Raw genomic sequence first — 109,410 nt, forward strand, 5'->3', positions numbered from 1 at the left:
GGCCAGGGCAGCTGCAGGCGTCCTTCGTAGTGGCTGGAGTAGGCCACCAGGTAGGTGGCCATCGGCCTGCGGCTCAACCAGGCCGCCACCACTGGGATGACATCGCCCACCACGAGGATCAGGTCGTAGCGATGGCCGATTCGCAGCAAGAGCAGCAGCCGGCTGAGCAGGTAGAGCACCTGGCCCTGCACGACCTCGGTGATCCGTCCGATCAGGCTGGTGTAGCCCAGGCCGCCGGTGCTGTACTCGCGGGTCTTGCCCCGTGTGGTGATTCCGGCCTGCTCATAGGCCTGGCCGTGCCCCACCAAGGGCAGAGCCTCAACGCTGCAGCCCTGCTGCTGGAGCGCCGTTCCGATCAGGGAGCCGCTGAGGTCTTCGCCGTGGCCGTTGCTCAGCAGCAGGATGCGCCGCTGGCCGTGCTGCGCCATCAACCGTGCAGCCAAGCTTTGACCTTTTGCAGGGCCTGCCAGTCGGGGCGTCGTGCGAGCCCGTCAGCGATGGAGGAGTCCAGTTCTTCGCCGATCTCAGGCGCCATCACGCGCACGCGCTGCACCAGCTCGATGTGCTCCCGCACGCCTTTGACGTTGTTCTCGAGCATCGCCAGGCTCAGGTTGATCCGGGCCTGGGGGTCCTGGGGGTTGAGCTTGACGGCCATCCGCGCTGAGCGCAGGGCCGTCTGTGCCTGGTTGTCCAGCAGTTGTAGCCAGGCCAGACAGGTCCAGCCGGCTGAAAGCCGGGGATCCTGTTGGGTGATCTGCAGGAAGCTGGCAATCACCTCAGACAGCGGAGCACCCTCGTTGTAGCTCTTCAGGGCCTGCTCAAATTGTGAGGGCGCGTCAGTGGCGGTCATGGCGGAGGGCGTGCCGTTTCGTCAGCTCAGATTCGCACCCGAGGGGGATCAGACGGCGAAGGAGCTGCCGCAGCCGCAGGTTTGGGTGGCGTTGGGGTTCGTGAAGTTGAAACCGCCGCCGATCAGGGCCGAAGAGAAGTCCAGCTGCATCCCGTAGATGTAGAGCAGGCTCTTGGGGTCGCTCACCACGGTGAAGCTGGGGGCGCCGCTGGGCTCGTAGATGTAGCGCTCATCGTCCTCGCGGATCTCGCTGCCATCGATGAAGTCCATCGTGTAGCTCATGCCGCTGCAGCCGCCGGAGCGCACACCCACCCGCAGGACCTTTCCCTCCCCTTGGGCCGGCAGCAGGGTGGCCAGCTGCTTCATGGCCGGCTCGGTGATCTGGATCCCCTTGCCGTCCCTGCCGGTGTGGGTCGCGACTGGAGTGACGGTCTCGCTGGTCATCGGGGCCATGGCCTGTATCCCCACTGTATGGAGACCCTTCGCCCCCTGCCGTGTCGCCCTTCTCCATAGAGTCACCCCATTCGCGGGAGAACAAGGGTGCGGGTCGCCATCGTGGGTGCGGGTCTGGCCGGATTGGCGGCGGCTGTGGATCTGGTGGATGCCGGCCACCAAGTCGACCTCTATGAAGCGCGCCCTTTTATGGGCGGCAAGGTCGGTAGCTGGGTGGATGACAGCGGGAACCACATCGAGATGGGCCTGCACGTCTTTTTCTTCAACTACGCCAATCTCTTCGCCCTGCTTCGCAAGGTCGGAGCGATCGACAACCTTCTCCCTAAAGATCACACCCACTTGTTTGTGAATGCGGGTGGGGATCTGCGGGAGCTGGATTTCCGCTTTGCCCTGGGCGCTCCCTTCAATGGCCTGAAGGCCTTTTTCACCACGCCGCAGCTCGATTGGCTCGACAAGCTGCGCAATGCCCTGGCCCTGGGCACCAGTCCGATCGTGCGTGGCTTGGTGGATTACGAGGGGGCGATGAAGGTGATCCGCGATCTCGATCGCATCAGCTTCCAAGAGTGGTTCCTGGGCCACGGCGGCAGCGAGCAGAGCATCCGCCGCATGTGGAACCCGATTGCCTATGCCCTCGGTTTCATTGATTGCGAGGCGATCTCAGCCCGCTGCATGCTGACCATCTTCATGATGTTCGCGTCGAAAACTGAGGCCTCCAAGCTCAACCTGCTGAAGGGCTCACCTCACCGCTGGCTCACAGGACCGATCCTGGAGTACATCCAAGAGCGCGGGGCAAAGCTCCATCTGCGTCATCGGGTGACTGAGGTCCAGTTCGACGAGGTGGCTGATGAAACCCGCGTGACGGGGCTGACCCTCGGGACCCCCGATGGGGATCTGAACGTGGAGGCTGATGTCTATCTGGCGGCCTGTGATGTTCCAGGGATCCAGCGGATGGTGCCTGAGGCCTGGCGCCGCTGGCCCCTGTTCGACAACCTCTACAAGCTGGAGGCGGTGCCCGTGGCCACGGTTCAACTCCGCTACGACGGTTGGGTGACGGAGCTGAGCGACTCCCCCATGGCTGAGGCTGCCCGCCGCGATGTGACCCGCCCCACCGGTCTTGACAACCTGCTCTACACCGCTGATGCGGACTTCAGCTGTTTCGCCGACCTAGCCCTGGCCAGTCCGGTGGATTACCGCAAAGAGGGTGTGGGCTCGCTGCTGCAGTGCGTTCTCACCCCTGGCGATCCCTGGATCCCCAAAAAAACCGAGGAGATCGTCGCTGCCACCGATGCCCAGGTGCGTCGTCTGTTTCCCTCGGCCAAGAACCTGAATTTGGTCTGGAGCAACGTCGTCAAGTTGGCCCAGTCCCTTTACCGCGAGGCCCCTGGGATGGAGCCCTATCGCCCCGATCAGGCAACGCCGGTCACCAACTTCTTCATGGCCGGTAGCTACACCAAGCAGGACTACATCGATTCGATGGAAGGCGCCACCATGAGTGGGCGTCTAGCTGCTGCCGCGATCCTGGGTCGTAAGGCTGAGCTGGCTACCAATGCATCCGTTGCCTAGAGACCATGGGCCGTTGGCTTGAACACAGCGTCACCACTGAGGTGAAGGCCCCTGCTGATCGGGTCTGGGCCGTCTGGAGTGATCTCGAGGCGATGCCCCGCTGGATGAACTGGATTGAGTCCGTCACCACAGAAGCCGGTGATCCCGATCTGACGGACTGGACCCTGGCGGCCCAGGGTTTCCGCTTCCACTGGAAGGCGCGTATCACCGAGCGCGTGGAGGCCCAGCAGCTCCATTGGGAATCGGTGGGGGGACTGCCGACCAAAGGGGCCGTCCGCTTCTATCCCCAGGGCGCCGGGAACACGGCGGTGAAGCTGAGCGTGAGCTACGAGCTGCCGGGGGTGTTGGCGCCGCTGATGGATGCCTCCATCCTGGGGGGGATCGTGACCAAGGAGCTCCAGGCCAACCTGGATCGCTTCCGCGATCTCGTCCAGAGCGGTTATGGCCAAGAGGCGAGCTGACAATCCGATTTGGGCTCTGCCTGTTCTGCTGGTCTTGGCGGCTTGCGGGACAGACCAGACGAGTAGCACCACTCCCTTGGCGGCTGCAGCCCTACCGCCATCTGGGGCCCGGGAACCCGCCCCGCTCAGCCCATCACCGGGCTTCATTGCCATGCCGAGCCCGCAGCAGGTGGTTCAGGCCCAACCCCATGGCCGGGTCGATCCCTTTGCACCGGTGGCGACGGCAGTAGCGGACGCCAAAGACGACAGCAATGCCTCCGAGCTGCAGCTCACCGGTTTGATCGGTAGTGGCCGCAGTGCCCAGGCCTTGATCTCCCTGGGCGGTCAGAGCGGAGCGGTGTGCATCGGCCCTCAGGGCCTCTGCCCGGGGTCCGGCCTCCCGGCTCTTCTGCCCCCGGGCTGGACCGTGACCGGCATTGATCTGGGGCGGGGCGAGCTGCGCTTGAACCAGGGTGGTCAGCAGCGCGTGCTCAGTCTTTAAGGCTCAGCGCACAGGCGGCCACAAGCCCGTCGAGGTCATGGGGGTCGGCCTCACCATCCACCCGGCCCAGCACAGCCCGAAGGGTTTTTGAGGTTTGCGGTCCGATGGAGATCAGGCGCACCCGCTCCAGTAACTCTCGCCAGCTGGCGCCGAACTGCTGCTCCAGCAGTTGGGCCGTGTGTTGCACGGTCTTGCCGCTGCTGAAGGTGATCGCATCCACCTGCCCAGCGGCCAGGGCTGAGGCGGTGGCCTCTGGCAGGGTTTCGGGGCAGCGGGATTCGTAGGCCGCCACTTCCACTACCCGGGCTCCGGCCTCGCCAAAGGCTTCAGCCAGCAGGGTGCGTCCACCGCTTTGTACCCGCGGCAGCAGCAGCCGCAGGCCCCAGCCCGAAACGGGGAAATGCTCAATCAGGCTGTCGGCCACGAAGGCCGGGGGCACGAAATCGGCGGCGGCGCCGAGTTCCTCGAGGCGGGCTGCTGTTTTGCGGCCCACCGCCGCGATCTTCAGGCTGCTGGGCCGCTGGGCCAGGTTGCTGCCCTGGCGCCTGAGCCGCTGCTCCACTGCATCGACCCCGTTGCTGCTGGAGACGATCAACCAGTGAAACTCCTCGAGCTCTGCCAGGGCGTCATCCAGCGGCCCCCATTCATCGGGAGGACCAATCACCAGGGCAGGCAGATCGAGGACATGGGCGCCGGCTTGCTCAAACAGTTGGCGTGAGGCCCCGAGTTGCTGTTCCGCCCGGGTCACCGCGATGGTGCGCCCTTGCAGTTCCATCCCTCAGCCCTCGAGCTTGACCAGTTCTCCGGCCTGCTTGTGCAGGCGTTGGGCCTCCTGGGTGCGGCCTTGGTCGATGAGCAGCTGGATCGCCTCCCGGAAGCTGCCGCGCGATCCATCGATGTCGCCGCCCAACAGCAGCGCGACGGCGAGGTTTTGGTGGGTTTCGGCGTGGCCGGGGTTGACGCGTTTGGCTTCGCGGTAGGCCTCCAGGGCTCCGGCGAGATTGCCCTGCTTGCGGCGGATCAGACCGAGGTTGTACCAGCCCAGACCGATCTCAGGGGCGACGCGGGTGGCCCGGGCGCTCAAGCTTTCTGCTTCCTCCAGTTGGCCCAGCTGCAGCAGCAGCGCCGCCAGGTTGAGTTGGGCCGCCAGGTTCAGTCGCGGGGCCAGTGGAATCGCCAGGGCTTGGCGGTAGTACTGCTCGGCTTGCTGGGGGTCCCGGCCGGCCTCCGCCAGGGCCAGGTGCAGGAGCAGCTCGTAGCGCTCGGGGTGAGCCCCGCCGGGGCAGTTCTTCAGCCCCTGTTGCAGCAGCTCCAGCCCCCGCTCCAGGTTCCCTTCGGCCACCTCCAGGCTTCCCAGCTTCGCGCAGGCATAGGGGTCGCCTGGGCGGGCTTGCAGCTCCTCCTCCATCGCTTGACGAAGCCGCTCGGGCTTATTGCCTTGGGCCAAGAGCTCGGGCCGGTAGCCGTCGTGATCGATGGCGGGTTCGGAACAGTCAGCGACGCGCCACTTCGGCTCGTCCTTCAGCAACGCTGCGACGCTGTCGTCAATCATCGAGTGGTAGGTGCGGCTCCACTGGATGCGCGGATGGCGCCTGAACAGGCGACTGACGTTGGAGTAGGGCGATTGGATCGCGCCGCGCTCATGGCGCAGCAGGTTGATGACCAGGACGTCCGGTTGGGCCATCAGCGCCCGCAGCGGTTTCCAGGCCTCCGGCTTGAGACGTTCATCGGCATCGAGCACCAGCACCCAGTCCCCTTGCACGCTCTCGAGGGCCTGGTTGCGGGCGGGAGCGAAGTCCCCCGGCCATTCGATCTGCTCGACCCGGGCGCCGGCGGCCTGGGCTAGGGCGACGGTGTTGTCCTTGGAGCCGGTGTCGACGACCACCATCTCGTCGACAAAGCCTTGAACGGACTGCAGGCAGTCCTCGATCTGCCCGGCTTCATCCCGAACGATCATCGAGAGGCTGAGCATGGTGGGTGCCGGCGGCCGCAGAAGACGGCCCGAGGCTAGTGGCAGCAGCCCGCTTAGTCGGTAAAGCCGCCCTCCAGCGCAGCCTCTGGCAACCCCAGCGCCTGCAGCACCAGCGCTTGTGCCTGGGGCATCTGGGCTGGGCTGTAGGCCGCTGGCAGCTCCGGCGGGAGCAGGGGTTGCAGGGCTTGCCAGAGGTAGGGGCTTCCGTAGACCGCGAGGCCAGCCAGGCGCTGCGAAGCCAGCAGTTGCCGCACCACCTGGGGCCAGGGTTCATCGCCCCCAGCGCTGCCCCGGAAGGGATTGCCCCGAACCAACAGCTGTAGCAGGACCGGACCATCCGGGAGGCGATCCAAGGCGAGGGGCGCTTTCGGGTCCTGGCCCCAGGGGCTGGGGCTGCGGGCATCGATGAGCCGCGCCTCGTAGCCCAGGGCGGAGGGCCGCAGTAGGGCTGGGGCCACCAGCGGCAGCTGCGGCGCATTGAGTTGGTTGTCGAGCCTGATCAGGTTCAACCCCGGTCCGGGGGGCAGACCTTGGCCGCCGTGCAGCACCAGGCTGAGCGTGAGCAGTTCGCCGCTGAGTTGCCGCTCGCTTGGGGTCACCAGTTCATCGAGAGCCGTTTCTCGCGATTCAGCGCATTGGGCTAGGGCGCTCCGTCGTCTCTCCAGGCTGGCGTCCAGCCGCTGCTCGCTGATGCGACCGCTCTGAACAGCCTCCACCAGGCCATCAAGTGCTTCACGGGCATCGGCTGGCATCAGGATCAAATCAGCCCCGGCTTCAAAGGCCAGTACGGCGGCCTCAGCGCTGCCGTGGTGCTGGCTGATGGCCTCCATCACGAGGGCGTCGGTCACGACCAGGCCGCAGAACTGCAGTTCCTGGCGCAGTAGTTGGGTCAAGACCGCCCCAGACAGGGTGGCGGGCTGCTTGGGGTCCAGGGCCGGAAGACGGAGGTGGGCGGTCATCACCGAGGTCACACCGGCAGCAATCGCCTGCTGAAACGGCGGCAGCTCGATTGCTCCCAGACGCCCCAGGTCGTGGGGCAGCTCTGGCAATTCCAGATGCGAATCGCAGCTGGTGTCGCCATGGCCCGGGAAGTGCTTGGCGCAGGCCAGCACCCCTTCGCCCTGGCAGCCCCGCACAAAAGCTGCCGCCAGGGCTCCGGCTGTGGCTGGCGTCTCCCCCCAGGCCCGCACGTTGATGACTGGATTGGCCGGGTTGTTATTGACGTCGCAGACCGGCCCGAGAACCCAGTTCAGCCCCAGCAGTCGCGCCTGGCGGCCGGTGCAGCGCCCGTAGCGCTCGGCCAGGGCCTCGGCCTGCTCGGGATCGCTCTGATGGAGGGCGCCCAATGCGAGCGGAGGCGCTAGCCAGCTGGCCCCTTCAAAGCGTTGCCCGACCCCCTCTTCCACATCGGCGCAGAGCAGCAGGGGCTGGCCAGCCCAGCGTTGGAGTTGGTCGCAGCGCAGGCGGAGTTCTTCGGCACTTCCCCCCAGCAGGATCACCCCGCCAACGCCCTCATCGAGGAGCTCGCGCAAGTCCGCGTTGCTCAGCTCCCAGCGGGGGTAGCGGCGCTGATGGTCCCGGGCATGGCCGCTGCCACGCACCACCAGCAGGCTGGCGAGCTTCCGCCGGAGCTCAGAAGCCTCCATCCTCCTGTTCGCCGGTGCCTTCAGGAACCTCACCACGCTCTTGCCGCTGCTCTTCGAGCTGGTTGAGCAGGCCCAAAACAGAGGTCCCCTTCTCGATGCCGCGATCCAGTTGGAAGATCACCTCCGGGGTTCGGCGCATGTTCAGGCGGCGACTGAGCTCACCTTTGACGTAGTTGGACGCCGAGCGCAGGCCCTCGAGGGCTTGCTGTTGCACCTCGGGGCTTCCGTACACGCTGACGAAGATCTTGCAGTGCTGGAGATCGCCGGCCACATCGACATTGGTAACGCTCACCATCCCCAAGCTGACCCGCTCGTCCTTGATCCCAGTGACCAGCAGTTCGCTGACCTCTCGCCGGATCAGAGCGGCCACGCGCTCAACGCGACGACCTTGCGCCATGGCTATGCGATGACCTCTGGGGTCACCATGGCACGCAGGATCAGGGCCAGGCTCAACAGGCCGCTCACCAGGGCTCCGATCAGGGCCACGGCAGTGACAGGGTTGCTGCGGCGCTGGGCCAGGGGTTCAAGGACGGAGTTGGCGACGCCAAGCCCGAACGCGATCAGATAGCGCGGATAGCGCGTGACGTTCAGAAAAAAGTCCCGCATGGGGGCTGGAGCGCTGATCAAACAGTGCTGGCTACTCTGCCGCCAAAGGGCACCCGGTGCCGCGCGATCCGATTCGTTGATGCTGGAGCTCCATCAGTTCCGCCATTCGGCCTTCTGCGAGAAGGTCCGCTTGGTGTTGGCCTTGAAACAACTCAGCTTCACTCCAGTTGAGGTCACCCCTGGCGTGGGTCAGGTGGAGCTCTACCGCCTCTCAGGCCAGCGGCAGGTGCCGGTCCTGGTGGATGGCAGCGAGGTCATCGCCGACTCCACGGCGATCGCCTTGCACTTGGAGCAGAAGCATCCCGATCCCGCGCTCCTGCCCAGTGATCCTGCCCTGCGGGCCCAGGTGTTGCTGCTGGAGGACTGGGCTGATACCGCGTTAGCGGCCGGTGCCCGGATGGCTTTGGTGCAGGCAGCCGTCAGCGATCCAGTACTGCGTGATGGGTTGCTGCCGGAGGCGACTCCCTCTCCGCTGCGCTCCCTGGTGGGCGCCTTGCCCGGCGGGGTGCTGAGCGGAGTCGGTCAAGTTCTGGATCAACAGGTGCTGCAGCAACTGCGCAGCAGCCTTGAGCAGCTGACCGCCTTGGTGCAGGCCCAGCCCTACCTGGTGGGTGATCAACTCACCTTGGCCGACTTGGCCGTGATGGCCCAGCTGTCCTTGATCAAATTCCCGAGCTCTGCGGGCAGTCCCCTGGCGGGGCGTGGGGTGGCCGGCTTGGCCGATGATCCGCGTTTGGAATCCCTCTGGCTCTGGCGGGATCGTCTCGGTCTACAGCTGGGGCGTCCTTAGGACTGCCGCTCGAGCACCAAGATTCCACTCCAGCTCCGCTGGGCGTCAGCCATTAGGCCGTCTGCGGGAGAGCCGTAACTCACCTGCCATTGACGGGCTTCGATGCGATCGGCATCGATGCGGGCATAACGGCTAAGGGTTTCCACTTGGCTGACGCGGGGATCCCCGGGACCATGCAGCACCTGCAGGCTGAGTTCGTCCGCCAGAAATTGATCCTGCGGCCGCTGTTCGCTGCGGCGTCCAACGACGGTGGATTCCAAGTAGCGATCCCCGTTCAGATCAGCCAATTGACGGTTGGGGTTCTGCGGGTCATTGCGGACCCTCTGCAGCTGATCCCCCAGCAGGGCCCGTCCAACCGATTGCGCGTTGAAGGCTCGATCGCCCACGATCCGCCCTGAGCGGTCTTCGACAAAGCGCACCGCGTACTGGATTTCTGGTTCCACGCCACTGAGGTCCTGACTGGTGGCTCTCCATTCCCCCTCAAACCAGCTGGGGTAAATCAGATCCCGCTGTCCCGGCCGCGGCAGCGGCGCCGGCAGGTGCCACTGCGGCCAGCTTCCCAGGCGTTGTTCCAAGGTTGAAGCCGCCACCGCAGGCAGGCTGCCGCTCAGCAGAACCACCAGGGCGAGAAGCAGTGCCAGCAACGGTCGACGGGCAGGCGGCATGGCAATGCGCGTGGCAGGCTGCCTGTGATCCTGCCGCCTGGACGGCCCCATGTCCGATCCCCTGATTCGTGAGCTGGATCACTACGTGGTGTTGGAGCCCGGTGCCCCCCAGCAACTGCTCTCGGCGGCGGACACCCTGGGTTGGTTAGAGCGCCAACTGAGGTCTTTGGATGCCGTTCCCGAGGACCTTTCGACGTTGGCCTCGACGGCGGATCAGGCTCAACGGCTCCTGGAGACGGCCTGTGAGTTGGAGGTGCAGTCCGGGGTGACGGTGCAGTGGTTTGCGATTCGCCTGGAGCCGCCCGGCGCTGCTAGTTGATCGAGGTCCCCACCTCACCGGCGTCGCTGGTGACTTGCAGTTGCCCCAGGGGCGGAGCGGTGCGCTCTTTGATGATCGATGGCAGCGCCTCGAGGATTTGCTGGGCGACCTGCTCGGGTGCGCGGCCGTCCTGAATGATCTGTAGGTCCGCTTGGGCATAGAGCGGCCGGCGTTCGGCCATCAAGGTCGCCAGACGTTCGGCGCGGTCCTCCGCTTCCATCAGCGGCCTGGGGGTGGGATCGGCTTCCAGGCGCTGCAGCAGGAGTTCGTCGGGGGCATCGAGCCAGATCACGACCCCTTGATGCAGCTCTCCCCAGTTGGCCGGTTGGGTGACGACGCCGCCCCCGGTGGCCACCACCAGAGAGTGCCACGAGGCAATTTGGTTGAGCACCGCCGATTCCAGCTCGCGAAAGCCGCTCTCCCCTTCGCTGGCAAAAATCTCGGGAATGGAACGACCGGCCACCTGCTCGAGGCTGGTGTCGGCATCAAGAAAGCGGTAGTTGAGAGCCGCGGCGAGATGCCGGCCAACGCTGCTTTTGCCGCTGCCCATCATTCCCACCAAATAGAGGTTCAATCCCTCCAGTCGCTGCCGCAGCTGGACTCGGGTGTCCTCCATCGGTTCGTCATCGCAAGCACCAACATTCTTAAGATGCGACCAACCGTTACTCGCTGTCATGACTCCGCCAGTGATGGCGGCGCCTCCGGTGAGTCCGGTGTCCGTCGCCTCCCAAGCCCCCCATGGCCAGGGTCGCCCCTGCGTGATCACGCGCCGGGCCACCTTCAGCTCCAGTCATCGTTACTGGCTGCCTGAGCTGAGCCCTGAGCAGAACGCAGCTCAGTTCGGGGCCTGCAGCGTGTCCCCGGGGCACGGGCATAACTACGAGTTGATCGTCGCCATGGGCGGCGGGCTCGATGCCAATGGCATGGTGCTCAACCTCTCGGATGTGAAGCACGCCATCCGCGAGCAGGTCACGGCCCAGCTCGATTTCCGCAGCCTGAACGAGGCCTGGCCGGAATTCGATCTGAGCCGCCCAGAGGGGGTTTTGCCCACCACCGAGGCCTTGGTTCAGGCCATCTGGAGGCGTCTGACTCCTCACCTGCCCCTGATGGGGCTGCGTCTTTACGAAACCGACAAGCTCTGGGCCGATGTGCTCGGCGATTCCATGGAAGCCTTCTTAACGATCCGCACCCACTTCGCGGCGGCCCATCGCTTGGCCCGTCCTGAGCTGAGCTTTGAGGAGAACACCGCCATCTATGGCAAGTGCGCCCGGCCCCATGGCCATGGCCACAACTACCTGCTGGACATCACCGTCCGCGGCGGGATCGATCCTCGCACCGGGATGGTCTGTGATTTGTCTGCTCTCCAATCAGCGGTGGATGAGCTGGTGGTGGAACCGTTCGATCACACCTTCTTGAACAAGGATGTCGAGCACTTCTCCAGCACCGTGCCCACGGCGGAGAACATCGCTCTGCACATCGCTGATCTGCTGCAAGCCCCCGTCGCGGCATTGGGGGCTTCGCTCCACAAGGTCCGGCTGCAGGAGAGTCCAAACAACGCCGCTGAGGTGTTCGCTGAAGTGCCTCAACTGGGCATGAACCCCCAGGCCCTCGAAGCCCTTGCCGGCGCCTGAGGTTCGGCTGGTCCTGGCCGTCAGCCTGGACGGCCGCCTCGCCCCCGCCACAGGGGGTGCCGCCCAACTCGGAGGGACCGGTGATCGCCGCGTTCTTGAGGAGGCTCTGGCTTGGGCCGATGGAGCCCTGGTTGGTGGCAACACCATCCGTCAGCACGGCTGCACCTGCTTGATCCGCGATGCCGACTTGTCGGCGCAGCGTCAGCAGCAGGGGCGTCCGCCTCAACCGGCAGCCCTGGTCGTGAGTCGCCAGGCCCATTGGGATCAGCGCCTTCGTCTGTTTCAGCAGCCTCTGCAGCGTTGGCTTCTAGGACCTCTGGAAGCTGTTCCGGCTGGTTTTGATCGGGTCTTAGGCCTCCAGGATTGGCGGCATACGTTGGCGGACTTGGCGGCCTTGGGTTTCGAGCACGTGCTCTTACTTGGTGGTGCTCAGCTGGCGTCGCAACTGCTGGCACTGGGGCTCGTGGATGAGCTGCAACTCACCTTGGTGCCTCAACTGCTGGGTGGTCCCCATAGCTGGCTGCGGTCCGATCTGGCCCTGGAGTCCAGTGTCTGGGAGCTCAAGGAGCATCGACCCTTGGGCGCCGATGAGTTGCTCGTGCGCTACCGCCGCATCTGAGACTTCAGGCTGCTGAACCGTTCGGCCAGGTCCCGCAGCGGCAGCCGGCCAAAGGTCTCCGGTGGCAGCCCCAGCATCCGTCCGGCGCAGCGCTTGACCACCACCTCCAGATCATCGCCAAAGCGTCCGGCCAGTAACTCGGTGATGACCCCGAGGCTGCGGCCGCTGGTTTGGGTCTCGGCCACGAGGCAGCGGCTGGTGGGGGCAGCCAGGGCTTGGCAGGCGGGCGTGAGCCGCTGGATCAGGCTGCTGTTGCCCATGGCGCTCCAACGCAGACAGGCCTCGCTGACCTTGGCTTCGACCTGCGGCCGCATCAGTTTGAGCACTGGGCTGAGTAAACCGGCTTGGCTTGGCGCCGTCAGCGCTCCGATGACGAGGGCTGTAGCCGTTAGCGTTCTGCCCGCTGCCTGCCTCCTGGTTTTGAGCTGATGGCCGAGCTCACTGTTCGCTGGCACCGTTCGATTGAAGAGATCCCCGAGGCGCATTGGCAGGCCCTGACGGAGGCGGCTGGGCTCCCCTTCTACTCCTGGCGTTGGCTGGCTGGCCTGGAGCGATCCGGAAGTGTTGCCCCTCGGCAGGGTTGGCAGCCCTGTCACCTGAGTCTCTGGCGTGATGATCGCCTGATAGCTGTCGCTCCGCTCTACCTGAAAGGGCACAGCTACGGCGAGTTCGTCTTCGACCAGTCCTTTGCGGAGCTGGCCGCCCAGCTTGGGCAGCGCTACTACCCCAAGCTGCTGGGCATGAGCCCCTTGAGTCCAGTCGTGGGCTACCGCTTCTTCACTGCAGGTGGCGAGGACGCCCAGCAGATCACCGCAGTGCTGATGCAGTGCATTGACCGCTTCTGCGCCGAACATCAGATCTTTAGCTGCAACTTCCTCTACGCCGATCCCCAGTGGCAGGCCCTTGCTGAGGCGTCGGGATGCGCCACCTGGCTGAACCAGCAGAGCCTCTGGAGCAACCAGAGCTATGGCTGCTTCGATGACTACCTCGCGAGCTTCAACGCCAACCAGAGGCGCAACATCAAGCGCGAGCGCAAGGCGGTGGAGCGCGCGGGGATCACGGTGACGCCCCTGGCGGGAGCTGACCTTCCCGGCGAGATGCTGGAGCGGATGCACCACTTCTATGCCCAGCATTGCGCCCGTTGGGGGCCCTGGGGGAGCAAGTACCTCACGGAAGCCTTCTTTGATGAGGCGGCGGCGGAGTTGCGGGAACACCTGGTGCTCTTCAGTGCCCATCGCGGCGATCCCCTCGATCCGGTGGCGATGTCGCTGTGCGTGCACGCAGGGGATCAACTCTGGGGCCGTTACTGGGGCAGCGACGAGGAGATCGACAACCTCCACTTCGAGGTCTGCTACTACGCCCCGATCGAGTGGGCCATTGACCGTGGCATCCAGCGTTTTGACCCCGGTGCGGGGGGAAGCCACAAGCGCCGCCGCGGTTTTGTCGCCCGCTCCCATGCCTCCTTGCACCGGTGGTACTACGAGCCCTTTGATGCCATCGCTCGGCGCTGGTTGCCGGAGGCCAATCGCGAGCAGCTCAGTCAGATTGAGGCGGTCAATGCAGAGCTTCCCTTCACGGGCACGACGCGATCTCTGAGCGATTCGGCTGCGTAGCATCCGCCCATGAGCCCGTTTTCTCTAGAGCAGCGCCGCAGCCTTGATGAGGGGCTCTCGCAGCGCTTCATCGCCTTGGATCCCGCTGGCTATTTCCTGATCAAGTTGGATCCCGAGGCTGGGGAGCTGATCGCGGAGCACTACAGCAATGCGATTGATGACCGTGGTCTGGCCACGGATCCGGAGACCGGTGAAGTGATCAGCTGCAAGGGGGCGGGGCCCCGTGCTCCGGTGGCGATCTACCGCGGACGCAGTGCCAAGGAGTTGGGCATGGCCCTGACTGAGGGGGACGGACCCCATCCCCTGAGTTGCCTTGATCACGCCCTCTATCTGGGCCGTGAACTGCAGAAAGCGGAGCTAGCCCTGGAGACCGGGGTTACCTACATCCAGGACTAAGCCGGCTGCAGTTCGCGGGTTGGCGTCGGGGGCTCGGGGGGGAGTGCTGCGAGCTGATCTTGGATTTCTTCGGTCACCACGGAGCGGTATTCCATGAAGTGTTCGTTGTGGGCGAGCACCACAAGGAACTGCTCCAGAACAGCGGGGTTCTTCCGTGCGACTTCCAGCAGGGAGAGCCAGAAGCGAACACGGGTGTTGCGCTTGAAGCCCTGACGCCAGAGCACGATCAGCAAGGCCCGCACATCAGTCCAGGCGGGTAGGGAGGCCTTGCCGAAGGTTGCCGGCACGAATTCCTGCCAGCGCGGCTTGCCCATCTTCAGGTAGTAGTGCTTGACCCGATCGATGTAGGCGTTGGGTTCGTAAAGCCGGCAGAAGGCGTCGACGTATTCGTTGGCGATGTCGCGAATCGGCCGGGTGGGCACGAAGTTGAGCAGGTTGGTCTGGTTGACCCCCTTGGCGTCGGCCTTCTCTTGAATCAGCCGGCCTTCCTTCTCAAGCCGGTGCCAGAGGCCGGTGTTGGGTAGGGCCTGAAGCATCCCCATCATTGCGGCGGGGATCCCGGTGCGAGTGACGAACTCGACGATCCGATCGCCGGCTCCGGCTTTCTCACCATCGAAACCGATGATGAATCCGGCCATGACCCGCAGGCCATAGGAGTTGATTCGGTCCACAGCTTCTTCCAGGGAGCTGCGGGTGTTCTGGTGTTTTCCTGCCACCGAGAGGCTCGCCTCATCGGGGGTCTCAATGCCGAGGAAGACCGAGTCGAAGCGGGCTTCGGCCATCATCAGCATCAGCTCCTCATCGGCAGCCAGATCGACCGAGGCCTCAGTCGCGAAGCTGAAGGGATAGCCCCGTTCGATTTGCCACTGCTTCAAGGCCGGCAGCAGCAGCTTGGCGTTGCGCTTGTTGCCGATGAAGTTGTCATCGACCAGGAAGATCGAGCGCCGCCAGCCCAAGTCGTAGAGGTATTGGAGTTCGGCGATCAGCTGCTCAGGCGTCTTGGTCCTGGGTTTGCGGCCGTAGAGAACGATGATGTCGCAGAACTCGCACTGGAACGGGCAGCCCCTGGAGAACTGCACGCTCATGGAGTCGTAGGCATCGAGTTTCAGCAGGTCAAAGCGCGGCACCGGCGTGTTGGTCACGTCCGGTTTTTCGCCGTTTGCGCTGAAACGGCCGCCGGCTTCACCCTTTTCAATGGCCTCGATGAACATCGGCAGGGTGATTTCACCCTCATCGAGCACTTTGAAGTCCGCCAAGCCCAATTCAGGGGCATCGGGTGTGGAGCTGGCGAAGGGGCCTCCAACGGCAACGGGCAGACCCCGTTCCTTGGCCTTGGCAATTTGCGCGGCCATGTCGGCCTTCTGCACGATCATCCCGGAGATGACCACCAGCTCAGCCCAATCCCAGTCGGCTTCGCTGACCTCTTCAACATTGCGGTCCACCAGCTTCATCGGCCAGTGCTGCGGCAGCAGTGCGGCCACCGTCACCATCCCCAAGGGAGGGAGGAGAACCTTGCGGTTCACGAGCTCGAGAATTTTCTCGTAGCTCCAGAAGGTCTTTGGAAACTCGGGGTAGATGAACAGGGTGTTCATGCCGTTCGGTGGTCTCCAGTGAGATGCGTGGAACGGCTGTCCCCAACAGGGACATCCGAGTTAATGGCGTCCAGCCTAGGCCGAGTGGCCGGGGGGCGGGCTGGTTTCTGCTGTAATAGCGCTCAGTTGCAACCTCAGGTCCATGGGCCCCGTGATCTATCTGGCAATGGTCGGTGGCGGTTTGGTGGCCGCTGCAGCCATCTCGTTCGTGCTGCGCGGAATCAAGCTCATCTGAGCCGTTAGTTGAGCCGCAGTTTGCGGTTGTTCAACAGCTCCCAGACACCGAGGACTGCTCCGAGGCTGCCAAGCACGGCTAGGCAGCCCCAGAGGCCACCAGGCAGCGTTTCAGTCAGAAAGGCTGCCGCAAGGCCGCTTAGTCCACCCCCTCCCAAGAAGGCGATCTGACCAAGGCCTGCCATCCGTCCCCGGAGAACCTGGGGTGCATGCACTTGGATGATCAGATTGGTGCCCGCCAACAGGCTTGCGGTGCCGGCGCCGATCAGGAAAGCCATCGCCAATCCCCAGGCGAGGCCGGCTTGGTTCGATAAACCCAGTTGGGCCAGGGCTGTCAGGAGCGTCGTGCTGCCGAGCAGCCAGCCGGGACGGCGGCTGATGGCCGCGGCATGACGCTGCAGAAGGACTCCGCCGCAGATGCTGCCGCAGGCCAGAACACTGGTGAAGAGCCCCAGGGCCATGGGGCTTGGGCCTAGGAGTTCCAGGGCCATGAGCGGGGCTAGCCCTGGGTGGAAGAAGCCCACCAGGCAGGCCGCGGCGGTGAAACTCAGGACGTGCCGCAGGCGCGCGCCGCAATCCCGCCAGGCGGTCAAGAGGTTGGCGGCCTGGCCTTTCTGGCTTCTGCGTTCGCGCTCGCGATGGGGAGCCATCAGCCAGAGCAGGGTGAGGATCGGGAAGAGATAGGTGGCGGCATCCAAGCTGAGGGCCAGGGTGGGCCCGGTGGTCGCCAGCAGGAGTCCCCCCAGGGGAGGGCCCACCAATTTGCCGACGTTGAAGATCACCGAGAAGCTGGCCAGGTAAGGGCCGAGCTGCTCGGGCTCATCCACCAGCAAGGCGACGTATTTGTTGCGTGCCGTCAGTTCGTAGGTGCTGGCGATCCCAATGCCCAAGGTGCTGAGCAGCAGCAGGACGTCCTGCTCTGGCCCGACTGTCAAGGGAATGGCGATGGCCCCGAGAACAGCGGCGATCAGGAGCCCCCATTGGGCGCGAATGAGGACCCTCTCACTACCCAGCCGGTCGGTCATTACCCCGGCCGGCCCGCTGATGACCAGCGTCGGCAGGGTCAGCATGGCGAAGTTGAGCGCCAGCAAAAAGGGGTTTTCGGCCCCCTCCATCAGCAGCCAGCCCTTGGCGGTCAGTCCGGCAAAGGATCCAGCGGTGCTAATGCCAGAGGCCAGCAGAAAGGTGGTGCGTTGATGACGCGTGAGGCGCCCTTGTAGGCGCTTCAGTCCCCGCTGGATCAAGACTGGGCCCGTTTCACAGAGAGGGCGTCTTTGACCATGGCCTTGGCTCCCACCACCTCGCCAATCAGGTCGTAGGTGTCAGCGGCCGTGATGCGAACCGGAACCATCGTTCCTGGCGCAGCGCAGAGCCCGCCTTCTCCAGGCATCACCCGCACTTCGCCATCCACTTCGGGGGCAAAGCGAGCGCAGCGACCAATCATTTCCCCACTGCTGGGGTTCTCCTGTTCGATCAGGACATCGACGATTCGTCCCACCCAAGCGCCATTGCGCTCGGCGGCAATTGGCTGTTGCAGGGCCATCAGGCGGTCCTTGCGCTCCGCAGCGATCTCCGCTGGAACTTGGTTGGGTAACTCAGCGGCCGGGGTCCCCTCCTCGGGCGAGAAGGTGAAGACCCCCACGTGGTCGAAGCGCTGCTCGGAGACGAAGTCCAGCAGGTGTTGGAACTGTTCTTCTGTTTCGCCGGGGTAGCCGACGATGAACGTCGTTCGCAGCACGGCGTCGGGGAGTTGTTCGCGAATCCGCGCCAGGACGCCGTTGGTGACATCGGCCTGCCAGGGGCGATTCATCGCGCGAAGGACATCCGGATGGCTGTGCTGCAGCGGCAGATCCAGGTAGGGCAGCACGTTGGCCACGTCCCGATAGGCCGCCAGCACCTCAGGCGTCAATCCTGTTGGGTAGGCGTAGTGGACGCGAATCCAGGGGATCTCCACCTCTCCAAGGGCCCGCAGCAGCTCGGCTAACTGCGGCTTGCCGGCCAGATCGAGACCGTAGTTGGTGGTGATCTGGCTGATTAGCACCAGCTCCTGCACGCCCTGGGCGGCCAGCTGCCGCGCCTCGGCCACGATGCTCTCGATCGTGCGGGAGCGTTGGTCGCCGCGCAGGTGGGGAATGATGCAGAACGCGCAGCGGTAGTCGCAGCCCTCCGCCACCTTGAGGTAGGCCACCGCTTCGCTGGTGGTGCGGTAGCGGGGCAGGTTCTCGTCGCCCACGAAGGTGGGGTTCTCGCTGACCTGGTTCACCCTCTCGCCCGCTTCCACCCGCTCGAGGACGCTGACGATGTGTTGGTAATCACCCGTCCCGACGATGGCCTTGGCCTCCGGCAGGCTTTCGAGCAGTTCCTCCTGGAAGTGCTGGGCCAAGCAGCCCGCAATGATCAGCTCCTTTCCCTGCTCGGCGAGCTCCACCAGGGTGCGAACCGACTCCTCCCGGGCGTCCTGGATAAAGCTGCAGGTATTGACCACGACGACGTTGGCGTCGGCTTCATCGGCGCTGACCCCGTAGCCCGCCTCCGCTAGCAGCCCGAGCATGTGCTCGGTATCGACGCGGTTTTTCTCGCAGCCCAGATGTGCGAACGCAACGGTTTTGCCAGTGCTCTTGCGGGCGCTATCGGTCATGGATGAACTCAAGTGGTAGGGCCGCGCGCTGGCCAATCCCTAACCCTACTGATCAGGATCCCTGCCACAATTCCCACAGCCTTAAGGGACCTACGCCGTGAGCTCATCACGCCTGAGTGAGCGTCTTGGAAGCCAGCGCCGACGCGGCGATGGCGGCCGGCGGTGGGTTCGGGTGGTGATGGCCGTTTTGGCCACCATCGGCGTGATTGACACCGGCTCGATCACCCTGAGCAAGTGGGGCTGGATCGAGGTTCTGAGCTGCAGTTCGACGGGGCTGTTTGGCTGCAATGGCTGCGAGAAAGTGCTCTCCAGTGCTTGGGGGTCTCTCTTTGGCCAGCCCCTGGCTCTGTTCGGCCTGTTGGGCTACGGCGCGGTCCTGTTCATGGCCGTCGTCCCGCTCGTGCTGCAGGGCGATCTGAGGGTCAGCTTCGGTCAGAAGAGCTGGTGGGGGCTGTTCCTCTTGAGCACGGCGATGGCCGTGTTTAGCGGTGTTCTGCTGGGGGTGATGGCCTTTGGCATCCGCGATTGCTGCCCTTTCTGCATCCTCTCGGCGGGTCTGAGCACAGCGTTATTTGTCCTCAGCCTGATTGGCGGTGATTGGGAGGATCGGGGTCAGCTGATCTTCAGCGGTGTGATTACGGCACTGTTGGTTGGGGTCATTGGCTTGGGCTGGGCCGCATCAGTCGGCCGCCCTGTCGTTGACAGCGCACCGGGAGTGTCGCCTCCGGTTCGCAGCGAAAGCGGAGTGGGCCAGATCGCCCTGGCTGAACATCTCACGGCCACTGGCGCCAAGCTCTATACCGCTTACTGGTGCCCCCATTGCCACGACCAGAAGGAGCTGTTTGGTCGGCAGGCCAGCGAAAAACTGACCGTGATCGAGTGCGCTCCCGATGGCCGCGATAACCAGCGGGAGCTTTGTGAGGCGAAGAAGATCGAGGGGTATCCCACCTGGGAGATCAATGGCCAGCTCGATTCCGGCGTCAAACCGTTGGCGAAATTGGCCGAGTCCAGTGGCTACAGCGGTCCGGATCTGAAGTAGCGGTTATTCCGCTAAGGCCTCTGTGCTGATGCTGAGGCCCTGGCGCTGAAGGCTGTGTCTCCGCCAGAAGGGCTGGCGTGCGGGGGCATCGACGCGGAAGTGTCCTCCACGACTCTCGGTTCTAAATAGCGCTGACTCCATGAGGAGGGCGGCCACGGTGGCCCGCTGCTGCAGGTCGTGGGCTTTGCTGATCCAACGGACCTGCCCCTGAGGCAGTTGCAGTTCCTGTTCTTTCCCCAGAGCCTGGAGGGCCTGGAGCAGTGGCTGAGCGCTGAGTTGGCCTTCGAGCTGCTGGCAGGCGCGGTAGCCCTCCAGCAGTGCGTGACCATTGCGCTCCACGCCGGCCACCTGCCAACAAAGGCTGCGCAGTTGCTCGGTTTGCCGCTCGATGGCTTCGAGGCTGTTGGCCGGGTGGTCTGTTCTGGAGGCCTTGACCAGAGGCTCGAGGGTGGCTGGCGCGGCTGGGGAGAGCTCGATCTCGCGCAGTTGGCGGGCGTAGACGAGGCATTCCATGAGTGAGTTGCTGGCCAGACGGTTGGCGCCATGGACCCCGCTGCTGGCCACTTCCCCCACGGCGTAGAGCCCAGGGATGGTTGTGGCTGAGCGGGCATCGACGCGGATGCCTCCCATGCAGTAGTGGGCTGCGGGTGCCACCGGGATTGGGGCTTGGGTGGGCTCGAGACCCAGTTCACGGCAGCGCCCCAGGATCGTCGGGAATTGCCGCTCCAGCTTGCTGGTCCCGACGGGCCTGAGGTCGAGCCAGAGGTGAGGGGTCTGCCGCTCACGCATGCGCTGGACCAAGGCTCGACTGACGGCATCGCGCGGAGCGAGATCGGCACCGCTGAGCTGGCTGACGGGGCTCTCCCCTTGGTCGTCAATCAACCGGGCACCTTCACCGCGCACCGCCTCAGAAATCAGGAAGTGGGGGGCTTCCGGCAGCATCAAGGCTGTGGGGTGGAACTGGATGAACTCCAGATCCCGAACCGCAGCGCCGGCTCGCCAGGCCATGGCGATGCCATCGCCACTGGCCTGTTTGGGGTTGGTGGTGTTGGCAAAGAGATGACCGCCGCCGCCGGTGGCCAGCACCACCGCGCGGGATTGGAGCCATTGGACCGTCCCCTCCACCAGGACCTGAAGGCCGCGGCACTGGCCCTCGCTGATCCAGAGCTGAAGGGCCAGTCCTCCCTGGATGCGTTGCAACCCAGGACGCTGCAGCACCTTGCGCTCCAGGGCGTCGACCAGTGCTCCGCCCGTGCGGTCTTGCGCGTGCAGGACTCGGCGGTGGCTGTGGGCGGCCTCCAGGGTGGTGCTCAGGCCTCCGTCCTGGCGGTCGAAGTCCATCCCCAGCTCCAGCAGCCGCTCGACGCAGGCCGGGGCCTCGCGCACGAGCAGTTCCACCGCAGGGCGGTCGCAGAGATCAGCCCCGGCCCTGAGGGTGTCCTCCAGATGGCTTTCGAAGCTGTCCTCGGGTCTGGTCACCGCTGCGATTCCACCCTGGGCCCAGCGGCTGGCCGAACGTGGAGCGCGGTCTTTGCTCAGCAGCAGCACGCTGAGTCCCTCGGGTAATTCGAGGGCGGCCATTAAGCCTGCGGCGCCCCCGCCCACCACGATTACGTCCCAATTGGAGGGGATGGACGGCATCAGGCTTGGACTGACTGAGGCAACAAAAAAGCCGTCGGGATGGCCCGACGGCGGTCACCGGCTGCGGAATCTAGACCTCAGCTGTGCGCTTGAAACGCCTAAGCAATCAACGGTATTGGCCGTCGTTAATGCGATCGAAGCCTTCATTGAGGGCGATGGACGGTGGGGTCACGGTGAAGTTGCCCTTGTACTTCTCAACCAATTCCTTCTGACGATCGGTCAGGTCGAGGTTGAGGAGGTCGTCAACGCTGTTGTAAGGGCCACCCAACACAATCTTTCCGGCCAGGGTGGGGTACATCCCAGGGAAGGCCTGGAAGCGGCGGACCGAGCAGTTGTTCAGGTCAATCTTGTCGCCGCGCTCAGTGATCTTGTCGTCCGCGACGTTGCGCAGTGAGTCGGCCTGAGCTGCGGGAGCGATGATCAGGCTGAGGAGCAGGCCGGCCATCAGCACTCCACTAATGAGCCACGAAACCAGCCGTTTCATTGATAACTCCGTCTGAACGGGAACCACAGGGAGAGGGCTGCCTTGCAGCCAGCCCTGCAAACCTACAGGGAGCGGTCCTTCGAGCCGCGGGCATCACCGGAGGCTTTTGCAGTTCTTCAGATGAGCCCACTCCAGTGGGGCGACCAGAGGGAGGCGGCCAGAAAAAGTCCATCCACCGCAAGGGTTGTGGCCATAGCTGACGCGGCGACTCTCCAGGCCCCATCTGGGTGGTGCCAGTAGCGGCGGCAAAGGTTCAGAAGCACAGCGCCCGCCAGCAGGGTGACCCCGAGGGGCATGGGCTCCAGAACGCCGAGGGCGGCCTGATGGAGCAGAGCGGTGGCTTGATCGATCGGTGCGTTGAGGACCTCGGTCCAGTGGCGCATCACACCGGTGATCGCCATCACCCCGTCGGTGACGGCGGTTCCAACCAAAGAGGCGAGATAGAAGCTGGCCGCTAATCGCCAGCGGGTGCGAAGGCCCCCGAGGGCCAGGGGGAGGGCAAAGGCCTCAATCGGCAGGTGCCAGAGGGGGTGGAGGCGGCACCAGCCCCAAAACAGGCAGCCACCCAGCCAGCTGCCGCTGAAGCCCACCAGCAAGGTGCCGGTGGTGCTCCAACGCTGCTGGGGGTGTCCGGAGAGGGCGATCCCCAGGAAGAGCAGGGGGGCGGTGAAGAGGGCAGCGCTGAAGGGCGCCAGGCGCACCCAGGGCGCTTGCAGGAAAACCGGTAGTGCCACCAAGAGGCAACCCGAAAGCCAGAGGCCCCAGCCCTTGGCGCCGGAGACGCGGCTCTGCGGTGCTGGGGTCAGCATCCCTGTGGTGAGGCTGGGCTGCACCCCGAGCACAACGCTTGTAACGAAAGGTGTCCAACCTTAAAGGGTATGCGGCTTCTCAATCCCTGCCCGAGCGCATAAGGTCTGCCTGAACCTTGTCGCTCTGCCGTGACCACCCTGACCCCCACTGAGTCGTTGGGGGTCCTGGAGGCCTGTTGGCGCTTCTTGGTGCTCGGGGTGGTCCAGGGGTTGACGGAGTTCTTGCCCATCAGCAGTACGGCACACCTGAAGGTGGTGCCTGTCTTGCTCGGCTGGGGCGATCCGGGTGTGGCGGTGACCGCTGTGATTCAGCTGGGAAGCATTGCCGCGGTGATCGGTTTTTTCCGCGAGGACCTCAGGCAGGTGATCAAGGCCTCCTGGCAGGCCTGGCTCAGCCAGCGCTGGGACACCCCAGAGGCTCGCTTGGGTCAGGCGATTCTTTGGGGGACCTTGCCGATTCTGGTGGCGGGTCTGGGCATCAAGTTGTTTGTCTCCGACTTTGATCAGTCCCCCCTCCGCAGCTTGACTTCGATCGGAATCGTGTCGATCGTGATGGGTTTGCTACTGGGACTGGCCGAACGTTGCGGCAGCCGGCGCCGCGTGCTCTCTGATGTGGTGGTGCGCGACGGCTGGCTGGTGGGTCTGGCTCAAACTCTGGCCCTCATTCCTGGAGTCTCTCGATCCGGAAGCACCTTGACGGCTGCTTTGTTTGATGGCTGGAAGCGCTCGGAAGCAGCCCGCTTTTCGTTTTTGCTCGGGATCCCGGCCATCAGCCTGGCCGGGTTGGTGGAGCTCAAGGACGCGTTTTCGGAGCCGGCTGCCGGTGGCGCCTTGCCCTTGCTGGTGGGGATTGGCTCCTCGGCCGTGGTGTCCTGGCTGGCCATCGCGTGGTTGCTGCGCTTTCTGCAGAACCACAGCACCTGGTGGTTCGTGGGCTACCGGGTCTTTTTTGGCCTGGGGGTGATCCTTTGGGCTGCCCGAAGCGTGGCCTGAACCGCCTGCGTCTCAAACTGGAGGAAGTAGAGCCGTAGCGGTCGGTGTGGAATGAGCCTTCGGTCGGGGTCGTCCTCGCCGAGACAGAAGGAGAGATCAGGCTGCCTGCACCGGCGGTGGTCGATCGGGTGGAAGCCGATTCGATTGGTGACGAGCTGGGAATCCAGCCGGGTGATCGCCTTCTGAGCATCAACGGGGTGCGCCCGAGGGATCTGATCGACCTTCAGTTTTTGGTCGGGGAGGAGGAGCTCTGCCTTGAGGTGCAGGACCCCGATGGCACGGTCCATCAGGTTGAGCTGGAGAAGGATGCCGATGAGGGCCTCGGGCTGGCCTTCACCGAGGCGCTATTCGATGGCCTGAAGCAGTGCAATAACCACTGTCCCTTCTGCTTTATCGATCAGCAGCCACCGGGGCATCGCCGCAGTCTCTACGTCAAAGACGACGACTACCGCCTGAGCTTTTTGTATGGCTCTTATCTCACCCTGACCAATCTCTCTGCAGCGGACTGGGAGCGGATTGAGCAGCAGCGCCTCTCTCCGCTGTTTGTCTCGGTCCATGCCACCCATCCAGAGCTGCGTTCCCGGTTGTTGGTGAACCCCCGGGCGGCGTTGCTGCTGGACCAGTTGGCTTGGTTCCAGAAGCGCCAGCTGCAGATCCATGCCCAGGTCGTGGTTTGCCCTGGGCTGAATGACGGCGAGGCCCTTGAGCAGACCCTGAAGGACCTCTCTGGCTTTGCGGGTGGGGACTGGCCAGCGGTGCTGTCTGCTGCGGTCGTCCCGGTGGGCTTGACCCGCTACCGGCCCGATGGGGATGGCTTGGTCCCGGTGGATCGGGCCTGCGCCCAGCGCGTGATCGCTCAGGTGGAAGGCCTACAAGAGGGCTTCCGCGAGCAGTTCGGCAGCCGTTTCGCTTGGTTATCGGATGAGTGGTACCTGATGGCGGGCTATGCCCTGCCGGATCGGGCCGACTACGAGGATCTTCCCCAAGAGGGGAATGGGGTGGGGAGCATCCGTTCGTTTCTGGAGGCGATGGATGAGGCGACGATGGATCTCCCTCGTTCGCTGGACGCCCCTCGTCGGGTGAGTTGGGTGGTGGGGCTGTTGGTGGCAGAAGCCCTGCGGCCGGCGGTGGATCGCTTGAATCAAGTCGAAGGCCTTGAGGTTCTGCTGCATGGGCTGCCGAGCCCTTACTGGGGGCAAGACCAGGTGGTGACCGGTTTGCTGACGGGATCGGATCTCCTCGAGGGCCTGGCGGGCGCTGAGCTGGGAGATGAAGTGCTGCTACCTGCTGTGATGCTGCGGCAGGGAGAACCCGTTTTTTTAGATGATCAACCCTTCGATGCCGTTGCGACGCAGTTGAAGACGCCAGTGCGCCTCGTTCATGGGGCGGATGACATCGTGGATGCCTGCCTCGGCGAATCAGAAGCTGATCATTAAGATCCGGTCATATTTATTTCTAGAGAGCTCAGTGGGTCGCCTTGTAAACGCAGTTGTTGCGGCCACAGGTGTTGCGCTCTCTGGACTTCCCGCCGTCGTTCTGGCTGCTGAACCGGAGCCAGCGACCAAGCTTGAGCTGATCGATCCTCCGGCCGTCCCGCTGCCTTCGGCGTTCAGCACGAAAGGGCAGCGCCCGAAGTCCGATCCGACCGTGCTGCCGCCTGCCGCCACGAAGCTTGATCCGTCCCTGCAGAGGTTGGCGGCTCCGGCGACCTTGGCTCTGCCAGACAAGACCGATCAGGTCAAGATCGTTGAACTCCGTCCGCTGTCCTTGCTGGATGTCGAGAACCTCGCCGAAGTCAATAACCCCAACCTCAAAGCCGTTGCCAGTCGGGCGGATCAAGCCCAGAGCAACCTGAGGGCGACAATTGCAGCCTGGTACCCCAGCTTTGACTTCACGACGGGTAACCAGTTCCCGTCTTGGACCTATGGCCGTCAATACAACTATTTGTCGAACGCCATCGGTTCAGCCACCGAAGGCGGCAACACCCAGACCAACCGCTGGGCGGCGACCGCCAACCTTGGCTTCAACTGGGATCTGATCAATCCCCAGCGAGTCCCCCAGGTCAGTGCGGCCCGGGATGCGTTTGAACAGGCCAAGAACACGTATTTGATTGCCCTGCGAGATTTGCGTCTTCAGGCGTCGCAGGCTTATTTCGAGCTCCAGCTCAGCGATGACAATGTCCGGATTGGTCAGACCTCCGTTCAAGCCTCGGTGGTCAGCCTGCGGGACGCCAGGGCCCGTTTTCAGGCCGGTGTAGCCACCAAGTTGGAAGTGCTGGAGGCTGAAACCCAGCTTGCACGTGATCAGAACATCCTGACGGAGGCATTGGCAGAACAGGCGAATGCACGACGGGATTTGGCTCGTCTGTTGGATCTTCCGCAAAACATCACCCCGACAGCCAAGCAGCCCCTCCGACCATTGGGGGTGTGGATGCCTTCGCTGCAGGAGAGCATCATCGGCGCTTACGCCTTCCGAGAAGAGCTGGATAACGCGCTGCTGGACATCTCAGTTTCGAACAGCAACGCCAATGCGTCCTTGGGTGCGGTTCAGCCGTTCTTGAGCATCATCAACAACTTTGTGACGGGCCGGACCTTTGGCTTCGCCGGTCTGAATCCTGATCGTGGTCTGGATGCTGGTCAAACCTGGGCCACTGACAACACGGTGGGTTTGAATCTGCGCTGGTCGATCTTTGATGGCGGCCGGGCCCGGGCTCAATATCGCCAGTCCAAGCAACAGGCCCAGGAAAACGCCTTCCGTTTCGCCGACACCCGTGATCAGGTGCGCTTTCAGGTGGAGCAGAGCTTCAATAATCTGCGGGCCAATACACGCACGATCCAGACGACCTCGCGAGAGGTGCTCTCCGCCCGTGAATCACTTCGCTTGGCGCGCCTTCGCTTTCAGGCCGGTGTGACTACTCAGCGGGAGGTGGTGGACAACCAGCGGGACTTGACCCAGGCGCAGCTTCGCTACGCCAGAGCCCTGGCTAGCTACAACAGCGGTCTATCGGAGTTGCGGCGCCGGACGGGTCTCGATCAGATCGCGATCTGCCAGCCGCCGAAACTGAGCGCTATCAAACCGCTGGAGGACGACACCTACAGCGTCCCTGTGCCGCCTGAGCCTTTGCCTCCGGCTTGCCAAGCCGCGTATCCGTCAGCGAAGGGCTCCTAGAGAGATTTCCCCGATTAACGTCAGTGACCAGCTGAGCGACTGCAGCTGTCTCTTCCTCTTCCTCGTCTGATCCGTCTGGGTTTGTTCCAGGGCTGCCTGGGCTGCCTGGCGGTGATCTTTGTCGGGATGCTCAACCGCGTGATGCTCACGGAGTTGGGTTTCCCGGGTCTGCTTGTCGGTGGGGCGCTGGCTTTGGAGCAGGTTGTGGCGCCGGCCAGGATCCTGTTTGGTCAGATCTCCGATAGCCGGCCCTGGGCGGGGCGACACCGAACCCCATACATCTGGCTGGGCTCGGCCTTGTTTTGCAGCTTGGCTGTCCTGCTGATCCCGTTGATCTTTCGCCTGCATGCGGCCTTCGGCTCGGGCGAAGCCGGTGCGATTGCGGCGGGGATTGCTGCGATCTGTGCCGTGGTGGCCTGCTATGGCCTGGCGGTGTCCCTAGCGACGACCCCCTACCTGGCGCTGGTCATTGATCTGACGAGTGAAGAGGAGCGTCCCCGAGCAGTCGGCTTGATTTGGTGCCTGCTCACGGTGGGGATTGTGGTGGGTGCGATTGCCACCAGCATCTGCTTGAAGGGGCTCGATGGGGTGAGCGATCCAGCGTTGCTTGAACCAGTCCTGTTCCAATTTTTGGCCCGCGTGGCCGTGGTCGTCTTCGCGCTGACGGTCTTTGCCACCTGGGGGGTTGAGCCCCACGCCAGCCAGAGAGCGATTAGCCGCTCAGAAGACCGCGAAGATGCGATCACGCTTGGGGATGCCTGGCGCTTGATCACCTGCAGCCGTCAGGTGCTGGTCTTTTTCTGTTTCCTGCTGGCGTTCACCTTGGCGGTCTTCCTGCAGGACCCGATCCTCGAGAGCTATGGCGCCGAGGTGTTCGGTCTGCCGATTGCGGCGACGGCTTCGCTGAGTGCCGTTTGGGGGGTGGGAACACTGCTGGGCTTACTTCTCGCAGGTCTTTGGCTGGTTCCCAAGCTTGGGAAGTTCGTGGCAGCTCGCCTGGGCTGTCAGCTGATTCTGTTGTCGCTGCTGCTCTTGGCCGGTGTCGGGGTGTTGGCTGACCCCAATGCATTGCGGATCGTTCTGTTTCTGTTTGGACTGGCGACAGGGATTGGAACCAATGCCACCTTGGTTTTGATGCTGGATCTCACCCTTCCTGCTGTTGCTGGCACCTTCGTCGGTGTGTGGGGGCTCGCCCAGGCCTACTCACGGGCGTTGGGCAAGGTCATGGGTGGTGGGTTGCTCGATGCTGCGCGCTGGTTCCTGCCCGACGCGCCAGCGCACGCGGCCTATGGGCTGGTACTGCTGCTTGAGGCAGCTATCGCTGTCTTGGCTTTGGTGCTCTTGAGCCGGGTCAGCGTGACGCAGTTCCGGGCGGATACCGCCAGCAATCTCGATCGTGTTCTCGCCGCGGAGTTGGGGTGACGATGCTTTCTCTTGCGATGCCAGAGGGGTTAGAGCAGCTCGGGGGGCTGCTGGATCAGGTGGCCGAGCGACAGCGCCAGGATTTTGGCCAGCTTGATTCCGAAGCCAAGGCAGACGGGAGCTTGATTACCGCTTGCGACCGTTGGAGCGATGCCACCTTGGTCAAGGGCCTGGCGGAGCTTTATCCCGGGGAAGGGGTTCTGAGTGAAGAGGGGAGCCAGAGGGTTCCGACTTCCGATGCCTATTGGGTGGTGGATCCACTGGATGGGACGACCAACTTCGCTGCGGGGATTCCCTATTGGGCGATTTCTCTGGCTCGCTTTGAAAACGGCGTCCCGGTGTTGGGGGTGTTGGATGTGCCCCCCCTGCGTCAACGGATCGTGGCGATTCGTGGTGGCGGTGCCTGGCGTAAGGACAAAAAGTTGGGAGCTCCTTCGGCACGCAACCAAGTGGCGGGTTGCGCTTCCCTGTGCAGCCGTTCGATCGGGGTGCTGCAGAAGCTTCCGAATCAGCGCTTCCCCGGGAAGATTCGTTTGCTGGGGGTGGCCAGCTTGAACCTGGTGAGTGTGGGGATGGGGCAGACCATCTCGGCATTGGAGGCCACGCCGAAGATTTGGGATCTGGCGGCAGCCTGGTTGGTGCTGCAGGAACTGAATTGCCCGATGGACTGGTTGGTTCGCGATCCGGGCCAGCTGGAGCCGGGGGAAGACCTGAGTGAGGCGAATTTCCCAGTGCTGGCGGCGCGAAACGACGAAACCCTGGCGCGCTTTAAGCCGTGGGCCGATGCACTGGTGGGCCGAGGTTGACCCCAGGGGGGTGAGTGGTGTTATGTTTGTGTGCTGCGAGCAAACCGCGAGGTGAGCGAGCAGCGAACTGGAAGCCGAGGAGACTTGGTGATGTAGGTTCGATCGGCGGCAGTGATGCCGCTCTGAGCTGAAAACTGGGGAGACCCGGTGATGTAAGTTCAACAAGCGGTCGAGAGGCCGCGGACCGATAACCCGAGAGACCTGAGAGGGTCGAGCTGAGAAGCGTGTGGTTGTTGGAGCACCTGGACAACTGAACGTTTAGGAACTGACGCTTTCACTGCGTTAGTCGCGAGCTGAGGCTGAGAGGCTGAGGTGAGTGGTTAACGAAGATGCAGTGAGGGTGTGAGGTCCCGTCAAAAATTATTTAGTTGTGGAAGCTTGCTGCTTGCATGATTGTCGACTCTCACGGTTGACGGTTGTGTCGGTGTGCAGTGAGTGGAGCAACGACCGGATCTGAGATCCTGGAAAGTCTGAACGAAAGAGATTTTGTTTTGCACTCTTTGAACGCTTCTGTCAGAGGAAGTGGCATCAACTGCAGCAGTGCGCCAGTGCTGACTGTGGGTGAAGCAAATCAAATTGAGACTGTGAAAGCAGTCAATAGGATTTGATCTACAACGGAGAGTTTGATCCTGGCTCAGGATGAACGCTGGCGGCGTGCTTAACACATGCAAGTCGAACGAACCTTCGGGTTAGTGGCGGACGGGTGAGTAACGCGTGAGAATCTGCCCTCAGGAGGGGGATAACGGTTGGAAACGACCGCTAATACCCCATATGCCGCGAGGTGAAATGAATTTCGCCTGAGGATGAGCTCGCGTCTGATTAGTTAGTTGGTGGGGTAAAGGCCTACCAAGACATCGATCAGTAGCTGGTCTGAGAGGATGATCAGCCACACTGGGACTGAGACACGGCCCAGACTCCTACGGGAGGCAGCAGTGGGGAATTTTCCGCAATGGGCGAAAGCCTGACGGAGCAACGCCGCGTGAGGGATGAAGGCCTCTGGGCTGTAAACCTCTTTTATCAAGGAAGAAGATCTGACGGTACTTGATGAATAAGCCACGGCTAATTCCGTGCCAGCAGCCGCGGTAATACGGGAGTGGCAAGCGTTATCCGGAATTATTGGGCGTAAAGCGTCCGCAGGCGGTCTGTCAAGTCTGCTGTTAAAGCGTGGAGCTTAACTCCATTTCGGCAGTGGAAACTGACAGACTAGAGTGTGGTAGGGGCAGAGGGAATTCCCGGTGTAGCGGTGAAATGCGTAGATATCGGGAAGAACACCAGTGGCGAAGGCGCTCTGCTGGGCCATAACTGACGCTCATGGACGAAAGCCAGGGGAGCGAAAGGGATTAGATACCCCTGTAGTCCTGGCCGTAAACGATGAACACTAGGTGTCGGGGGAATCGACCCCCTCGGTGTCGTAGCCAACGCGTTAAGTGTTCCGCCTGGGGAGTACGCACGCAAGTGTGAAACTCAAAGGAATTGACGGGGGCCCGCACAAGCGGTGGAGTATGTGGTTTAATTCGATGCAACGCGAAGAACCTTACCAGGGTTTGACATCCTGCGAATCTCTTGGAAACGAGAGAGTGCCTTCGGGAACGCAGTGACAGGTGGTGCATGGCTGTCGTCAGCTCGTGTCGTGAGATGTTGGGTTAAGTCCCGCAACGAGCGCAACCCACGTCGTTAGTTGCCAGCATTTAGTTGGGCACTCTAGCGAGACCGCCGGTGATAAACCGGAGGAAGGTGTGGATGACGTCAAGTCATCATGCCCCTTACATCCTGGGCTACACACGTACTACAATGCTACGGACAAAGGGCAGCAAACTCGCGAGAGCTAGCAAATCCCATAAACCGTGGCTCAGTTCAGATCGTAGGCTGCAACTCGCCTACGTGAAGGAGGAATCGCTAGTAATCGCAGGTCAGCATACTGCGGTGAATACGTTCCCGGGCCTTGTACACACCGCCCGTCACACCATGGAAGTTGGCCACGCCCGAAGCCGTTACTCCAACCCTTGTGGAGGAGGACGTCGAAGGTGGGGCTGATGACTGGGGTGAAGTCGTAACAAGGTAGCCGTACCGGAAGGTGCGGCTGGATCACCTCCTAACAGGGAGACAAACAACGATTTTGATGCCTGAGTACTTTTATTCTTAGGCCGAAATCCTGTCACCTTAGGTCGATCGGTACCTCAACTTCAATCCTGTGAGTCGAAAGACTGCATAACGATTGATTTTTAGTTCCTAAACGTTGTCTAGGTCACCCCATAGAGGGTTCACTTCCTGGGCCATTAGCTCAGGTGGTTAGAGCGCACCCCTGATAAGGGTGAGGTCCCTGGTTCAAGTCCAGGATGGCCCATTCCAAACTCCATTTTGGATCCTTTGGGGGTTTAGCTCAGTTGGTAGAGCGCCTGCTTTGCAAGCAGGATGTCAGCGGTTCGAGTCCGCTAACCTCCACTAACATATCTGAACTCCAAAGCCAGGAAGAGCTTCTTGGTTGGTGACTAGACGTTGTTCGCTGAATGATTCCACTGGATAGCCAGTCGTATTCAGCCTCAGCTCATTCGATTGACACGGTTGTGTTGATTTGGTTGAGCTGATGCTGAGTTCACTCCTGAAAGGGAGGGGATTTAGCAGAACCTTGACAACTGCATAGGTGAGTCTGGAAAGACAAAGCATCTCATAGAGGCTAGTTCGAAAGAGCTAGTGATTCTATTTTTTGAGAGCCGAGACCTTCTAGCGTTCTTCCCAATCCGCCGAGGAGCGGGGAGTTTGATCCTTCTTTCTAACTGATGAGTGAGCAGAGCAATCTGTTGATTGATTAAGAGAAAGTCGAGAGAATGGGCCTCAACAGCCTGAAGCGTTAGGAGGATAAATTGGTCAAGCTACAAAGGGCTCACGGTGGATACCTTGGCACACAGAGGCGATGAAGGACGTGTTTACCTGCGATAAGTCTCGGGGAGCTGGAAAAACGCTTTGATCCGGGAATTTCCGAATGGGGCAACCCCTAGAACGGCCAGCTGAATCTATAGGCTGGCGCGAGCCAACCCAGCGAACTGAAACATCTTAGTAGCTGGAGGAAAGGAAAGTAAAAACGACTCCCTAAGTAGCGGCGAGCGAACGGGGAAGAGCCTAAACCGATAGTTTCGACTATCGGGGTTGTGGGACAGCAACGTGTATCAGGGATGTTAGAGGAAGCGTTTGAATGGCGCGCCACAGAGGGTGAAAGCCCCGTATTCGAAAACTGAACTGAGCTAGCTGTATCCCGAGTAGCACGGAGCACGTGGAATTCCGTGTGAATCAGCGAGGACCACCTCGTAAGGCTAAGTACTCCTGTGTGACCGATAGCGCAACAGTACCGCGAGGGAAAGGTGAAAAGAACCCCGGGAGGGGAGTGAAATAGAACATGAAACCGTGAGCTTACAAGCAATGGGAGCCCTACTCATAGGGTGACCGTGTGCCTGTTGAAGAATGAGCCGGCGACTTATAGGCACTGGCAGGTTAAACCGGAAATGGTGGAGCCATAGCGAAAGCGAGTCTGAATAGGGCGATTGTCGGTGTTTATAGACCCGAACCCGGGTGATCTAACCATGGCCAGGATGAAGCTTGGGTGATACCAAGTGGAGGTCCGAACCGACTGATGTTGAAAAATCAGCGGATGAGCTGTGGTTAGGGGTGAAATGCCAATCGAACCCGGAGCTAGCTGGTTCTCCCCGAAATACGTTGAGGCGTAGCGTCTAGTGCTCCAGCAGGGGGGTAAAGCCACCGTTTCGGTGCGGGCTGCGAGAGCGGTACCAAATCGAGACGAACTCTGAATACCCTGTGTGTAACTAGGCAGTCAGACTGTGGGGGATAAGCTCCATGGTCGAAAGGGAAACAGCCCAGACCGCCAGCTAAGGTCCCCAAATCAACACTAAGTGATAAAGGAGGTGGGATTGCCGAGACAACCAGGAGGTTTGCCTAGAAGCAGCCATCCTCAAAGGAGTGCGTAATAGCTCACTGGTCGAGCGATCCTGCGCCGAAAATGAACGGGGCTAAGTGTTGTACCGAAGCTGCGGATTAAACTTGTTTAATGGTAGGGGAGCGTTCTATGTGGGGTGAAGCGTTAGCGTAAGCGGGCGTGGACTGCATAGAAGTGAGAATGTCGGCTTGAGTAGCGAAAAAATGGGTGAGAATCCCATTCCCCGAAACCCTAAGGGTTCCTCCGGCAGGCTCGTCCGCGGAGGGTTAGTCAGGACCTAAGGCGAGGCCGAAAGGCGTAGTCGATGGATAACAGGTCAACATTCCTGTACTGATCATGTTTTGGGAAGGAGGACGGAGAAGGCTAGCCAATCCGGATGTTGGTTACCGGTCCAAGCGTTCGAGGCGTTGAGAGCTGGCGAAAACAGCTTGAGCTGAGGCGTGAGTGCGAGCTGCTACGGCAGCGAAGTTGGTGACGTCAAGCTTCCAAGAAAAGCCCTATACCCGTTAAGGCATGATTACCTGTACCCGAAACCGACACAGGTGGGGTGGTAGAGAATACCGAGGGGCGCGAGGTAACTCTCTCTAAGGAACTCGGCAAAATGACCCCGTAACTTCGGGAGAAGGGGTGCCAGCGAGAGCTGGTCGCAGTGAATAGGCCCAGGCGACTGTTTACCAAAAACACAGGTCTCCGCTAAGTCGCAAGACGATGTATGGGGGCTGACGCCTGCCCAGTGCCGGAAGGTTAAAGAAGTTGGTCAGCGCAAGCGAAGCTAACGACTGAAGCCCCGGTGAACGGCGGCCGTAACTATAACGGTCCTAAGGTAGCGAAATTCCTTGTCGGGTAAGTTCCGACCCGCACGAAAGGCGTAACGATCTGGGCGCTGTCTCGGAGAGAGGCTCGGCGAAATAGAATTGTCTGTGAAGATGCGGACTACGTGCACCCGGACAGAAAGACCCTATGAAGCTTTACTGTAGCTTGGTATTGTGCTCGGGCTCGCAATGCGCAGGATAGGTGGGAGGCTTTGATCCATTGCTTGTGGGTGATGGTGAGCCACTGGTGAGATACCACTCTTTGCGAGCTAGGGTTCTAACGGTTACCCGTTATCCGGGAACCGGACAGTATCTGGTGGGCAGTTTGACTGGGGCGGTCGCCTCCTAAAAGGTAACGGAGGCGCGCAAAGGTTCCCTCAGGCTGGTTGGAAATCAGCCGACGAGTGCAAAAGCAGAAGGGAGCTTGACTGTGAGACCTACAAGTCGAACAGGTACGAAAGTAGGCTTTAGTGATCCGACGGTTCTGAGTGGAAGGGCCGTCGCTCAACGGATAAAAGTTACTCTAGGGATAACAGGCTGATCTCCCCCAAGAGTTCACATCGACGGGGAGGTTTGGCACCTCGATGTCGGCTCATCGCAACCTGGGGCTGAAGTCGGTCCCAAGGGTTGGGCTGTTCGCCCATTAAAGCGGTACGCGAGCTGGGTTCAGAACGTCGTGAGACAGTTCGGTCCATATCCGGTGCATGCGCAGGAATATTGAGAGGATTTCTCCCTAGTACGAGAGGACCGGGAGGAACGCACCTCTGGTGTACCAGTTATCGTGCCAACGGTAAACGCTGGGTAGCCATGTGCGGAGTGGATAACCGCTGAAAGCATCTAAGTGGGAAGCCCACCTCAAGATGAGTATTCCCATGGCTTAAGCCAGTAAGGTCACGGGAAGAACACCCGTTGATAGGCTCTATGTGGAAGCGCAGTAATGCGTGAAGCAGAGGAGTACTAATAGACCGAGGGCTTGACCAAATCTCATCTCTCAAAACACAAAGGCCGTCAGGTCACTGTGGAGAGCTTTGACTTCCAGAGCGACTGCCTGAAGCCTGCGAAAGCAAGCCAAGGGCAGACTCGTAACCTATGCAGTTCTCAGGGTTCACCTGAGAGCGAATACCTATCCTGGTGTCCATGGCGCAGTGGAACCACTCCGATCCATCTCGAACTCGGCTGTGAAACGCTGTAGCGCCGACGATATTTGGGGGGTAGCCCCCTGAGAAAATAGGTCGATGCCAGGTAAAACATTCGCTCCAATCACTCAATCCATTCTGCTTGTCCTTGAATGGGTAAGCCATGGGTTGAGACGAGAAAACCACCCCCACAAGGGTGGTTTTTTTGTGTCTACACGACAGCAGCCGGGGCCGCTGAGCCTGAGCCTCCTCTGAAGCCCACTCCGAGCGCGGAGTTCCTTTTTGGATGAAGGCCTATTGTTGTTTTAGGCCAGATGAATTTGCAGGTGTTGGTGCGTTCGCGTCGATGGCGCGCGATAGTGAAGCCGTTCTGGAAGGCCTACCGCCTCTGGGATCGTGAAGACTGTGTGGATCTGAGCGCCGCATTTGCGTATCACAGTCTTCAATCCTTCTTCCCCATTCTTCTGATTGCACTGGGTGTTGCAGGCCTGGTCCTCGGTCGAATGGACGGCTTGGCAGATCAGGTGATTGCTTTTGCCGATCAGATCCTGCCCCCTTCAGCATTGCCCTTGGTGAGTACGACGCTGCTCCGTCTGTATAAACAAGGGACAGGAGCTGGCTTGATTGGTCTCATCTTTTTGGTGATCTCATCGACTAATGCATATCTCAGTCTCCAGCGCGGTGCTGATCGGCTTTGGGGTTTTCGTCCAATCCTGACTCCACCAGAAAACTGGAAAAAGCCGGTCTGGAAGTTCATTCGCAATCGCATTGAGTCGCTTGTTGTTGTTGTTCTGATTGGCTTTTTTGTGGTCCTCGATCAGGTCACAACGAACCTGCGCTTGCTGAAGCCAGGAAGCTGGCGCTCGCTCCTCGAGAGTTGGCTACCGGAGAAATTGCACCTCTGGGCCCCTGTTCCATTGCTGGTGGATTTGGGGATCAGCGTCTTGATTAGCTGCTCCCTGGCTTTTGTCTTGCTGGCATTCATGCCGACGCGAAGGGTCCCGTTGAAGCCACTGCTGCCCGGCGCTCTGCTGATTGGCTCAGCCCTGACGGCCCTGAATCTCGCCCTAGGCCGAAGCTTGATCTCGCTGGGTGCCCGTTTCCAGGCCTATGGGGTGATCGGTGGCGTTCTGGTCCTCAGCCTCTGGGTTTGGCTGGTGGCGTTGGTCGTCTATTACGGCATGGCTTTGAGTGTGGTCTGCAGCAAGCGCCGTGAGCTTTCGGCGGGATGATGGAGGCGGCGCAGCTCTGTTTGGCTAGGCGATGCAACGTCCGATTCCTTGGCTCTGGATCACGCTGATCGGCGTCCTGCTGATCGCTCCAGGCTTGGCCGGTCGTCTGTTTGTGGATGTGCTCGAGGGCATCACCCTGCTGTTGGTCTTTGGCCCTCTGATCCTCGGTGGTGCCGGTTTTTTGGCTTGGCAGTGGTTCAAGCGCCGTCTGGTGACCTGTCCTGCCTGCGGGACCCCCAGCGTTGGCGCCCCGCTCTGCCCGGCTTGTGGGGCTGACCTCACTCAGGTGCCTCCGGCTGGTTCGGCGTCGCAACCCGTTGATGCGCCCGCGAGCGATGCCGTGGTCGACGTTCAAGTCCAGGACGTCACCGATCGCTAGGGAGAGCGCTCAGGCTTCTGCAGTTCGTGCCATCTCAGCTAGACGTCGCTCCCGCAGAAAGAGGAAGAACGGAGCGGCGAAGGCAAAGGCGATCGTTCCTGCGCTCAGCAACACAACCCAGAGATGGCGCATCTGTAGGCGTCGACTTTCGACAATCATCCAGACCGTGATCGCTGAGGCTCCCACCAGCAGATCGCGCGACAGCGATTCGGCTGCGGGATTGGCATTCGCCAGGGCGATGAACTGGGCGATGTCAAAGCTGCCGCCGTACTCCCGGATGAACTGCAGGTTGGAAAGCCAGGGCAGAACGCCACCCGCTACGGCCAGAGCGAGATAAATCCAGGCCAGCGCGGGTTGCTGAACGGGTTTGGAGTCCATCGCGATCCCTAGGCGCTGAGTGCCTCCCATTCGACCACTTCCTGGGCGACCTGCTCGAGCACCACTTGGCAGCGTGAGGCATAGGCCTCGGCCCGCCGATAGAGACCGGCCATCTCCTCCACCTCCAACTCCGCCGATTGCAACTTGGCCAGGGTGAGTTCCAGGGCGGTGTTGGCCTCCTGGTAGCTCAAGCCCTCTACCTCTTTCTGCCACTGCTCTCGCTCTGCAGCCTCTGCCGCCTTGCCCTTGCTGTCGGTCTTCTTGCGTTTGGCTTGGGGTTTGGCTTCCGTCATGGCGTCAGGGTTGGACAGGGTGTGCGCTCACCCGCTCCACCACGGCATCGATCTTGCCGTCTACCAGCTCCAGCCTGAGTTGATCTCCGTCTTGGCTTTGGCTGACGGAGCGCAGCAGGGAGCCATCGGCCTTGCGCACCAAGGAGAAGCCGCGCTTCAGCAATCGTTGTGGGGAGAGGGCCTCGAGCAGCTGTAGCCGTTGTTGCAGCCTGGTGAGCTCCCGCTCGATCAGCAGGCTGGGGTGGCATTGCCCCAGCCTCTGGCGCTGCAGCTCGAGCCGCTGCTGGCTTTGCTGCAGGCGGTGCAGCATGAGTTGGCGCACGATCGCTAGACGGTGCTGGAGCCCCTGGGCCAGGGCTTCTCGATCGGGCAGGAGGGCAACGATGGCGGCGGTCGGGGTGGCGGCCCTGTAGTCCGCAACGAGATCCGCCACGGTGGTGTCATCCTCATGCCCCAGCCCGGTCACCACCGGGATCGGACTGGCCGCCAGGTCGCGGGCTAGCTCCTCGTCATCGAAGACGGCAAGGTCTTCTCGGCTTCCGCCTCCCCGTGCCAGGACGATCGCTTCAATCCGCTGCTCGCCGCTGGTCTGGATGACCTCGGCCAAACGCTCACGAATCTTGGCTGCGACCATCCCCTGCACGGGGATCGGCACGACGTGAACCGTGGTTGCTGGCCAGCGCTCCTGGGCTGTGCGCAGCATGTCCGCTAAGGCGGAGCTGGGGACGCTGGTCAACAGGGCGATCGCCGCTGGCATCTCCGGCAGGGCCCGCTTGCGCTCCGCCGCAAACAGGCCCTCCGGTTCAAGGACCGAGCAGACCCGCTCGAACTGCCGCAGAACCGCACTGAGGGACGGCCGGATGTCGAGGATCTGGACACAGAGATTGGCGCGGCTGGCCCAGAAGTTGAGCTTCCCCACCACCAGCACCCCATCTCCTTCGCTGGGCTGATAGCTCAGGCGCTCCCGCTGGGAGGACCAGACAACCCCGGATATCGAGGCCGATTCATCGACCAGGGTCAGCCAGAGATGCCCTTTTTTTAGTTGGGGCCGTGAAACGGTGGCTTCCAGCAGAAACCGCGGTGCAAAGCCACGTTCCAGCAGCGATCCAATCGCTTGGTTCAGTTCCGCGACGCTGTAACGGGGAATGCCGGAGTCGTTCTTCAGCACGGGCTCAGGCGGGCAGGAACATCAGCGCTCGAGTTGGCGGTAGCAGCTCCACCAATAGAGACAAACCAGGGCGCCGATGAGGCTCAAGACCAGCCCAACGGGGTTCTGGATGTTGAACAGGGCAAGGGTGGTTAGCACCAGAGCCGAACTGAGCAGGCGGGCACCGTCGCGGCGATTTTTGGCGTAGAAGCGGGCCAGGACTCTGGGATACGCACAACCACAGCCAGTTTGACCCACCGATAGCGTTGGCGCGCCTAAGCCCGCGTGCCTGTGACGTCCCCTCGAGCACGCCTGCAGAGTCAGCTCTCGGCGCCACTGCCGGACCGTCCCGAGCTGGTCCTGGTGACGGATCTCGATGGCACCCTCCTGGGGGGACCCAGCGAAGAGCGCCGGGCCTTCTATCGCTGGTTGGCTGAGCAGCGGGAGCGTGTTCTTCATGTCTTCTGCACCGGTAGGGACCTCGGCGCCATTGCGAAGGTGCTGGGGGAGGACGAGCCGCTGGGGCTGGCCGCGCCCCATCTCGTCATCGGTGATGTGGGCTGCACGGTTGCTTGTGGTGCCTCGCTAGTGCCGGTTCCCTTGGCCGTGGATCCCATTGAGCAGCGCTGGCAAGGCCTTGAACCGCGGTTGAGAACCTTGCTGGAAGGTCAGCCTGGGCTTGAGCTGCAACCGATGAGCTCCAATCGTCGCCTGGCCTTCTACGTCGACCTGGAACAGTTCAACCAGGACCTAATCCCTGTCCTTGAGGCGGAGGGGGCCACGGTGGTGATGTCGGATAACCGCTATTTCGATGTGCTCCCTGGCGGGGTGAACAAGGGTTCAACGCTGCTCTCCCTGCTGGATTGGCTGGAAGCAGACCATGCCTCGGTGGTCACGGCCGGGGACACCCTCAATGACCTGGCGATGTTCGAAACCGGCCTGAAGGGGGTCATGGTCGGCAATGCAGAGCCGGCCCTGGTGGAGCAGTTGCCTTCTCTCTCTGGGGTCTACTACGCCCAAGGCCATGGCTGCCAGGGGATTGCCGAGGGCCTGCGTCACTTTGGGTTTGGTCACCTCTGGAGTTGAGGCCTCGCCTTAGCGCTGTTGTTGCTCCAACCGTTTTTTGGTGAGGGCCGTGGCCGTCGCGTTGGCTGGATCCTCGGGCCAGGGATGGCGGGGATAGCGGCCCCGCAGGTCTCGCCGAACGTCCTGATAGGCCCCACTCCAGAAGCCCGCCAGGTCTTGGGTGATCGCTGCAGGTCGACCGGCCGGTGAGAGCAGCTGCACCGTGACCGGGAGTCGTCCGCGCAAGACCGTTGGGGTGGTGGCGGCGCCGAAGAGTTCCTGCAATTTGACGGCCAGCACGGGTGTTCCGCTGCCGTAATCCAGGCTGGCTTGGCGACCGGATGGAATGGCCAAGCTGGTGGGAAGCAGGGTCTCGAGCTCTTGCCTCATCGACCAGTCCAGGCCGCTCCAGAGGGCCTCACAGAGGTTGAGTTCTTGCAGGTCCTGGCGCGACCGCAGGCCATCGAGTTGATCCCCCAGCCAGTTCAGGGGATCTGCCAGAAGGACCGCATCGCTTCGGTCCAGCCAAGGCTCCCCCAATTCCCGGTGGGCGAGGCACAGCCTCTGTTGCAACTGCCGCGAGCCTTTGCTCCAGGGCAAGGCCTCCAGCCCTAGGTCGACCAATCCCTCCAGTAGCGCGGCCCGCAGGGCTGCGGCGGGGGGATCACGCAGGGGCCGGCGCTCCAGCGTGAGTGCGCCCAGTTGGAGGCTTTCTTCGGCCTTGACCCGCTCTTGGGCCGGATCCCAGCTCACCGCTTGCAGGCGCTCGCCCTGTTCTTGCGCCAGGTTCTCGATGCTGGTTTTGGGAAGGGCCAGGGCCAGCTGAATCCGGCAGTCGCTGCCGCCACCATCAGCATGGGCAATCGCCAGGGCTTCGCTTCCCCAGAGGGGGTCGCCGGGATGGAGTTCCGCCCCACGGCCCGAGCGGAGCTGGTAGCGACCGGGCGCGCCTGGGCGCTGCAGGCTGACCCGCTCGGGGTAGGCATGGGCAATCAGCTCAGCGCAGAGCACCGCCTCGTCGCCACTGCTCAGGGGTGGTTGGGGGGGGCGGGCTGCCGCTGTCGTTCCTTTGAGCTGACGCTCGAGTTGGGCCTGCAGCTGCTGGATGGAGCGGCGGCGATGGTCTCGCTGGCCCTGCCGCAGCCAATCCAGCCTGCGCAGCAGGTCACAGCCGGCCTCATCGAGCCGCAGTGGGTCCCGTTCGCTCAACAGGGCTGCCAGGGCGCAGCCCAGGCTTGGCACACCCAGCTCCCGGGATCGCAGCAGCACCTGCCCGAGGCGCGGATGCACCCCGAGCTGGCTGAGTTGCCGGCCATGGCTGCTGAGCTGTCCGGTGCTGTTCAGGGCTCCCAGTTGCTTCAGCAGCTCCTGCCCCTCCAGCAGGTGGGGCCGCGGAGGGGGCTCGAGCCAGGGCAGGTCATCGCCCAACCCTGCACCCCACTGGGCCAGTTGCAGCACCAGGGGAGCAGGGTCGGCCTCCAGGAGGGCGGGTGGATCAAAGGCTGGGCGCCGCTGTTGCTCCGCGGGGCTCCAGAGGCGAATCGCACGTCCCGGCCCCAGTCGTCCAGCTCGGCCGGCCCGTTGTTCGGCACTGGCCTGGCTGGCCGGCAGGGTGACCAGGCTCTCCATGCCGCTGGATGGATCGAAGCGGCTGCGGCGGCTGAGGCCGCTATCGATGACCAGGGCGACCCCCGCAATGGTCAGGGAGCTTTCAGCAATGGCCGTCGCCAGCACCACCTTCCCTGCTGGGCTGCGACTGGCTTGGATCGCGTGGCTTTGCTCCCCCAGGGGCAAGTTGCCGTGCAGGGGGCAGATCTCCAGACCCTTGGCCCAGCTGGTCCTGGAGATCGCCTCCTGGCACTGCTGGATTTGGCGTTGCCCCGGAAGGAACACCAGGGCGGTCTCGTGGTCCTGCCGTTGGTCAAGCCATTGGCTCTCAAGGGCCCGCACCACCTGCGCCGAGAGGTTCTCCCGCTCCCGCGCCGGTTGGTGCTGAATCGCGACTGGGAAGCTCCGTCCTTCGCTGGTGACCAGCCCGGCCTCAGGGAGTTGTTCGCGTAGGGGCTGCAGGTTCAGCGTCGCTGACATCACCAGTAGCCGCACCTCCGGTGCGATGAGAGCGCGGGCCTCCCGCAGCAGCGCCAGGGCCAAGTCCGCCTCGCTGCGGCGTTCGTGGAATTCGTCGAAGATCACGCAGGCCACCCCCTCCAGGCTGGGGTCGGACTGCAGTTGCCTGAGGAAGAGACCGTCGGTCACGACCTCCACTCGGGTGTCGGCCGAGATCCGGCTCTCCATACGGACCCGATAGCCGATCCGTTGGCCGACGTCTTCCCCAAGGCTGCTGGCCAAGCGCTGGGCCGCGGCTTTGGCCGCCAACCTGCGGGGCTCCAGCATCAAGATCCGCCCGCTCTCCTGGGGTAGGGCCTTGAGCAGGGCCAGGGGAACCCCTGTGGTTTTTCCGGCTCCGGGGGGAGCCTGCAGGAGCAAGGTGCCACCGGCATCAAGCCGCTGCACCAGCTCGGGCAACAGCGGATCAATCGGAAGCGGCACGGTGGCGGGCCCGGGCCTCAGCGCACGTGGCGCGCGCCATCGACCGGGTGGTACAGCTCACCGGTCAGCTCTTCGTAAACGATGGCCGGCAGGCCGGTCTCGAACATCGTCTGCAGGGCTTCCTTGAGGTAAGGATTCCAGCCGCCGGTGTTCACCTTGCCGTGGCGCACAGTCCAGTCCCAGGTGCCCTGAAGATCACGGGGGACACGCCCCTCGCGGTCGCGACGGGCAACCAGATCCTGCGACTCAACAAGGCCCACCAGGATGGGTTCCTTGCCGTAGGCGGGGGTCAGGATCAGTTCCAGGCGAACGGGATCCTCTTTCACCAACTTGAGCTGGAAGCGCGGGGGCAGCTTGATGGCCTTGAGCACAGCAGCCACGATCCGGGTTCTTTGCTCCACTCGGCCTCCGCCAATGTTCACAAGCACCCACTGGTTGTACCAGCTAGAGGGGCCAAGCGGGCTGTGTGGGGGTCGTTCAGGCAGGCGGGCTACTCGTCATCTTCACCAAAACGAACCGTCAGCAGGTCGTCTTGGGTGAGCTGTCCGTCCTGATCCAAGAGTTCGGGATGAATGGTCAGCCGCCCTGTCCGATCCCCTTGCGGGGCGCGGTCTTGATCGCCTGGCCGCGGCACCGCTGAGTAGCCGCGGGCCATGATCCGAAAGGCCTGCCACAGCAGCCCGATGAAGCAGGCTCCGTAAACCAGCGGCAGCAGCTTGCTGGCGACCAAACCGAGATCGGGTGTGGTGGCGAGCATGGACGAGCCAGGCGGAGGCCTGGGGTACCGATGAACCCATCATCGCGCGCCTTCCGGCGCTTGCGCGCTTTGGAGCGTTCTGCTTACGGTTTCACAGATTTGATCTCGATTCGATGGCTGGCGCAGCGGCACGGATAGCCAGCCTCCTGATGGCGGCCAGTGGTGGATCGCTCTTGATCGGCCTGCCGCCAGTGTTGGCCCAGAGCGCCCCAGCCCCTGCGCTCACCCGTCACTCCTTTGTGGCCGAGGCGGTCAAGCGCACCGGCCCTGCGGTGGTCACGATCGACACGGAGCGCACGGTGGTGGTCCCGGGTCGGGCTCTGGTGACCCCGTTCCCGTTTAACGACCCGATGCTGCGGCAGTTTTTTGGGCTTCCGCCTGGAGGTGGGGCGACCCGGATGCCTCCCTCCCAACGGACGGAACGGGGGCAGGGCAGTGGGGTCATCTACGACCCTTCGGGATTGCTGCTCACCAATGCCCACGTCGTGGAGGGCAGTACGCGGGTGATGGTCGGTCTCCCAGATGGTCGCCGCGTTGAGGGGAAGGTTGTGGGGAGCGACAGCGTCACAGACCTGGCTGTCGTCCGCTTGAGCGGGCCAGGCCCCTGGCCCGTGGCAGCCCTTGGCGATTCCGATGCCCTACAGGTGGGCGAGTGGGTGATCGCGGTGGGTAATCCCTTTGGCCTGGATCAAACCGTGACCTTGGGGATCGTCAGCAACCTCAATCGCAACGCCGCAGCGTTGGGGATCACCGATAAGCGTCTGCAATTGATTCAGACCGATGCGGCCATTAACCCCGGCAATTCCGGGGGACCGTTGCTCAATGCGGATGGGGAGGTGATTGGGATCAACACGCTGGTGCGCTCTGGTCCAGGGGCTGGCTTGGGCTTTGCCATTCCCGTGAACCAGGCCAGCTCGGTGGCCCAGCAGCTGGTGGCCAGCGGCAAGGTCAGCCACGCGATGGTGGGCGTTGCCCTGGAGCCGGTGCGCAATGGCTCGGGTGCGAAGGTGCGCAGCCTGATTCCGGGAGGGCCGGCGGCTCGCGCTGGGGTGCGTGCCGGGGATGTGGTGGTGGCCGCGGCGGGGCAACCCGTTGCTGACCCCGCGGCTCTGATCCAAGTGGTGAGTCGCCATGGCGTGGGACGACCCTTGCTGCTCCAGCTGGCGCGCGAAGGCCGAACCCTTGAGGTCAGGGTGACCCCCGTTGAGCTCTCGACCTTGATCAAGCGCTAGGGCTTTATTGCTGCTCGCGCAGGACCTCGACGCAATGGGTCACGCACTCGCCGTCATCAACAGAGCAGGCGGTGATGCACTCGAAGTAGCTACTCACAGGATCGCCCTCGCTCCGGGCTGGGGTGCCAGCGGTCGTGTGGTTCGAGCTGAAGGCCGATGGAGTTGTACTGAATAGAGGATCCATGGCCGGCTCACGAAGGGCTTTGACAGCCTATGCACGACATGTCGATAACCCCTAGAAGAATGAGTCTTCTTGCCTAGGGAAATGTGAAGTTTGTGCGCTAGGTATTTATTCGCTCGTGCAGATGCTTTTAAAGCCTTTCCGCTTTCAGGCAGCTGATTTTCGGGCGGCCTCCTTGGCTTTTTGTTTGTCACGCTTGGCCTTGCGTTTGGCGTCTTGCTCCGCTGCATCCAATGCGGCCTGGGCTGCGGCTGACTCTTCGGCTTTCTTCTCGCGGTAGTAGGCGTAATCACCGCGATAGACGACAAGTTCTCCGTCGCGGATTTCGACAATCTTGTTGGCAACTTTGGAGATGAAATAGCGATCGTGGCTGACCACCAGTGCAGCCCCTTCATAGTCCCGGAGTGCGTTCTCCAGCATCTCTTTGGCCGGGATGTCGAGGTGGTTTGTCGGCTCGTCGAGCACCAGCAAATTGCAGGGGCTCAGCAGCATTAAGGCCAGAGCGAGCCGTGCCTTCTCGCCACCACTGAGCTTGCCTACTTCTTTGAAGACGGCGTCATTGCTGAAGCAGAAGCTTCCCAGCAGGGAGCGCACCTGGGTTTGGGTCCAGTCCGGGACGGCTTCGAACATCGTGTCGATCACCGTTTTGCTCAGATCCAGGGCCTCGGCTTGGTTCTGCTCGAAGTAGCTGGCAATCACGTTGTGCTCACCCAGTCCGGCAGAGCCCTCATCGGGTGTCTCGATGCCCATCACCAGGCGCAGCAGGGTGGATTTCCCAGCCCCATTGGGTCCGACAAAGGCAATTCGGTCCCCCCGTTCAATTTCGAGATTGGCCCCTAAGAAGAGAATCTGCTCGCCGTAGCTGTGGCTGAGGTCGTTGATTTCGGCGATCAAACGGCCGCTGCGCGGGGCTGGCGGGAATTGGAAGCGCGGACCGCCGACGCTCTCGGTCGGAGCCTCAATTCGCTCGACCTTGTCCAGCAACTTCTCGCGGCTCTTGGCCTGGGTGGATCGGGTGGCGCTGGCCCGGAATCGATCGATGTAGGCCTGTTGGGTGGCGAGTTCCTTCTGTTGCCGCTCAAAAGCGGCCTGTCCGGCTTCGCGCTCGAGGGCTTTTTGCTCGAGGTGGTTGGTGTAGTTGCCCAGGTAGCTGCGGGATATGCCCCGTTCGGTCTCAACGATTTGGTTGCAGACCCGATCGAGGAAAGCCCGGTCGTGGCTGATCACCACCAGCGGGCAGGTTTGGCCGATCAGATAGTCCTCAAGCCATTGGATGGTCTCGACATCGAGGTGGTTGGTTGGTTCGTCCAGGAGCAGTAGATCGGGCTCCTGGAGCAGCACCTTGCCCAGGGCGATGCGCATCTGCCAGCCCCCGGAGTAGTCCCCCACCAGTTGTTCGGCCCCCTCTGGGGTGAAACCGATCGTCGGCAGCAGCTTGTCGATGCGGGCGTCGAGCTCATAGCCATGCAGGCCCTCAAATCGGCTCTGCAGCCGGCCGAGCTCATGGATCAGGTCGTCGAGGTGATCGGGATCGCTGGCGGCCTTCTCCGATGCCATCTCCTCTTCCACCTGCCGCTGGCGGTTCAGCACCTCGGCGGCTTCGCCAAAGGCCTGGAACAACTCCTGACGCACCGTGCGCGTCAGCTCGACGTCAAATTCCTGTTGGAGGTAAACGATGCGGGGTTCCCCCTGCTTCACGACCTGCCCACTGCTGGGCTCCTCCAGCCCAGCAATGATCCGCATCTGAGTGGATTTTCCGGCGCCGTTCACGCCGACCAGGCCAATGCGGTCGCCAGATTTCACCTCCCAGGTGACATCCCGGAGCACCTCGCCCGTGGGATAGATCTTGGAGACGCGTTCGAGGCGAAGCAAGGCGGTATCGGTAGAGGGCGCCGGTTCGGGCTCACGCCCTGGGTCGTACCAGCATCATCTCCCTCCGGCGGATTCCAGGCCGATCAGCCCTGCAGACTGGAGGTTCCCGACTGCATCGACCGCCATGGTCAAGCGACTCGAGCAGGTGGCGGCACTGGTGGTGGCCGCTGGCCTCGCGATCGTCAGCTACTGGCTGTTTTTCAGTTGGATGGGCGAAGACCGCCGCCCCCAGCGCAATCGCTCAGAGTCCGCCGCGGGCCTTGAGCAGCCACTGCTTGGTCTCCGGGTCCTCGATGCTCGCCAGGTGGGCTTTGACGTCGTCGCGGCTCACCGGGAGCCCCCAGTTGTTACCCAGTTCACAGATGCGGCTAAGGGTTCCTGAGGGGTCCTGCAGGGCCTGCCGGAATAGATCCTGGGTGAGGTCGTTGTCGCTGCGGATGCGCTCGTAGAGCGCGGGGGCGTTGCCGGAACTCATCGATTCTTGGCCGGTCCTGCTCACCCTATGAACGGCATCGCCTCTTGCCGATCCTTCGCGACGGAAGTTGATCTCAAGGTCGTCGGCCTGAGCGCCCGGGCGGATCCGCGCAGATCCCGAGGACGGAGGGTTGCCGCGCCCCGGTCACCGAAATCAGTGAACCGCTGGCGCCCAGGTGGTGCCACCAGGCCAGCAGTGCAAAGGCCAAGGCTTCTCGGTCGCTGTCAGCGATGCCCAGTTCGGCGAGGGGCCGCAGGCTGAGGCCGCGGCAACGCCGCCGCAGTTCAGCCATCAAGCTGGCGTTCCGTGCGCCTCCCCCCGCCACGAGCAGCTCCAGGGGTGGGGAGCCTCGCTGCAAGTCCTGGGCAACCACCGCGGCGCTGAAGCCCGTCAAGGTGGCCAGGGCATCGGCGGGTTGGGGGTGATCCATTTGCTGCAGGCGTCGCTGGAGATCCGCGGCGCCAAAGAGCTCTCGGCCAGTGGATTTGGGCGGTCGGCTCTGGAAATAGGGCTCTTTGAGCCAACGGGCGATGAGGGCCTCATCGGCCTTGCCCTGGGCCGCCCAGACCCCGCCAGCATCAAAGCTCTTGGCCCCTCGGCTGAAGTGTTGAACCGCCAGGTCCAACAGGGTGTTGGCTGGGCCGCAGTCCCAGCCCAGCACCGGCGCATCGTGCTCCGGCCCCGAACGGGGAGGCAGCAGCGTCAGGTTGGCGATCCCCCCCAGGTTCAGCAGGGCGCGCCAGCCGCCGATCGGCGGTAGGAGGGCGGCGTCCGCGGCTGGCACCAGGGGGGCACCCTGCCCGCCCAGGGCCAGATCGGCGGCGCGGAAGTCGAAGACCACCGGTGTGTTCAGCCGCAGGGCCAAGCGCTGCGCGTGCAGCAGTTGCCAGCTGTTCCCGGCGCGCTCGCCGCTGGGCGGGCGGTGCCAGAGGGTCTGGCCATGGCAGCCCACCCGCTGGGCGCTGCCGTCTGGATCGCAGGCCAGGGCTACTTGGGCCTGCACTTCGGTCAGGGCTTCACCGAGCTCGAGCAGCTCAGCGGCGCTGGTGGGTTTCCCTTGTCCGACCGCCACGATCTGATCGCGCAATGCGGCGGGGTAAGCCACCGATGCACGGCTGTGGATCGTCCAGTGGGGCCGGCGCATTGGTCCACGGAAGCTGGCGAGCACCGCATCAACGCCATCGGCGCTGGTGCCGCTCATCAGTCCCAAGACCCGCATCGCGCAGCAAAAAGCCCCCGGGAATTCTCCCGAGGGCCGGTGCTCTTGACGAGAGTTCAGAGACTCACTGTCACTTGTTGGGCTGCGGGGTCATGCGCAGGTAGGGCTTGATCTCGGTCACGCCCTTGGGGAACTTGCTGCGGGCCTCGTCGGTGGGGATCGAGGGCACCACGACGCAGTCCTGGCCGTCGGTCCAATTCACCGGGGTGGCCACCTGGTGGTGGTCGGTGAGTTGCAGGGAGTCGATCACCCGCAGGATCTCGTTGAAGTTCCGGCCCGTGCTGGCGGGATAGGTGATTTGAAGGCGCAGCTTCTTGCTGGGATCGATGATGAACACCGAGCGCACCGTCAGGTTGTTGAGCGACTTGGGATGGATCATCCCGTAGAGATCGCTCACCTTCTTGTCTTCGTCCGCGAGGATCGGATAGTCGACGGTGGTCTTCTGAACCTCGTTGATGTCGCAGATCCAGCCCTTGTGGCTCTCAGCAGAATCGACGCTCAGGGCGATGGTTTTGACGTTGCGCTTGTCCCATTCCGCGCGCAGCCGGGACACCTCTCCGAGTTCGGTGGTGCAGACGGGGGTGTAGTCGGCTGGGTGAGAGAAGAGCACAACCCAGCTGTCGCCAGCGAAGTCGTAGAGGTTGATCGGACCCAGTTGAGAGTCCTGCGTGAAATCGGGAACGGTGTCGCCGAGCTGCAGAGGCATGGCCGTGGCCGGATGAAGGGCCCGATGGTGGCACATCAGCGACGGGGCCTGACGGACCTCAGGCAAAGAGGTTGTTCTTGAGATGCTCGAGTCCCAGGCCTCCGGTCGCTGAGACAAACAGCACCTGGGGGTCGAGCGCTTTGGCCTGATCGATTGCGGTGGAAGGGCAGCGGTCGATCTGGTTGGCGATCAGCTGCCGGGGCACATCGCGGCCAAGCTCATCGAGGATGGCGTGGACGGTGCGCAGCTGCTCACTCCAGGCCGGATCGGAGAGGTCGACCACCAGCAGCAATCGGTCGGCATCCAGGGTCTCTTCCAGCGTGGAGCGGAAGGCTTCCACCAATGGTGGCGGAAGGTCTCGGATGAAGCCCACCGTGTCCGTGAGGAGCAGGTGGGTCGGAGCGCCCCCTTCTGGTTTGGGCTGCGCGATCCGGCGGGTGGTGGGGTCAAGGGTGGCGAAGAGCTTGTTTTCCGCCAGGACTGCCTCCTGCTGCGGCGCTTTGCTTAGGGCGTTGAGCAAGGAGCTCTTACCGGCGTTTGTGTAACCCACGAGGGCCAGACGCCGTTGGGAGCGGCGGTTGCTGCGGAGCCGGGCCCTGTGCTCGCGCAGCTTTTGAACATCCCGCTGCAACTTGTCGATGCGGCGGGCAATGGCCCTGCGGTCTTTCTCCAACTGGGTCTCCCCGGGGCCTCGGGTGCCGATCCCGCCCCCTTGCCGCGAGAGCGAGAGACCTCGACCAGCGAGCCTTGGCAAGCGGTAGCGCAGCTGTGCCAGTTCCACCTGGAGGCGTCCCGCGGCGCTGGCGGCCCGCTGGGCAAAAATGTCGAGAATGAGCTCACTGCGGTCGCTGACGGGCAGTTCGAGCCGTGCTTCTAGGTTCCTGGCCTGGGCTGGGGTGAGTTCCCGATCGGTCACGACCAGGGAGGCGCCTAGACGCCTGGCTTCGAGGGCGGCCTCCTGCACCTTCCCTTCGCCCCAGAGGTTCTGGCCGGAGCGGTTGGACTGACGCTGCACCACGAGCCCCAGGGGCTTGGCCCCAGCACTGCGCACCAGGCCCTCCAGCTCGGCGATTTCGCGGCGCGCATCCTCCGGGTCGTTGGGACTGAGCACCAACAGCAGCACCTGCTCCTCGCCCGCCCTCGTCTGGGCTGGGGGCAGCTCTGTTGCCTCCGGCGGAGCCAGCTCACAGAGGGCCGCGAGATCGTCCTCCTCCAGGGTCCGCCAGGGACAGTGGGGATCCGAGCTTGGGCTGAAGGCCGCGGCAGGCCAGCGGCCACCCGCCTGCGGGCTGTTGCCGAAGCGCAGCCAAAACCCCGGCTGCAGGTCGAGCCCCACGACGGCTTCATGGCCATGGGGTTCGAGGTGTTTCGCCCGGCCCACGCAGGTGACTAAGCGCAGGGCGTTGCCCTGCCTGCGGGGGCCTCCCGGTAGACGCTCGAGCAGTCGTCCCGATTGCTCCAGGGGACCGACCCAGAGCAATCGGCAGAGGCCCCGCTCGTCGAGCACCAGGCTGAGGGGCAGATCCAGCTCCGCGCTTTCGGCCGCCAGGCGCTGCAGGCTGATCCAGTCCACCCCGGCGCTCTCCGGATGGCGCCGGTGACTGAGCCGCTCCAATCGCCTGGTTTGAGCAGGCCGCAACCCGGCGGTACGGCCCATCAGCGCGGATTGCTTCAAGGGGTGCCGTTCGGTTTCTTGCGCTTGATCAGCAGGCAGCTAATCCCCGCGGCCGCCGCACTGGCCTGATCCTCAGGGCTGTCGCCGATGTGCCAGACCTGATTGGCCTTGAGTCCGAGTTGCTGGAGTGCCGCTTGCAGCGGCAGGGGACTGGGCTTGGCGGCCCCGACCACCGATGACACCACCACCGCATCGAGCAGCGGGCTGAGCTCCAGTGCCTCCAGTAGCGCCAGCAGGCGCTGGTCAAAGTTGCTGACCACCGCCAGCTTGAGGCCCCGCTGCTTCCAGCGCTGCAGGTTCTCGGCCACATCCGGGTAGACCAGCCAGGGTTCGGCTTTGGCGAAGTGCTGAAACAGGGCTGTGCCTAAACCTTCAGGCAGCGGCTCCGTCTGGCCGCAAGCTTGGAACACCTGGGCGACCAAATCGGTCCACCAGCGCTCTTCCGCCTGGCTCAGGGCCTCACCGCTGAGCTCGGGAAAAGCCAGCTCAGGCGCCTGGCGAAACAGGCCCGCAAAGACCCGGTTGATCGCCTCGGGGGCGATCTCCAGGTCGAAGTCCTGGGCGATGGCGGCGTAGCTCTCGCCGACTGACTGCCGCAGGCCAATCAGCGTGCCCATGGCGTCAAGCAGCAGGCCGCTGGGCTGGGGTAGGGGAGCGCTCACAACCAGTTCGCGAGCCAGCCGCCAGCCACCTTCAGCTGTTGGGGCAGGCCGGGCATCCGCGCCAGATAGGCCAGGCGCCGCAGTTGGAAAGCCGCAGGGCCGGCAAGGGTGATTCCCATGCCAGTCAGGCTGGCTTGACCGATTCCCAGACCCATCATTTCTCCCAGGTCGTTCCAGACGAAGGCGTCCAGGGGAGCTCCGATGCGCAGGCGTTGCAGGTTGCGGGCGATGCAACTGGCCTGCTGATAAGCCACCTGGGCATTGGCGGGATACAGCGCACCGTTCGGATGTTCACCGCTGTGATCCGGGCAGGCCGCGGCATCCCCCAGCACGAACAGCTCGTCGCTCCCTTCCACCCGGAGGGAGGGTTCGCAGCGCAGCCGGCCCCGTGGGTCGAGGGGCAGGGGGGGCTGCAGTTCCGGGACGCTGGCGGCTAAGCCGGCGGTCCAGATCACCCCATCGCAGCGCAGCGATTCGAGGCTGTTGGTCCCATCGTCTAGACGCTGCAGCTGCAGTCCATGGGCCTCGACGGAGGCGACCCGGGTGTTGGTGCGCAGCCGGATGTCCCGTTCCTGCAGAGCCTTACGGGCCTGTTCGCGATTGAAGGCCTTGGCCATCGGCAGCAACTCTGGGCCTTGCTCCACCAGTTCGACGATGGCGCTGCCCGCGAGCAGATCCGCGAGTTTGCAGGCCAGCTCCACGCCGCTGGCGCCGGCCCCCACGATTCCAATGCGTTGGAGGGGCGATTGCTTGCCTTTGAGTTGTTGGATCCAGCCCTGGATCTGCTCGACATCCTCAAGATTGCGAAATCCAATGGCGTGCTCGCGCACCCCAGGAATTCCATAGGTCTCCAGTTGGCCTCCACTGGCGATCACAGCGCTGCTGTAGGGCAGCTGGCGTCCGCTGTCCGTCGTGATGGTGCGGCTGGTGCGATCGATGCGGCTGGCCCTCTCTTGAATCCAGACCACGCCGGAGCCCGCCAGCAGCTCCCGGTAGCGGGGGGCGATCTCCCAGCGCTTCAGCTCACCGCTGAGCAGTTCATAGAGCAGAGGAAGGAACAGAAAATGCTCGCGGGGCTCCAGCAGCACCACCGAGGGGTGCTCAGCGGAGGCCGCCAGTTGCAAAGCGGTGTTGAGTCCACCAAACCCACCGCCGATCACCACAACAGCTGCGGGCTCAACCTCGGATGGGGGCACGGCAGACGGTGGAGAAGAAGATCAGGCCGAACCCTAACCATCTCCCCCCACATTGGAAGATGGTGCAATGACGACGTCTGCCTCCCCCTCCGCACCCGGCTTCGACACGCAGCAGGCCTGTGAGCAGCTGCGGTCCTTGAGTGCGCTGGAGCGTATGCGTTGGGGACTTGAGACCTTCGGTGACGGCTTCGCGCTCACCACCAGCTTTGGCATTCAGGCCGCGGTCTCGCTGCACCTGGTCAGCCAGTTGGATCGCCAGGTTCCGGTGATTTGGGTGGATACGGGGTATTTGCCCCCCGAGACCTATCAGTACTCCCAGGCCCTGGTGGAGCGGCTTGGCCTGAAGCTCCACGTCGCCCAGTCCTCCATGAGCCCCGCTCGGATGGAGGCACTCCATGGCCGCTTGTGGGAAACCGGGCAGGTGGAGGACCTGGAGGCCTACCACCGCATTCGCAAGGTGGAGCCCCTGGACCGGGCCCTGAATGACTTGGATGTCAGCTGCTGGGCCAGTGGCGTCCGCGGCGGTCAGACCGACCACCGCAAAGCGATGGATCCCGTCCAGCTCGTCCGTGGCCGTTGGGCCCTGCGCCCGCTGTTGGATTGGAACAATCGCGATGTCTTCTATTACATGCAGGAGAACGACCTGCCCCAGCACCCTCTGTTTGACAAGGGCTATTCCACGGTGGGCGACTGGCATTCCAGTGCCCCGGATGACGGCAGCACCAGCGGACGGGCCACCCGCTTCGGCGGTTTGAAGCAGGAATGCGGCATTCACCTGCCTGGGATGGCTGGCGAGGGCATCTAAGTGGCCGAGCTGTTGCTAGTGGGCAACAGCCGGTGGCACTGGGCGGAGCCCTCGCCTTCTGGGCTGCGCTGTTGGGATACGGCGCCCCCACAGCCACCCTGGCGTGTTCCGCCGCTACGGGCTTGGGCGGCGGTGGGCTCCATTCCCTCCGCCCTGGCCTTGCCCGCGGGGCAGCGGCTGCAGTTGGAGCAGGTCCCCTTGGCTGGTGCTCCGCCTTGGCTTGGGATTGATCGGGCTCTAGCGGGCTGGTGGGCTTGGCGGCAGCAGCAGGACGCGGTCTTGGTCGTCGATGCCGGTACGACCTTGAGCCTCACCCTGGTGGATGCCCATGGAACCTTCGCCGGCGGCCGTTTGAGTGCCGGCTTGGCGTTGCAATTGCGCAGCCTGCATCAGGGGACCGCGCAGTTGCCAGAGACCCATCCGCTTGATTGCTCAGGCCAGACCTTGCCGCCCTGGCCGAAGGAGACCGCCGCGGCGATGGAAGTGGGCTGCCTGCAGGCGATGGTTGGTGCGGTGAAGCAGGGGATGGATCAGCTCGTCGGCGGTTGCACCCTGTGGCTGACCGGTGGCGACGCCCCGCGCCTGGCCCCCTGGTTGAAGGAGAGCAGAGTTGTGGAGGCCTCCAATCTGTGTTTGGAGGCCCTGGATCAGCTCAGCTGAGGCCGAGGTCCTGAAGGATGTCATCCGCCATCGAGGCTGCCTTGACCTTGAGGTAGGCCTTCTCGATCTTGCCCTCGGCATCCACCACAAAGGTGTGGCGCATCATCCCCATGTACTCGCGGCCCATGAATTTTTTGAGGCCGTAGCTGCCATAGCTTTCGGCCACGGCGCAGGGCTCGGCGTCGCTGAGCAGGGTGAAGGGCAAGTCGTACTTGCTGATGAATTTGCTGTGGCTGGTGGCGCCGTCCTTGCTGATCCCCAGCACCGCGATGCCGTGCTTCTCGAAGCTGGCCCACTGATCACGGAAGTTGCAGGCTTCCTTGGTGCACCCCGGGGTGTCGTCCTTGGGATAGAAGTAGATGACCACGCGCTGACCGCGGAAGCTGCTGAGGCTGACGCTGGTGCCGCTTTGATCGGGCAGGCTGAATTCCGGTGCGACGTCTCCGACCTGCAGGGCCATGGGGGGTGAGGGTTCAACTCGCGGGAGCCTAGAAGGCATGCCGGCAGCGGCGCCCCTGCTGTGGCTCTCCCCTTTGGAGCAGCCCTGTGGGGCCAGCCTCTCTGCCCAAGAGCAGCAGTGGTGCGACGACTTGCCGACGGCGCTTCAGCCGCGTTACCGGGCCACCCGTCAACAGTTGCGCGCGCGCCTGGCCTCCTTGTTTGAGGTGTCTGCTGACTCCGTGCCGCTGCACAGTCCTCCGTCGCAAGCACCACGCCTGGCTGCGGGCTGGGGGTTTGTGAGCATCAGCCATAGCGGAGAGCAACTGTTGCTGGCCTGGTCCCCCTGGGCCGTGGGGGTGGATCTAGAGCGCCGTGAGCGTGCGTTGCAGGCAGAACTGTTGGCCCAGCGCTTCTTCCCGACTGCTGAAACCCAGGCGCTGCTGGCATTGCCAGCGGAGGCTCGTCGCCTGCAGGTCTTGCGCAGCTGGGTGCGCAAGGAGGCCGCCATTAAGTGGATGGCCGCCTCCATCGCAGAGGAGTTGCGCCATTGGTATTGGGATGACACCCAGCAGGAGTTGATCCATCTGCAACGGGGCCTGAGGCCGACCTCCTTATGCCTGGAGTCCTGTGGCTGGCTCTGCGGAGTGGTTGGGGATGGAGCCGATCAGGTTCAGTGGGGCAAGTTCAGCTGAAGTTGTTTTTTTTACGCAGCCGATTCTTAAAACAAACCAGAGTTGCTGTGTTGCGTGTCCGTTGGCTCGCCATACCGGGGATGTCTTCCTCTGCAAACCCATGCGCAAGGCACTCCTTCCCTTGGCTGGCGTTGGTTTCCTGATGGCAGGTCTGTCTGCGCAGGCCATCCCTCAGAACGGCCCAACCACCATCAATTCTGATCAGTCCGGCGTCGGCTTTGGCGCTCCGACTTTCATTCAGCCTTCCGGTCTTCCCACCCAGACCGCCCGGACGGTGAGCAACGGTTTCGTTCGCTCCAACACCCTGCTGCCCCTGGGCGGTTCTGAGGTGATCGACAACCCCGTTCCTCGCAACCTCTCCAACCTGTCCGGTTGGTCGAAAGATCAGCTTCAGGCTGGTCTCCAGCAGGAATACGACGTGGATGTGGCCGCAGTGGCTCGCTTCCTGTATTCCCCCAAGGGTGAGCAGTTCCTGAAAGAGAGCATTCAGGAGAACAACTACACCCCCTACTACAGCCAGCAGAACAGCCTGCAGGCCGTGCGTAGCGCCATCATCCTCGACTCTGCCGACGGCAAGCTGTCGAGCTACGGGATGATGAAGCAGCTCCCCACCGACCAGCGCCTCCAGGGCTCGATGAAGGTCTGTGATGTGAACAGCATCGAGAACAGCCAGCAGGCCACCTCGCTGCTCAGCTGGTACATGAACACCCCGGCTTGCATTGCGGCTTACACCGCTGAAGCACCCGAGCCGGTGAAGCAGCCCGTTCGCGGTCTCTGGTGATCCAGCGGATCGTTTGATCCACTCCAAAGCCCCGGCAATGCCGGGGCTTTTTTGTCGTCTTAGGCCGAACGTCGAGCGATCAGGAGTTGATGCTGCAGAACTTGCGGGATTTTTCCCTTCAGGCGCTGTTTGAGAGCCGCCGAGAGTCGATCGATTTCAGCGCGGCTGAGGTGGTTGCTGAGGTGCTGGAGGTAAGGGGCATCTGCTGCAAACCAACGCGTCACTAGGTTTTCGTTGACCGGCAGTTCCAGTCGCTCCTCCCAGGTTTTCCATTCCAGCCTCCAGCCCTGCTGAGTCAGTGCCACCTCGAGGGCTGCGGGGTCGGGGGTCGGGGCGAGCATCTCCTGCTCGATCACCATCACCCGCTCCAGCAGGGCCGCAAGGTCTTCTGGGGGTGTGCTGCCCTGCCTCAATCCGGCGGCCGGGCCGAGTTTCGGCTGGCTGAAGAGCAGGCGCAGTTGGGCTTTGGGGGCCGCCAGAGCTGTGAAGCTGGCAACAGTGGCTTGGAGATCCTCGTCGCTGCATTGCTTCAACGGATGCCGGCTGGCGATCCATTCGAAGCGCTGGCCACTGCCCTCCAGTTCGCTGAGCTCTTGAATCAGACGGGGGCGATCCAAGCTGTCGAGCACTTCCAGTTGGGTGCCAAGTCGTGTCTGATCAGCGGCGCTGGCCGCTTGGATCACCACGCCACCTTCGGGGCAGCGTTGCAAGGGATCGAGGGCCCAGAGCAAGGAGCGGGCCTCGAGCACCAAGACCCGGTCATGCCGCTGCCAAGTCGCCTGGCTCCAGAGCTCCTGGCGTAAGCGATCGAGGCGTTCCCCCTCGCTGCCGGATTGTCGTTGGATCCAGCGCTCGAGCTCGGGGTCATCGGGACCGCTGCTGAGCATCTCGCCCAGTTCCTGTTGATGCTCAACGGCCGCGGCGAGTTGGGCGGCCCGCCGTTGCTGCAGCCGTTGGCGGCGTTCCCCTTCCCAACCCAGGGTTCCGGGTTGCCAGAAGACCTGCCCTTGAAGATCGCTGGGGAGGTACTGCTGGGCGACCCAGTGCTCGGCGTAGGCATGGGGATAGCGGTAGCCCACCCCATCGCCAAAGGCTTTGCCATCGCGGTTGGCATCGCGAAGGTGGGCGGGGACGGCCTGGCGGTTGCTGGCTTTGACATTTTTGAGGGCGTCAAAAAAACCGAGCAGGCTGTTGCTCTTTTCCGTGGAGGCCAGATAGAGCGCCGCCTGGGCCAAGGGATAGAGCCCCTCGGGTAACCCGACCCGCTCGAAGGCCGCGGCGCAGGCTTCCACCACAACAACGGCTTGGGGATCGGCTAACCCGATGTCTTCCCCAGCTGAAATCAGCATCCGCCGGAAGATGAAGCGGGGGTTCTCCCCCGCCTCGACCATTTTGGCCAGCCAAAACAGGGCTGCATCGGGGTCGCTGCCGCGCAGGGACTTGATGAAGGCACTGATGGTGTCGAAATGGGCATCCCCTTGTTTGTCGTAGAGAACCGCCCGTTGCTGAATCGACTCTTCGGCGATCTCCAGCGTGATGGCGATCTGACCGTTGTCATCAGGCTCTGTCGTCTCCACCGCCAGCTCAAGGGCATTGAGCAGGCTGCGGGCATCGCCGCCGGCCACGTCCACCAGGTGCTCGGCGGCCTCGGCACTGATCTGGACCGGGCGTTCTCCATAGCCCCGCTCGGTGTCTCGGAGTGCCCGCTCGAGAAGCTGGTGCAGGTGCTTGTTCTGGAGGGGCTGAAGCCGAAACAGCCTTGAGCGGCTGACAAGGGCCTTGTTGACTTCAAAAAATGGGTTTTCGGTCGTGGCTCCGATCAGGGTGACCGTTCCGTTCTCGACCCAGGGCAAAAGGGCATCCTGTTGTGCACTGTTGAAGCGATGCACCTCATCGATAAAGAGCAAGCTGCGTAGGCCGTGCTGATCGAGCCGTCGCTTGGCTTCATCGACTTCATGGCGCAGGTCTTTCACGCCAGCGAGTACAGCGTTCAAGCTGCTGAAGTGGGCTCGGGTTGTGGCGGCAATGATCCGGGCCAAGGTGGTTTTGCCGACCCCCGGCGGGCCGTAAAAAATCAAGTTGCCAACGCGGTCAGCGGTGATGGCACGCCGCAGGAGCCGACCGGGGCCCAGGATCTCCTCCTGGCCTTGAAAGTCGTCGAGGCTTTTTGGCCTGAGGCGATCGGCCAGGGGGGCATGGTGCTGGCGCAGCTGCTCACCGTGATGGCTGAAGAGATCGCTCACGCCGCGCCGAATGGGGTGTCGATCTCCATCATCCGCGGGCCAGAACGCTTCAGGGTCCCTAGGTTGCGAATTCCTGGGTCACCATCGTGCGGCGCCTGTTGGTTCCCCTGCCATTGCTGTTGCTCTTGGTCGGATGCGGCCCCAAGCAACAGCGCCAGCCCACGGCGGTTCAGGTTCAAACGATTGGCACGGCTGAGTTCAATCCCTCGATTGACGTCATCAGCCGCCTGAGCTCCACCACGGATGTCTCGCTTCGGCCCGAGGCCGATGGTCGGGTGGTGAAGATCCTGGTGAAGCAGGGCCAGAAGGTGAAAGCGGGGGAGCCGATTCTGGTGCTCGACAACGTGCAGCAGACGGCGGCCCTGGACTCCGCGAAGGCCGAGGCGCGCAAGGACAAGCTCAACGCCGAGCGCTACATCTTTTTGAATGAACAGGGCGCTGTTTCTACAAAACAGCGGGATGCCTACGTCACCCAGGCGATTCAAAGTGCGGACCGGGTGCGCTCTGATGCCGCCACCTTGGGATACAAGTACGTCACCTCACCCATCGATGGGGAGATCGGCGATCTCGACACGGTGAAGCTGGGCGACTACGTCCGGAAGGGGCAGGCGATTACCGGGATCGTTGATAACTCCACCCTTTGGACGCTGATGGACGTTCCGGCGACCGAAGCGTCTCGCGTGGCGCTGAATCAGGACGTTCTGCTTCGCACCCAGGGCAACCCGCCGGTGGAGGGGAGCGGGAAGGTGGTGTTCATCTCTCCCTATTTCGGAGTCAGTGGGAGCACCTCGTCACCCAACACGGTTTTGGTCAAGGCGGCGTTCCCAAACCTCACCGGCAAGCTCAAGACAGGGCAATACGTCTTGAACCGGATCATTACCGGCCGTCAGCAGGCCCTCTCGGTGCCGGTCTCGGCGGTGTTGATGCAAGCCCAGCAGCCCTTCGTCTACCGGATCGTTCGTCTTTCGGAGGCCTTGGCCAAGATCAAAGCGTCCAGCACCGTTCCTGAAAAACAGAAAAAACGCCTGGCCTCCATGCCGGGCTCGACACCGATCGTTGTCCAGACCTTGGTTCAACTCGGCGATCTCCAGCACAACCGCTACCCCGTGCGCTCGGGTTTAAAGGCGGGGGAACAGGTGGTGGTGAGTAACACCGCCCTGCTGCGGACGGGTCTACCGGTGACCATCGCTCCGGCGAGCAAGCCCTAGGGAACGCCCGCGATGTCGCTTTCGGATCGATTTATCAAGCGCCCGGTGCTCACCACGGTGTGCAGCATCTTGATCGTTCTGGTGGGAGTCATTGCGATCCCCACCCTGCCGATTGAAAACCTGCCCAACATTGCGCCACCTCAGATTCAGGTGAGTGCCAACTACGGGGGTGCGAACTCCCTGGTGACCGAACAGGCGGTGACCAACGTCTTGGAACAGCAGATCAACGGGGTGCCGGGGGCGGCCTACATCTCCTCGGTGACGACCAACACCGGTGCCAGCACGGTCAACGTCTTTTTTGACGAGGGAACTGACATCAACATTGACCAGGTCAATGTGCAAAACCGGGTGTCCTTGGCGATGCCCCAGCTCCCATCGCAGGTGAGCAGCACCGGGGTCTCGGTGATTCAAACCACCCCTTCGATTCTGCTGGCCTACCAGGTGTCGTCGTCTGAGGGGCAGTTCGATCGTGCCTACCTCAATGGGCTGATTTACGAGCAGCTCTACTACCAACTCGAGCGCATCCCTGGGGTTGCCCAAGCGACCCTCTTCGGTGGGAGTAATCCAGCCTTTTGGCTATTCGTCGATCCCAACAAGCTCACCGCCAATCAGTTGACTGCCGACCAAGTGGTCAGTGCCGTACGCAGTCAGAACGCGGTGGCGATTGGTGGCTTGGTGGGTGGCCCACCGGCCGGTGGCAACCAGCTCTTCACCTATCCGATCTTGGTGGAGGACAACGGCAACTTGGTCTCGGTTGACCAGCTCAACCAATTGATCGTCGGTCGCTCTCCCCAGGGCAATCTGCTGCGATTGCAAGATGTCGGTGAAGCGACCTATGGATTCAACACGTTTGCGACGCAGGGGAGTGATATCCATGGCTACCCCGCGATCACGGTTGGCGTCTATCAGACCCCGGATAGCAACGCCTTGCAGGTGAGCGAGGCGGTGGTGAACCTGATGGAGCAGTTCCGTGCTCAGGTTCCCCCGGGGGTGACGGTTCAGCAGATCTACAACGTCGGTCAGTTCATTGAGTCGGCGGTTGGTGGGGTGACCGACGCCTTGGGTCTGGCCATTGTGCTGGTGCTCGTGATCCTGTTTCTGTTCTTGCAGGACTGGCGCGCCACGGTGGTTCCGAGCCTGGCGATTCCCATCTCTTTGGTGGGGACCTTTGCCTTCATGAAGGCCTTTGGCTTCTCGATCAATCAGCTCACCTTGCTCGGCTTGGTCTTGGCCACCGGCTTGGTGGTGGATGACGCGATTGTCGTGATCGAAGCGGTGGCCAAAAACCTGGAACAGGGGATGAAGCCGCGGCAGGCCGCCCTGGAGTGTATGGGCGAGTTGATCGGAGCGATCATTGCGTCGTCGCTGGTGCTGATGGCGGTGTTTGTGCCGGTGGCCTTCTACCCAGGCGGTATCGGCATCATCTACAAGCAGTTCGCCTTAACGATTGCGTTCTCGATTGCGATCTCGACGTTCAACGCCCTGACCTTCTCGCCGATGATGGCGGGCCTGATTTTGAAGACTGAGAAGCCTCCCCGTCCCGAAGGTTGGCGTTGGACCGTGGCGGGGCTGGTGATTGGCCTTGGCTTTGGCAAATTCAGTGCCGCCTCCTTTGGCCCCCTGGCCTATGTGGTGGGGATTGCAGGGTTTGGCTTTGCCGGCAGTCGACTGGCATTGATTTTTGATCGCTTCAATGCTTTTTTTGCTCGCTTAGAGCAGGGCTATGGCCGTTTACTTCACTGGCTAATTGAACGCCGGCGTTGGATTTTGATGAGCTTGGGGGCTGGGATTGTCACCACAGCGATCGCCTTCAACGCGCTGCCAACGGCGTTCATCCCTGAGGAGGATCAGGGCTATGGCTTGGGGATTTTCCAGCTGCAGAACGGAGCCTCTCTCTCTCAAACCCAACAGGTGGGCATGCAGATCGCCGAGGTTCTCAAACAGGAGAAGAACATCACCGCCGCCAGTGTGATCAGCGGGGCTGGGTTCAACGGCAATAGCCCTGATCAAGGTTTGTTCTTTTTTGGTCTGAAGCCATTGGATGAGCGCTCTGGCTCCCAAAACAAAGCACCCGCGATCGTCGATCGGTTGAATGCCAAGTTGTCCCGTTTCAGCAGTGGCTTAGCTGCCGCCTCTCAGCCTCCAGCCATTCCAGGGTTCTCTGCTCAGGGGGGCTTCTATTTCCAGTTCAACGATCTCAGCAACGGTGCCTATACATTCACCCAGTTGGATCAACTGGCGGAACAGCTGGTGAGCCAGGGGCAGGCCAGTGGCGACTACGCCAACCTCTATACCCAGTTCGTTCCCAGCGCTCCAGCCTTTGGTCTGAAGATTGATCGTTCGATTCTGGGTGCGCTCAATGTCGATTTTCAGCAGGCGATGCAAACGATCGCCGTCATGGCAGGGGGTAACTATTCAGGTCTGACCTACGAGAGCGGTCAGGTGCGCAACATCTATGTCCAGGCCGAGCCATCTGGCCGCCAAGGGCTGGAGAACATCCTGAGCTACTACGTCCGCAACCGCGACAACAAGTTGGTCCAGGTCTCAGAGTTCGCGTCCTCTGAACTCTCCAGTGCCCCGCCAGTCATCAGTCATTACAACCTATACCGAACGGTCTTGATTCAGGGTGTTCAAGCCTTGGGCAAGAGTTCCGGTCAGGCCTTGACGGCTATTCAACAGCAATTCAAGGCCCTGGATTTCAACAACATCGGCTATGCCTTCACGGGGATTGCGGCGCTGCAGCTCTCGGCCGGCAGTGCCAGTGTGTTGGTCTTTGGCCTCGGGATTTTGTTTGTGTATCTCGTGCTGTCGGCGCAGTACGAGAGCTATGTCACCCCGGTGATCATCTTGATGACCGTGCCCCTGGCGATGTTGGGCGCCTTGGCCTTCCTCTCGCTGCGCTCGATTGATCTCAACATCTATGCCCAAGTGGGCTTGGTGACCTTGATTGGTTTGGCCGCGAAGAATGGCATCCTGATTGTCGAGGTGGCTGAGCAGCACCTCGAATCGGGGATGTCCTACGGCGAAGCGGCCATCGCTGCGGCTGAGTCCAGGATGCGGCCGATCTTGATGACCGCCATTGCTTCTTTGGCGGGGTTCTTCCCTTTGGTTGTGGCCACAACAGCCGGTGCCAACAGTCAACAATCGCTTGGCACCGTCATCTTCGGCGGTCTGTTGGTCGCCACGGTGCTCTCCCTTGGCGTCGTGCCGCCGTTCTATGTCGCGATCAAAAACCTGGAGGAGCGCTGGTTTGGCTCTCAGGCGGCTCGGGGCTAGAGCCGATCAGGTGATCACGGTGGGGCGATCCATGCCCGTGCGGGTCTTGATTTCCGCGAGGCTATCGGCAGCTGCGATCAAGTCCGCCAGCGCGGCCTGCGGGTCTTGGCCGAGATCGCCGCTGCTGGGTACATAGCTCTCGAGGTAGAGACGCAGGGTGGCTCCTTGGGTGCCGGTGCCGGAGAGGCGGAAGACGACGCGGCTGCCGTCATCGAGCAGGATCCGTAGGCCCTGGCCGGTGGTCAAGGAGCCATCCACGGGATCGCTGTAGCTGAAGTCATCGGCCGTGCTGATGCGGCGGCCGGCGAAGTCCTGGCCCACCAGTGAGGGAAGCATTCCCTTGAGGCGGTCGTAGAGGCCATGGGCCTTCTCGCTGGCGATCGCTTCATAGTCGTGGCGCGAGTAGTAGTGCCGTCCGAAGCGCTTCCAGTGGTCGTCCATGATCTCGGCCACCGAGCAGCGCTTGCGCGCCAGGATTTGCAGCCAGAACAGAACAGCCCAAAGCCCATCTTTTTCGCGGATGTGGTTGCTGCCGGTGCCGAAGCTCTCCTCGCCGCAGAGGGTGATGCGCCCTGCATCCAGCAGGTTGCCGAAGAACTTCCAGCCGGTTGGGGTCTCAAAGCACTCGATGCCGAGCTCTTTAGCGACCACGTCCACAGCAGCGCTGGTGGGCATCGACCGGGCCACGCCAGAGAGCCCCTGGGAATACCCAGGAGCCAGGGTGGCGTTGGCCGTCAGCACCGCCAGGCTGTCACTAGGGTTCACGAAACAGCGGTTGCCCAGGATCATGTTCCGGTCCCCATCGCCATCGCAGGCGGCGCCGAAGCGAAAGGCGTCGCTGTCCATCAACAGCTCGGCGAGGTCGTGCGCATAGGTGAGGTTGGGGTCGGGGTGCCCACCACCGAAGTCCTCGAGGGGCTGGCCGTTGCGGACGGTTCCAGCCGGCGCACCCAGTAGACCCTCCAGCAGCCGGGTGGCATAGGGGCCCGTGACGGCGTGCATGGCGTCGAAGGCGATCGGGAAGTCGTCTTGGATCAGTGCCTTGATCTGATCGAAGTCGAACAACTTCTGCATCAGGGTGATGTAGTCATCGACCCCATCAATCACCTCCAGGCTGAGATCGCCCACGGTCTGCTGGCCGGCGGCATCGAGGTTGACCTCGGCTGACTCAAGGATCCTGTAGCCGTCGAGGGTTTGGGAGCAGGCATAGATCGCGTCGGTGAGCGATTCCGGGGCGGGGCCGCCGTTGGAGCCGTTGACCTTGACCCCGAAATCACCGTCGGGTCCGCCGGGGTTGTGGCTGGCCGAGAGGATGATCCCTGCGGTGGCCTGGTGCTGGCGGATCAGGTTGGAGGCGGCAGGGGTGGAGAGGATGCCGCCAGTGGTGGTGATGATCCGGCCCACCCCATGGGCAGCGGCCATGCGGGTGATCACGCCGATGGCCTCACGGTTGCCGAAGCGGCCGTCACCGCCCACCACCAGAGTGCTGCCTTTGACCCCAGGGACGGTGCGCAGAATCGCCTCGATGAAGCTCTCGAGGTAGTGGGGAGTGGCGAATTGACGGCTGCTCTTGCGCAGACCTGAGGTGCCCGGTTTTTGATCGGAGAAGGGGGTCTCGAGAGCGATCTGCCGCACGCCGCTGGTCATCGGTGAGAGCCGAGGGGGCACCAAGTTAGACCGATGTTCCTGATTCCAGAGGTGTTGCTCAGTAACTAGCTGCCGCCAAAGCCAAACCCACTCTTTTTCTTGTTGTCAGGGGCTTGGGGCTGTTGGGCGTCGGGCTTGGCCAGTTCCATGCTTCGGCAGACCAAAAGCAACCGTTGCGCGGGATCGCTTAAGGCTTCCCTTCGCTCGTAACTGTTCGTGGTGGCGGGCTGGGCATCTTGGAGGATGGTCCAGAGCAGGTCCTTGCAGCTGGCGGGAAGACGGGGATGATCCATCAGCGGATCGGCCAGATCTCGTGACTTCGAGCAGCTTGCGGCGGTGTTGTCTCGGGCGCAGGCGATGGTGATCAGCTGCAGCTCCCTCAGGCTGTCTTCGCTGGGAAAGGGGACGTAAGGATCAGCCGTCAGCCCTGGGCCAGCGTTGAGCACTGCAGCAGCGGCGACGGGGACGAACAGCAGCTGACGCAGGGACACCATGGAGTGGAGCTCTCTGGCATCCATCTTGGATCGAAACGCGCGCTTGGAGCTCGCTTATCCCAGAAGCAGTTTTTTGCTGCGCAGGGGATGCAACAGATCAATCATCAGGGTGTTGATCCATCCGTCCTGCTTGCTCTGCCAGCACAGCAGCACATAGTGCCCTTTGCGTTGGATCCGCATTCCCTCAGCAGCGGGGTCACCCTCAAATAACGCGGTGCCGTTGGTTGGGGCTCAAAAGCTCTGGTTTGGTTTCAACAGTTGGAAGAAACTCTTCTTCCAGTGAATTGAATACCGGTGTTTATACCGATAGCGCGGCTCAGATCGCCTCCGTAACTTGTGCCTATCTCCGATGGGGATGGGGGGATGAAGGCGCTGGGGGACCAGCGTCTTTTTTATTGCTCAGGGCTTGGAAAATCCGGTTGTTTTACTTATGGCGGCCTGACCTGACCGCCCTTAGAACAGCAACAGACACCAATAGGACGCCCTTGTTCGGGCGCTCGGGTGCCAAGGGCGGCCAACAGGCCGCCCTTCCTCATGCCTGCTGGCTAGAAGGGAGGCTCCTTTGCTGTGGGAGCAATGCCTCTTCTGCCGCGCTGGCGCTTCATGACCGATGAGGCCAAGGCCTTGACCAAGCGTGTTGCCTTCTCAGCGCTTGCCTTGGCGCTGGCGGCGCTGATGCTGCGGGCCCTGCTGCCGTGGATGGTCTTGGTGTTGGCCCTTTGGGGCCTTTGGCGCTGGACGCGCCGGTAACGGGCGTCTGTCTCCAAAAAGCGGGATCCATACCTTTGTTGCAGGTGCCCCCGAGTTGGTCTGGGGCGATCTCTGGGCGGGAGATGATCTATATGCATCTACATGCTGTCGCTAGCGGCATTGATGAGTTCGAGCGCGGCAAGTCATGTTTGACCCGTTCCGTCTGTCCTGTCTCGATTATTTGATCTGGTTGCGATCGGGTCAGGAAGCGACGAATCGCTTGGCCTGTAATCAAGCCACCATTTCTCGCAACGCCAGATCTGTTGCTGACTTCCTGAAGCTGGATGCACGCAAGCTCGAAGGGGAGTGGACTCTGGCCGGTGATGCCTCGCTGTTGGATGCCGAGCGTGAAGTGCATCAGCTTTATCGCTGGGAACGGGGCCAGGGGTTGCGGATTGACGGCATCTATGGGGCTGGCTCTCCCTATTTCGATGGGTTGTCTGGACCTTGGGTCTGCGGCCGCTCTGACTTCATGGGCATCACCTATCCCATGGCTCTGCTTCGAGAGTCCATCTTGGATGTGTGGATTGGTTGCTACCCCGATCTCCCAGGGGATGACGATGACTTCGCTGTCGTTCACCTCAGCCGTTATCCGGCCTACTTCTTGGTGGATCGCTGTCACCCTCTTCTTGAGCATCAGGGTGATCTGGCGGTCGAGGACTTGCAGGAATTTCCTGTTCTTTCGCTCCCTGATGGAGCGTTCCCCAAGATGCAGCAGCATCTGAAGGGCTTGGGGCTGGAGCGCAGGCCTGTAGGCGCGACGCGGCATCAGCCCCGCCATTGGGAGGGTCGTACCGAGGATCAGCTCACCATCAGCTACGGGTCACCCCATACCGTTGCCTGTTTTGCCGGGGCCAAGGTTCCGTTGCCGCTTTCGACGGGGCTGATCTTGGGGGATTCTCTGGTGGTCAAACGCCGTTTTGCTGACAGCGAGGTCTTTCAGCAGCTCGTGGTTCAGCTGCGTGAGCGTGCTCAGCTCCTGTCCACATCACGGCCGGCTTTGGAGTCCTGCTGAGACGCCAATGATTGGTCTCGATGAGTTGGATTGCCTCGACTACTTGATCTGGTTGCGCACCGGCGATCGGGTGGCCAAGCGGCTCAACTTGGATCAAGCTTCGGTGTCTCGGAAAGCCCGTCGTGCTGTTGCTGCATTCGGCTTGGATGTCAACAAATCAGCTGGAGAATGGGATGTCGTTGGCGATCCCACCCTGCTGAACTTGGAGCGGCAGGTGCATCAAGACTGCCGCTGGAAACGGGACCTTCCCCTGCGCATTGATGCCCAATATTATTCCGGTCCGTTATTGCTCGATCAGCCACCGCAGGGATGGTTATGTGGTGCCTTTGATTTCCTTGATGTTGCTGTTCCCTTGAATTTATTGAGGCATGGTGTTATCGATGTTTGGATCGGCGGGTTTCCAGATGTTCCAGATGACGATGACGTCGACTTCGCCGTTGTGCACCTGGATCGATTGCCCACTCACTTGGTGGTGTCTCCAGGTCACCCTTTAACGCGCTTGGGTGAAGCGGTCACTCTGGAAGATGTTCGCCAATTCCCGTGCCTGGCTTTGCCTGATGGAGCCTCCCCTCAATGCCAGGCTGCGCTCGAGGGATTGGGTTTATGGAATTCCCCCACAGCGGTGCGCCGTTACTCCTACGAGGCTTGGGAAGGACGAACCGCTGATGAGGTCACGGTCGGTTATGCCTCAGCATTTTCGATCAAGCTCTTTCCGGTGCAGCAGGTGATTTTGCCGATTGAGATCCCCCTCACCGTGGGTGACAGCGTGGTCGTACCGCGTCGGTTTGCCGATCACCCGCGCTTCCTGGCCCTCGTGGCTCACCTGCGTCAGCGGTTGGTGGAGATGGCCCCTGCCTATCCCGAGCTCGAGATCCTGCCGGCTTAATTCCGCTCGATCCCACTGCCGCAGCGCTGGCGGTTGCGTTCGAGCTTGCGCCGCAATCGTTCGGTGATGCCCAGATCGGCACTGCGCCAGAGACGATCCATCTCTTGGGTGAAGTGGGCAGCGACCTGCGGTGAGCGGATCACCAGCAGCACCTCATCGTTTTGATGGGCAGCACTCGGGCTCCAGTTGAAGCTGCCGGTGATGACGGTCTTGCGATCGATCACGGCGAACTTTCTTTGCTTGTGACTCGGAAGTGCCGCCTAGGTCCTTGTAAAGATTAGCGGCTTCTCTGCGTGCAAACACTTATATTTAACTGCAGCGACTTTAGCTTGATGGAACGCTCTGGGCACTCTGCTCTGGCAATTGCTTCGCTTTCCGTGTCTTCGGTGAGCGTGCTTTTGGTTTTTGTCTGGTTGGCGCTCGGGGCTGTAGACGCTCCTGACGGCGTTGTCGGAGTGGCTGTGATCTTTCAAATATTTGTCAGCCTTCTTGGTTGCGTACTTGGTATCCCCCCACTCTTCTCTTCTTCAAAGAAGAGAGTCTTGGCTTTCATCGGTCTTGGCATTGGTGCGGCAACGTTTGTGATTTCCGTTTCCCTAATTGGGATTGGTTTGTGGGCTATGAACTCGGGTATGGCTAGCTAGCCCGTTTTGTTGTTAAGGCTCACGGGATCGTTCTCTTGGTACTCTGTGAGCCACTCAGTCCTTCTGAGCCCACGCCTTAATCCCGCTCAATCCCACTGCCGCAGCGCTGGCGGTTGCGTTCCAGCTTGCGCCGCAATCGTTCGGTGATGCCAAGATCGGCACTGCGCCAGAGGCGATCCAATTACCACTTGGCATCTCTGAGCCTCTTCCACATCTCCCAGGTAGCCTCCGGCTCGTCGGAATAGCGCGAGAATGCAAGGTTTGATTCTTTTTCGTCCATGTCGCAATCTATCTCTGCTGTTGCGGTGCTATCAGCGCTCCAGCCGTATACGTAACCAAACCTTCCGTCTTCATTAGTATCGGTCTTGAGTCCGTTGCTAAGTCCATGTTTCGTGAGGGCGACAGTAGCCCTGGTGATACATCCTGATACGTCTTTTTCTTCTTTAAATTCGTAAGTGTACGAGGTTGTGTACATTATGTTCTCTTTCTTCGGCTTTGCCTCTGCCGAATAAGCTGTCACGAAAAAGTAAATCGCTGCGGAAGAAACCGCTAGAAGCCTTTTCATGGAGGTGCCGACACTTAATGGGATTATATCAGTATCCTCCCGAATCTCTCCCCGCCATCATAGATTTTTGTCCGGCTTCCACTCGCAGTCACCACGTGCCAGCTCCTCGCCTCCCCCTGTACTCCAATGCGGGCTTGAGCTAGCCACCTCTATCTCATTCGTCAGATGTGGGTTGGTTGCCGTGGTCGCTCCCCCAGCAACGCAATCTTGTTTGGTGAGCCTGGGCGTTTTTGCATCTAAGTCAGCAATTGCATCCAGCTCTCAGTGAAACGAGTGGCGTGAATCTGCGTTCTCAGCCCCTCAGAAGCCACTCCCTGAGCCACTCAGTGCCTCTCGCCCCGGCTTAACTCCGCTCGATCCCACTGCCGCAGCGCTGGCGGTTGCGTTCGAGCTTGCGCCGCAATCGTTCGGTGATGCCCAGATCGGCACTGCGCCAGAGACGATCCATCTCTTGGGTGAAGTGGGCAGCGACCTGCGGTGAGCGGATCACCAGCAGCACCTCATCGTTTTGATGGGCAGCACTCGGGCTCCAGTTGAAGCTGCCGGTGATGACGGTCTTGCGATCGATCACGGCGAACTTGTGATGCAGCTTGTCGCCGCGGGCTAGCTGCGGCGTTCCAACCCCTTCGGCTCCCCGTTGGAGCGGTTGGTTGCCCCGCTCGATCCTGCAGTCGCGGTCGGCCATCGCCACCCCCAGCAGATCCAGGACTTCAGAAAAAGGCCGGCTGGCAAAGCCCGGATCCGCCACCAGCCGCAGACGCACTTGTTTCTGCAGCTGAGAGGCCAGTTGGTTGGTGAGTGACTGGGCGGAGAAAACAAACAGGGCGAGATCGATTTGTTCCTTTGCCTCCGCCAGCTCGGCCGCAATCAGGGCTAGGCCGTTGCGTGGGTCATTGCGGCGATGGGGAGCAAAAAGAATCGCGATTTCGGTGTCGCCAACCCGGACAAGCTGAGCAGCTCTCTGCCCTTTGCCTAGACCAAAGCGACTGTCATTTCTTCCCCCAGGGCCGTCCCCCCACATCCGCTCAAAGTCCTGGCGGAAGAGTGCGGCCAGCGCTGGGCTCTCGATCTGCAGCAGATGGTTGGTGTTGCCTCGGGTTTGCGGTGCGCCCGGATCCCCATGGATCCCCGAGGCCGTGAAGTTGGCGGATCCCGTGATCACGATCTGACCATCGACCACCAGGTATTTGCTGTGCATCAGCCCGCTGCCTTTGCTGCCATCGGCTGTGTCATCGATCAGCGGTACCCCCGCGCGCAGAAGGATGCCGACGGCATCCCCTTGCTGCCGTTCGCCTTCCGAGAGGTGCCCGTCTGCGTTCCGGTCGGCTAAAGCGCTGAGCTGTCTTTTTCGCTGCCGCTGATGGGGCGTGAGTCCCGCGTCATGCTCCTCACTCCAGGGTTGGCTGTAGAGGTGCTCGAGCACCACCTTCACTTGGATCCCTCGATGGTGCTGTTGGGCTAGGGCCTTGGCGATGGCCGGTAAGGAGAGTTCCTGGACCGCGACGAGAACTTCGGAGCGGGCTGAGTGGATTGCTTCCAGGATCAGCGCTTCGAGGTTGTCCCCCGGTCGCCACTGGCCGCTGATCGGGCTGATGTATCCGCGGTCCTCCCGTTGGTTGAAGGCGGCCCTGATCTGCGGGTGCTGCGGAAGTACAGGGGCGCGCTCTGCTCCGATCAGCTGACCGGCGCTGCTGCAGCTCTGCAGGAGAAAGGTCAGAGCCAGCAACCCTCTCAGACTGGGCCTGTGCGTCATCGGGGCAGGCAAGACGGATCTTGCGCCAGTGTTCCCCTCTGGACTCAGCCGTGTTCGGGCATTTCCGAGGTCAGCAGCATCGATCCGAACCAGAGGCTGCTGAGGCCCACCGCTGCCAAGACCCCTGCGCCAAGGCTCACCTTGACCATCAGCAGAGGAACGGCGATGGGCAGGAGAACGGCTCCAGCCAGAGGGGTGAAGGCGACAACGGCTTTCATCTCAGATTGGTGATCAGAACCACTCGGCCACAGCTTGATCGCTGGGGTTGCTGTTGTCTTCAGGTGTGCTGCGATCGAAATTCAAGGTGATATTCCGCTTTTGTTCGCCGTCTGCAGCGATCGCCTCGATCGCATAAACCTGCTCACCATCACGGAAGGGCACCTGGACGCGGAAGGTTCCGTCACTGGAGAGGGGAACCTCCTCTCCACCGATGCTCAGACGTGCGGAGGGATCGGTAGCTCCGTAGACGATCAACTCGGCATCAGCGACGAGCCAGAAGGCGCGCTTGCGTTGACCAACGATGCCGCTGCCAGATTCATTGCGGCCGCTGGCCCAGAGGCCGGCACCCGAAGCATTGAGACCAGCGCTGCTGTCGCCGCCGAGCTCGTGGAAGGCTTCTGACCCGCGTCCCATCGAGCGCCCGAAGCTTGTCGCGGTTTGGTAGAGCCGCTCGTGCAGCCCACTGTCGGGACTCATCGCCGGTTGGGTGCTGATCCCAGCAGCGTCGGCTGAGTCCACGGGGGCGTCGAGGGAGAACGGAACGAACTGATCGAGGATTTGCTCGCTGGGATGGAGCGCAGGGACCCGCGCAACCGATGAATAGGCCAGGGAAATCCAGCCGCCAGCGGTCAGCCGATAGCCCAGTTCGACGCGGTAGTCGCGATCACTGAGGGGGACTGGCAGATACCACTCTGTCGCATGGCTATCGACCGGAACTTCCTGCAGGGTGTGTGGGTGCACGCCACCACCGCTCACACCGGTGACATCGGCGACCCGCAAGCACAGTTGGCTGGCTCCGTCCTTAAACGCCTGCTTGCGATCCCCCTCAGAGATTTCCCAGAAGACGTAGGCCCACTGGGGATCGCGAGGCAGGAATACCACCCGCGTGACATCGATGGTTTTGGGCGGGGGGCTGTGCTCTTCCTCGACGCTGCTGATGTCGGCCTGGCGTTCGCCGATGGCATCGACCAATTGAGCTTTGGTTTTACGGCTGTAGAGCGTCACACCCAGTTCGCTGGCCACCTGCCGCAGTTGGCGCAGGGTCATGCGTGCCAGTGAAGACAGGGCTTGCGTCACAGCTGTTCGGAATCCTTTCGGGATCAGTGACTTCACTCTCCCTGATCCCAAAGGGAATCGGCAGTCGGGGTCAGGATCCCGTGACTGGCTTCGGTGTTGAAACACAAAAAAAGCGGCGGATGGACCGCCGCTTTTGAAGTCTGGGACCGCGAATCAGCGGCCAACGCTGCGGTAGGGGACCTTGGAGAGGTAGTCGATGTCGGTGCCGCCGCGGGGGCTCGCACCACGCGCTGCCGGCATCGAACGCACCCAATCGGTGTAGTCCTGGATGTACCCACCACGACGTTGCTTGGCGCGTGCAGGAACGCTCTTTGCCGTGCCGGTGTAGACGATCTGCGGGAAGCCCAGGATTCCCCTGTAGTACTCGTCGTAGCGAGGGCTGGTGATGTTGAACGGGGTTTCGCCGAGCTCGCGGCCGGGCAGAACCCGGGCGCGCTGGTGGGGAACACAGTGGTAGCCGAAATTGTCGAGGTACTCCTCGCTGTCGAGGATCGTGTCGACCAGGCCTTCGACGCCGCGGGTGGCGATCACGATGGACCAGGCGATTTCCTCAGATTTTCCGTGGGTTTTGCGGCCCAGCAATTTCTCTACAAGGTGCTGAACCACCTTGTAATTGCTGTTCATCCCATAGAAGCTGCGCTTGAAGGTGTCAGAGAGACACAGGCCGCGGACGAAGTCGCGAACCGTGATCTGCCCGTTCTTGAGCTGGGATTCCAGGTATGGATTGCGGTCTGACTTGAAGGCGTGGAAGAAAACCTGGCGGTAGGCGCTATCGATAACGGTTTTGCAGTTCTCGCTATCGGTGGCGAATTCCATTGAATTCGCGCGCACCGTCTCGTCGGAGTTCACTCGGATGGGAGCGACCCTGTTGTTTTGAGTAGTGGGGGCGTACTCCAGAAGAGGGATGGCCACTCGAGCTTCGCAATCCAACCCAGTGACCCTAAGCGTGGTGTCGTTTCAGACACTGCCCGCGGGAGGCGAGGGATCACAGTCCGTAACGTTCCTGAGGACTCACCAGCCCAGGGGAGAGATCGCTCCCAAAGGCTCCTGCTTGACATGGCTCGACCCTTGTTTGGGGGCCGCCTCAACGTCGCATCGAATTTCCACGCAGAACGAAGCGTTGTTTGAGAGTCCCTCAACGGTGCTGCTGCGGACGCGCACATTGGGGCCCGCAAACGAGAAGCGCTCCCAGACGTTCATCGTTTCGTACCCGGTGCTCAGAAGTAGGCCGTTGTGCTCGTCCATCGAAAAATCAGAGCTGGCAGGGGCCTTCTCCGCATACCCCTGATCGCGCAGCAAGATTCCCGACCGGCCGCGTTCATCCGTGGGGATGAGGCCAAACAGGCTTTCGCCGGTGTGGTCCTCACCGGCTTTGTCCCAGGCCATCGATGCGCTCCAGCGCACCCAGCAGCCCCCCACAAGGCCGGCGGGATCCTGGCCGTGGAGTGCCGCGATCTCGGCGAGTCGCTTGTCGCTGCGCTCCAGCTCTTCCACCACGATGAGCGATCCACCGGCCTCGGCGCGTCGGTGCAACAGGTGATGGACGCTCCGTTGGGAGCGCCAGCGGCCGCAGCTCAGCTGGAAAAAGCTGAGGGCATCCTCGATTGCAAGGGTCACGGCGCCGGAACAGTTGTAGCGATGATCGCAAGCCGTAGTCGTCCATTGCAGCTGTGCTCAGCGGAGTCCTGGCGGCCCTGGCTGGTGCCCTCTGCTGGACCCTCGCCAGCAGCGTCTGGAGGCGGCTGCCCACGGCCTTGAGCGCCAGTCAGCTCAATCTGCTGAAAAATGGCCTTGCTCTCCTGTTGTTGCTCCCTTTGCTGGGCGCATCCGGTGCTGCTGCTCTTTGGCATGAGCCCCAGGCTTTGCTGCTGCTGGCTGCCAGTGGCGTTTTGGGGATCGCCATCGGCGACAGCCTGTTCTTTGCGGCCCTGCGCCGGATTGGCACCCGCCGCACCTTGACCCTCGATGCCGGAGGCCCTGCGGTGACGGCGCTCTTGGGGATGGCGGCCCTGGCGGAGCGCCCTAACCCGCTGCAATGGCTCGGGATTGCCCTGATCACCGCCGCCCTCTGGCTGGTGGCAGGACACGACTCCACGTCTCCTCGCTCAGGGGACTGGGGGTTGGGCGTCGCCCTGGCCCTGGGGGCCTTGGCCTGCGGCAGTGGTGGGGCCGTGCTGGCCCGGGCGGCGTTGCGTTCTGGCGCGATTGATCCCCTGCACGCAGCGGCCCTACGACTCTTGGCGGCGGCGCTGGTGCTGCTGCCGCTCCTGCCATCCCTGCTGCGTCGCCCCCAGGGTCCAAGGCCACTGCGGCGGCGCTGGCCGCTCGGGGTGCTCGCCACCTTGCTAGGGACCACCGCCGGGATTTCTCTGCAACAAACCGCCCTGCTGCATCTACCGGGGGCGTTGGCGGTGGCTCTGCTGGCGACGGCCCCGGTGATGGCCCTTCCGCTTGCTTCCCTCGAGGGCGACCATCCCGGATGGCGCGGCGTCTTTGCGGCCCTGCTGGGCCTGGCTGGTGTCAGTTGTGTGGTGGCTTAAGCCGGTCATCCGCTTTCTGTTGTCCCCAGCGCACCAGATCGGTGATCTCGAGCTGCAGCGGCGGTTTGCCGAGGTCGTTGCCAATGCTCGCGAGTTGGACTGAGGCCTTGCCCAACTGCTCCACCAGCACAGGAATAAAGGTGGGATCCACCGCAAGGTTGGGCTGACGTTCAGCCCAGGCGCTAAGCCTGATTCCTTCCGGTAGGTCTTCCCCCTGGGCGGCAGCCTGTTGCAAGCAGCGCAGGCTATGGGCCAGCAGGCGTAGGTGATGACGCTCGAGGGCGGGGAGCAGGGTGCTCTCCAGTTCGCTTAGGTCCTGTTCGCTCAGCACGACATCAGCATGGGGTGAGCCGGAAGCCGCAGGCCTGATTGCCCTCCAGCAGCCAGTGGACTCGATCGACTTGGCAGTCGGGAAAGGTGCGGCGAATGAGCTCCAGTTCCTGCTCGCAGACACAGGGGAATTGCTGAGCAATGGACTGGACCGAGCAGTGGAACTCGCTGAGCACCCAGCTGCTCTGGTCTGGCTCCGCGTGGAACTCGGCGACGTAACCCTCCCTTCGACGCAGTTCCACCAGGCGCTCCAGCCTCTCGAGCACGGTGCCTGCCCCAATTTCCTTTCGGTAGTTTTCCGACTTGTCGCTGGCCTGCCGCTCGAGCAGTTCCTCGACCATCCCGCTGGGCAGGTTGGCGGTCATTGAGTTCAGGAGTCCCAGGGCGAAGTGCTCGCTGCCGTTGGGGAAGCGCCCCCGACCGTTGTTGGTCAGCCGCCAGCGGTTGCTGGGCCGGCCCTGCCCCTCGCTGGAGGGGCTGGCTTCGACTAATCCCTCTTCTTCTAAAGAACGCAGATGGCGCCGCATCACCTGCACTGACACCTGCAGTGCCTCAGCAAGCTGGGCGGCGGTGCGTTCCCCTTGCCGCAACATCAGGCTCAGAGCGGCTTCGCGGGTAGGTGCCTGGGCGGAGACGCTCATGGTTTGAGGCGGTCAACCACACCATGCCACGGCTAAACGGGCACTGGCGAGTGCGGGCTCAAGCTTCCCGCCCCCGAATGGCGCCGGCAACGCGCAACAATGACTACTCACTGCTGACGGCCTTCGGCCTCTATCGTCGATTTACGAAACCACCACGTTTCGTAAATTGTTGATGGACGGGCCGCCAGCCTTCGCTGAGCGTCATCCGCGCCCAGCACGCACGTCCCAGCTTTGTCCTTGCGCTCATGTCTGCAGCCCCCTCCACGTCAGCCAGCGACAGCCTCGAGGTGATCCGCAAGTTTGCGGAGACCTACGCGCAGCGGACGGGAACCTATTTCTGCAGCGACCCCAGTGTCACTGCTGTTGTGCTGGAGGGTCTGGCCCGCCATAAGGATGAACTCGGTGGTGCCCTCTGCCCTTGCCGCCACTACGAAGACAAGGAAGCGGAAGTCGCTCAGGCCTTCTGGAACTGCCCGTGTGTGCCGATGCGTGAGCGCAAGGAGTGCCATTGCATGCTGTTCCTGACGGAGGACAACCCCTTCCGCGGTGAGAACCAGACCATCTCCATACAAGACGTCAAAGCCCATACGGGCGGTTGAGGCTCGACAATGAGTAACGCTCAGGCTGTTGGTGATTTAGTGAGTCAGCCGTACAAGTACGGCTTCGTCACTGATATTGAAACGGAGAAGATCGCCAAGGGCCTCAGCGAGGACGTTGTGCGTCTGATTTCCAGCAAGAAAGACGAGCCATCCTTCTTGCTGGACTTCCGACTGCGGGCTTATCGCCAGTGGCTCCAAATGGAGGAGCCTGACTGGGCTGCGCTGGGCTACCCGTCCATCGATTATCAGGACATCGTCTATTACGCAGCTCCGAAACAGCAAGACAAGAAGGCCAGCCTCGACGAGGTGGATCCGAAGCTGCTGGAAACCTTTGACAAGCTCGGTATCCCCCTGAGCGAGCAAAAGCGTCTGTCCAACGTCGCTGTTGATGCCGTCTTTGACAGCGTCTCGATCGCCACGACCTACAAGGAAAAGCTCGCTGAGCATGGGGTGGTCTTCTGCTCGATCAGTGAGGCCGTCAAGGAATACCCCGCATTAATCGAGCGCTACCTGGGGACCGTTGTCCCGAGTAATGACAATTACTTCGCGGCTCTCAATTCAGCGGTCTTCAGCGACGGCTCCTTTGTCTTCATTCCCAAAGGAGTGGAGTGTCCGATGGAGCTCTCCACCTACTTCCGGATCAACTCCGGGGACACCGGTCAGTTCGAGCGCACGCTGATCGTCGCCGAAGAGGGGGCTTCCGTCAGCTATCTCGAGGGCTGCACGGCACCCATGTTCGACACCAACCAACTGCATGCGGCAGTTGTTGAGCTCGTGGTGCTCGACGACGCTTCGATCAAATACTCAACCGTTCAGAACTGGTACGCCGGTGATGAGAACGGAGTGGGCGGCATCTACAACTTCGTGACCAAGCGCGGTCAGTGTCGCGGCGAGCGCAGCAAGATCAGTTGGACCCAAGTCGAAACCGGTTCGGCGATCACCTGGAAGTACCCCAGTTGCGTGCTGCAGGGCGCCGATTCGGTGGGCGAGTTCTACTCGGTGGCTCTGACCAACAACATGCAGCAGGCCGACACCGGCACCAAGATGATCCACGTGGGGCCCCGCACCCGCTCGACGATCGTCAGCAAGGGCATCAGCGCCGGATGCTCCTCCAACAGCTATCGCGGCCTGGTCCAGATCGGGCCCAAGGCCACTGGTGCCAAGAACTACAGCCAATGCGACTCGATGTTGATTGGCGATCAGGCCGCAGCCAATACCTATCCCTATATCCGTTCGCAGCAGCCCCAGGCCGCTGTCGAGCACGAGGCCAGCACCTGTCGGATCTCCGAGGATCAGCTGTTTTATCTCCAAAGCCGCGGCATCGGTTTTGAAGAGGCCGTCTCGATGATGGTCAGCGGCTTCTGCCGCGATGTCTTCAACCAGCTGCCGATGGAGTTCGCCGCTGAGGCCGACAAGTTGCTGGCCCTCAAGCTCGAGGGTTCGGTTGGTTAACGCCCACCTCTGACTGCGGCCCTGATGTGGTCGGTCGCCGCTCCATTCCTCCCTTTTCCTTTCGTTTCCCTTTCCAGTGATTCGCCCTGACGCTCCAGTGCTGCTTGAGATCCGGGATCTCCACGCTCGGGTGGAGGACAAGGAGATCCTCAAGGGCGTCAACCTGACGATTCGTGCGGGTGAGATCCATGCCGTGATGGGCCGCAATGGCAGCGGCAAGAGCACCCTCTCCAAAGTCTTGGCCGGTCATCCCGCTTACACCGTCACTGGCGGCAGCGTGACCTACCGCGGCGAGAACCTCCTGGAGTTGGATCCCGAGCAGCGGGCGCGCACGGGGGTGTTCCTGGGCTTCCAATACCCGGTTGAAATTCCTGGCGTGAGCAACCTGGAGTTTTTGCGGGTGGCCACCAATGCTCGCCGCACCGAGAAGGGCGAGGAGGAGCTCGACACCTTTGCTTTTGAGGATCTCGTTCGCGAGCGTCTCCAGGTGGTTCAGATGGATCCCGCGTTTCTGGATCGCTCGGTCAACGAGGGCTTCAGCGGCGGCGAGAAAAAGCGCAACGAGATCCTGCAGATGGCTCTGCTGGATCCCATGGTGGCGATCCTCGACGAGACCGATTCCGGCTTGGACATTGATGCTCTGCGCATCGTCGCCGGTGGGGTCAATCAGCTGGCAAGCCCCGACAACGCGACCCTTCTGATCACCCACTACCAGCGCCTGCTGGATGCCATCACTCCGGACTACGTCCACGTGATGGCAGCGGGTCGGATGCTGCGCACTGGAGGCAAAGAACTGGCTCTGGAACTGGAAGAGCGCGGCTATGACTGGGTTGACCAGGAATTGGCTGCAGCGGAGGTGGCCTGATGACCGCCAGCCTCAGCGCCCCCACTCACCGGGCAGCTTGGCTGGAGCAATGGCTCTCCCAGCTCCCACCGGCGTCGGGTGCCCTAGCCGCTGTGCAGCAGCGCGGTCGCGAAGCCCTAGCCGAACAGGGTGTGCCCTCCTCCCGCAGTGAGGACTGGCGGTTCACCGACCTCAGCCTCCTGCAAGGGATTCCACTCGGTGCCCCGAGCGCAGCGAACCCCACATCCGCCGCAGACGGTTCCGCTCTTAGTTTGCAGCTTGATGGCTGCAGCGACCCCCTGGCTGGGGTAGCCCTGCCGGACGGCCTGGAGCCCCTGACAGCCACGGAGATCGCCCAAGGGCTTGGCCACACCCTGGCGGCGACCAGCTGCCAGAACCACTGGCCGGTGGAACTCAACCAGGCCAGCGCCACCCAGGTGTTGGCCCTTCGGGTCAAGAGCCGTGCGTCAGCTGCTCTGGAGTTGGTCAGCGCCACCGCCTCGGGGATGTTGCCCCTGCGGATCCTGCTGGTGCTGGAGGAGAAGGCCCAACTCGATCTCTCGCAGCTGATTGAGGCCCAAGGGGCAGGGTTGGTCAGCTTGGTCATCGAAGCGCACCTGGCCCGCAGTGCCCAACTGCGCCATGGCCTGGTGGCCTTTGGCAGAAGCGAGGCCGCGCTGCTGAGCCATGTCGCGGTTGAGCAAGAGCCGGAGAGTCAGGCCGCCTTGAGCAATGTGGCGGTCGGTTGGGGATTAGCCCGCCATGAGCCTCGCTTGGTTCAGGTGGAGGGCCAGGCTCACTCGTCTCTACGGGGCTTGCAATTGGTGGGGGGGCAGCAGATCGCTGATACCCACAGCTTTGTGCAGTTTTCCGGCCCCGAAGGAGAGCTCGATCAGGTGCACAAAGCGGTGGCCGCCGGCCAGGGACGCAGCGTCTTCAACGGAGCGGTGCGCGTGCCTCGCGAAGCCCAGCAGACCAATGCGGCGCAGTTGAGCCGGAACCTGCTGCTCTCGGATCGCGCGCGGATCGACACCAAGCCCGAACTCGAGATCGTGGCTGACGACGTCAAGTGCGCCCACGGCGCCACGGTCAGCAGCCTGCAAACAGATGAGCTGTTCTATCTCCAGAGTCGCGGCATTGCTGCAGAGCAGGCCGCTGGGCTGTTGAAGCGCGCCTTCTGTGAAGAGGTCCTGCGCGCTCTGCCGGAGCCCGCTCGCCAGTGGTGCCCCTTGGATCAGCTGGAGCTGGAGTCGGCATGAGCAGTCCCACCAGCCTGATGAGCGTTCCTGCGGTGGATTTGGCGGCCCAGACCCGCCAGGATTTTCCGCTGTTGGCGCAGAAGGCTTGCTTGGGTCAGCCGTTGATCTACCTCGATCACGCCGCCACCAGCCAAAAGCCCCACCAGGTTTTAGAAGCGCTGCAGCACTACTACGACCACGACAACGCCAACGTCCACCGTGGTGCCCACCAGCTGAGCGCCCGCGCCACCGAGGGCTTTGAGGGTGCTCGCGCAAAGGCCGCCGCCTTTGTGGGCGCCTCGAGCCCGAACGAAATCGTCTTCACCCGCAATGCGAGTGAGGCCATCAACTTGGTGGCCCGCAGCTGGGGTGAGGCCAACCTCCGCCCTGGCGATGAGGTACTGCTGACGGTGATGGAGCACCACAGCAACCTGGTGCCTTGGCAACTGCTGGCGGATCGCACCGGCTGCGTGCTGCGCCACGCCGGACTGACTGAAAGCGGCGAGCTGGATCTGGAGGACCTGCGCAGCAAGATCACCGACCGCACTCGGCTGGTGAGCCTGGTGCAGGTCAGCAATACCCTGGGCTGCCTCAATCCGATCAGCCAGGTGGCGGCCCTAGCCCATGCCGCCGGTGCCCTCGTGCTGGTGGATGCCTGCCAGAGCCTTCCCCACCTGCCGGTCAACGTCAAGGAGCTGGACGCCGACTTTTTGGTGGGCAGCTCCCACAAGCTCTGCGGTCCCACGGGGATGGGATTCCTCTGGGGCAAAGAGGCCCTGCTGGAGGCCATGCCTCCCTTCCTCGGCGGCGGCGAGATGATCCAGGACGTCTACCTGGACCACAGCAGCTGGGCTGGGCTACCCCACAAATTTGAGGCCGGCACCCCCGCCATCGGTGAGGCGATCGGCATGGGCGCGGCCCTGGATTACCTCCAGGCCCTGGGGCTTGACCGCATCCACGCTTGGGAGCAGCAACTCACCTCCCATCTCTTCGCGCGTCTGCAGACCATTGATGGCCTGACGGTCCTCGGGCCCACGCCCGAGCAGCAGCCGGATCGGGCGGCCCTGGCGGCCTTCCACGTGGATGGTGTGCACGCCAACGACATCTCCGCCCTGCTGGATTCCGCTGGCATTTGTATCCGCAGCGGCCACCACTGCACCCAGCCCCTGCACCGCCACTACGGCCTCAGTGCTTCAGCGCGGGCCAGCCTGAGTTTCACCACGACGGTCGGGGAGATCGATCGCTTCGCGGATGAACTCCAGGGAACGATCAGTTTTCTGCGCGAGCACAGCTAGGTAGGCCTCAGAACGGCCATGGCCTCGGCGCTGTGGCTCCCTTGCCAGATCCACTGCCAATACCAGCCGGCCGCCGCGGCGACGGTTTCAATGGCGCCCCGCTCGGCAGGGAAGTCAAAGCGCTGAATGTGTCCCAAGACCGCCTGCCGTTGACCTGGGCTAAGGCTGCTCCAGCCCTTCACTCGATCCCCGTAGCGGGTCAGATAGGCCTCGCGGCTCTCCCCGGCTTGGCGGAAAACATCGATCCAGATCAAGCTCCCGCCAGGGGTGATGCGCCGGCGGCAGCCATCCAGCCAGCGCGCTTTCTCCGCGTCCTGGAGGTGATGCACCGCATAGCTGCTGTGGATGAGCTCCACTGGCGCTCCCTTGGGATCGCAGGCCCAGCCCAGAAGGTCACCCTCAATCCAGGAGCGGGGATAGGGCGCTCTCTCCAGGGCCGCTTCCGCCAGCGGCAGCACCTCGGCGCAGAGATCCAGACCGGTGTAATGACCAAGGGGCAGGGCCCGCAGCAGGGGCGCCAACAAGGCAAGATCGCCGCAGCCCAAATCCACCACACTCGGGGCCTTGGCTTCAGTGCAGCACTGCCGTAGTTGTTGCCCGCAGGCCAGGCTCATGGCCTGGTGCTCCATCAGGTCGTGATCCAGTACGGCCCGGTAGGTGGCCCACTGCTGTTGAAACAGGTCCATGACGCCGCCATCCCCCAGCGCCCCAACCCTATTTCTGGTGGTGCTGGGCGGCCGCACCGCCAGCAGCCTGATCGAGCTCCATGACGTCCGCTTTGTGGCCGGATCGAGCATCGACGCCACGATCCCGGAGCTCAAGCGCCAGTGGTTCGGGAGGCGTGAGGGTCTGCACCTAGATGCCTACATGGCCGTGCGATCGATCGATGGTTGGACGGTGGGCCTGGGGCTCGAGCCTGCCGCGCCCCGGCCCGAGAAGCTCTGGTTCGTCAACCTGGGCGCCTACCGCCCGGACTCCCTGGCGGAACTGCACCAGTTCGGTCTCGTGGTGGCCCGCACCTCCCAAACGGCCAAGGCCGTGGCGAAACGCCAGTGGCTCAAGGGAGCCCTGCAGCAACACAAGGACGACCTCTGCGCCGTGGATGACTGCCTGGCGATCGAGCAGCTGGAGCTGCTCGGCGGCGAGCGCTGGCATGTGCAGCTCAGCCCAGACCCCGCTGGGTTCAGTCAGCCCCAGGTGCCCGATTGGCAGGGCTATCGCCCGATCTGAGGGGGCCGGAGGGGATGATCGGTTCAGTCATCCGCCAGGGCAGCACCCATGAAGATCGACGGCCAGTCCTGGCGCACCATCTGGTTGGAAGAGGGTGGTCGCTCGGTGGGAGTCATCGATCAGACCCTGCTGCCCCACCGCTTCACCACCCGCAGCCTGAGCAGTTGCGATCAAGCAGCCGATGCCATCCGCACGATGGTCGTTCGCGGCGCGCCCTTGATCGGGGTGACCGGGGCCTACGGCCTGATGCTGGCCCTGCAGGTTGACCCCAGCGATGCCTCCCTGGCGGCGGCGTTTGAGCAGCTCAATGCCACCCGCCCGACGGCGGTGAACCTGCGCTGGGCCCTCGAGCGGGTCCGGGATCTCGTCGCGCCGTTGCCGCCCGAGCAGCGGGCTGAAGCGGCCCAGGCCGAAGCGGCGGCCATCGCCGATGAGGACGTGGCCATGTGCGAGGCCATCGGCGAACACGGCCTGGCGATCTTCCAGGAGTTGGCGGCGGCCCGTCCTGGGACGACCTTCAACGTCCTGACCCACTGCAATGCCGGTTGGCTGGCCACGGTGGACTGGGGCACGGCCCTCGCACCGATCTACAAGGCCCACCGCGCCGGGCTGGACATTCACGTCTGGGTTGATGAGACCCGCCCCCGCAACCAGGGCGCCTCGCTCACCGCCTACGAGCTCGGCCGCGAAGGGGTGCCCCACACCGTCATCGTCGATAACGCCGGTGGGCACCTCATGCAGCACGGTCAGGTGGATGCCGTGATCGTCGGGACTGACCGCACCACCCGCCGCGGCGATGTCTGCAACAAGATCGGGACCTATCTCAAAGCCCTGGCGGCCCGCGACAACGCCATCCCCTTCTATGTAGCGCTGCCGGCTTCCACGATCGACTGGCAGATCGATGACGGGGTCGCTGAGATTCCGATCGAGGCCCGAAGCCCCGAGGAGGTCACCCACATCCAGGGACGGGCCCCCGATGGGGGGATCACCAGCGTTCAGCTCAGCCCCGATGGCAGTCCGGGGTTCAATCCCGCGTTCGACGTCACCCCAGCCCGCCTGGTCACGGCTCTGATCACCGAGCGGGGTGTGGTCGCCGCCAGCGCAGATGGTCTCAAGGAGCTCTATGGCGATGTCTGATCAGGACCTGCGCGAGCAACTGGTCGACTGCGCCCGGCGCATGCAGGCCAGCGGAATCAACCAAGGCACCTCCGGCAACCTCTCGGTGCGCATCTCCGGCGGGATGCTCATTACCCCCAGCTCACTGGCCTACGAGCTGATGCAGCCCGAGGACTTGGTGGCACTCGATCTGAAGGGTCAGCCCCTGCAGATCCCCGCCGATGGCCGTCCCCAACGCAGGCCGTCATCGGAGTGGCGCCTGCATGCCGATGTCCTCGCCAGTCGCCCGGAGGTGCAGGCGGTGCTGCATTGCCACTCGATCCATGCCACCGCCTTGGCCTGCCATGGCCGGGACATCCCTCCGTTCCACTACATGACGGCGGTGGCCGGCGGCCATGACATTCGCTGCGCTCCCTACGCCACCTTTGGTACCCAGGCGCTCTCCGATGGGGTGGTTCAGGCCCTGGAGGGACGGCTGGCTTGCCTGATGGCTCAGCACGGCCAGGTGGCCGTGGGCCCGACCCTCGATAAGGCTCTCGCGTTGGCGGTGGAGGTGGAGACTCTGGCGCGGATTTACCTGCAGGCTTTGGCCTTGGGTGAACCGCCGCTGCTCAGCGCTGAGCAGATGGAGCAGGTGCGCCACCAGTTCCGCACCCTGCTCTACCGGGCCTCGTCTGGCTCCGGCAGCTGAGCGATCCAGAGTCCCGCTGCCCCGGCCAGCAGCATCACGGCTGCGCAGACCAGGGTCCAGACCGGCAGCCCCCAGCCAGACACGGCTAGGGGGGCCACCACCGTGATCACCCCGCCGGAGAGCAGGGGCTGCAGCAGCAGTTGCTTGAGCGAAAACGCCGGTAGGGCGTCGCTGTGATCGTCCGGATCCGCCATCCGCAAGAGCAGCAGGCCTGAGGCTGCGACACCGGTGGCTTGGCCGAATTCCACCAGAGCCCGCTCAAACCAGTCCTTCGGCAGCAGCTTGGGGGCCAGCCAGAGACAGATCAGCAGGTTCCAGGCCAACCCGGCTCCACCCAGCAGGGTGATCGGCAGCCAGTTGGCCCGGAGCAACTGCAGATTGAGCCCCGCGGTGGCCGAGGCGATCAGCAGATCGGCTGCCAGGGTGCTGACTTCGCTTTGAATCGGGGCAGAGGCCCAGTGGCTGCGTTCGCTGCGCTGCAGCAGCCAGCGCACCAGCAACGATCCCAGGATCGCCAGCGGGAACACCGGCAGGGCCTGCCCCACCGTGGCGACCCCGCCCCCGATCCAGCCGGTCACGAGTCGCAGCAGCTGGAGCAGCACCCAGCCCACGGCTACGGCGATCCCCACCAGGCCCAGGTTGCAGAGCCAAGCGGCCCAGGGGCTGCTGGGAGCTTCAGCCCCGTCCTCTGGTGTTGGCGAGATCTGCACGGACTCTGGGGCCAGGTCGGCGACCAGCCATCCCCGCGCCCGCCCGAGCACCACCACCAAGCCGCCGATCAAGGTGGAGGAGAGCAGGCCGACCGTGGCCAGGGCCAGTCCCAGGTCTTGGCCGCTCTCAAACCCCAGGGCCGCATAGCTCGCCCCCATGGCCGCAGCGGAGCCGTGGCCCCCTTCAAAGGCCACTTCGATTAAGCAGGCCATCACCGGGCTGAATCCCAATAAGGGCTGCAGCACCAGCAGTACCGCCAGGCCCGCCACCACGTACTGACCGAAGGCCAGGACCAGGGCCAACGAGACATGGCCGCTTACTGGCTTCAATACTCCCGCGAGCTTGGGCAGTGGTTTGCCCAGCATCAAAGAGCCGAAGACCAAGGTCAGCAGCACCAAGGGCAGTTGGGCCCAGAGCTCCATCAAGTGCTCAGGCAGCAGCGGGAAGGGTCCCTTGGGGGCCACCAGTAGCCCCAACACGCCTGCGACCAGTGCTTCCGGGATGCCCCAGAGCTGCAGCTGAAGCCGCCGGCCGATGGCCCGACCCGTCGCCAGGATCGCTGCCAGAACGCCTCCAGCTAGGACCAGCCAGCTGATCCCATCAAAGAGATCACTGCTCCACAGTCCCGGCAGGAGCTCGGCCATCAAAGGGCGAAGTGTGTTCGGAAGAAGGCTTCGGTTGCCTCCAGCACCTCGATCTGGGTGCTGCCCTTGCGGAACCCATGACCCTCCTCAGGAAACAGGCGCACCTCCACTGGGATGCCTTTGCGGCGCAGGGCTTCAGCCATCCGCTCGGTTTGCTCCGGCGGAACCACCACGTCCTCGAGGCCTTGGAAGAAGATCACCGGGCAGCTCATCCGCTCGGCGTGGTTCAAGGGGGAGCGGGCGGCGTAGGTCTCGCGCGCCTCAGGCCAAGGACCGACCAGTCCATCGAGGTAGCGGGCTTCAAAGCGATGGGTGTCCTCCGCCAGGGCGCTGAGGTCGGCGACGCCGTAGCGGCTCGCACCGGCGCTGAAGCGGTCGCTGAAGCACAGGGCCGCCAGGGTGGTGAAGCCCCCGGCGCTGCCCCCTTCAATCGCCACCCGCTGCGGGTGGGCCTGCCCTTGATCGATGACGGCCTGGGCCGCGGCAGCGCAGTCGGCGACATCCACCACGCCCCATTGGCCGTTGAGCCGTTCGCGGTAGGCCCGCCCAAACCCGGTGGATCCGCCGTAATTCACATCGACCACACCCCAGCCGCGGCTGGTCCAGAACTGGATGGCCAGATTCAGCCCGGTGCGGGCCATCGCAGTGGGGCCGCTGTGGCTTTTCACTAGCAATGGCGCCTCGCCATGGCCTCCGCCGGCTGGGGGGTAGTACCAGGCCTGGGTGCCTTGGCCGCCGTGGCCGTTAAACCAGAGTTCCTGGGGCTGGCTGATGGCCTCCGGCGCGATCGGGCAGGGGGCTGCCGCTCGATGGCTCCACTGGCCGTTGCTCAGGTCGACCTCCAGCAGCCCCGATGGCTGGGTTGGGCTACTGGCGATGCAAGCGAGCTGGCCCCCCTCGGCGCAGAGCCCCGCTAGATCGCTGCAGGGTTGCTCGATCAGCTGCCACTGGCGGCCCTTGATTTCCCCGAGCTCCCAGCGGCCTTGGCGGCAGGCGATGGCCAGCAGCCTCTCTCCATCCCAGGCATGGGTGCTCATGCCAAAGACCCACTGGGGCATGGCGAACTCGGCCTCCAGGTTCAGCAGGGGTTCCCAGCTGGGCTCCCTGAGGCTGGACTGCTCGGCTGTGGACCACTGCTCGAGATTCCAAAACCCGCTGCGGTCATTGGCGACCACAAGATCGCTCCCCGCCCAGATCGGCTGAAACACCGAGATCGCCTGGGCGTCTTGGGGGCTGGCGCCGGCGACCCGTTGGCCTGGGCTCAGCTGGCCCGACCCATCGACGTCCGCCAGCCAGAGGCTGCTGCAGTCCCAGGGCATGGCCGGTTGCTGCCATTCCACCCAGGCCAAGCGCGATCCGTTGGGGCTGAGGGCGGGGTAGCCGCAGAAGTCCGCGGGTTGGTGCAGGGAAAGGAGCTCCCCACCCTCCAGGGGCAGCGCCACCAACTGATCGATGCCATCCCGTTCCAGAACGCCAATCCAGCGGTCCTGCAGTGGGTCGATCAGGCCGCCCCCCAGGGCTCCGTCAAAGCGGTCACCTGGCGGTGTGAGCAGGCGCTGAGGCTCGGCTCCCGGCTGATCGAGATCTAGGCGCCAAAGGCAGCGGTCACCGTCATGAACGAAGACCGCCACGGCCTCCCCATTGGCGCGCTGGCCGATGGCACAGGGGCCGCCGCCATATTCATGGACGCGGCAGCGCAAATTCCAATCGCCTGGCGTTCGTTCGCTGGCCTCCTCGTTCTGCGCCGATCGCCCCATCAAGGTGGTGCGTCCCTGTTCGTGGGGACGCTGCTCCAGCCAATAGAGCGCTCCACCCAGCAGCACAGGCTCCTTGAGGCTTGGGGTTTTCCCCAGCACGACCTCTGCTGACAGGGGAGTGAGCGTGGCTTGAGGGGGCAGGCTCAACGGAACAGGCTGATTAGGCCTCCTAGAATCGCTGTTCGCAACGCCGTTGAGGACACGTCTTGGCCAATAGCTTCGCCAAGTTGGCGCGCTCGGCTGAGCTCTCAGGACGCCTGCAGGTGTCCAAGGAGCCCATCGAGAATCCTCCTTACGACATCCACAAGTTGGGTGATGAAGCTCTGCGTGAGCCTGCGCGGCGCATCGGCAAGGTGGATGACGCGGTCCGCAAGTTGGCCACCGACATGCTTGTGAGCATGTACGCCGCCAAAGGCATTGGCCTGGCCGCTCCGCAGATTGGCGTGAACCAACAACTGTTGGTGATCGACCTTGAGCTGGAGGACCCCAACAGCCCTCCCCTGGTTTTGATCAACCCGGAGATCACCGCTGTCGGTGGCGGTCTCTGCACCTATGAGGAGGGTTGCTTGAGCATCCCCGGGGTTTATTTGGATGTGGTCCGCCCCAGCGTGGTGGATGTCAGCTACCGCGATGCCTTTGGCCGCCCCAAGCGGATGAAGGCCGATGGCCTGATGGCCCGTTGCATCCAGCACGAGATGGATCACCTCAATGGGGTGCTGTTCGTTGATCGGGTGACCGACGAGGAGAAGCTGCTGGAAGGATTGAAGGAAAAGGGGTTTGATCGCTCCGACGTTCACACCATCGCCTGAGCCATTTGTTATGCCGATGAAACCCCTGGCGGGACTGTTCCTTGCCCTGGCCTGCATTTTGGGTATCGCCGCCACCGGATCGGTGTTCGAGTTGGCCTACGGCGATCCCGAGTTGGGGGTCACCACCACCGGCACGATCCTGGGCCTGTCCCTGCCCGGAACAGTGATCAGCTTGCTGGTGGCGATCCGGATCAATAAGCCGGCCTGAGGGACTGGCGCAGCTGCCGATCACTTTTACGATCAGCCCCTGCCCACTCAATCGACTCTGTGTTTTCTCTGGTCCGAACCCTGGCTGCACTGCTTCCGGTCGCTGGCCTGATGGCTGCGCCCCTGCAGGCCAAGGCGTTGTTCGACGCTGTGGAGGTGGACCAGGCCAAGTTCGTCATCGTCGCCGCTCCGATCGGCACTGGCGAGCGGGCCCAGCTGAACATCTACGAACAGCGCAAGGACACGCGGCCCTGTTACGCCCTGGCGGAGGAGGGGCCAGTCAAGGTCGACCCGCTGCTCTCCGGGTTTGACTTCACGGGGATCTGCAGCCGTTACATCGACGGCAACGGCTATTCCCTGCGGGTTGGGGAGGACGACCTGGCCAGCACCTACCGCATCAGCGTGGTGCGGGAGAAGGGCGACAACGTGTTGATGGCCTTCCCGTCCAAGCCCAGTGCTGGCCCGGAGATGGTGATCGCCCGTACCGGTGGGCACAGCCAAAACACCGACTACCTTTTGCTGCAGCCCGAGCCCGGCTGGAAGTTGATGCGGCGCCAGTTTGGGGGACGGAACCTCGGTCACGTTTACATCTATCGGGAGAGTTGGCCCGTGGCCGAGCAGCCCTCCACGACGGGCGATCAGTCGTCTCCTGACCCTGGGGTCCCCGGTCTTTGGTGAGCCCTCCTTCCTCCCCTGGGATGGGATGGAGAGCGCTTGCTACCATCTTCAAACTGCAAAATTCCTAGATCGGTTTTATGACCCAGGTCACCGTCGGCGAGAACGAGGGCATTGAATCGGCTCTGCGCCGCTTCAAGCGCCAGGTCTCCAAGGCTGGGATCTTTGCCGATCTCAAGCGCCTGCGTCACCACGAGACCCCCGTCGAGAAGTACAAGCGCAAGGCCCAACAGCGTCGTCGCCGTCGCTGAGCTTCGTCTTCAGCACAAACCTCCTAGCGGAAATCGGTGTTTTTACCGATTTCCGCTTTTTTCATGGCTACCAATGATGGAGAAAGTCCTCCGTCAAGGTGCGCTGTGAAGCAGTTAATCCGTGCCATCAACCGCTGGTTTGGCAACAGCGTGGGCAATGCCTTCGGCAACCCCCTCGAAGAGCGGCAGCACCAGCCCCCCAATGTGGGCTTTCAGCCCTTTCGCGATACCCCGCCCCACAAGCACTAGGGCATAAAGCTTCGGTAGGTCAGGGCCTCAGCCACGGCTGAGCTCCCGACCTGGCTCTCGCCATCGAGATCGGCAATGGTGCGAGCCACGCTCAGCAGTCGTTGACCGCTGCGGGCCGACAGCGCTCGAGCCGCCATGACCTGCTGCCAGAGGGCCAGTGCGTCCTCGGCCAGCTGAGCCCGCTCGCGTAGATCTCGAGTGCAGAGCCTGTGGTTGCTGAGCCCTTTGGGATTGCGGTTCTCCATGCGCTGGCGCGCCTGTTCGATTCGCTTGGCGACGCAGGCCGTGGATTCCGGCAGAGGTAGGGAGCTGGGGGCGCCATAGCCCTGCAGCAGGATCTCCGCGGGTACGCGTTGCATCACCACCTGCAGGTCAATGCGATCGAGTAGCGGGCCCGAGAGGCGTCCCCAGTAGCGCTGGCGCTCTGAGGCGGTGCAGCTGCAGTCGTGCTCTGGGTCGCCATACCATCCGCAGGGGCATGGGTTTGTAGCGGCCACCAGGCTGATGCAGCAGGGGTAGTGCAGCTGCTGTTTGGCCCGGCTCAGCCGCAACGCGCCTTGTTCAAGCGGTTGCCGCAGTTGGTTGAGGACATCCCTGCGAAATTCCCCGAGTTCATCGAGGAACAGCACGCCGCGGTGGGCCAGTGCCAATTCCCCGGGTCTGGGGGAACTGCCACCACCCAAGAGGGCTGCACTCGAGCAGCTGTGGTGCGGGCTACGAAAGGGCCGTTCGTGGATCAATCCGCCCTGCTGTTCCAGTTCTCCCGCCACGGAATAGAGCTGGGTGATTTCGAGTTGCTCCGGGGGGCTGAGGGGCGGGAGCAGCCCCGCCAGGCTTTGGGCGAGCAGGGTCTTGCCGCTGCCGGGCGGGCCCACAAGCAACAGGTGATGGCCACCTGCTGCCGCGATTTCCAGGGCGCGCCGGCCATGGGCCTGGCCCTGCACATCCTGCAGATCGACTGGGGCAGGCTTGGGCCGCGGCTTGATCCCTGAGGGCGGCAGAGAACTGGGTTTGTAGTTCGGCTGCAGGGCCTCCAGGGCTTGGTTGAGGCTGCCGGCTGGCCGCACGTCCAGTCCTTTCACCAAGCAGGCTTCGTCCCGATTGTCTAGGGGCACGAGCAGGGCTCGGGCCCCTGCACGGTGGGCGGCCAGGGCGATGGATAGGGCTCCGCGGATGGGGCGCAACTGCCCATCAAGCCCGAGTTCGCCGCAGCTCCAGATCCCCTTCAGTTGGCTGGGATCCAGTTGGCCGCTGGCGCAGGTCAGGGCCAGGGCGATGGGTAGATCAAAGCTGGGACCCTGTTTGCGGCGGTCCGCCGGTGCCAGGCTGACGATGACTCGCGAGAGGGGAAGCCGTAGCCCGCTGTTGCGGAGGGCCGAGCGCACCCGCTCTCGGGATTCCTGAACGGCCGCATCGGCCAGTCCGACGATGACCAGGGCCGGTAGGCCCGGGGCCAGATCCACCTCCACTTGGACGGGATAGGCCTCGATTCCCGCTAACGCGGCGGTGCTTGATCGTGCCAGCATCAGCGAACGGACAGCGCTGTTTTAGAAGTTCCACCGCTGTTTCACCAGCCGCCCGAACCCCATGGCCGAAGCCGCTGACCTCGCCAGCAACAACACGATTTTTGGTCGCATCCTGCGGGGGGAGATCCCTTGCGATGAGGTCTATGCCGATGAGCAGTGCCTGGCCTTTCGCGACGTGACCCCGCAGGCTCCGGTGCATGTGCTGGTGATCCCGCGTGAACACGTGGTGAATCTCGCGGAGGCCGAGGCCAGCCAAGAGCAGTTGCTGGGGCATCTGCTCTTGGTCGCCGCCAAGGTCGCCAAGCAGGAGGGGCTGAGCGGTTTTCGAACGGTGATCAACAGCGGTGAGGAGGCTGGGCAGACCGTGTTTCACCTGCATGTGCATGTGATTGGTGGTCGTCCCTTGGCCTGGCCTCCAGGCTGAGTTCTGAGCGGCGAGAATGGGGACATCTGAGCGCCGTCATGAATCCCCTGCAGGCCTTCCGCCGTCAGCTGATCAAGCTGCAGCGGCTGGCTCAGCCCTACTTCCTTCCCGTCGAAGAGACAAGTGGTTGGCAGTTCCTGCTGCTGATCGTCGCCCTGCTGGTGGTGGTAGCCGGCAGCACCCTGCTTCTACTCAGTGGGGTCATGGCGCTGAGCGGTGCACTGGTTCCAGAGTTCCAGGCGCGCTTCCTGCCGGGGGTCCCCCAGCAGGTCGCCTCGATCTGGGCCAGTCCCGCTGGGCCCATCTTGATGGTGCTGTTTGCAGCGGGGATCGGTAGCTTTGTCTCCCTACGCATCAAGTTGCGTCAGGGCCGCTGGCTTCCTTGGGTCCTGTTGGGGGTGATCACCCTGCTGATCCTGGTGATCAATGGGATCAACGTTGGCATTAGCTATGTCGCTCGAAACGTTGAAAATGCTCTGGTCACCTACAAGGTCGAAGAGTTCTGGCAGATCGTCGCGATCTATGCCTTCTGTTTGGTGCTGGCTCTGCCAATTCGGGCGCTGCAGAGCTATCTGATCCCGCGGTTGGGTCTGCTCTGGCGGGAATGGCTCAGTGGTCGCCTGTTGCGCCGCTATCTCACCAATCGTGCTTACTACGTCCTCAATCCGAACGATGAGGCGGCCGAAGAAATTGATAACCCGGATCAGCGGATTTCCCAGGACACAGCCAGCTTCACGGGCACCAGCCTGAGCGTCAGCGTGGAGGTGGTTTCAGCCCTTCTGACCTTCCTCAGCTTCATCGTGGTGCTGTGGACGATCAGCTCGACCTTGGCGCTGTGGCTGTTGATCTACTCCGTCGGTGGCACGGCTGTGATTGTCTTTGCCAGCCGCAAGCTGGTCGCCCTGAACTACGACCAGTTGCGCCTGGAGGCTGACTTCCGCTATGGGCTGGTGCACATTCGGGATAACGCTGAATCGATCGCCTTTTACCGCGGTGAAGAGCAGGAGTCCCGGGAGGCTGAGAGACGGCTGGGTGGGGCGATCGAGAACTACAACAAGCTGATTGTTTGGGAGGCGCTGATCAGTGTCATTCAGCGCTCCTATGACTACTTCTCCCGTTTCTTGCCCTGGTTGGTGATCGCGCCGATCTACTTCGCGAAGCAGGTTGATTTCGGGGTCTTTGCTCAGGCTGGTATCGCCTTCTCCCAGGTGTTGTTCTCGGTGAGTTTCATCGTGAATAACATCGATCGCCTGGCGGCCTTCTCCGCATCCATCAGCCGTCTGGAAGGGTTTCAGGGCAAGGTTGAGGCCATCAGTGAGGTCAACGCTGAGCAGCAGCGCTTGAGCGAGACGCAGTCGATTACGGGCGCCTCAGGTTCGCTGCTGGTCCGCCACGTTGATCTGATCCCCCCGAATAGTGAGCGGCGGCTGATTCAGGATTTGAGCCTGGAGGTTGGGCCGGGGCAGCGGGTTTTGGTGGTGGGCCCCAGCGGTTGCGGCAAGACCTCCTTCCTGCGTCTGGTCAGTGGCCTCTGGCCCGCGGCCCGGGGTGAGGTCCAGCGGCCGCCTCTCCAGGAGCTGCTGTTCATTCCCCAGAAGCCCTACATGATTTTGGGCAGCCTGCGGGAGCAGCTTTGCTATCCCCAGGATCCCCAGCGCTTTAGTGATGAGCACCTCCGCAGCGTCTTAAACGAAGTTCGTTTGTCGGCCTTGGTGCAGCGCTATCCGGATTTCGACATCAAGCAGGACTGGCCGCGGCTGTTGTCTCTTGGTGAGCAGCAGCGCCTGGCCTTCGCCCGTTTGCTGCTGAATTCCCCGCGCTTTGTCGTGCTGGACGAGGCCACCAGTGCTCTGGATGTGGCCACCGAGAAGCACCTCTATGAGCTGCTCTCCCAACGGGAGATGGCCTTTGTGAGCGTGGGTCACCGCCCTAGCCTCAAGAGCTTCCACGACCTGGTGCTCGAGCTCGATGGCCAGGGGGGTTGGAAGCTGATTCCCGCCACCAGCTATGACTTCAGCTCAGGAGCCTGATCCCACCATGTCCGAGACGCCCGCGGTCCCTGCGACCAGTGCCACCACCAATGACGCTCCGGCCTTCGGATGGAGCGGCTACGCCGAGCGGGTGAACGGTCGCTTCGCCATGGTGGGCTTTGTGGCGATTCTGGTGGTGGAGGCCATTAGCGGTGAGACCTTCCTGCGCTGGGCCGGCTTTGTGGGCTGAGGTTCCGTTAAGGAATCTCGAGTAGATCGATTTGCCAGAGTCCCCCGCGGCTGACCTCCACCGCCAGCACACGGCCATTGGCGCTGAAGCTCACCTGGCGGGGTACCCCGGCTGGCTCCATGGGTAGTAACTGGGTGGCCTGGAGGCTGCGCTTGTAGAGCACGAGTTCTGTACGGTCATCCCTCTGGCGAACGACCGCGAGGCGTTCAGCGTTTTGATCCACCGCCACGCTGATCGGTAAAGCATCCGGTCGATTCAGGCCGGGGAGTGGAACGGGATTGCGGCGGTTGACGTCGATCAGTTGCACCTGGACGCGGCCACTGCCTCGGGCTGCGATCAAGGCCAGCCAGCCGCCGGAGAGGGAGGGGCTACGGCCCTGGCCGAGTTGATTCAGTTGCTGGTTCAAGCCGGGAAGGGGCCGCAGCCGTCCGCCACCACAGCCGCTGAGCAGCAGCAGCGTTGCGCTAGCGCTAAGCAGGAGTCGGTTCAAGGCTGAACCCCCGGTCCGCCGCCGCTCTCGCGTAGTCCTGGGGCCAGGTCTGGCTCCAGCAGGCCGCTGAGGTCATAGATCTGTAGGCGCGTGCTGCCCTGACGGGTGAGCTCTACGGCCAATTGCCGAGCATCGGGAGACAGGCTGAGCCGCCTGGGCTCGGCATTCCCCGGCAGGAAGAGGGGCTGCAGGGCTCCGCTGGCCCGATCTTCAATGACAGCTTCCCGGCGTGCACCTCGCTGGATCAGTAGGGCGAGGTAGCGACCGTTCCAGCTCAGTGAGGGGGAACTATGGGGTTGATGCCGCCTGAGGTGTCTCAGTGGCAGGACTTTCCCGCTGAGGCGCTCTTGCAGCAGGACCGTGGTGCGGCCGCCGCGCTCTACCAGGGAGGCCAGTAGTCGACCATCGCCGCTCAGGGCTGGCTGTTCGCGGTTCTCAGCACCGTTGAGGCCGATCGGGCTAGCCGTCTGGCGGCGCAGACTGCATCCGCCGATGGCCAGCAGCAAGCCAGCCATCACCAGTGCTTTGGTGTGCAACGGCTTCAGTCGTCGAAACGGGAGCTGTTGTCGCGGGGACGGGATGGACCGCTGGGGTTGCCGCCAGCTGACGGGCGAACGGGACGGAACTCAGCGTCACTCACGCCGGCGTCCGCTTCGTTGTTTTTCGCGCTGGCTTGGTAAGGAGCCCCCTGGGGAACGCCAGGGTTGCTGGGACTTGGGGCGCCCATGGCACTGCCGCGCCTGCTGGAGCGGGGCATCTCATCCGGGCGACTATTCGGGCGGCTGCCGCGGCGCATGTCATCACGTCCCTGGCGGCGGCTGCCGAATTCCGGTGAGGACGGCTGGGCCCCGCCCGCTCGGAAGCGACTGGATTGCTCGGGTTCCCGTTCACCACGACCAGCCTTGCCTTGCCAATCATCGCGGGAGGCCGCCCGCTCGGGGATGGCTGCACGGGCTGGACGCCGAGGACGGTAGAGGTCCTCTTCCTCACGATCGCCATAGCTGTCGTCGCGAGAGCGTATCCGCCGCCGGAGGGGCTGGGGATCCTCAAAGCGATCAGCGTCATCGCGGAAATCGCGGCCACCGCCCATGCGCGGGCGGGGACTCGGTTCGTCGTCGTCGTCGAAGTAGGAGGAGCGGCGGGCCTGTTCCGTGGTTACTCCGCGGAGCCGCACGCTCTCGTAGGCGAAGAAAACGGTGGTGCCAGCCAGCAAAAACTGACCGAATTGGAGGATCGGGTCAAGGCGCCAGCCTTGAAAAAAGAGAATGCCACCGCAGAGAAGACCAACGGCGGCAAAAAAGACGTCGTAGTCGCGGGCCAGAGCTGGCTTAAAGCTCCTCATGAAGTAGAGGAGAGCTCCACCGACGGCCAGCACGATCCCGACAATGCTGGCCCAATTAAGGCTGGCGTTAACCACAGATCGATTGCCCGTTCAAGCCACTCTAGGCCCGTCGTCGAGGCCAGCGGCCTGTCTGCAGAAGCGCTTCACCCTGGTTGCGTTGCAACTCCAGGGATCAGAGCTTGCGATCGACGCGGTCGTTCTGGCTGATCAGGAACACAGCGGCAGACACAGGGATGACCACGATCACGGCGCCCCAGAGGAGGCTGCTCAGAAAATTGGCGAGGGAAGGGGTCATGACAGTGCCGAATCCGCCGGCAATCCTAGGCAGTGATGGCAACTTCCTACGATTGCGGAGCTGCTGCTTAGGGCTTTGTGACGGGATCTGATGGCTCCAGCCTGGAACTGCTCCGTCTGGTGCTGCCACCCTTCGCCATGGGCCTGGGGCTTGTGCTCTCGGCTTGGACCTTGCTCTTCCTGTTCCGAATCGTTCTGACCTGGTATCCCCAGGTGGATCTCAGCCAGGGCTTTTGGAAGCTCGTGGCCATTCCGACCGAGCCTGTGCTGTCAGTGAGCCGCAAGCTGATTGCTCCGATCGGCGGTGTTGATGTCACCCCGGTCATCTGGGTGGGACTGGTCAGCCTGATCCGAGAGCTGCTGGTGGGTCAGCAGGGCTTGCTCACGCAGATCGTGATGCGGCTCAGTGTGTTGCCGGCCTAGCCGTTCGGGAGCATCTCCTGCTCGACAAACTTGGTGTGGACATCGCCGGAAATGAATTCCGGACGCTCCAGCAGTTGCAGGTGGAATTCAATGGTGGTGGGAATTCCCGTGACGGCACATTCGGTCAGGGCGCGGCGGAGACGTTTGAGAGCGTGGTCGCGGTCTTTGCCCCAGACGATCAGCTTGCCAATCAGGGAGTCGTAGAAGGGCGGGATTTCGTAGCCCGTGTAGACGTGGCTATCGAAGCGAACGCCGGGTCCACCGGGGGGGAGCCAGCCGGTGATCTTGCCGGGGGCGGGCCTGAAGTTTTGGCGGGGGTCCTCGGCGTTGATCCGCACCTCGATGGCGTGGCCGGTGAGTTTGATCTCGTCTTGGCTGAAGGAGATGGGCTCGCCGCCGGCGATCCGCAGTTGCTCGGCAATCAGGTCCACTCCGCTGACCATCTCGGTGACGGGATGCTCCACCTGAATCCGGGTGTTCATCTCCATGAAATAGAAGTTGCCGGTGCGATCCACCAAGAACTCCACGGTGCCCGCACCTTCGTAGCCAATGGTTCGTGCTGCGGAAACCGCAGCGTCGCCCATGCGCCGGCGCAGCTCGGCATTGATGGCCACGCTGGGGGCCTCTTCCAACAGTTTTTGGTGGCGCCGCTGGATGGAGCAGTCACGTTCCCCGACGTGCACCACGTTCCCGTGGCGGTCGGCCAGCACCTGAACTTCGACGTGGCGGGGCCGGTCGATGAATTTCTCCATGTAGAGCCCGGGGTTGCCAAAGGCGGCTTCCGCTTCCCCTTGGGCGGCCTTAAACAGGTTGTCCAGTTGGTCCGCTGAAGGGACGAGGCGCATCCCGCGGCCACCACCACCGGCGGTCGCCTTGATCATCACGGGATAGCCCATGGATTCCGCCAGGCTCCTGGCCTGATCCACGTTCTCCAGCAGGCCTTCACTGCCAGGGATGGTGGGGACGCCCACCTTTTGCATGGTGGCCTTGGCCGTGGACTTGTCGCCCATCGAGCGAATCGATTCCGGCGAGGGGCCAACAAAGGTCAGGCCGTGGTCGGCGCAGATCTCGGCGAATTTGTCGTTCTCCGCCAGGAAGCCGTAGCCGGGGTGGATGGCATCGGCGCCCCTTGAGGTGGCCGCCGCCAAGATGTTGGGGATATTGAGGTAGCTCTTGCTGCTTGGTGCATCGCCGATGCAGACCGCCTCGTCAGCGAGCTGAACGTGCAGCGCGTTGCGATCAACCGTGCTGTATACAGCAACGGTGGGTATGCCTAGTTCCCTACAGCTGCGCAGGATCCGAAGAGCAATTTCGCCGCGGTTGGCGATCAGCAGTTTGCCGATGGGCATCCAGTGGCAGTCCGGCGAATCCGGCAGGGCAGGCCGGTCGGACTTTATCAGTGATGACCGAGCCAACCCCGCCGTTGTTTGGGGTCAGGCGATGGGTATATTGCCTGAGCAGTGCGTCAGCGCTGCACCCCTCACGCCGCTGTTCAGCAGCGGTGGACTCCCCCCGAGAATCCATTCCAGGACATCGTTCTGGCCTGGGCGCTCACTACCACGCGGATGTGGTGGAATTGGTAGACACGCACGTTTGAGGGGCGTGTGACTTCGGTCTTGCGAGTTCAAGTCTCGCCATCCGCATTGTTCAGAGCTCCGCAGCGTGATGCCTGCCGCCGCTGAGCCCATTGGATCGGGTCTTGCCTCGGCTGATCCGGCATGCATCGTCTTGGTGTGCAACGGTCCAGGCGAGCTGGCCACCTGGGTCCGGCCCCTGGCTCAGCGACTGCATCGTGAGATGGCCCTGCGTCCAGTGACCCCAGAGGCCGCGATGGCCCTGCAGCTGGTACTGGTCCCCTGCCCGAATGCCACTGGCATTGAGCATCAGGTGGCTGATCGCATGGGGTTGTTTGAGCGAATCAGTCCTGCCAAACGCTTCTGGAGCCTGCTGCTACGGCCCGAGCGCTTCGGCCGTTGGCCCCGGCGTGGCGTCGTGGTTTTCCTTGGCGGTGATCAGTTCTGGACCGTGCTGCTCTCAGCCCGTTTGGGTTATCGCCACATCACCTATGCCGAATGGGTGGCCCGCTGGCCCCGCTGGAACGACCGGATTGCGGCCATGGGACCGGCTGCGGCTGATCGCTTGTCCCGGCGTTGGCGGACCCGCTGCCAGGTGGTTGGCGATCTGATGGCCGATCTCTCGGATGCGGCTCGCTCCGAGCGCCCCCTGCCCCAGGGGGAATGGGTTGCTCTGATGCCTGGATCGAAGCGGGCCAAGTTGCAAGTGGGAATGCCGTTCCTGCTGGAGGCCGCCGATCGCCTTGCGGCCCAGCGTCCAGGCTGTCGCTTCCTGCTGCCGGTGGCTCCCACCACCAGCATTCAAGAGCTGCTGGCCTTCGGCAGTGCGGCCAATCCAATCGCCCAGTACTACGGCTCTGGAGAACCGCTGCTGGACGGGACGGAACTGGTCACCCCAGCGGGCTCTCGGATTCTCCTGGTGGAGGAGCAGCCCGCCCATGGGGTGCTTAGCCAGTGCCAACTGGCCTTGACCACCGTTGGGGCGAACACCGCTGAGTTGGGTGCCCTGGGGGTGCCGATGATCGTCCTGGTGCCCACCCAGCATCTGCATGTGATGCAGGCCTGGGACGGCGGAATTGGGATTCTGGCCCGTTTGCCCCTTTTGCGTTGGCTGCTGGGGGCGGCGCTGACGGCCTGGCGGATGCGCAACCACGGCTTTTTGGCTTGGCCGAACATCTCGGCTGGCCGTCAGGTGGTGCCGGAGCGGGTCGGGGCGATCACACCGGAGGAGATTGCCGCGGAGGCCGCCGACTGGTTGGCCCACCCCCAGCGTTTGGAGGGGATGCGGGAGGACCTGCGCAGCCTGCGCGGGCAGCCCGGTGCGGTGGCCGCCCTGGCTGGGATGGTGCGGGAATTGCTGCCGCCGCCCTCTGCCGGCGCTGCCTAATTTGAACGGCCTCCTCAGGATCAAGAGCGATGGCTGACGCCGCCCAGCACGACCACGAGCAGTGGCGCGAGAAGCTCACTCCTGAGCAGTTTCAGGTGGCTCGGATGGGGGGGACCGAGAGGGCCTTCACCGGGATCTATTGGGACAACAAGGCCAAGGGCATGTACCGCTGCGTCTGCTGCGGCAATGAGCTCTTCAGCTCCGACACCAAGTTCAACTCCGGAACCGGTTGGCCAAGCTTCTGGGATGGGGCCAAGGAGGGAGCGATCAGCACCCACACCGATAACAGCCATGGGATGGTCCGCACCGAGATCAAGTGCGCCAACTGCGATGCCCACTTGGGGCATGTGTTCAATGACGGACCAACCCCCACGGGGTTGCGCTACTGCGTCAACTCCGCGTCCCTGAACTTTGAGGAGGAGAAGGGCTAGGCCCTTCCCTCACCAGGGATCGCCGCCTCCGGAGGGCTCTCGCCGCCGCGGCATGGGCGCCCGCTCGTCGTAGGGCTCATAGGGCTCAACATCCAAGGGGGACTCATCGCGCACATAGCGGCGCGGAGTGGGCTCCTCATCGAGATAGCGCCGCTGGCGAAGCGGTTCCCGTTCGCGGCGCTGCTCCACCTCGACGTAGTCGTAATCCTCTTCCGGCTCGAAGCGGCGATTGGTGGCTGGTTCGATGCGCCTCTGCTCCTCCTGGGCGCTGGGCTGACCTGCGGCCAGTTGGTTCTCGACGGGAACCATGTTCAGGCGATAGCGCTCCCGCTCTTCCTGCTCCCAGCTGGGGCCACCGACGCCTAGTTTTTCGAGCAGTCCGGTGCCGAGCTGCTTGAGCTTTTCTTCGGCGCCCTCGTAAACAATGATGCGATCGGGGCCGCTGCTGACAATCTCCTCAACGGTGAGCTCCCAGGTGCTCAGCACCCCTTCCCCGAGCAGAGGAACGCCGACGGCCCCCAGTACCAAGGTGGTGAGCTCTCCGGTCTCAATGTCGAAGCTGAAGCCCAGCACCCGGCCCAGCTGTTCGCCTGATTCGGTGATCACCTGGCAGTTGATCACCCGGGAGTAGCGCTCCGGATCAAAGTTCTCCGAGAGGGAGTCGGCCGAGTCCACCAAGATCACGTCGCCCACTTGGCGGATGCTTTCCAGGGGCATCCAGCGCGGTAGACCCGGCAGAAAGCGCGTCAGCGGGTTGTCCCGCAGGCCTAGGGACACCACCTCGCGGCGGTCAATATCGACGACGACTTCTCCCACCACACCAAGACGGCGTCCGGTGTCTCGGGTGATCACCTGGGTGCCCATCAGCTCCGAGCGCAGCCAGAGGCGGTCGCTTGGGGTCGCGGCTGGCTCGCTTCCGGGTGGAGTGCTTGTCATGAGCGCATTGTGACCGAAAAGCGGCCGGGGCTTGGTTACGCAGCCGGTGGTAATCCCACCACCTGGGTATGAGCTCCGCGGGCTTGGGTCACACCGATGGTGCGGGTGGCGGCCCCAATCATCGGACGGCGGTGGCTGACCACCAGGAACTGGGCTGCATCGGCTTGCTGGGCGATCAGGGCGGCCAGCCGTTCGACATTGACGCCGTCCAGGAAGCTGTCGACCTCATCGAGGGCATAGAAGGGCGAGGGACGGAAGCGCTGCAGCGCAAAGAGGAAGCTCAGCGCTGTTAAGGACTTCTCGCCGCCGCTCATGGAGGCCAGGCGGCGCACCGCTTTGCCCTTGGGGTGGGCCACCAGGTTGAGGCCGCCATCGAGGGGGGCCTCCGGGTTCTCAAGCTGTAGGAAGCCTTCCCCGTCAGAGAGGCCAGCAAAGATGTCGCGGAAGTGCTCATCCACGGCGTTGAAGGCCTCCATGAACGCCTCTTGGCGCAGGGTGGCCACGGTCTCGATCCGCAGCAGCAGCTCTTCGCGTTCTTTGCAGAGGACATCGAGGCGCTCCTGCAGATCAGCGAGGCGGGTCTCCAGCTCCTCGAGCTCCTGGAGGGCGAGCATGTTGACCGGCTCGAGGGCCTCCATCCGCTGCTGCAAGCTCTTGAGCTCGGCCTGAAGGGCCTCCAGGCCGTTCTCGCGCACCTCCTCGGGGATCTCAGGCAGTGGATCGGGGAGTTCCCGTTGCAGCTGCTCCAGCCGCCCGCCGCTGCTGCGCTCCTCTTCGGCCAGGGCCAAGAGTTCTTCGCCCAGGCGCTGGAGTTCCCATTCCTGCTGTTGCAGGACTTGGCGCTGCTTGGAGAGTTGGGCCTCCGCTTCGTCGCGGGCGCGCCGCCGCTCACCAAAGCGGGTTTGCAGTTCCTGCTGCTTGGCTTCGAGTTCGCTGCGCTTCTGTTGATCGGCTTGCTGCTGCTCTTTCCACTGGGTGCGCTCGGCGATCAGGGCATTGACGGCTTGTGCCAGCCGTTGTTCCTCTCCTCCGAGGGCCTGCAGTTGGCTGCTGACCCGTTCAGCGGCCAGTCCCCGCTCCCGGCGTGCAGCGAGCAGGTTGTCCCGTTCCTGTCTGGCCTGGGTGAGGGCGCCATCGGCGGCTTCGAGTTCCTTCTGCAGGCCCTGCCAGCGCTCGCTGTCGCCGCTGGCTTGGGCGTTGGCCTCGCTGGCCTCCAGCTCTTGCAGTGACTTTTGAAGCGGGCTCAGTTCGGTGGCGATGGCTTGCAGTCGCTGCTGCCCGCCGCTGAGGTCGGTCTCGATCTGCTTGATCCGGGCCGTCAGTTGATCGCGGCGCTCCTGCAGGGGGCCATGGGCCCGTTGGGCGGCCGTGCGTTCGGCCTCCAGGGCGGCTTTGCGCTGTTCAAGGCGGCTGAGCTGCGGGCGCAGTTCCTCAAGGGCCCGTCCGAGCTCGGCCTCTTTGCGCTTGCAGGCCAGCAGGGTTTCACCGAGTTCCAGCAGGCGCCGGCGCAGGGGCTCGGCTTCATCGGCGTCGCTGGCGGCACCAAAGCTCAGCTGGTTGCCCCGCTGCTGGAAGCTGCCGCCGGTCATGGCCCCGCTCTTCTCGAGCAGTTCGCCATCGAGGGTGACGGCGCGGCAGCGGCCTAGTTCGCGGCGGGCGCTGGCGAGATCCCGGAAGACCAGGGTGTCGCCAAAGACGTAGCGGAAGACCTCGCCATAGACGGGCTCGAAGCGGACCAGTTCAACGGCCCGGCCGACCAGACCGTCGCCGCCCACGGTGCCCCCACCCCGTTCGAAGGCGGCGCCGTTGCGCATGGCACCTCCACCCCCGCGGATCTTGTTGAGCGGTAGGAAAGTCAGGCGTCCGGCCCGGCGGCTCTTCAGCAAATCAATGGCCCGCGCTGCAATGCGGTCGTCATCAACCACCACTTGCCCAAGGCGAGCCCCAGCAGCCACTTCCAGAGCCAGGCGATGGGCTTCCTCGACCTCCCCGAGTTGCGCGACCGGGCCATGGATCCCCTCCAATCCGGCCTCTAGGAGTAGGCGCAGGGCTCCGGTGCCGCGGCTTTCCTGGATGGTCTCCCGCCGGGATTCCATCCGGGCGATCTCCCGTTCGAGGTTGACCTGTTCCTGCTCGAGCCGTTGGCGGGTGCGCTGCTGCAGGGCAAGGGCTTCGGCGAGCTCCTGGGCGCGGGTTTGTTGGGTTCTGAGTTCCTCGAGTAACTGCTGCCATTCGCCCTCCAGGGCGGTCAGGGAGCTGGAGACCCCATCGCTGTTGGCGGCGTCCTGTTGCAGTTGCTCCTGTAGCTCGCCAAGGCGTTCCTGCTCTTGGCGCAGGCGCTCCACCAGTTGCTGTTGTTCAGCCTGAAGGGGAGAAAGCTTTGTTTGGATGTCCTGGCGCTGACGGCTGCGCTGCTTTTGCTCTTCGAGCCAGCTGCCGCTACGGCCGGCGACTTCCCCGAGGCGCCGGCGGGAGAGTTCGACGGCGGATTCGGCGCTGCGGCAATCGGCTTCGGCTTGATCCAGGCTGGCTTGATCGTCGGCGCTCTTGAGCTGGCTCTGCTGCTGTTTGAGGTCGGCCTGCTGCCGGCCCAGCTCCATGCGTTGGCGCTGCAGCTCTTCGGCGCTCTGCTGGTGTTTTTCCGCCTGCCGGCTGAGTTCCCTGGCACTGGCCTCGAGCCCAGCTAGCTCGGACTGCACCGCGAGCAGTTGATCTTCCCCAAGGGCCTTGACTTCGGCCTGCAGGGCATCAAGGGCTTTGGAGGCCCCCTCGAGGGCGATGCGGCCCTCACTGACGCTCTGTCGATCACTCTCCTGCTGGCGTTTCAGTGCCTCCTGACGGCTTTGCAGTTGCTGGAACTGCGCTTCAGCCTGCTCGAACCCCAGCACCTGTTCCTGCAGGCGGCCCCGCTGGAAACGCTCCCTCAGCTCTTGATAGGTGCGGGCTTTGGCGCAGTCCCGCTCAAGCTTTTGGCGGGAGACCAGCAGTTCCTGCTGGACGATGGCGCAGCGCTCCTCCCGCTCCTGCACATCGGAGAGCTTGGAGCGGGTCTGTTCGATGCGGGAGTCAAACAGCGCCACCCCAGCCAGCTCATCGATGATTCCGCGGCGGTCGCGGGAACTCATCGAGACGATGCGGGTCACGTCGCCCTGCATCACGACGTTGCTGCCCTCGGGGTCGACCCGTAGACGTCTGAGCTGGGTTTGGAGCTGCTGGAGATTGCAGGGGATGCCGTCGGCGCTGTAGGTGCTCGCGTAGGTCCCGCCCGGGGCGATGCGCAGCCTTCGGGTCACCGTCCATTCGGTTTGCCCGGGTTTGATCCAGGGGCCTTCCTCCGATGCCTCGAGGCCCTGTTCAGCTTCATCGGGCTGCCAGTCGCTGAGGTCAAAGCGGACCGAGACCACCGTTTCGGCGGCCTTGCCCTGTTTCAGCTTGGAGCTGTTGACCAGGTCGGGCAGTCGCTCAGCCCGCATGCCGCGGCTGCTGGCGAGACCCAGGCAGAAGAGAACCCCGTCAAGAATGTTGCTTTTGCCCGAACCGTTGGGGCCGGTGACCACGGTGAAGCCCTCGTCCAGTGGGATCGACATCGATCCGCCAAAGGACTTGAAGTGGGTCAGCTCTACCTGATTGATGTGAACCAACAGGCCCGAGCGTCGAGCACCAGAAAGGTAGCCGACCCTCTGTCGATTTCAAGGCATGGTCACTACGGTGTGGTGGCTGTCCCACGGCCCCATGGACTCAGGCACGACCAGCAACGGTGTCCCCCAGGAGCCCGTGCAGGAGCAGCCCTGGCGGGCCAAGATCGAGCCGGAAGAGGCGCCTGAAAACGAGCCCCTTTCGCCGGTGGCGTCCCTGTTCCGGGAGCATTTCGAGCAGTTTCTGCCGACGATTCAGCAGGAATGGCCGGAGGTGGCCCGCCACACCCTGGAGGCCACGCGCGGCAGCCTGGACACCGTGGTGGAGGTCATTGCTCGCCAAACGGGACGCACCAGTGACGGTGTGAAGGATCAGCTCTTGGATCTGCTGACGCTTGGTGAGGACCAGGCCCAGCAATGGGCTGATTCCCTGCGGCCCTTGGAGGAGCAGCTCGAGCACTTACTCGATGACCTGAATGCCAACTTGCGGCCGCGCATCGAAAAACCCGTGCGTGAACGCCCCTTGATGGCACTGGGATTGGCTGCTGGAGTGGGGCTGCTGCTGGGTCTGTTGCTCTCCGGTCGCCGTTCTTCATGACCAGTTCCGACTCCTCCTCTCCGCAAGATCCACCGCGGCGTGGGGTTCCCCTGAAGGCGGCCTCCCGCATTACGGGGCTGGTGGCCTCGGTGATGGACCTGCATGTCCGCATTGCGCTCAAGGAAGCCGATCGCGAGAAGCGCCGCCTGATTGGCGGCGTCGTCTTGCTGATGGCTGGCCTCTCGGCGTTGTTGATGGCCTGGTTGGCGGCCGATGTGGCGTTGCTGATCTGGCTGCATCAGAGCCGGGGCTGGAGTTGGATTCAGGCCGCCCTGGGCCTGATGGGGATCAACTTGCTGCTGAGTGCGCTCTTCCTGCGGATTGGCGGGCTGATGACCAAGGGCCCCTATCTGCCGGAAACCTTGGCGGGTCTCACGAAGACGACACGGGCGTTGGTGGGTCGCTGAGCCAGCGGCAGAGGCTCGGCAGGGAGAGTCCCTGCAGACTGAGGTTGAGCATCACCGTGATGAAAACGATGGCCTGGCAGTTCTGAGCCAGCAGAGCGGCACTTGTATCGCTAGGCACCCCGCGCAGCATCGGGATGGCCGCCATGACGTTGAAGGAGAGCGCCAAGGGCACCGCCCCGCGCAGGCCGCACCAGGCAATCAACAGGGACTCCTTGACGCTGAAGGGCGAAAGCCGTTGAAAGACCAGGACGCTCAAGGGGCGGGCGACGAGCATCAAGACTGCAGCGGTGGCCAGGCCAGCCGGTAAGGCTGGGAGTAACTGGTTGGGGTCCACCAGTAGGCCAAAGATGAAAAAGATGCTGATCTCCGTCATGGTGTTGAACGGCAGCAGCACGTCTTGAATCGTTTGGTGATTGATCTCGGGCTTTTGGTAGTGCTCATTGGTCATCAACAAACCCGTGATGTAGACCGCTACAAAACCTGATCCGCCGAGGATTTGGGTGCAGCCGTAATCCATAAAGGCGATGGAGATCGCCACAATGAGCAGTTGCTCGCGATCGACCACTAAACGGTTAATCATCAATCGGGCGATGTAACCGAAGCCCAATCCCACCAAGACCCCCGAGCCCATCTTTTGCAGCAGGCTGGAGAAGCCACCGATGATCACTTCAGGAAGGGCTTGGCCTTGCGAACCAACGGTGAAGAGACTCGCGGCAATGCTGAACAGAATCAGTGCCGAAGGGTCGTTCACCGACGATTCGAATTCCAGCAGGTCCTGCACTTTTTGAGGGACTTGGCGTTTGACCTGGCGCAAGACTCCGAGGGTCGCGCCGGCATCGGTCGAGCCCAGGCAGGCGGCCACCAGAAGGGCGGCCCCAAGCGGGATGGCGTTGCCGAGCCCTGGGGTGATGGCGCTGCCGCTTTGGGAGGTCAGCCAGACGATGGCAGCACCCAGAACCAGGGTGGAGATGGCAACCCCGGCAATGGCGAGGGCGAGTCCGTACTTCAGGAAGCCACGAATCGCTTGGGTGTCTGTTTTGAGGCCGGCATAAAAGAGCAGCAGGGCAAGGGAGAAGGTTTGAAGTCGCTCCACTTCCTCTGTCGCAACATCCAAGGCATGAATATGGACCAGCAGGCCTAAGAACAGAACCCCAAGCACAGCGGGTAGGCCAATGCGAATCGAGAAGCGACTGATGATCAGTGTCCCGAGATAAACCGCTCCGATAAACAGCAGTTGAATCTCAAGGGGAACTGTCATTAACCCCTGGCTACTCGCCAGCAGGGGGGTGATCCAATGGCTCATGCTGCAACCCTAAGCCGGGCACTAACGGATTTCGTAGTGGAGCCAGCGGCAATCAATGCCGCCATTGCTCACGGGAACCCGCCGGCTGGCTTTCATCCGCAGGGCTCCAGTGAGTTCCGGGTTGCCGCTCAGGAGCCAGAGGCTCCAGCCGCTGCAGCGCTCTTTCACCATGGCCCCCAGATCCGAGTACAGCTGCTCGAGTTCATCGCGTTCGCCGATCCGCTCGCCATAGGGCGGGTTGCAGACCAGAACTCCCGGGCCGCTTGGCAGTTCCAGCGCGCGAAAATCGCCAGCCTGGATGGTGATGGCTCCGCTAAGTCCTGCGGCCTGGACGTTATGGCGGGCTTGCTCTACCACGTCGGGGTTCTGTTCGCAGCCCAGCAGGATCGGCAGCGTGCTGGTCGGTTGTTCGCGGGCTTGGGCCCGGCGCTGCTCTTCCTCCCAGAGCTCGGCATTGAAGTCAGCCCAGCCCTCGAGGGCAAAGGAGCGATGGAGCCCGGGGGCTTGGGAGAGTGCCCAGCTGGCGGCTTCGATCAAGAGCGTTCCAGAACCGCAGAGTGGGTCCACGAGGGGGATGGATCCATCCCAGCCGCTCAGGCGGACCAGGCCCGCGGCCAGATTTTCCTTGAGAGGGGCCAGGCCCATGGCGCTGCGGTACCCCCGGCGATGCAGGCTGCCGCCTGAGCCATCGAGGCTGAGCCGTGCTTCCTGGCGGCTGAGGTGGACATGGAGGGAGAGGTCGGGTTCGTCGAGATCGATGGAGGAGCGCTCGCCCCAGAGATTGCGCTGCAGATCAACCACGGCGTTCTTGACCTGTAGGGCCGTGTAGTGGCTGTGGCTGAGTCCGGGGTTGCTGCCGCTGACATCGACGCGGAAACTCATCGAGGGATGCAGCCAGCGTTCCCATTCGAGGGCGTTCTGGATGCCGAAGTAGAGCGATTCGCGGTCATGGCAGGGGAACCGCGCGACCTCCCTCAGGAAGCGAAAGGGGTAGCGGCACTGCAGATGGAGCCGATAGAGGCAGGCCATATCGGCTTCGAAGGCCGCGGCGCGACGCAGGGGCTGAACCTGCTTGGCCCCGAGGTTGACCAGCTCTTCCGCCCCGATCTCCTCCAGGCCTTGGGGCAGCACCGCAATCCCTTGAATCACACCGCGGCGGCGATTGGTTTGCCGGTGCCAGGCTTCTGTCATGACATCGATCAACGCGGTCGGTTTCCCTCCCGCAAGGAGGTCACTCTCATTGTGCGTTGACCCTGCAGAATGAAGGGGTCCGGTCTTGACCGGACTAGGTGGCTCACACCAGTGTTTCGGACAGCGGTTCGATTCCGCTCAGCTCCACTTCATGGGGCTGCAATGGTTTCGACGGGGCATGAGGAGGGTGACTGAAGCCTGCTCGGTAAGAGCGAACCCGTAACAGCGAACAACATCGTTCGTTTCTCCCGTCAGACCGCCCCTGTGGCTGCCTGACCCTAATTAAGGGAGATGGGGTTAGATCAGCCTTATCAACCAAATGATCCATGGGGGCTGGGAGGCCCCTTTAATCAGTCCAGCGGAAGCTTCTGGCATTACGCCAGACCCTCTCTAGGGCATTGATCTGGGCGAAAGTCGCTGCTTCGCTGGTCAGGCTTCAGGCATGAAAAAAGCCGGTGACCTCCCCGGCTTCCATTGGTGTCTGCGTGACACGTCTTGGTTATGGCTCAACTTCAGACAAAAAAACAGAGCCAATCGATCAGGACGACTCAAGCAGCCGTCTGTTGAGAGGTGCCGCGAAGGGCTTTTTCCTGAAGCCGCTGCACTGCATCAAGGGCCTCATGGGCCGGCCAGCCATGGTTGTCCATCAGTTCCATCACCAGCGCATCGGGCCCATTGGCAATCCCGTCGTTCAAGTCGGAGACGACACGGTGATCGCGAGCAAGCGCATCAAGGCGAAGTGATCGGAGTTGATGTGCGTTCGGATGTTCCATGCACGCACTATGGACCGCTGCCAATCAAGACCGAACGACCCATGGCTTCACGTCTCCCTTCGGCCTCGACTGATCAGTGCTGGGGGGCATTGGTGCCCGGAGATGGCTGCTAGGGTCATGGGCCATGCCAAGAAAGCCAATGTTTGCGGGAATGTTGAGCTTTCTGTTTGCGGCTCTGTCGTTTGTTCAGGTTCCCCAGTGGGACAACGACTGGACTAAGTGCTCGGTGGCTGTCCCGGACACTGCCTGCCATTGGTATGTCGTGAACCCTGACAACACCTTTGGGAAGGGATTTAGTTGGATCACTGCGCCCAAATTGGATGTTGAGGCGCTGCAGGACGTTGCAATCCAGCACGAGGTCACTGTTCAGAGCGGTTACCAGACCACTGTTGAACTCATGGATGCTTCATCTTCAGTGAAGTACGGAGACGATTACTAAGCTGTGCCTTAATTCTCAATAAGGCAATCATTGAACGGTTGGCGCTCTAGGGTCAGCTTTGTTTGAATGAAGATGCTCATAACTTCTTGCTAATTTGAGCTCAAAATAGAAAGTTTTTGCCATGACCTGTATCGAATGCCTCGATGCATCCGATTCGCTTCTTGGGTTGTGCAGTGAAAGAGAGATCGGTGGCGATCCACGCACCATTTTTCATGCTGCAAATTCCAGATGCCCCCAAGAGCATTGCGAGCTTCTGTTTGTACTTGATACAGCTCTGTTAAAGAAATCTCGACGATCACTTCCTGATCGACAGGATCAAAGGTGTATTCGGTCAAGTCGCCTCCGCACAGTTGATGCATTCATTTCCCCGGCACGCAGGCGACACGGTTGGCCTGGTTCGAATCCCTCTAGACGAACGAGCACATTTCAGTTATGGCACTGCTGAGCAGAAAATGCCATGAAAAAAATCGGCCAATACCCTTCAGAGACAGGGCCCCAGGGGTAGGCAATATTCTCTGGCAGCAGAAAAATGCACCTGCTTGCGCGTTTGAATGACATCTTGGACGGATTGCCAGGCCCTCAAGCGCAGCAACTGAGGCTCTGACTCCTTACCAAAGCATCAGGAATGAAAACTGCTCAACTCGCTTTCCTCTGCTCGGCGAGCCTGGACACCTGAATCACCCTTAGATGTGGAGGGTGGGGATCAATCGCGTGTTGATTGATCGATGGCTGCAGCAAGTATGGAGGCCTTGAACAAGAGATTGATGGATGGCTTGCCTCCAAGCAGAAAACAGCCTGCTACCGCAACAGATGGTCAGAGACCACTGGTGCAGAAGGCTGTTCAGAAGCAGACACTTGCCGCCAGTAACGCTTTGCCTGGGCTGACCACAGGTCATCACGACTGGGATCAAGGCACCTTGGCAGGCTGGAAATGACGATAGATGGATTGGACTGACTGGGCATTTGTAGGTGAATCTTCAGTGAATGATTAAACAGATCTGATATCAAGTTTGGAGTTGTGCTTGTTGCTCGACTCCCGCACGCCTCTAGGTGAGCTGATTTAGCCCAGAGCCGGGATGAATGCAGCCATTGAGCATTGATCGAGCCAAGAATTGACACAGGATTGGATGAATCGTGAATGAACTGCCTATGTAATGGACAAAAAACACACTTGTTCCCTGACGCGTCTGATGAAGCCTTGCAAGGCCAACACGTTGGAGCCGTGGAGCGCGTCAACCAGTGCCGCACGTCCACGCTGTTGAGTGGACCGAATTGTCGGACCACAGCCGCAAAAAAGCGATTGTGATTAGGCCAGAAAGCCTGATGCTCCGAGTATTTCAGCCGGACTATCCGAACTCCTGTTCTGAAAGCAGGTAGTTGGATCCATGGTGTCTCCCTTCACCTTAGCACCGCAAGCAGGGGGCGGCTGCCAGCAGTGATTCCTGCCTGAGCTGTCCATCACGGTGTTCAGTGTGGCTTCGTTGCCGCAGAAGTGATGCAGAGTGATTGAGTGCTCGCATTCCTAGGGAAGCTGCACCAGCATGTCCCTACTCCGGAGCGACCCATGTTGATCAACCCGCTCTGCCCCTTTTCGGCGGCAACGATTCTTGGCTTAAAAGCAACGGTATTCCTGTTGCTCACCATGTTGATCAAGGCCAAGATCAGGATCACAGCCTTTTCAGCGCTGGGCGTCTTGTTGCTTCTGCTGCAGACCCTCGCCTTTCTTGCGGTCAGTAGTGGTTTGGCGATTGTCGTCGCCGGTGCTGGGGTCTATGCCG

At 62.7% G+C, this 109,410-nt stretch carries 115 protein-coding genes, 3 tRNA genes, 3 rRNA genes and 1 pseudogene (2 of these 122 cut by a window edge); 61 read left to right on the top strand and 61 right to left on the bottom strand.

What is annotated here, in order from left to right; genetic code table 11:
- The 3 genes in view from ACLM42_RS00585 to ACLM42_RS00595 are tightly spaced (at most 48 nt apart) and all read right to left on the bottom strand, a layout consistent with a single transcriptional unit that may run on beyond the window.
- A protein-coding gene (locus ACLM42_RS00585) for a lipid-A-disaccharide synthase-related protein (RefSeq protein WP_415399409.1) crosses the window boundary here: on the bottom strand, positions 1-428 show its 5' portion. The gene continues 796 nt to the left of window position 1, outside the view; only the first 428 of its 1,224 coding nucleotides appear in the window; the start codon lies at positions 426-428; its stop codon lies beyond the left edge, outside the window.
- Entirely contained in the window at positions 428-850 is a 423-nt protein-coding gene (locus ACLM42_RS00590) for a hypothetical protein (RefSeq protein ID WP_415399410.1), read from the bottom strand. Before ACLM42_RS00590 ends, ACLM42_RS00585 begins: the two co-directional genes overlap by 1 nt.
- A gap of 48 nt (positions 851-898) precedes the next feature.
- Entirely contained in the window at positions 899-1,294 is a 396-nt protein-coding gene (locus ACLM42_RS00595) for a HesB/IscA family protein (protein ID WP_247910126.1), read from the bottom strand.
- A 96-nt stretch (positions 1,295-1,390) separates the two neighbouring features.
- Between ACLM42_RS00595 and zds the strand changes: the two genes are divergently transcribed.
- From zds to ACLM42_RS00610, 3 genes are read left to right on the top strand one after another with little or no spacing between them, the layout of a single operon-like run.
- Entirely contained in the window at positions 1,391-2,866 is a 1,476-nt protein-coding gene (zds, locus tag ACLM42_RS00600; RefSeq protein WP_415399411.1) for a 9,9'-di-cis-zeta-carotene desaturase, read from the top strand.
- Positions 2,867-2,871: 5 nt separating this feature from the next.
- Entirely contained in the window at positions 2,872-3,327 is a 456-nt protein-coding gene (locus ACLM42_RS00605; protein WP_247910128.1) for an SRPBCC family protein, read from the top strand.
- Positions 3,308-3,808, top strand: coding sequence for a hypothetical protein (locus ACLM42_RS00610; protein WP_415399412.1), 501 nt, complete (start codon positions 3,308-3,310; stop codon positions 3,806-3,808). The genes ACLM42_RS00605 and ACLM42_RS00610 overlap by 20 nt, the downstream gene beginning before the upstream one ends.
- Here ACLM42_RS00610 and ACLM42_RS00615 read toward each other — a convergent pair.
- Genes ACLM42_RS00615 through ACLM42_RS00635 form a run of 5 tightly spaced genes read right to left on the bottom strand, consistent with a single transcriptional unit; the run spans position 3,798 to position 8,032 of the window.
- Positions 3,798-4,583, bottom strand: coding sequence for a uroporphyrinogen-III synthase (locus tag ACLM42_RS00615; RefSeq protein WP_415399413.1), 786 nt, complete (start codon positions 4,581-4,583; stop codon positions 3,798-3,800). The genes ACLM42_RS00610 and ACLM42_RS00615 overlap by 11 nt on opposite strands.
- A gap of 3 nt (positions 4,584-4,586) precedes the next feature.
- Positions 4,587-5,780: a glycosyltransferase gene (locus ACLM42_RS00620; RefSeq protein ID WP_415399414.1), complete on the bottom strand. Its 1,194-nt coding sequence runs from the start codon at positions 5,778-5,780 to the stop codon at positions 4,587-4,589.
- Between the two features lie 53 nt (positions 5,781-5,833).
- Complete coding sequence (locus ACLM42_RS00625; RefSeq protein ID WP_415399415.1) at positions 5,834-7,426, bottom strand: glycoside hydrolase family 3 N-terminal domain-containing protein; 1,593 nt, start codon at positions 7,424-7,426, stop codon at positions 5,834-5,836.
- On the bottom strand, positions 7,413-7,823 hold the full coding sequence (rbfA, locus tag ACLM42_RS00630) for a 30S ribosome-binding factor RbfA (RefSeq protein ID WP_247910136.1): 411 nt from the start codon (positions 7,821-7,823) through the stop codon (positions 7,413-7,415). Before rbfA ends, ACLM42_RS00625 begins: the two co-directional genes overlap by 14 nt.
- 2 nt (positions 7,824-7,825) lie before the next feature.
- Positions 7,826-8,032: a DUF751 family protein gene (locus tag ACLM42_RS00635; protein ID WP_247910138.1), complete on the bottom strand. Its 207-nt coding sequence runs from the start codon at positions 8,030-8,032 to the stop codon at positions 7,826-7,828.
- A 79-nt stretch (positions 8,033-8,111) separates the two neighbouring features.
- Here ACLM42_RS00635 and ACLM42_RS00640 point away from each other — a divergent pair, with 79 nt between their 5' ends.
- Complete coding sequence (locus tag ACLM42_RS00640) at positions 8,112-8,822, top strand: glutathione S-transferase family protein (RefSeq protein ID WP_247910139.1); 711 nt, start codon at positions 8,112-8,114, stop codon at positions 8,820-8,822.
- Here the strand turns inward: ACLM42_RS00640 and ACLM42_RS00645 are convergent.
- Positions 8,819-9,487, bottom strand: coding sequence for a DUF6816 family protein (locus ACLM42_RS00645; protein WP_415399416.1), 669 nt, complete (start codon positions 9,485-9,487; stop codon positions 8,819-8,821). The genes ACLM42_RS00640 and ACLM42_RS00645 overlap by 4 nt on opposite strands.
- Before the next feature lie 49 nt (positions 9,488-9,536).
- On the opposite strand from ACLM42_RS00645, the gene ACLM42_RS00650 reads away from it, so the two are divergent.
- Positions 9,537-9,806, top strand: coding sequence for a chlororespiratory reduction protein 7 (locus ACLM42_RS00650; protein WP_415399417.1), 270 nt, complete (start codon positions 9,537-9,539; stop codon positions 9,804-9,806).
- On the opposite strand, the gene ACLM42_RS00655 is transcribed toward ACLM42_RS00650, so the two are convergent.
- Entirely contained in the window at positions 9,799-10,422 is a 624-nt protein-coding gene (locus ACLM42_RS00655) for a shikimate kinase (protein WP_247910143.1), read from the bottom strand. The genes ACLM42_RS00650 and ACLM42_RS00655 overlap by 8 nt on opposite strands.
- Positions 10,423-10,480: 58 nt before the next feature.
- On the opposite strand from ACLM42_RS00655, the gene ACLM42_RS00660 reads away from it, so the two are divergent.
- The gene (locus tag ACLM42_RS00660) at positions 10,481-11,437 is read left to right on the top strand and encodes a 6-carboxytetrahydropterin synthase (protein ID WP_371820594.1); all 957 of its coding nucleotides are present in this window, start codon (positions 10,481-10,483) and stop codon (positions 11,435-11,437) included.
- On the top strand, positions 11,424-12,056 hold the full coding sequence (locus ACLM42_RS00665) for a RibD family protein (protein ID WP_415399418.1): 633 nt from the start codon (positions 11,424-11,426) through the stop codon (positions 12,054-12,056). Before ACLM42_RS00660 ends, ACLM42_RS00665 begins: the two co-directional genes overlap by 14 nt.
- On the opposite strand, the gene ACLM42_RS00670 is transcribed toward ACLM42_RS00665, so the two are convergent.
- Positions 12,041-12,370, bottom strand: a complete 330-nt coding sequence (locus tag ACLM42_RS00670; protein ID WP_415399419.1) for a hypothetical protein — start codon at positions 12,368-12,370, stop codon at positions 12,041-12,043. The genes ACLM42_RS00665 and ACLM42_RS00670 overlap by 16 nt on opposite strands.
- Before the next feature lie 114 nt (positions 12,371-12,484).
- On the opposite strand from ACLM42_RS00670, the gene ACLM42_RS00675 reads away from it, so the two are divergent.
- Together ACLM42_RS00675 and ACLM42_RS00680 are read left to right on the top strand one after the other, a co-directional pair.
- Positions 12,485-13,669: a GNAT family N-acetyltransferase gene (locus ACLM42_RS00675; RefSeq protein ID WP_247910147.1), complete on the top strand. Its 1,185-nt coding sequence runs from the start codon at positions 12,485-12,487 to the stop codon at positions 13,667-13,669.
- A 9-nt stretch (positions 13,670-13,678) separates the two neighbouring features.
- Complete coding sequence (locus ACLM42_RS00680) at positions 13,679-14,065, top strand: DUF4346 domain-containing protein (RefSeq protein WP_247910148.1); 387 nt, start codon at positions 13,679-13,681, stop codon at positions 14,063-14,065.
- Here ACLM42_RS00680 and ACLM42_RS00685 read toward each other — a convergent pair.
- Positions 14,062-15,657: a B12-binding domain-containing radical SAM protein gene (locus ACLM42_RS00685; protein ID WP_247910149.1), complete on the bottom strand. Its 1,596-nt coding sequence runs from the start codon at positions 15,655-15,657 to the stop codon at positions 14,062-14,064. The genes ACLM42_RS00680 and ACLM42_RS00685 overlap by 4 nt on opposite strands.
- 142 nt (positions 15,658-15,799) lie before the next feature.
- On the opposite strand from ACLM42_RS00685, the gene ACLM42_RS00690 reads away from it, so the two are divergent.
- Positions 15,800-15,892 carry a cytochrome b6-f complex subunit 6 gene (locus tag ACLM42_RS00690; RefSeq protein ID WP_247910150.1) on the top strand — a complete coding sequence of 31 codons (93 nt, stop codon included), beginning with the start codon at positions 15,800-15,802 and terminating at the stop codon, positions 15,890-15,892.
- Between the two features lie 4 nt (positions 15,893-15,896).
- Here ACLM42_RS00690 and ACLM42_RS00695 read toward each other — a convergent pair whose 3' ends face one another.
- Together ACLM42_RS00695 and rimO are read right to left on the bottom strand one after the other, a co-directional pair.
- Positions 15,897-17,135, bottom strand: a complete 1,239-nt coding sequence (locus ACLM42_RS00695) for an MFS transporter (protein WP_247910151.1) — start codon at positions 17,133-17,135, stop codon at positions 15,897-15,899.
- Entirely contained in the window at positions 17,132-18,529 is a 1,398-nt protein-coding gene (rimO, locus tag ACLM42_RS00700; protein WP_247910152.1) for a 30S ribosomal protein S12 methylthiotransferase RimO, read from the bottom strand. Before rimO ends, ACLM42_RS00695 begins: the two co-directional genes overlap by 4 nt.
- A 97-nt stretch (positions 18,530-18,626) precedes the next feature.
- Between rimO and ACLM42_RS00705 the strand changes: the two genes are divergently transcribed.
- On the top strand, positions 18,627-19,568 hold the full coding sequence (locus ACLM42_RS00705; protein ID WP_247910153.1) for a vitamin K epoxide reductase family protein: 942 nt from the start codon (positions 18,627-18,629) through the stop codon (positions 19,566-19,568).
- Between the two features lie 3 nt (positions 19,569-19,571).
- On the opposite strand, the gene nadB is transcribed toward ACLM42_RS00705, so the two are convergent.
- The 3 genes from nadB to ACLM42_RS00720 all read right to left on the bottom strand — a co-directional run bounded on the left by nadB (position 19,572) and on the right by ACLM42_RS00720 (position 22,535).
- Complete coding sequence (gene nadB, locus ACLM42_RS00710; RefSeq protein WP_247910154.1) at positions 19,572-21,209, bottom strand: L-aspartate oxidase; 1,638 nt, start codon at positions 21,207-21,209, stop codon at positions 19,572-19,574.
- 106 nt (positions 21,210-21,315) lie between these two features.
- Positions 21,316-21,693 (bottom strand): photosystem II complex extrinsic protein PsbU, encoded by a 378-nt coding sequence (gene psbU / locus ACLM42_RS00715; RefSeq protein ID WP_415399420.1) that lies wholly within the window; start codon positions 21,691-21,693, stop codon positions 21,316-21,318.
- Between the two features lie 116 nt (positions 21,694-21,809).
- Positions 21,810-22,535, bottom strand: a complete 726-nt coding sequence (locus tag ACLM42_RS00720; protein WP_415399421.1) for a DUF3120 domain-containing protein — start codon at positions 22,533-22,535, stop codon at positions 21,810-21,812.
- A gap of 96 nt (positions 22,536-22,631) precedes the next feature.
- Here ACLM42_RS00720 and ACLM42_RS00725 point away from each other — a divergent pair, with 96 nt between their 5' ends.
- The 12 genes from ACLM42_RS00725 (at position 22,632) to ACLM42_RS00780 (ending at position 36,396) form a co-directional block, all read left to right on the top strand.
- On the top strand, positions 22,632-23,495 hold the full coding sequence (locus ACLM42_RS00725; protein WP_415399422.1) for an undecaprenyl-diphosphate phosphatase: 864 nt from the start codon (positions 22,632-22,634) through the stop codon (positions 23,493-23,495).
- Positions 23,496-23,539: 44 nt separating this feature from the next.
- Positions 23,540-24,931 (top strand): TIGR03279 family radical SAM protein, encoded by a 1,392-nt coding sequence (locus tag ACLM42_RS00730; protein ID WP_247910158.1) that lies wholly within the window; start codon positions 23,540-23,542, stop codon positions 24,929-24,931.
- Between the two features lie 31 nt (positions 24,932-24,962).
- Positions 24,963-26,663: a TolC family protein gene (locus tag ACLM42_RS00735; protein ID WP_415399423.1), complete on the top strand. Its 1,701-nt coding sequence runs from the start codon at positions 24,963-24,965 to the stop codon at positions 26,661-26,663.
- A gap of 81 nt (positions 26,664-26,744) precedes the next feature.
- Entirely contained in the window at positions 26,745-28,085 is a 1,341-nt protein-coding gene (locus tag ACLM42_RS00740; RefSeq protein WP_371820596.1) for a BCD family MFS transporter, read from the top strand.
- A gap of 2 nt (positions 28,086-28,087) precedes the next feature.
- Positions 28,088-28,891 carry an inositol monophosphatase family protein gene (locus ACLM42_RS00745; protein WP_247910160.1) on the top strand — a complete coding sequence of 268 codons (804 nt, stop codon included), beginning with the start codon at positions 28,088-28,090 and terminating at the stop codon, positions 28,889-28,891.
- Positions 28,892-29,502: 611 nt separating this feature from the next.
- Positions 29,503-30,987 (top strand): 16S ribosomal RNA (locus ACLM42_RS00750).
- A 174-nt stretch (positions 30,988-31,161) separates the two neighbouring features.
- Positions 31,162-31,235 (top strand) — tRNA-Ile (locus ACLM42_RS00755).
- A 25-nt stretch (positions 31,236-31,260) separates the two neighbouring features.
- Positions 31,261-31,333: transfer RNA gene (locus ACLM42_RS00760), tRNA-Ala, on the top strand.
- A 421-nt stretch (positions 31,334-31,754) separates the two neighbouring features.
- Positions 31,755-34,630, top strand: a 23S ribosomal RNA gene (locus ACLM42_RS00765).
- Positions 34,631-34,776: 146 nt separating this feature from the next.
- Positions 34,777-34,893, top strand: a 5S ribosomal RNA gene (rrf, locus tag ACLM42_RS00770).
- Together the 16S, 23S and 5S rRNA genes with 2 tRNA genes alongside form the textbook arrangement of a ribosomal RNA operon.
- A 206-nt stretch (positions 34,894-35,099) precedes the next feature.
- Positions 35,100-36,017, top strand: a complete 918-nt coding sequence (locus ACLM42_RS00775; RefSeq protein ID WP_415399424.1) for a YihY/virulence factor BrkB family protein — start codon at positions 35,100-35,102, stop codon at positions 36,015-36,017.
- Between the two features lie 31 nt (positions 36,018-36,048).
- Positions 36,049-36,396 carry a zinc ribbon domain-containing protein gene (locus ACLM42_RS00780; RefSeq protein WP_415399425.1) on the top strand — a complete coding sequence of 116 codons (348 nt, stop codon included), beginning with the start codon at positions 36,049-36,051 and terminating at the stop codon, positions 36,394-36,396.
- Positions 36,397-36,405: 9 nt separating this feature from the next.
- Here the strand turns inward: ACLM42_RS00780 and ACLM42_RS00785 are convergent, their stop codons facing one another.
- Genes ACLM42_RS00785 through ACLM42_RS00800 form a run of 4 tightly spaced genes read right to left on the bottom strand, consistent with a single transcriptional unit; the run spans position 36,406 to position 38,472 of the window.
- The gene (locus ACLM42_RS00785; RefSeq protein ID WP_371820692.1) at positions 36,406-36,804 is read right to left on the bottom strand and encodes a DUF2834 domain-containing protein; all 399 of its coding nucleotides are present in this window, start codon (positions 36,802-36,804) and stop codon (positions 36,406-36,408) included.
- The gene (gene xseB / locus ACLM42_RS00790; protein ID WP_415399426.1) at positions 36,783-37,067 is read right to left on the bottom strand and encodes an exodeoxyribonuclease VII small subunit; all 285 of its coding nucleotides are present in this window, start codon (positions 37,065-37,067) and stop codon (positions 36,783-36,785) included. The genes ACLM42_RS00785 and xseB overlap by 22 nt, the downstream gene beginning before the upstream one ends.
- 4 nt (positions 37,068-37,071) lie before the next feature.
- A complete protein-coding gene (xseA, locus tag ACLM42_RS00795) occupies positions 37,072-38,232 on the bottom strand; it encodes an exodeoxyribonuclease VII large subunit (protein WP_415400103.1) in 1,161 nt (386 codons plus the stop codon).
- A 24-nt stretch (positions 38,233-38,256) separates the two neighbouring features.
- Positions 38,257-38,472, bottom strand: a complete 216-nt coding sequence (locus ACLM42_RS00800) for a hypothetical protein (protein ID WP_247911785.1) — start codon at positions 38,470-38,472, stop codon at positions 38,257-38,259.
- 33 nt (positions 38,473-38,505) lie between these two features.
- Between ACLM42_RS00800 and ACLM42_RS00805 the strand changes: the two genes are divergently transcribed.
- Positions 38,506-39,300, top strand: coding sequence for an HAD family hydrolase (locus ACLM42_RS00805; protein ID WP_415399427.1), 795 nt, complete (start codon positions 38,506-38,508; stop codon positions 39,298-39,300).
- Between the two features lie 9 nt (positions 39,301-39,309).
- On the opposite strand, the gene hrpB is transcribed toward ACLM42_RS00805, so the two are convergent.
- The 3 genes from hrpB to ACLM42_RS00820 form a co-directional block, all read right to left on the bottom strand.
- The gene (gene hrpB, locus ACLM42_RS00810; RefSeq protein WP_415399428.1) at positions 39,310-41,829 is read right to left on the bottom strand and encodes an ATP-dependent helicase HrpB; all 2,520 of its coding nucleotides are present in this window, start codon (positions 41,827-41,829) and stop codon (positions 39,310-39,312) included.
- Between the two features lie 17 nt (positions 41,830-41,846).
- Positions 41,847-42,230 carry a hypothetical protein gene (locus tag ACLM42_RS00815; protein ID WP_247911782.1) on the bottom strand — a complete coding sequence of 128 codons (384 nt, stop codon included), beginning with the start codon at positions 42,228-42,230 and terminating at the stop codon, positions 41,847-41,849.
- An 89-nt stretch (positions 42,231-42,319) separates the two neighbouring features.
- The gene (locus tag ACLM42_RS00820) at positions 42,320-42,586 is read right to left on the bottom strand and encodes a DUF2973 domain-containing protein (RefSeq protein WP_247911781.1); all 267 of its coding nucleotides are present in this window, start codon (positions 42,584-42,586) and stop codon (positions 42,320-42,322) included.
- A gap of 113 nt (positions 42,587-42,699) precedes the next feature.
- Between ACLM42_RS00820 and ACLM42_RS00825 the strand changes: the two genes are divergently transcribed.
- On the top strand, positions 42,700-43,818 hold the full coding sequence (locus tag ACLM42_RS00825) for a trypsin-like peptidase domain-containing protein (protein WP_415399429.1): 1,119 nt from the start codon (positions 42,700-42,702) through the stop codon (positions 43,816-43,818).
- A 4-nt stretch (positions 43,819-43,822) separates the two neighbouring features.
- Here the strand turns inward: ACLM42_RS00825 and ACLM42_RS00830 are convergent, their stop codons facing one another.
- From ACLM42_RS00830 to ACLM42_RS00865, 8 genes are all read right to left on the bottom strand, one after another.
- Entirely contained in the window at positions 43,823-44,002 is a 180-nt protein-coding gene (locus ACLM42_RS00830; protein ID WP_247911779.1) for a hypothetical protein, read from the bottom strand.
- A gap of 144 nt (positions 44,003-44,146) precedes the next feature.
- On the bottom strand, positions 44,147-45,871 hold the full coding sequence (locus ACLM42_RS00835) for an ABC-F family ATP-binding cassette domain-containing protein (RefSeq protein WP_415399430.1): 1,725 nt from the start codon (positions 45,869-45,871) through the stop codon (positions 44,147-44,149).
- Between the two features lie 241 nt (positions 45,872-46,112).
- Positions 46,113-46,346 carry a hypothetical protein gene (locus ACLM42_RS00840; protein ID WP_247911777.1) on the bottom strand — a complete coding sequence of 78 codons (234 nt, stop codon included), beginning with the start codon at positions 46,344-46,346 and terminating at the stop codon, positions 46,113-46,115.
- A gap of 73 nt (positions 46,347-46,419) precedes the next feature.
- Positions 46,420-47,565: an anhydro-N-acetylmuramic acid kinase gene (locus ACLM42_RS00845; protein WP_415399431.1), complete on the bottom strand. Its 1,146-nt coding sequence runs from the start codon at positions 47,563-47,565 to the stop codon at positions 46,420-46,422.
- 70 nt (positions 47,566-47,635) lie between these two features.
- Entirely contained in the window at positions 47,636-48,271 is a 636-nt protein-coding gene (locus ACLM42_RS00850; RefSeq protein WP_247911775.1) for a peroxiredoxin, read from the bottom strand.
- A gap of 58 nt (positions 48,272-48,329) precedes the next feature.
- Positions 48,330-49,928: a GTPase HflX gene (hflX, locus tag ACLM42_RS00855; protein WP_415399432.1), complete on the bottom strand. Its 1,599-nt coding sequence runs from the start codon at positions 49,926-49,928 to the stop codon at positions 48,330-48,332.
- Between the two features lie 14 nt (positions 49,929-49,942).
- On the bottom strand, positions 49,943-50,608 hold the full coding sequence (locus ACLM42_RS00860) for an HAD-IA family hydrolase (RefSeq protein ID WP_247911773.1): 666 nt from the start codon (positions 50,606-50,608) through the stop codon (positions 49,943-49,945).
- Complete coding sequence (locus tag ACLM42_RS00865) at positions 50,605-51,804, bottom strand: NAD(P)/FAD-dependent oxidoreductase (protein WP_415399433.1); 1,200 nt, start codon at positions 51,802-51,804, stop codon at positions 50,605-50,607. Before ACLM42_RS00865 ends, ACLM42_RS00860 begins: the two co-directional genes overlap by 4 nt.
- Before the next feature lie 67 nt (positions 51,805-51,871).
- Between ACLM42_RS00865 and ACLM42_RS00870 the strand changes: the two genes are divergently transcribed.
- Together ACLM42_RS00870 and ACLM42_RS00875 are read left to right on the top strand one after the other, a co-directional pair.
- Positions 51,872-52,609: a phosphoadenylyl-sulfate reductase gene (locus ACLM42_RS00870; RefSeq protein ID WP_415399434.1), complete on the top strand. Its 738-nt coding sequence runs from the start codon at positions 51,872-51,874 to the stop codon at positions 52,607-52,609.
- The gene (locus tag ACLM42_RS00875; protein ID WP_415399435.1) at positions 52,610-53,269 is read left to right on the top strand and encodes a type III pantothenate kinase; all 660 of its coding nucleotides are present in this window, start codon (positions 52,610-52,612) and stop codon (positions 53,267-53,269) included.
- Here ACLM42_RS00875 and bcp read toward each other — a convergent pair.
- A complete protein-coding gene (bcp, locus tag ACLM42_RS00880) occupies positions 53,262-53,729 on the bottom strand; it encodes a thioredoxin-dependent thiol peroxidase (RefSeq protein WP_415399436.1) in 468 nt (155 codons plus the stop codon). The two genes, ACLM42_RS00875 and bcp, sit on opposite strands and share 8 nt — an antisense overlap.
- Before the next feature lie 37 nt (positions 53,730-53,766).
- On the opposite strand from bcp, the gene ACLM42_RS00885 reads away from it, so the two are divergent.
- Entirely contained in the window at positions 53,767-54,402 is a 636-nt protein-coding gene (locus ACLM42_RS00885; RefSeq protein WP_415399437.1) for a 4'-phosphopantetheinyl transferase family protein, read from the top strand.
- A 100-nt stretch (positions 54,403-54,502) separates the two neighbouring features.
- Positions 54,503-55,183 carry an alpha/beta hydrolase gene (locus ACLM42_RS00890; RefSeq protein WP_247911973.1) on the top strand — a complete coding sequence of 227 codons (681 nt, stop codon included), beginning with the start codon at positions 54,503-54,505 and terminating at the stop codon, positions 55,181-55,183.
- A gap of 59 nt (positions 55,184-55,242) precedes the next feature.
- Here the strand turns inward: ACLM42_RS00890 and ACLM42_RS00895 are convergent, their stop codons facing one another.
- Positions 55,243-57,426: an AAA family ATPase gene (locus tag ACLM42_RS00895; protein ID WP_415399438.1), complete on the bottom strand. Its 2,184-nt coding sequence runs from the start codon at positions 57,424-57,426 to the stop codon at positions 55,243-55,245.
- A gap of 86 nt (positions 57,427-57,512) precedes the next feature.
- On the opposite strand from ACLM42_RS00895, the gene ACLM42_RS00900 reads away from it, so the two are divergent.
- Both ACLM42_RS00900 and ACLM42_RS00905 read left to right on the top strand, forming a co-directional pair.
- Positions 57,513-58,634, top strand: coding sequence for an efflux RND transporter periplasmic adaptor subunit (locus ACLM42_RS00900; RefSeq protein ID WP_415399439.1), 1,122 nt, complete (start codon positions 57,513-57,515; stop codon positions 58,632-58,634).
- A gap of 12 nt (positions 58,635-58,646) precedes the next feature.
- Entirely contained in the window at positions 58,647-61,910 is a 3,264-nt protein-coding gene (locus ACLM42_RS00905; protein ID WP_415399440.1) for an efflux RND transporter permease subunit, read from the top strand.
- A 6-nt stretch (positions 61,911-61,916) separates the two neighbouring features.
- On the opposite strand, the gene ACLM42_RS00910 is transcribed toward ACLM42_RS00905, so the two are convergent.
- From ACLM42_RS00910 to ACLM42_RS00920, 3 genes are all read right to left on the bottom strand, one after another.
- Positions 61,917-63,557: an alpha-D-glucose phosphate-specific phosphoglucomutase gene (locus ACLM42_RS00910; protein ID WP_415399441.1), complete on the bottom strand. Its 1,641-nt coding sequence runs from the start codon at positions 63,555-63,557 to the stop codon at positions 61,917-61,919.
- 65 nt (positions 63,558-63,622) lie between these two features.
- The gene (locus ACLM42_RS00915) at positions 63,623-64,051 is read right to left on the bottom strand and encodes a hypothetical protein (RefSeq protein WP_247911763.1); all 429 of its coding nucleotides are present in this window, start codon (positions 64,049-64,051) and stop codon (positions 63,623-63,625) included.
- Positions 64,052-64,105: 54 nt separating this feature from the next.
- Complete coding sequence (locus tag ACLM42_RS00920) at positions 64,106-64,231, bottom strand: hypothetical protein (RefSeq protein WP_256463431.1); 126 nt, start codon at positions 64,229-64,231, stop codon at positions 64,106-64,108.
- Positions 64,232-64,627: 396 nt separating this feature from the next.
- On the opposite strand from ACLM42_RS00920, the gene ACLM42_RS00925 reads away from it, so the two are divergent.
- The 3 genes from ACLM42_RS00925 (at position 64,628) to ACLM42_RS00935 (ending at position 66,702) form a co-directional block, all read left to right on the top strand.
- Complete coding sequence (locus ACLM42_RS00925; protein ID WP_247911762.1) at positions 64,628-64,801, top strand: hypothetical protein; 174 nt, start codon at positions 64,628-64,630, stop codon at positions 64,799-64,801.
- Between the two features lie 145 nt (positions 64,802-64,946).
- Positions 64,947-65,816, top strand: a complete 870-nt coding sequence (locus ACLM42_RS00930; RefSeq protein ID WP_415399442.1) for a hypothetical protein — start codon at positions 64,947-64,949, stop codon at positions 65,814-65,816.
- Between the two features lie 7 nt (positions 65,817-65,823).
- Positions 65,824-66,702: a LysR substrate-binding domain-containing protein gene (locus ACLM42_RS00935; RefSeq protein WP_415399443.1), complete on the top strand. Its 879-nt coding sequence runs from the start codon at positions 65,824-65,826 to the stop codon at positions 66,700-66,702.
- Here the strand turns inward: ACLM42_RS00935 and ACLM42_RS00940 are convergent.
- A pseudogene (locus ACLM42_RS00940) lies at positions 66,699-66,935 on the bottom strand (phospholipase D-like domain-containing protein); the annotation flags it as partial. The gene ACLM42_RS00935 and the pseudogene ACLM42_RS00940 overlap by 4 nt on opposite strands.
- 99 nt (positions 66,936-67,034) lie before the next feature.
- Between ACLM42_RS00940 and ACLM42_RS00945 the strand changes: the two are divergent.
- Positions 67,035-67,346 carry a hypothetical protein gene (locus ACLM42_RS00945; RefSeq protein ID WP_415399444.1) on the top strand — a complete coding sequence of 104 codons (312 nt, stop codon included), beginning with the start codon at positions 67,035-67,037 and terminating at the stop codon, positions 67,344-67,346.
- A 181-nt stretch (positions 67,347-67,527) separates the two neighbouring features.
- Here the strand turns inward: ACLM42_RS00945 and ACLM42_RS00950 are convergent, their stop codons facing one another.
- From ACLM42_RS00950 to ACLM42_RS00975, 6 genes are all read right to left on the bottom strand, one after another.
- Positions 67,528-67,911, bottom strand: a complete 384-nt coding sequence (locus ACLM42_RS00950; RefSeq protein ID WP_415399445.1) for a hypothetical protein — start codon at positions 67,909-67,911, stop codon at positions 67,528-67,530.
- Between the two features lie 343 nt (positions 67,912-68,254).
- Positions 68,255-69,664, bottom strand: a complete 1,410-nt coding sequence (locus tag ACLM42_RS00955) for a phospholipase D-like domain-containing protein (protein WP_415399446.1) — start codon at positions 69,662-69,664, stop codon at positions 68,255-68,257.
- A 44-nt stretch (positions 69,665-69,708) separates the two neighbouring features.
- Entirely contained in the window at positions 69,709-69,882 is a 174-nt protein-coding gene (locus tag ACLM42_RS00960) for a hypothetical protein (protein WP_415399447.1), read from the bottom strand.
- A gap of 13 nt (positions 69,883-69,895) precedes the next feature.
- A complete protein-coding gene (locus tag ACLM42_RS00965) occupies positions 69,896-70,960 on the bottom strand; it encodes a DUF4912 domain-containing protein (protein ID WP_415399448.1) in 1,065 nt (354 codons plus the stop codon).
- Between the two features lie 153 nt (positions 70,961-71,113).
- Positions 71,114-71,872 carry a phycobilisome rod-core linker polypeptide gene (locus ACLM42_RS00970; RefSeq protein WP_247911756.1) on the bottom strand — a complete coding sequence of 253 codons (759 nt, stop codon included), beginning with the start codon at positions 71,870-71,872 and terminating at the stop codon, positions 71,114-71,116.
- A 99-nt stretch (positions 71,873-71,971) separates the two neighbouring features.
- Positions 71,972-72,577, bottom strand: coding sequence for a phycobiliprotein lyase (locus tag ACLM42_RS00975; protein ID WP_247911755.1), 606 nt, complete (start codon positions 72,575-72,577; stop codon positions 71,972-71,974).
- Between the two features lie 53 nt (positions 72,578-72,630).
- On the opposite strand from ACLM42_RS00975, the gene ACLM42_RS00980 reads away from it, so the two are divergent.
- The gene (locus tag ACLM42_RS00980) at positions 72,631-73,500 is read left to right on the top strand and encodes an EamA family transporter (protein ID WP_415399449.1); all 870 of its coding nucleotides are present in this window, start codon (positions 72,631-72,633) and stop codon (positions 73,498-73,500) included.
- On the opposite strand, the gene ACLM42_RS00985 is transcribed toward ACLM42_RS00980, so the two are convergent.
- Positions 73,481-73,831 carry a hypothetical protein gene (locus ACLM42_RS00985; protein ID WP_415399450.1) on the bottom strand — a complete coding sequence of 117 codons (351 nt, stop codon included), beginning with the start codon at positions 73,829-73,831 and terminating at the stop codon, positions 73,481-73,483. The two genes, ACLM42_RS00980 and ACLM42_RS00985, sit on opposite strands and share 20 nt — an antisense overlap.
- A gap of 4 nt (positions 73,832-73,835) precedes the next feature.
- Positions 73,836-74,471, bottom strand: a complete 636-nt coding sequence (gene sufR, locus ACLM42_RS00990; protein ID WP_247911752.1) for an iron-sulfur cluster biosynthesis transcriptional regulator SufR — start codon at positions 74,469-74,471, stop codon at positions 73,836-73,838.
- 245 nt (positions 74,472-74,716) lie between these two features.
- Here sufR and ACLM42_RS00995 point away from each other — a divergent pair, with 245 nt between their 5' ends.
- From ACLM42_RS00995 to ACLM42_RS01015, 5 genes are all read left to right on the top strand, one after another.
- Entirely contained in the window at positions 74,717-75,070 is a 354-nt protein-coding gene (locus tag ACLM42_RS00995; protein WP_415399451.1) for a ferredoxin-thioredoxin reductase catalytic domain-containing protein, read from the top strand.
- A gap of 9 nt (positions 75,071-75,079) precedes the next feature.
- The gene (gene sufB / locus ACLM42_RS01000) at positions 75,080-76,522 is read left to right on the top strand and encodes a Fe-S cluster assembly protein SufB (RefSeq protein WP_415399452.1); all 1,443 of its coding nucleotides are present in this window, start codon (positions 75,080-75,082) and stop codon (positions 76,520-76,522) included.
- A 76-nt stretch (positions 76,523-76,598) separates the two neighbouring features.
- On the top strand, positions 76,599-77,387 hold the full coding sequence (gene sufC / locus ACLM42_RS01005; protein WP_247911749.1) for a Fe-S cluster assembly ATPase SufC: 789 nt from the start codon (positions 76,599-76,601) through the stop codon (positions 77,385-77,387).
- The gene (gene sufD, locus ACLM42_RS01010; protein ID WP_415399453.1) at positions 77,387-78,625 is read left to right on the top strand and encodes a Fe-S cluster assembly protein SufD; all 1,239 of its coding nucleotides are present in this window, start codon (positions 77,387-77,389) and stop codon (positions 78,623-78,625) included. Before sufC ends, sufD begins: the two co-directional genes overlap by 1 nt.
- Positions 78,622-79,899, top strand: coding sequence for a SufS family cysteine desulfurase (locus ACLM42_RS01015; RefSeq protein WP_415399454.1), 1,278 nt, complete (start codon positions 78,622-78,624; stop codon positions 79,897-79,899). Before sufD ends, ACLM42_RS01015 begins: the two co-directional genes overlap by 4 nt.
- Here the strand turns inward: ACLM42_RS01015 and ACLM42_RS01020 are convergent.
- Positions 79,896-80,585 (bottom strand): class I SAM-dependent methyltransferase, encoded by a 690-nt coding sequence (locus ACLM42_RS01020; RefSeq protein ID WP_415399455.1) that lies wholly within the window; start codon positions 80,583-80,585, stop codon positions 79,896-79,898. The genes ACLM42_RS01015 and ACLM42_RS01020 overlap by 4 nt on opposite strands.
- Between ACLM42_RS01020 and ACLM42_RS01025 the strand changes: the two genes are divergently transcribed.
- Genes ACLM42_RS01025 through ACLM42_RS01035 form a run of 3 tightly spaced genes read left to right on the top strand, consistent with a single transcriptional unit; the run spans position 80,584 to position 82,936 of the window.
- Positions 80,584-81,129, top strand: coding sequence for a DUF1543 domain-containing protein (locus ACLM42_RS01025; RefSeq protein ID WP_415399456.1), 546 nt, complete (start codon positions 80,584-80,586; stop codon positions 81,127-81,129). The genes ACLM42_RS01020 and ACLM42_RS01025 overlap by 2 nt on opposite strands.
- A 48-nt stretch (positions 81,130-81,177) precedes the next feature.
- On the top strand, positions 81,178-82,266 hold the full coding sequence (gene mtnA / locus ACLM42_RS01030) for an S-methyl-5-thioribose-1-phosphate isomerase (RefSeq protein WP_415399457.1): 1,089 nt from the start codon (positions 81,178-81,180) through the stop codon (positions 82,264-82,266).
- Positions 82,259-82,936, top strand: coding sequence for a class II aldolase/adducin family protein (locus tag ACLM42_RS01035; RefSeq protein ID WP_415399458.1), 678 nt, complete (start codon positions 82,259-82,261; stop codon positions 82,934-82,936). Before mtnA ends, ACLM42_RS01035 begins: the two co-directional genes overlap by 8 nt.
- Here ACLM42_RS01035 and ACLM42_RS01040 read toward each other — a convergent pair.
- Entirely contained in the window at positions 82,906-84,291 is a 1,386-nt protein-coding gene (locus ACLM42_RS01040) for a sodium/glutamate symporter (RefSeq protein WP_415399459.1), read from the bottom strand. The genes ACLM42_RS01035 and ACLM42_RS01040 overlap by 31 nt on opposite strands.
- Positions 84,291-86,195: a S9 family peptidase gene (locus ACLM42_RS01045; protein ID WP_415399460.1), complete on the bottom strand. Its 1,905-nt coding sequence runs from the start codon at positions 86,193-86,195 to the stop codon at positions 84,291-84,293. The genes ACLM42_RS01040 and ACLM42_RS01045 overlap by 1 nt, the downstream gene beginning before the upstream one ends.
- Before the next feature lie 59 nt (positions 86,196-86,254).
- Between ACLM42_RS01045 and def the strand changes: the two genes are divergently transcribed.
- The 5 genes from def to ACLM42_RS01070 all read left to right on the top strand — a co-directional run bounded on the left by def (position 86,255) and on the right by ACLM42_RS01070 (position 88,239).
- Positions 86,255-86,857, top strand: coding sequence for a peptide deformylase (gene def / locus ACLM42_RS01050; protein ID WP_247911740.1), 603 nt, complete (start codon positions 86,255-86,257; stop codon positions 86,855-86,857).
- 10 nt (positions 86,858-86,867) lie between these two features.
- A complete protein-coding gene (locus ACLM42_RS01055) occupies positions 86,868-87,065 on the top strand; it encodes a hypothetical protein (protein WP_247911739.1) in 198 nt (65 codons plus the stop codon).
- Between the two features lie 59 nt (positions 87,066-87,124).
- Positions 87,125-87,742 (top strand): DUF3747 domain-containing protein, encoded by a 618-nt coding sequence (locus tag ACLM42_RS01060; protein WP_415399461.1) that lies wholly within the window; start codon positions 87,125-87,127, stop codon positions 87,740-87,742.
- A 77-nt stretch (positions 87,743-87,819) separates the two neighbouring features.
- Positions 87,820-87,990, top strand: coding sequence for a 30S ribosomal protein S21 (rpsU, locus tag ACLM42_RS01065; RefSeq protein WP_010304532.1), 171 nt, complete (start codon positions 87,820-87,822; stop codon positions 87,988-87,990).
- Between the two features lie 105 nt (positions 87,991-88,095).
- The gene (locus ACLM42_RS01070) at positions 88,096-88,239 is read left to right on the top strand and encodes a hypothetical protein (RefSeq protein WP_247911737.1); all 144 of its coding nucleotides are present in this window, start codon (positions 88,096-88,098) and stop codon (positions 88,237-88,239) included.
- Here ACLM42_RS01070 and ACLM42_RS01075 read toward each other — a convergent pair.
- Positions 88,236-89,765, bottom strand: a complete 1,530-nt coding sequence (locus tag ACLM42_RS01075) for a YifB family Mg chelatase-like AAA ATPase (protein WP_415399462.1) — start codon at positions 89,763-89,765, stop codon at positions 88,236-88,238. The two genes, ACLM42_RS01070 and ACLM42_RS01075, sit on opposite strands and share 4 nt — an antisense overlap.
- A gap of 61 nt (positions 89,766-89,826) precedes the next feature.
- Here ACLM42_RS01075 and ACLM42_RS01080 point away from each other — a divergent pair, with 61 nt between their 5' ends.
- Genes ACLM42_RS01080 through ACLM42_RS01090 form a run of 3 tightly spaced genes read left to right on the top strand, consistent with a single transcriptional unit; the run spans position 89,827 to position 92,409 of the window.
- Positions 89,827-90,189, top strand: coding sequence for a histidine triad nucleotide-binding protein (locus tag ACLM42_RS01080; protein WP_247911735.1), 363 nt, complete (start codon positions 89,827-89,829; stop codon positions 90,187-90,189).
- 38 nt (positions 90,190-90,227) lie between these two features.
- Positions 90,228-92,219 carry an ABC transporter ATP-binding protein/permease gene (locus ACLM42_RS01085; RefSeq protein ID WP_415399463.1) on the top strand — a complete coding sequence of 664 codons (1,992 nt, stop codon included), beginning with the start codon at positions 90,228-90,230 and terminating at the stop codon, positions 92,217-92,219.
- Between the two features lie 7 nt (positions 92,220-92,226).
- On the top strand, positions 92,227-92,409 hold the full coding sequence (locus tag ACLM42_RS01090) for a chlorophyll a/b-binding protein (protein WP_371820691.1): 183 nt from the start codon (positions 92,227-92,229) through the stop codon (positions 92,407-92,409).
- A gap of 7 nt (positions 92,410-92,416) precedes the next feature.
- On the opposite strand, the gene ACLM42_RS01095 is transcribed toward ACLM42_RS01090, so the two are convergent.
- The 4 genes from ACLM42_RS01095 to psbX form a co-directional block, all read right to left on the bottom strand.
- Positions 92,417-92,899 carry a hypothetical protein gene (locus ACLM42_RS01095; RefSeq protein WP_415399464.1) on the bottom strand — a complete coding sequence of 161 codons (483 nt, stop codon included), beginning with the start codon at positions 92,897-92,899 and terminating at the stop codon, positions 92,417-92,419.
- Complete coding sequence (locus tag ACLM42_RS01100; protein WP_415399465.1) at positions 92,896-93,414, bottom strand: TolB family protein; 519 nt, start codon at positions 93,412-93,414, stop codon at positions 92,896-92,898. Before ACLM42_RS01100 ends, ACLM42_RS01095 begins: the two co-directional genes overlap by 4 nt.
- A gap of 26 nt (positions 93,415-93,440) precedes the next feature.
- Entirely contained in the window at positions 93,441-94,316 is an 876-nt protein-coding gene (locus ACLM42_RS01105; RefSeq protein WP_415399466.1) for a Ycf66 family protein, read from the bottom strand.
- Positions 94,317-94,413: 97 nt separating this feature from the next.
- Positions 94,414-94,536 (bottom strand): photosystem II reaction center X protein, encoded by a 123-nt coding sequence (gene psbX / locus ACLM42_RS01110; RefSeq protein WP_247911729.1) that lies wholly within the window; start codon positions 94,534-94,536, stop codon positions 94,414-94,416.
- 137 nt (positions 94,537-94,673) lie between these two features.
- Here psbX and ACLM42_RS01115 point away from each other — a divergent pair, with 137 nt between their 5' ends.
- The gene (locus tag ACLM42_RS01115) at positions 94,674-94,958 is read left to right on the top strand and encodes a YggT family protein (protein WP_247911972.1); all 285 of its coding nucleotides are present in this window, start codon (positions 94,674-94,676) and stop codon (positions 94,956-94,958) included.
- Here the strand turns inward: ACLM42_RS01115 and accC are convergent.
- The gene (gene accC / locus ACLM42_RS01120; RefSeq protein WP_247911728.1) at positions 94,955-96,307 is read right to left on the bottom strand and encodes an acetyl-CoA carboxylase biotin carboxylase subunit; all 1,353 of its coding nucleotides are present in this window, start codon (positions 96,305-96,307) and stop codon (positions 94,955-94,957) included. The two genes, ACLM42_RS01115 and accC, sit on opposite strands and share 4 nt — an antisense overlap.
- Positions 96,308-96,519: 212 nt before the next feature.
- Between accC and ACLM42_RS01125 the strand changes: the two genes are divergently transcribed.
- The 3 genes from ACLM42_RS01125 to msrB all read left to right on the top strand — a co-directional run bounded on the left by ACLM42_RS01125 (position 96,520) and on the right by msrB (position 98,350).
- Positions 96,520-96,601 (top strand) — tRNA-Leu (locus ACLM42_RS01125).
- Positions 96,602-96,623: 22 nt separating this feature from the next.
- Positions 96,624-97,919, top strand: coding sequence for a glycosyl transferase (locus ACLM42_RS01130; protein ID WP_415399467.1), 1,296 nt, complete (start codon positions 96,624-96,626; stop codon positions 97,917-97,919).
- Positions 97,920-97,948: 29 nt separating this feature from the next.
- A complete protein-coding gene (gene msrB, locus ACLM42_RS01135; RefSeq protein WP_247911726.1) occupies positions 97,949-98,350 on the top strand; it encodes a peptide-methionine (R)-S-oxide reductase MsrB in 402 nt (133 codons plus the stop codon).
- 9 nt (positions 98,351-98,359) lie between these two features.
- Here msrB and ACLM42_RS01140 read toward each other — a convergent pair whose 3' ends face one another.
- Complete coding sequence (locus ACLM42_RS01140; protein WP_247911725.1) at positions 98,360-99,286, bottom strand: PRC-barrel domain-containing protein; 927 nt, start codon at positions 99,284-99,286, stop codon at positions 98,360-98,362.
- 35 nt (positions 99,287-99,321) lie between these two features.
- Positions 99,322-102,927, bottom strand: a complete 3,606-nt coding sequence (gene smc / locus ACLM42_RS01145; RefSeq protein WP_415399468.1) for a chromosome segregation protein SMC — start codon at positions 102,925-102,927, stop codon at positions 99,322-99,324.
- 91 nt (positions 102,928-103,018) lie between these two features.
- Between smc and ACLM42_RS01150 the strand changes: the two genes are divergently transcribed.
- Positions 103,019-103,519, top strand: coding sequence for a glycine zipper domain-containing protein (locus tag ACLM42_RS01150; protein ID WP_415399469.1), 501 nt, complete (start codon positions 103,019-103,021; stop codon positions 103,517-103,519).
- Positions 103,516-103,926 (top strand): phage holin family protein, encoded by a 411-nt coding sequence (locus ACLM42_RS01155; RefSeq protein WP_247911722.1) that lies wholly within the window; start codon positions 103,516-103,518, stop codon positions 103,924-103,926. The genes ACLM42_RS01150 and ACLM42_RS01155 overlap by 4 nt, the downstream gene beginning before the upstream one ends.
- Here the strand turns inward: ACLM42_RS01155 and ACLM42_RS01160 are convergent.
- The 3 genes from ACLM42_RS01160 to ACLM42_RS01170 all read right to left on the bottom strand — a co-directional run bounded on the left by ACLM42_RS01160 (position 103,892) and on the right by ACLM42_RS01170 (position 107,115).
- A complete protein-coding gene (locus ACLM42_RS01160) occupies positions 103,892-105,229 on the bottom strand; it encodes a cation:proton antiporter (RefSeq protein ID WP_247911721.1) in 1,338 nt (445 codons plus the stop codon). The genes ACLM42_RS01155 and ACLM42_RS01160 overlap by 35 nt on opposite strands.
- 21 nt (positions 105,230-105,250) lie before the next feature.
- Positions 105,251-106,420, bottom strand: coding sequence for a THUMP domain-containing class I SAM-dependent RNA methyltransferase (locus tag ACLM42_RS01165; protein ID WP_415399470.1), 1,170 nt, complete (start codon positions 106,418-106,420; stop codon positions 105,251-105,253).
- Positions 106,421-106,968: 548 nt separating this feature from the next.
- The gene (locus ACLM42_RS01170) at positions 106,969-107,115 is read right to left on the bottom strand and encodes a hypothetical protein (protein WP_415399471.1); all 147 of its coding nucleotides are present in this window, start codon (positions 107,113-107,115) and stop codon (positions 106,969-106,971) included.
- Between the two features lie 229 nt (positions 107,116-107,344).
- Here ACLM42_RS01170 and ACLM42_RS01175 point away from each other — a divergent pair, with 229 nt between their 5' ends.
- The gene (locus ACLM42_RS01175; protein WP_371820688.1) at positions 107,345-107,632 is read left to right on the top strand and encodes a hypothetical protein; all 288 of its coding nucleotides are present in this window, start codon (positions 107,345-107,347) and stop codon (positions 107,630-107,632) included.
- An 89-nt stretch (positions 107,633-107,721) separates the two neighbouring features.
- On the opposite strand, the gene ACLM42_RS01180 is transcribed toward ACLM42_RS01175, so the two are convergent.
- Positions 107,722-107,967, bottom strand: coding sequence for a hypothetical protein (locus ACLM42_RS01180; RefSeq protein ID WP_247911718.1), 246 nt, complete (start codon positions 107,965-107,967; stop codon positions 107,722-107,724).
- Between the two features lie 390 nt (positions 107,968-108,357).
- On the opposite strand from ACLM42_RS01180, the gene ACLM42_RS01185 reads away from it, so the two are divergent.
- Both ACLM42_RS01185 and ACLM42_RS01190 read left to right on the top strand, forming a co-directional pair.
- Positions 108,358-108,567 (top strand): hypothetical protein, encoded by a 210-nt coding sequence (locus tag ACLM42_RS01185; RefSeq protein WP_247911717.1) that lies wholly within the window; start codon positions 108,358-108,360, stop codon positions 108,565-108,567.
- Positions 108,568-109,196: 629 nt separating this feature from the next.
- Positions 109,197-109,410: the 5' portion of a hypothetical protein gene (locus tag ACLM42_RS01190; RefSeq protein ID WP_247911716.1), read on the top strand. Its footprint extends 29 nt past the window's final position; only the first 214 of its 243 coding nucleotides appear in the window; it begins with the start codon at positions 109,197-109,199; the stop codon falls past the right edge of the window.

The sequence above is a fragment of the Synechococcus sp. W4D4 genome, assembly GCF_047716805.1.
In the GTDB taxonomy this organism is placed as follows: Bacteria; Cyanobacteriota; Cyanobacteriia; order PCC-6307; family Cyanobiaceae; genus Vulcanococcus.

Bases quoted from the DNA above. Each gene is read 5' to 3' on its own strand.
- ACLM42_RS00590 (WP_415399410.1), bottom strand. From the start codon at position 850: ATGACCGCCACTGACGCGCCCTCACAATTTGAGCAGGCCCTGAAGAGC.
- ACLM42_RS00595 (WP_247910126.1), bottom strand. From the start codon at position 1,294: ATGACCAGCGAGACCGTCACTCCAGTCGCGACCCACACCGGCAGGGAC.
- ACLM42_RS00605 (WP_247910128.1), top strand. From the start codon at position 2,872: ATGGGCCGTTGGCTTGAACACAGCGTCACCACTGAGGTGAAGGCCCCT.
- ACLM42_RS00610 (WP_415399412.1), top strand. From the start codon at position 3,308: ATGGCCAAGAGGCGAGCTGACAATCCGATTTGGGCTCTGCCTGTTCTG.
- ACLM42_RS00615 (WP_415399413.1), bottom strand. From the start codon at position 4,583: ATGGAACTGCAAGGGCGCACCATCGCGGTGACCCGGGCGGAACAGCAA.
- ACLM42_RS00620 (WP_415399414.1), bottom strand. From the start codon at position 5,780: ATGCTCAGCCTCTCGATGATCGTTCGGGATGAAGCCGGGCAGATCGAG.
- ACLM42_RS00625 (WP_415399415.1), bottom strand. From the start codon at position 7,426: ATGGAGGCTTCTGAGCTCCGGCGGAAGCTCGCCAGCCTGCTGGTGGTG.
- rbfA (WP_247910136.1), bottom strand. From the start codon at position 7,823: ATGGCGCAAGGTCGTCGCGTTGAGCGCGTGGCCGCTCTGATCCGGCGA.
- ACLM42_RS00635 (WP_247910138.1), bottom strand. From the start codon at position 8,032: ATGCGGGACTTTTTTCTGAACGTCACGCGCTATCCGCGCTATCTGATC.
- ACLM42_RS00640 (WP_247910139.1), top strand. From the start codon at position 8,112: ATGCTGGAGCTCCATCAGTTCCGCCATTCGGCCTTCTGCGAGAAGGTC.
- ACLM42_RS00645 (WP_415399416.1), bottom strand. From the start codon at position 9,487: ATGCCGCCTGCCCGTCGACCGTTGCTGGCACTGCTTCTCGCCCTGGTG.
- ACLM42_RS00650 (WP_415399417.1), top strand. From the start codon at position 9,537: ATGTCCGATCCCCTGATTCGTGAGCTGGATCACTACGTGGTGTTGGAG.
- ACLM42_RS00655 (WP_247910143.1), bottom strand. From the start codon at position 10,422: ATGGAGGACACCCGAGTCCAGCTGCGGCAGCGACTGGAGGGATTGAAC.
- ACLM42_RS00660 (WP_371820594.1), top strand. From the start codon at position 10,481: ATGACTCCGCCAGTGATGGCGGCGCCTCCGGTGAGTCCGGTGTCCGTC.
- ACLM42_RS00670 (WP_415399419.1), bottom strand. From the start codon at position 12,370: ATGCGGCCGCAGGTCGAAGCCAAGGTCAGCGAGGCCTGTCTGCGTTGG.
- ACLM42_RS00675 (WP_247910147.1), top strand. From the start codon at position 12,485: ATGGCCGAGCTCACTGTTCGCTGGCACCGTTCGATTGAAGAGATCCCC.
- ACLM42_RS00680 (WP_247910148.1), top strand. From the start codon at position 13,679: ATGAGCCCGTTTTCTCTAGAGCAGCGCCGCAGCCTTGATGAGGGGCTC.
- ACLM42_RS00685 (WP_247910149.1), bottom strand. From the start codon at position 15,657: ATGAACACCCTGTTCATCTACCCCGAGTTTCCAAAGACCTTCTGGAGC.
- ACLM42_RS00690 (WP_247910150.1), top strand. From the start codon at position 15,800: ATGGGCCCCGTGATCTATCTGGCAATGGTCGGTGGCGGTTTGGTGGCC.
- rimO (WP_247910152.1), bottom strand. From the start codon at position 18,529: ATGACCGATAGCGCCCGCAAGAGCACTGGCAAAACCGTTGCGTTCGCA.
- nadB (WP_247910154.1), bottom strand. From the start codon at position 21,209: ATGCCGTCCATCCCCTCCAATTGGGACGTAATCGTGGTGGGCGGGGGC.
- psbU (WP_415399420.1), bottom strand. From the start codon at position 21,693: ATGAAACGGCTGGTTTCGTGGCTCATTAGTGGAGTGCTGATGGCCGGC.
- ACLM42_RS00745 (WP_247910160.1), top strand. From the start codon at position 28,088: ATGCTTTCTCTTGCGATGCCAGAGGGGTTAGAGCAGCTCGGGGGGCTG.
- ACLM42_RS00775 (WP_415399424.1), top strand. From the start codon at position 35,100: ATGAATTTGCAGGTGTTGGTGCGTTCGCGTCGATGGCGCGCGATAGTG.
- ACLM42_RS00780 (WP_415399425.1), top strand. From the start codon at position 36,049: ATGCAACGTCCGATTCCTTGGCTCTGGATCACGCTGATCGGCGTCCTG.
- ACLM42_RS00785 (WP_371820692.1), bottom strand. From the start codon at position 36,804: ATGGGAGGCACTCAGCGCCTAGGGATCGCGATGGACTCCAAACCCGTT.
- xseB (WP_415399426.1), bottom strand. From the start codon at position 37,067: ATGACGGAAGCCAAACCCCAAGCCAAACGCAAGAAGACCGACAGCAAG.
- ACLM42_RS00820 (WP_247911781.1), bottom strand. From the start codon at position 42,586: ATGCTCGCCACCACACCCGATCTCGGTTTGGTCGCCAGCAAGCTGCTG.
- ACLM42_RS00825 (WP_415399429.1), top strand. From the start codon at position 42,700: ATGGCTGGCGCAGCGGCACGGATAGCCAGCCTCCTGATGGCGGCCAGT.
- ACLM42_RS00830 (WP_247911779.1), bottom strand. From the start codon at position 44,002: ATGGATCCTCTATTCAGTACAACTCCATCGGCCTTCAGCTCGAACCAC.
- ACLM42_RS00840 (WP_247911777.1), bottom strand. From the start codon at position 46,346: ATGAGTTCCGGCAACGCCCCCGCGCTCTACGAGCGCATCCGCAGCGAC.
- ACLM42_RS00845 (WP_415399431.1), bottom strand. From the start codon at position 47,565: ATGCGGGTCTTGGGACTGATGAGCGGCACCAGCGCCGATGGCGTTGAT.
- ACLM42_RS00850 (WP_247911775.1), bottom strand. From the start codon at position 48,271: ATGCCTCTGCAGCTCGGCGACACCGTTCCCGATTTCACGCAGGACTCT.
- hflX (WP_415399432.1), bottom strand. From the start codon at position 49,928: ATGGGCCGTACCGCCGGGTTGCGGCCTGCTCAAACCAGGCGATTGGAG.
- ACLM42_RS00870 (WP_415399434.1), top strand. From the start codon at position 51,872: ATGACGACGTCTGCCTCCCCCTCCGCACCCGGCTTCGACACGCAGCAG.
- bcp (WP_415399436.1), bottom strand. From the start codon at position 53,729: ATGGCCCTGCAGGTCGGAGACGTCGCACCGGAATTCAGCCTGCCCGAT.
- ACLM42_RS00885 (WP_415399437.1), top strand. From the start codon at position 53,767: ATGCCGGCAGCGGCGCCCCTGCTGTGGCTCTCCCCTTTGGAGCAGCCC.
- ACLM42_RS00890 (WP_247911973.1), top strand. From the start codon at position 54,503: ATGCGCAAGGCACTCCTTCCCTTGGCTGGCGTTGGTTTCCTGATGGCA.
- ACLM42_RS00905 (WP_415399440.1), top strand. From the start codon at position 58,647: ATGTCGCTTTCGGATCGATTTATCAAGCGCCCGGTGCTCACCACGGTG.
- ACLM42_RS00910 (WP_415399441.1), bottom strand. From the start codon at position 63,557: ATGACCAGCGGCGTGCGGCAGATCGCTCTCGAGACCCCCTTCTCCGAT.
- ACLM42_RS00915 (WP_247911763.1), bottom strand. From the start codon at position 64,051: ATGGTGTCCCTGCGTCAGCTGCTGTTCGTCCCCGTCGCCGCTGCTGCA.
- ACLM42_RS00920 (WP_256463431.1), bottom strand. From the start codon at position 64,231: ATGCGGATCCAACGCAAAGGGCACTATGTGCTGCTGTGCTGGCAGAGC.
- ACLM42_RS00925 (WP_247911762.1), top strand. From the start codon at position 64,628: ATGCCTCTTCTGCCGCGCTGGCGCTTCATGACCGATGAGGCCAAGGCC.
- ACLM42_RS00930 (WP_415399442.1), top strand. From the start codon at position 64,947: ATGTTTGACCCGTTCCGTCTGTCCTGTCTCGATTATTTGATCTGGTTG.
- ACLM42_RS00935 (WP_415399443.1), top strand. From the start codon at position 65,824: ATGATTGGTCTCGATGAGTTGGATTGCCTCGACTACTTGATCTGGTTG.
- ACLM42_RS00945 (WP_415399444.1), top strand. From the start codon at position 67,035: ATGGAACGCTCTGGGCACTCTGCTCTGGCAATTGCTTCGCTTTCCGTG.
- ACLM42_RS00950 (WP_415399445.1), bottom strand. From the start codon at position 67,911: ATGAAAAGGCTTCTAGCGGTTTCTTCCGCAGCGATTTACTTTTTCGTG.
- ACLM42_RS00955 (WP_415399446.1), bottom strand. From the start codon at position 69,664: ATGACGCACAGGCCCAGTCTGAGAGGGTTGCTGGCTCTGACCTTTCTC.
- ACLM42_RS00960 (WP_415399447.1), bottom strand. From the start codon at position 69,882: ATGAAAGCCGTTGTCGCCTTCACCCCTCTGGCTGGAGCCGTTCTCCTG.
- sufR (WP_247911752.1), bottom strand. From the start codon at position 74,471: ATGAGCGTCTCCGCCCAGGCACCTACCCGCGAAGCCGCTCTGAGCCTG.
- ACLM42_RS00995 (WP_415399451.1), top strand. From the start codon at position 74,717: ATGTCTGCAGCCCCCTCCACGTCAGCCAGCGACAGCCTCGAGGTGATC.
- sufB (WP_415399452.1), top strand. From the start codon at position 75,080: ATGAGTAACGCTCAGGCTGTTGGTGATTTAGTGAGTCAGCCGTACAAG.
- sufD (WP_415399453.1), top strand. From the start codon at position 77,387: ATGACCGCCAGCCTCAGCGCCCCCACTCACCGGGCAGCTTGGCTGGAG.
- ACLM42_RS01015 (WP_415399454.1), top strand. From the start codon at position 78,622: ATGAGCAGTCCCACCAGCCTGATGAGCGTTCCTGCGGTGGATTTGGCG.
- ACLM42_RS01025 (WP_415399456.1), top strand. From the start codon at position 80,584: ATGACGCCGCCATCCCCCAGCGCCCCAACCCTATTTCTGGTGGTGCTG.
- ACLM42_RS01020 (WP_415399455.1), bottom strand. From the start codon at position 80,585: ATGGACCTGTTTCAACAGCAGTGGGCCACCTACCGGGCCGTACTGGAT.
- mtnA (WP_415399457.1), top strand. From the start codon at position 81,178: ATGAAGATCGACGGCCAGTCCTGGCGCACCATCTGGTTGGAAGAGGGT.
- ACLM42_RS01035 (WP_415399458.1), top strand. From the start codon at position 82,259: ATGTCTGATCAGGACCTGCGCGAGCAACTGGTCGACTGCGCCCGGCGC.
- ACLM42_RS01040 (WP_415399459.1), bottom strand. From the start codon at position 84,291: ATGGCCGAGCTCCTGCCGGGACTGTGGAGCAGTGATCTCTTTGATGGG.
- ACLM42_RS01055 (WP_247911739.1), top strand. From the start codon at position 86,868: ATGCCGATGAAACCCCTGGCGGGACTGTTCCTTGCCCTGGCCTGCATT.
- rpsU (WP_010304532.1), top strand. From the start codon at position 87,820: ATGACCCAGGTCACCGTCGGCGAGAACGAGGGCATTGAATCGGCTCTG.
- ACLM42_RS01075 (WP_415399462.1), bottom strand. From the start codon at position 89,765: ATGCTGGCACGATCAAGCACCGCCGCGTTAGCGGGAATCGAGGCCTAT.
- ACLM42_RS01080 (WP_247911735.1), top strand. From the start codon at position 89,827: ATGGCCGAAGCCGCTGACCTCGCCAGCAACAACACGATTTTTGGTCGC.
- ACLM42_RS01085 (WP_415399463.1), top strand. From the start codon at position 90,228: ATGAATCCCCTGCAGGCCTTCCGCCGTCAGCTGATCAAGCTGCAGCGG.
- ACLM42_RS01090 (WP_371820691.1), top strand. From the start codon at position 92,227: ATGTCCGAGACGCCCGCGGTCCCTGCGACCAGTGCCACCACCAATGAC.
- ACLM42_RS01100 (WP_415399465.1), bottom strand. From the start codon at position 93,414: ATGGCTGGCTTGCTGCTGGCCATCGGCGGATGCAGTCTGCGCCGCCAG.
- psbX (WP_247911729.1), bottom strand. From the start codon at position 94,536: ATGACCCCTTCCCTCGCCAATTTTCTGAGCAGCCTCCTCTGGGGCGCC.
- ACLM42_RS01115 (WP_247911972.1), top strand. From the start codon at position 94,674: ATGGGCCTGGGGCTTGTGCTCTCGGCTTGGACCTTGCTCTTCCTGTTC.
- accC (WP_247911728.1), bottom strand. From the start codon at position 96,307: ATGCCCATCGGCAAACTGCTGATCGCCAACCGCGGCGAAATTGCTCTT.
- ACLM42_RS01130 (WP_415399467.1), top strand. From the start codon at position 96,624: ATGCCTGCCGCCGCTGAGCCCATTGGATCGGGTCTTGCCTCGGCTGAT.
- msrB (WP_247911726.1), top strand. From the start codon at position 97,949: ATGGCTGACGCCGCCCAGCACGACCACGAGCAGTGGCGCGAGAAGCTC.
- ACLM42_RS01140 (WP_247911725.1), bottom strand. From the start codon at position 99,286: ATGACAAGCACTCCACCCGGAAGCGAGCCAGCCGCGACCCCAAGCGAC.
- ACLM42_RS01150 (WP_415399469.1), top strand. From the start codon at position 103,019: ATGGACTCAGGCACGACCAGCAACGGTGTCCCCCAGGAGCCCGTGCAG.
- ACLM42_RS01155 (WP_247911722.1), top strand. From the start codon at position 103,516: ATGACCAGTTCCGACTCCTCCTCTCCGCAAGATCCACCGCGGCGTGGG.
- ACLM42_RS01160 (WP_247911721.1), bottom strand. From the start codon at position 105,229: ATGAGCCATTGGATCACCCCCCTGCTGGCGAGTAGCCAGGGGTTAATG.
- ACLM42_RS01165 (WP_415399470.1), bottom strand. From the start codon at position 106,420: ATGACAGAAGCCTGGCACCGGCAAACCAATCGCCGCCGCGGTGTGATT.
- ACLM42_RS01175 (WP_371820688.1), top strand. From the start codon at position 107,345: ATGTTGAGCTTTCTGTTTGCGGCTCTGTCGTTTGTTCAGGTTCCCCAG.
- ACLM42_RS01185 (WP_247911717.1), top strand. From the start codon at position 108,358: ATGGCTGCAGCAAGTATGGAGGCCTTGAACAAGAGATTGATGGATGGC.